100 protein-coding genes, 1 tRNA gene and 3 pseudogenes (2 of these 104 running past the window's edge) are annotated in these 113,268 nt (G+C 63.1%); 55 read left to right on the top strand and 49 right to left on the bottom strand.

All coding sequences use genetic code 11. From position 1 onward, the window contains the following. Positions 1-79 carry the 3' portion of an L-serine ammonia-lyase gene (locus tag DWF74_RS13400; RefSeq protein WP_102862015.1) on the top strand. Its footprint begins 1,298 nt before the window's first position, so 79 of the gene's 1,377 nt are visible here — the last part of the coding sequence; its start codon lies off the left edge, out of view; its stop codon occupies positions 77-79. Between the two features lie 446 nt (positions 80-525). Then, positions 526-1,629: a GlxA family transcriptional regulator gene (locus DWF74_RS13395; RefSeq protein ID WP_060841469.1), complete on the top strand. Its 1,104-nt coding sequence runs from the start codon at positions 526-528 to the stop codon at positions 1,627-1,629. Here the strand turns inward: DWF74_RS13395 and aac(6') are convergent, their stop codons facing one another. After that, the gene (aac(6'), locus tag DWF74_RS13390; RefSeq protein ID WP_102862014.1) at positions 1,630-2,076 is read right to left on the bottom strand and encodes an aminoglycoside 6'-N-acetyltransferase; all 447 of its coding nucleotides are present in this window, start codon (positions 2,074-2,076) and stop codon (positions 1,630-1,632) included. Positions 2,077-2,141: 65 nt separating this feature from the next. Next, positions 2,142-2,405, bottom strand: coding sequence for a hypothetical protein (locus tag DWF74_RS13385; protein ID WP_025131152.1), 264 nt, complete (start codon positions 2,403-2,405; stop codon positions 2,142-2,144). A gap of 313 nt (positions 2,406-2,718) precedes the next feature. Between DWF74_RS13385 and DWF74_RS13380 the strand changes: the two genes are divergently transcribed. Further along, positions 2,719-3,147, top strand: a complete 429-nt coding sequence (locus tag DWF74_RS13380) for a DUF4952 domain-containing protein (RefSeq protein WP_115581120.1) — start codon at positions 2,719-2,721, stop codon at positions 3,145-3,147. Positions 3,148-3,399: 252 nt separating this feature from the next. Here DWF74_RS13380 and DWF74_RS13375 read toward each other — a convergent pair whose 3' ends face one another. The 5 genes from DWF74_RS13375 to DWF74_RS13355 all read right to left on the bottom strand — a co-directional run bounded on the left by DWF74_RS13375 (position 3,400) and on the right by DWF74_RS13355 (position 8,215). Then, entirely contained in the window at positions 3,400-4,560 is a 1,161-nt protein-coding gene (locus tag DWF74_RS13375; RefSeq protein ID WP_115581119.1) for a gamma-butyrobetaine dioxygenase, read from the bottom strand. A 25-nt stretch (positions 4,561-4,585) separates the two neighbouring features. Continuing rightward, positions 4,586-5,062 (bottom strand): thioesterase family protein, encoded by a 477-nt coding sequence (locus DWF74_RS13370; RefSeq protein WP_115581118.1) that lies wholly within the window; start codon positions 5,060-5,062, stop codon positions 4,586-4,588. A 109-nt stretch (positions 5,063-5,171) separates the two neighbouring features. Then, positions 5,172-6,137, bottom strand: coding sequence for an L-carnitine dehydrogenase (locus DWF74_RS13365; RefSeq protein ID WP_115581117.1), 966 nt, complete (start codon positions 6,135-6,137; stop codon positions 5,172-5,174). Positions 6,138-6,294: 157 nt separating this feature from the next. Continuing rightward, a complete protein-coding gene (locus DWF74_RS13360) occupies positions 6,295-7,182 on the bottom strand; it encodes a 3-keto-5-aminohexanoate cleavage protein (RefSeq protein ID WP_102862009.1) in 888 nt (295 codons plus the stop codon). A gap of 88 nt (positions 7,183-7,270) precedes the next feature. After that, positions 7,271-8,215 (bottom strand): choline ABC transporter substrate-binding protein, encoded by a 945-nt coding sequence (locus DWF74_RS13355; protein WP_102881109.1) that lies wholly within the window; start codon positions 8,213-8,215, stop codon positions 7,271-7,273. 194 nt (positions 8,216-8,409) lie between these two features. On the opposite strand from DWF74_RS13355, the gene DWF74_RS13350 reads away from it, so the two are divergent. Further along, positions 8,410-9,369: a GlxA family transcriptional regulator gene (locus tag DWF74_RS13350; RefSeq protein ID WP_115581116.1), complete on the top strand. Its 960-nt coding sequence runs from the start codon at positions 8,410-8,412 to the stop codon at positions 9,367-9,369. Positions 9,370-9,437: 68 nt separating this feature from the next. Continuing rightward, positions 9,438-10,613 (top strand): AAA family ATPase, encoded by a 1,176-nt coding sequence (locus DWF74_RS13345; RefSeq protein ID WP_115581115.1) that lies wholly within the window; start codon positions 9,438-9,440, stop codon positions 10,611-10,613. Positions 10,614-10,931: 318 nt separating this feature from the next. Here DWF74_RS13345 and DWF74_RS13340 read toward each other — a convergent pair whose 3' ends face one another. The 3 genes and pseudogenes from DWF74_RS13340 to DWF74_RS13330 form a co-directional block, all read right to left on the bottom strand. Beyond that, positions 10,932-11,348 carry a DUF3010 family protein gene (locus DWF74_RS13340; protein WP_102862005.1) on the bottom strand — a complete coding sequence of 139 codons (417 nt, stop codon included), beginning with the start codon at positions 11,346-11,348 and terminating at the stop codon, positions 10,932-10,934. A gap of 34 nt (positions 11,349-11,382) precedes the next feature. Continuing rightward, positions 11,383-11,463: pseudogene (locus tag DWF74_RS13335) on the bottom strand (helix-turn-helix domain-containing protein); the annotation flags it as partial. A gap of 33 nt (positions 11,464-11,496) precedes the next feature. Next, positions 11,497-12,411, bottom strand: coding sequence for a LysR family transcriptional regulator (locus tag DWF74_RS13330; RefSeq protein WP_115581114.1), 915 nt, complete (start codon positions 12,409-12,411; stop codon positions 11,497-11,499). A gap of 181 nt (positions 12,412-12,592) precedes the next feature. On the opposite strand from DWF74_RS13330, the gene DWF74_RS13325 reads away from it, so the two are divergent. The 3 genes from DWF74_RS13325 to DWF74_RS13315 are packed head-to-tail and all read left to right on the top strand — an operon-like array spanning position 12,593 to position 14,846. Continuing rightward, on the top strand, positions 12,593-13,930 hold the full coding sequence (locus DWF74_RS13325; protein ID WP_115581113.1) for a nucleobase:cation symporter-2 family protein: 1,338 nt from the start codon (positions 12,593-12,595) through the stop codon (positions 13,928-13,930). 59 nt (positions 13,931-13,989) lie between these two features. Next, the gene (locus DWF74_RS13320) at positions 13,990-14,499 is read left to right on the top strand and encodes a nucleoside deaminase (protein WP_115581112.1); all 510 of its coding nucleotides are present in this window, start codon (positions 13,990-13,992) and stop codon (positions 14,497-14,499) included. An 8-nt stretch (positions 14,500-14,507) separates the two neighbouring features. After that, a complete protein-coding gene (locus tag DWF74_RS13315; protein ID WP_180988538.1) occupies positions 14,508-14,846 on the top strand; it encodes a hydroxyisourate hydrolase in 339 nt (112 codons plus the stop codon). A 116-nt stretch (positions 14,847-14,962) separates the two neighbouring features. Here DWF74_RS13315 and DWF74_RS13310 read toward each other — a convergent pair whose 3' ends face one another. Then, on the bottom strand, positions 14,963-15,364 hold the full coding sequence (locus tag DWF74_RS13310) for a lysozyme inhibitor LprI family protein (RefSeq protein WP_102862000.1): 402 nt from the start codon (positions 15,362-15,364) through the stop codon (positions 14,963-14,965). A gap of 236 nt (positions 15,365-15,600) precedes the next feature. Here DWF74_RS13310 and DWF74_RS13305 point away from each other — a divergent pair, with 236 nt between their 5' ends. From DWF74_RS13305 to DWF74_RS13265, 9 genes are all read left to right on the top strand, one after another. After that, positions 15,601-16,578 carry a dipeptidase gene (locus tag DWF74_RS13305; protein ID WP_060842023.1) on the top strand — a complete coding sequence of 326 codons (978 nt, stop codon included), beginning with the start codon at positions 15,601-15,603 and terminating at the stop codon, positions 16,576-16,578. 164 nt (positions 16,579-16,742) lie between these two features. Further along, positions 16,743-17,273, top strand: coding sequence for a 4-vinyl reductase (locus tag DWF74_RS13300; RefSeq protein ID WP_115581111.1), 531 nt, complete (start codon positions 16,743-16,745; stop codon positions 17,271-17,273). A 15-nt stretch (positions 17,274-17,288) separates the two neighbouring features. Next, complete coding sequence (dgcA, locus tag DWF74_RS13295; RefSeq protein ID WP_102861997.1) at positions 17,289-19,349, top strand: dimethylglycine demethylation protein DgcA; 2,061 nt, start codon at positions 17,289-17,291, stop codon at positions 19,347-19,349. Between the two features lie 147 nt (positions 19,350-19,496). Continuing rightward, positions 19,497-21,446, top strand: coding sequence for a dimethylglycine demethylation protein DgcB (gene dgcB, locus DWF74_RS13290; RefSeq protein ID WP_115581110.1), 1,950 nt, complete (start codon positions 19,497-19,499; stop codon positions 21,444-21,446). Continuing rightward, positions 21,446-22,666: an electron transfer flavoprotein subunit alpha/FixB family protein gene (locus DWF74_RS13285; protein ID WP_115581109.1), complete on the top strand. Its 1,221-nt coding sequence runs from the start codon at positions 21,446-21,448 to the stop codon at positions 22,664-22,666. Before dgcB ends, DWF74_RS13285 begins: the two co-directional genes overlap by 1 nt. Before the next feature lie 9 nt (positions 22,667-22,675). Beyond that, complete coding sequence (locus DWF74_RS13280) at positions 22,676-23,446, top strand: electron transfer flavoprotein subunit beta (protein WP_102861994.1); 771 nt, start codon at positions 22,676-22,678, stop codon at positions 23,444-23,446. Between the two features lie 1,180 nt (positions 23,447-24,626). Further along, positions 24,627-28,079, top strand: a complete 3,453-nt coding sequence (locus tag DWF74_RS13275; protein WP_115581108.1) for a GMC oxidoreductase — start codon at positions 24,627-24,629, stop codon at positions 28,077-28,079. 129 nt (positions 28,080-28,208) lie between these two features. Beyond that, on the top strand, positions 28,209-30,077 hold the full coding sequence (locus DWF74_RS13270) for a hypothetical protein (RefSeq protein WP_115581107.1): 1,869 nt from the start codon (positions 28,209-28,211) through the stop codon (positions 30,075-30,077). A 47-nt stretch (positions 30,078-30,124) separates the two neighbouring features. Continuing rightward, positions 30,125-31,390: a metallophosphoesterase family protein gene (locus DWF74_RS13265; RefSeq protein ID WP_102861991.1), complete on the top strand. Its 1,266-nt coding sequence runs from the start codon at positions 30,125-30,127 to the stop codon at positions 31,388-31,390. Positions 31,391-31,579: 189 nt separating this feature from the next. Here the strand turns inward: DWF74_RS13265 and gbcA are convergent, their stop codons facing one another. After that, positions 31,580-32,875, bottom strand: coding sequence for a glycine-betaine demethylase subunit GbcA (gene gbcA / locus DWF74_RS13260; RefSeq protein WP_102861990.1), 1,296 nt, complete (start codon positions 32,873-32,875; stop codon positions 31,580-31,582). Positions 32,876-33,165: 290 nt separating this feature from the next. On the opposite strand from gbcA, the gene gbcB reads away from it, so the two are divergent. Then, positions 33,166-34,266, top strand: coding sequence for a glycine-betaine demethylase subunit GbcB (gene gbcB / locus DWF74_RS13250; RefSeq protein WP_102861988.1), 1,101 nt, complete (start codon positions 33,166-33,168; stop codon positions 34,264-34,266). A gap of 70 nt (positions 34,267-34,336) precedes the next feature. Here the strand turns inward: gbcB and DWF74_RS13245 are convergent, their stop codons facing one another. The 3 genes from DWF74_RS13245 to DWF74_RS13235 all read right to left on the bottom strand — a co-directional run bounded on the left by DWF74_RS13245 (position 34,337) and on the right by DWF74_RS13235 (position 37,999). Further along, positions 34,337-35,164: a nitrilase-related carbon-nitrogen hydrolase gene (locus DWF74_RS13245; protein WP_102861987.1), complete on the bottom strand. Its 828-nt coding sequence runs from the start codon at positions 35,162-35,164 to the stop codon at positions 34,337-34,339. Beyond that, positions 35,161-36,606, bottom strand: a complete 1,446-nt coding sequence (locus DWF74_RS13240; protein ID WP_115581106.1) for a purine-cytosine permease family protein — start codon at positions 36,604-36,606, stop codon at positions 35,161-35,163. The genes DWF74_RS13245 and DWF74_RS13240 overlap by 4 nt, the downstream gene beginning before the upstream one ends. A gap of 352 nt (positions 36,607-36,958) precedes the next feature. Further along, positions 36,959-37,999, bottom strand: coding sequence for a low specificity L-threonine aldolase (locus DWF74_RS13235; protein ID WP_115581105.1), 1,041 nt, complete (start codon positions 37,997-37,999; stop codon positions 36,959-36,961). Positions 38,000-38,115: 116 nt separating this feature from the next. On the opposite strand from DWF74_RS13235, the gene DWF74_RS13230 reads away from it, so the two are divergent. The 8 genes from DWF74_RS13230 to fdhA all read left to right on the top strand — a co-directional run bounded on the left by DWF74_RS13230 (position 38,116) and on the right by fdhA (position 48,246). Continuing rightward, a complete protein-coding gene (locus DWF74_RS13230; protein ID WP_115581104.1) occupies positions 38,116-38,856 on the top strand; it encodes a TraX family protein in 741 nt (246 codons plus the stop codon). Positions 38,857-39,249: 393 nt separating this feature from the next. Next, positions 39,250-40,503 carry a serine hydroxymethyltransferase gene (locus DWF74_RS13225; RefSeq protein ID WP_047289636.1) on the top strand — a complete coding sequence of 418 codons (1,254 nt, stop codon included), beginning with the start codon at positions 39,250-39,252 and terminating at the stop codon, positions 40,501-40,503. Between the two features lie 23 nt (positions 40,504-40,526). Continuing rightward, entirely contained in the window at positions 40,527-41,777 is a 1,251-nt protein-coding gene (locus tag DWF74_RS13220) for a sarcosine oxidase subunit beta family protein (protein WP_060841439.1), read from the top strand. A gap of 14 nt (positions 41,778-41,791) precedes the next feature. After that, positions 41,792-42,094, top strand: a complete 303-nt coding sequence (locus DWF74_RS13215) for a sarcosine oxidase subunit delta (RefSeq protein ID WP_011063902.1) — start codon at positions 41,792-41,794, stop codon at positions 42,092-42,094. Continuing rightward, positions 42,091-45,108: a sarcosine oxidase subunit alpha gene (locus DWF74_RS13210; protein ID WP_115581103.1), complete on the top strand. Its 3,018-nt coding sequence runs from the start codon at positions 42,091-42,093 to the stop codon at positions 45,106-45,108. Before DWF74_RS13215 ends, DWF74_RS13210 begins: the two co-directional genes overlap by 4 nt. A 158-nt stretch (positions 45,109-45,266) precedes the next feature. Then, complete coding sequence (locus DWF74_RS13205) at positions 45,267-45,899, top strand: sarcosine oxidase subunit gamma (protein ID WP_016964293.1); 633 nt, start codon at positions 45,267-45,269, stop codon at positions 45,897-45,899. A gap of 118 nt (positions 45,900-46,017) precedes the next feature. Further along, positions 46,018-46,875 carry a formyltetrahydrofolate deformylase gene (purU, locus tag DWF74_RS13200; RefSeq protein WP_047306415.1) on the top strand — a complete coding sequence of 286 codons (858 nt, stop codon included), beginning with the start codon at positions 46,018-46,020 and terminating at the stop codon, positions 46,873-46,875. Between the two features lie 171 nt (positions 46,876-47,046). Continuing rightward, positions 47,047-48,246 (top strand): formaldehyde dehydrogenase, glutathione-independent, encoded by a 1,200-nt coding sequence (gene fdhA / locus DWF74_RS13195; RefSeq protein ID WP_047289632.1) that lies wholly within the window; start codon positions 47,047-47,049, stop codon positions 48,244-48,246. Between the two features lie 122 nt (positions 48,247-48,368). Here the strand turns inward: fdhA and DWF74_RS13190 are convergent, their stop codons facing one another. From DWF74_RS13190 to DWF74_RS13175, 4 genes are all read right to left on the bottom strand, one after another. Continuing rightward, positions 48,369-48,641, bottom strand: a complete 273-nt coding sequence (locus DWF74_RS13190; protein ID WP_102861982.1) for a hypothetical protein — start codon at positions 48,639-48,641, stop codon at positions 48,369-48,371. Between the two features lie 343 nt (positions 48,642-48,984). Then, positions 48,985-49,548: a hypothetical protein gene (locus tag DWF74_RS13185; RefSeq protein ID WP_115581102.1), complete on the bottom strand. Its 564-nt coding sequence runs from the start codon at positions 49,546-49,548 to the stop codon at positions 48,985-48,987. A 151-nt stretch (positions 49,549-49,699) separates the two neighbouring features. Then, on the bottom strand, positions 49,700-50,374 hold the full coding sequence (locus tag DWF74_RS13180; RefSeq protein WP_115581101.1) for an anti-sigma factor: 675 nt from the start codon (positions 50,372-50,374) through the stop codon (positions 49,700-49,702). Next, a complete protein-coding gene (locus DWF74_RS13175; RefSeq protein WP_240322049.1) occupies positions 50,371-51,015 on the bottom strand; it encodes a sigma-70 family RNA polymerase sigma factor in 645 nt (214 codons plus the stop codon). The genes DWF74_RS13180 and DWF74_RS13175 overlap by 4 nt, the downstream gene beginning before the upstream one ends. A gap of 185 nt (positions 51,016-51,200) precedes the next feature. Between DWF74_RS13175 and DWF74_RS13170 the strand changes: the two genes are divergently transcribed. From DWF74_RS13170 to DWF74_RS13155, 4 genes are all read left to right on the top strand, one after another. Beyond that, the gene (locus DWF74_RS13170) at positions 51,201-51,764 is read left to right on the top strand and encodes a DUF2780 domain-containing protein (protein WP_102861979.1); all 564 of its coding nucleotides are present in this window, start codon (positions 51,201-51,203) and stop codon (positions 51,762-51,764) included. A 138-nt stretch (positions 51,765-51,902) separates the two neighbouring features. Next, the gene (locus tag DWF74_RS13165; protein WP_016963056.1) at positions 51,903-52,331 is read left to right on the top strand and encodes a DUF350 domain-containing protein; all 429 of its coding nucleotides are present in this window, start codon (positions 51,903-51,905) and stop codon (positions 52,329-52,331) included. A gap of 10 nt (positions 52,332-52,341) precedes the next feature. Beyond that, positions 52,342-53,073, top strand: coding sequence for a DUF1190 domain-containing protein (locus DWF74_RS13160; RefSeq protein ID WP_115581099.1), 732 nt, complete (start codon positions 52,342-52,344; stop codon positions 53,071-53,073). Next, positions 53,070-54,224: a glutathionylspermidine synthase family protein gene (locus tag DWF74_RS13155; protein WP_115581098.1), complete on the top strand. Its 1,155-nt coding sequence runs from the start codon at positions 53,070-53,072 to the stop codon at positions 54,222-54,224. The genes DWF74_RS13160 and DWF74_RS13155 overlap by 4 nt, the downstream gene beginning before the upstream one ends. On the opposite strand, the gene DWF74_RS13150 is transcribed toward DWF74_RS13155, so the two are convergent. Next, on the bottom strand, positions 54,225-55,112 hold the full coding sequence (locus tag DWF74_RS13150; RefSeq protein WP_115581097.1) for an acyltransferase: 888 nt from the start codon (positions 55,110-55,112) through the stop codon (positions 54,225-54,227). A 220-nt stretch (positions 55,113-55,332) separates the two neighbouring features. Between DWF74_RS13150 and DWF74_RS13145 the strand changes: the two genes are divergently transcribed. From DWF74_RS13145 to DWF74_RS30430, 5 genes are all read left to right on the top strand, one after another. After that, positions 55,333-55,833: an ATP-dependent zinc protease family protein gene (locus DWF74_RS13145; protein ID WP_102861975.1), complete on the top strand. Its 501-nt coding sequence runs from the start codon at positions 55,333-55,335 to the stop codon at positions 55,831-55,833. Between the two features lie 59 nt (positions 55,834-55,892). Continuing rightward, positions 55,893-56,573 carry a two-component system response regulator CreB gene (gene creB / locus DWF74_RS13140; RefSeq protein ID WP_115582443.1) on the top strand — a complete coding sequence of 227 codons (681 nt, stop codon included), beginning with the start codon at positions 55,893-55,895 and terminating at the stop codon, positions 56,571-56,573. Continuing rightward, positions 56,573-57,991, top strand: coding sequence for a two-component system sensor histidine kinase CreC (creC, locus tag DWF74_RS13135; protein ID WP_115581096.1), 1,419 nt, complete (start codon positions 56,573-56,575; stop codon positions 57,989-57,991). Before creB ends, creC begins: the two co-directional genes overlap by 1 nt. Positions 57,992-58,082: 91 nt before the next feature. Beyond that, positions 58,083-59,459, top strand: coding sequence for a cell envelope integrity protein CreD (gene creD, locus DWF74_RS13130; RefSeq protein WP_240322048.1), 1,377 nt, complete (start codon positions 58,083-58,085; stop codon positions 59,457-59,459). Next, positions 59,452-59,622, top strand: a complete 171-nt coding sequence (locus DWF74_RS30430) for a hypothetical protein (protein ID WP_162884044.1) — start codon at positions 59,452-59,454, stop codon at positions 59,620-59,622. The genes creD and DWF74_RS30430 overlap by 8 nt, the downstream gene beginning before the upstream one ends. Here DWF74_RS30430 and DWF74_RS13125 read toward each other — a convergent pair. After that, the gene (locus DWF74_RS13125; protein ID WP_115581094.1) at positions 59,619-60,248 is read right to left on the bottom strand and encodes a glutathione S-transferase; all 630 of its coding nucleotides are present in this window, start codon (positions 60,246-60,248) and stop codon (positions 59,619-59,621) included. The genes DWF74_RS30430 and DWF74_RS13125 overlap by 4 nt on opposite strands. 110 nt (positions 60,249-60,358) lie before the next feature. Between DWF74_RS13125 and DWF74_RS13120 the strand changes: the two genes are divergently transcribed. Continuing rightward, positions 60,359-60,781, top strand: coding sequence for a hypothetical protein (locus DWF74_RS13120; RefSeq protein ID WP_115581093.1), 423 nt, complete (start codon positions 60,359-60,361; stop codon positions 60,779-60,781). Here the strand turns inward: DWF74_RS13120 and DWF74_RS13115 are convergent. From DWF74_RS13115 to DWF74_RS13085, 7 genes are all read right to left on the bottom strand, one after another. Continuing rightward, a complete protein-coding gene (locus DWF74_RS13115; protein WP_102861970.1) occupies positions 60,759-60,947 on the bottom strand; it encodes a hypothetical protein in 189 nt (62 codons plus the stop codon). The two genes, DWF74_RS13120 and DWF74_RS13115, sit on opposite strands and share 23 nt — an antisense overlap. Beyond that, positions 60,944-62,065: a PepSY-associated TM helix domain-containing protein gene (locus tag DWF74_RS13110; protein ID WP_102861969.1), complete on the bottom strand. Its 1,122-nt coding sequence runs from the start codon at positions 62,063-62,065 to the stop codon at positions 60,944-60,946. The genes DWF74_RS13115 and DWF74_RS13110 overlap by 4 nt, the downstream gene beginning before the upstream one ends. Before the next feature lie 63 nt (positions 62,066-62,128). Then, positions 62,129-64,558, bottom strand: a complete 2,430-nt coding sequence (locus tag DWF74_RS13105; protein WP_115581092.1) for a TonB-dependent siderophore receptor — start codon at positions 64,556-64,558, stop codon at positions 62,129-62,131. 180 nt (positions 64,559-64,738) lie between these two features. Continuing rightward, positions 64,739-65,716 (bottom strand): FecR domain-containing protein, encoded by a 978-nt coding sequence (locus DWF74_RS13100; protein ID WP_115581091.1) that lies wholly within the window; start codon positions 65,714-65,716, stop codon positions 64,739-64,741. After that, positions 65,713-66,231 carry an RNA polymerase sigma factor gene (locus tag DWF74_RS13095; RefSeq protein ID WP_102861966.1) on the bottom strand — a complete coding sequence of 173 codons (519 nt, stop codon included), beginning with the start codon at positions 66,229-66,231 and terminating at the stop codon, positions 65,713-65,715. Before DWF74_RS13095 ends, DWF74_RS13100 begins: the two co-directional genes overlap by 4 nt. 169 nt (positions 66,232-66,400) lie before the next feature. Further along, complete coding sequence (locus tag DWF74_RS13090) at positions 66,401-67,108, bottom strand: 3'-5' exonuclease (RefSeq protein ID WP_115581090.1); 708 nt, start codon at positions 67,106-67,108, stop codon at positions 66,401-66,403. A gap of 10 nt (positions 67,109-67,118) precedes the next feature. Next, positions 67,119-69,053 carry a putative nucleotidyltransferase substrate binding domain-containing protein gene (locus DWF74_RS13085; RefSeq protein WP_284450953.1) on the bottom strand — a complete coding sequence of 645 codons (1,935 nt, stop codon included), beginning with the start codon at positions 69,051-69,053 and terminating at the stop codon, positions 67,119-67,121. Positions 69,054-69,311: 258 nt separating this feature from the next. Between DWF74_RS13085 and DWF74_RS13080 the strand changes: the two genes are divergently transcribed. After that, a complete protein-coding gene (locus tag DWF74_RS13080; RefSeq protein ID WP_102861963.1) occupies positions 69,312-69,758 on the top strand; it encodes a response regulator in 447 nt (148 codons plus the stop codon). A 76-nt stretch (positions 69,759-69,834) separates the two neighbouring features. On the opposite strand, the gene DWF74_RS13075 is transcribed toward DWF74_RS13080, so the two are convergent. Further along, entirely contained in the window at positions 69,835-72,012 is a 2,178-nt protein-coding gene (locus DWF74_RS13075; RefSeq protein WP_115581088.1) for a malate synthase G, read from the bottom strand. Positions 72,013-72,566: 554 nt separating this feature from the next. Here DWF74_RS13075 and DWF74_RS13070 point away from each other — a divergent pair. Further along, positions 72,567-73,085 (top strand): glycine cleavage system protein R, encoded by a 519-nt coding sequence (locus tag DWF74_RS13070; RefSeq protein WP_016964741.1) that lies wholly within the window; start codon positions 72,567-72,569, stop codon positions 73,083-73,085. A gap of 225 nt (positions 73,086-73,310) precedes the next feature. On the opposite strand, the gene rarD is transcribed toward DWF74_RS13070, so the two are convergent. From rarD to DWF74_RS13045, 5 genes are all read right to left on the bottom strand, one after another. Further along, a complete protein-coding gene (gene rarD, locus DWF74_RS13065; protein ID WP_115581087.1) occupies positions 73,311-74,198 on the bottom strand; it encodes an EamA family transporter RarD in 888 nt (295 codons plus the stop codon). 251 nt (positions 74,199-74,449) lie between these two features. Next, the gene (locus DWF74_RS13060) at positions 74,450-75,424 is read right to left on the bottom strand and encodes a serine/threonine protein kinase (protein ID WP_102861960.1); all 975 of its coding nucleotides are present in this window, start codon (positions 75,422-75,424) and stop codon (positions 74,450-74,452) included. A gap of 158 nt (positions 75,425-75,582) precedes the next feature. Further along, a complete protein-coding gene (locus tag DWF74_RS13055) occupies positions 75,583-77,484 on the bottom strand; it encodes a PhoX family protein (protein WP_115581086.1) in 1,902 nt (633 codons plus the stop codon). A 42-nt stretch (positions 77,485-77,526) separates the two neighbouring features. Further along, positions 77,527-78,333, bottom strand: coding sequence for a TOBE domain-containing protein (locus DWF74_RS13050; protein WP_115581085.1), 807 nt, complete (start codon positions 78,331-78,333; stop codon positions 77,527-77,529). Between the two features lie 64 nt (positions 78,334-78,397). Further along, positions 78,398-79,138, bottom strand: a complete 741-nt coding sequence (locus DWF74_RS13045; RefSeq protein ID WP_115581084.1) for a ComF family protein — start codon at positions 79,136-79,138, stop codon at positions 78,398-78,400. A gap of 91 nt (positions 79,139-79,229) precedes the next feature. On the opposite strand from DWF74_RS13045, the gene bioB reads away from it, so the two are divergent. From bioB to DWF74_RS12995, 10 genes are all read left to right on the top strand, one after another. Continuing rightward, positions 79,230-80,285, top strand: a complete 1,056-nt coding sequence (bioB, locus tag DWF74_RS13040) for a biotin synthase BioB (RefSeq protein ID WP_102861956.1) — start codon at positions 79,230-79,232, stop codon at positions 80,283-80,285. A 132-nt stretch (positions 80,286-80,417) separates the two neighbouring features. Continuing rightward, positions 80,418-81,596: an 8-amino-7-oxononanoate synthase gene (gene bioF, locus DWF74_RS13035; protein ID WP_115581083.1), complete on the top strand. Its 1,179-nt coding sequence runs from the start codon at positions 80,418-80,420 to the stop codon at positions 81,594-81,596. Next, complete coding sequence (locus tag DWF74_RS13030) at positions 81,589-82,320, top strand: alpha/beta fold hydrolase (RefSeq protein ID WP_115581082.1); 732 nt, start codon at positions 81,589-81,591, stop codon at positions 82,318-82,320. The genes bioF and DWF74_RS13030 overlap by 8 nt, the downstream gene beginning before the upstream one ends. Next, on the top strand, positions 82,313-83,125 hold the full coding sequence (gene bioC / locus DWF74_RS13025; RefSeq protein ID WP_115581081.1) for a malonyl-ACP O-methyltransferase BioC: 813 nt from the start codon (positions 82,313-82,315) through the stop codon (positions 83,123-83,125). The genes DWF74_RS13030 and bioC overlap by 8 nt, the downstream gene beginning before the upstream one ends. Then, entirely contained in the window at positions 83,122-83,802 is a 681-nt protein-coding gene (bioD, locus tag DWF74_RS13020; RefSeq protein ID WP_115581080.1) for a dethiobiotin synthase, read from the top strand. The genes bioC and bioD overlap by 4 nt, the downstream gene beginning before the upstream one ends. 107 nt (positions 83,803-83,909) lie before the next feature. Beyond that, the gene (locus DWF74_RS13015; protein ID WP_102861951.1) at positions 83,910-84,206 is read left to right on the top strand and encodes a pyrroloquinoline quinone biosynthesis protein PqqE; all 297 of its coding nucleotides are present in this window, start codon (positions 83,910-83,912) and stop codon (positions 84,204-84,206) included. A 299-nt stretch (positions 84,207-84,505) separates the two neighbouring features. Next, positions 84,506-86,311 carry a phenylacyl-CoA dehydrogenase gene (locus DWF74_RS13010; protein ID WP_102861950.1) on the top strand — a complete coding sequence of 602 codons (1,806 nt, stop codon included), beginning with the start codon at positions 84,506-84,508 and terminating at the stop codon, positions 86,309-86,311. 219 nt (positions 86,312-86,530) lie between these two features. Beyond that, the gene (locus DWF74_RS13005) at positions 86,531-87,823 is read left to right on the top strand and encodes a GGDEF domain-containing protein (RefSeq protein ID WP_102861949.1); all 1,293 of its coding nucleotides are present in this window, start codon (positions 86,531-86,533) and stop codon (positions 87,821-87,823) included. Between the two features lie 91 nt (positions 87,824-87,914). Beyond that, complete coding sequence (locus DWF74_RS13000) at positions 87,915-89,711, top strand: acyl-CoA dehydrogenase C-terminal domain-containing protein (protein WP_115581079.1); 1,797 nt, start codon at positions 87,915-87,917, stop codon at positions 89,709-89,711. A gap of 187 nt (positions 89,712-89,898) precedes the next feature. Next, positions 89,899-91,677, top strand: a complete 1,779-nt coding sequence (locus DWF74_RS12995) for an acyl-CoA dehydrogenase C-terminal domain-containing protein (RefSeq protein WP_115581078.1) — start codon at positions 89,899-89,901, stop codon at positions 91,675-91,677. A gap of 236 nt (positions 91,678-91,913) precedes the next feature. On the opposite strand, the gene DWF74_RS12990 is transcribed toward DWF74_RS12995, so the two are convergent. Beyond that, positions 91,914-92,843, bottom strand: a complete 930-nt coding sequence (locus tag DWF74_RS12990; protein ID WP_102861946.1) for a LysR family transcriptional regulator — start codon at positions 92,841-92,843, stop codon at positions 91,914-91,916. 102 nt (positions 92,844-92,945) lie between these two features. Between DWF74_RS12990 and DWF74_RS12985 the strand changes: the two genes are divergently transcribed. The 3 genes from DWF74_RS12985 to DWF74_RS12975 all read left to right on the top strand — a co-directional run bounded on the left by DWF74_RS12985 (position 92,946) and on the right by DWF74_RS12975 (position 95,324). Then, on the top strand, positions 92,946-93,644 hold the full coding sequence (locus tag DWF74_RS12985) for an MOSC domain-containing protein (RefSeq protein ID WP_115581077.1): 699 nt from the start codon (positions 92,946-92,948) through the stop codon (positions 93,642-93,644). Further along, complete coding sequence (locus DWF74_RS12980) at positions 93,641-94,924, top strand: aspartate aminotransferase family protein (RefSeq protein WP_115581076.1); 1,284 nt, start codon at positions 93,641-93,643, stop codon at positions 94,922-94,924. Before DWF74_RS12985 ends, DWF74_RS12980 begins: the two co-directional genes overlap by 4 nt. Before the next feature lie 241 nt (positions 94,925-95,165). Further along, positions 95,166-95,324, top strand: a complete 159-nt coding sequence (locus tag DWF74_RS12975; RefSeq protein ID WP_011063854.1) for a YqaE/Pmp3 family membrane protein — start codon at positions 95,166-95,168, stop codon at positions 95,322-95,324. Between the two features lie 41 nt (positions 95,325-95,365). Here DWF74_RS12975 and DWF74_RS12970 read toward each other — a convergent pair whose 3' ends face one another. From DWF74_RS12970 to DWF74_RS12925, 10 genes are all read right to left on the bottom strand, one after another. After that, entirely contained in the window at positions 95,366-97,198 is a 1,833-nt protein-coding gene (locus DWF74_RS12970) for a S9 family peptidase (protein ID WP_115581075.1), read from the bottom strand. Next, entirely contained in the window at positions 97,164-98,333 is a 1,170-nt protein-coding gene (pqqE, locus tag DWF74_RS12965; protein ID WP_115581074.1) for a pyrroloquinoline quinone biosynthesis protein PqqE, read from the bottom strand. The genes DWF74_RS12970 and pqqE overlap by 35 nt, the downstream gene beginning before the upstream one ends. Next, positions 98,305-98,580 carry a pyrroloquinoline quinone biosynthesis peptide chaperone PqqD gene (pqqD, locus tag DWF74_RS12960; protein ID WP_102861941.1) on the bottom strand — a complete coding sequence of 92 codons (276 nt, stop codon included), beginning with the start codon at positions 98,578-98,580 and terminating at the stop codon, positions 98,305-98,307. The genes pqqE and pqqD overlap by 29 nt, the downstream gene beginning before the upstream one ends. After that, positions 98,577-99,329 (bottom strand): pyrroloquinoline-quinone synthase PqqC, encoded by a 753-nt coding sequence (gene pqqC / locus DWF74_RS12955; protein WP_102861940.1) that lies wholly within the window; start codon positions 99,327-99,329, stop codon positions 98,577-98,579. Before pqqC ends, pqqD begins: the two co-directional genes overlap by 4 nt. A 92-nt stretch (positions 99,330-99,421) precedes the next feature. Continuing rightward, on the bottom strand, positions 99,422-100,333 hold the full coding sequence (gene pqqB, locus DWF74_RS12950; RefSeq protein WP_115581073.1) for a pyrroloquinoline quinone biosynthesis protein PqqB: 912 nt from the start codon (positions 100,331-100,333) through the stop codon (positions 99,422-99,424). A 94-nt stretch (positions 100,334-100,427) separates the two neighbouring features. After that, positions 100,428-100,502: a pyrroloquinoline quinone precursor peptide PqqA gene (gene pqqA / locus DWF74_RS12945; protein ID WP_003194766.1), complete on the bottom strand. Its 75-nt coding sequence runs from the start codon at positions 100,500-100,502 to the stop codon at positions 100,428-100,430. A 156-nt stretch (positions 100,503-100,658) separates the two neighbouring features. Continuing rightward, complete coding sequence (gene pqqF / locus DWF74_RS12940; protein ID WP_115581072.1) at positions 100,659-103,121, bottom strand: pyrroloquinoline quinone biosynthesis protein PqqF; 2,463 nt, start codon at positions 103,119-103,121, stop codon at positions 100,659-100,661. A gap of 48 nt (positions 103,122-103,169) precedes the next feature. Continuing rightward, positions 103,170-103,964, bottom strand: coding sequence for a carbon-nitrogen hydrolase family protein (locus tag DWF74_RS12935; RefSeq protein ID WP_102861937.1), 795 nt, complete (start codon positions 103,962-103,964; stop codon positions 103,170-103,172). Between the two features lie 123 nt (positions 103,965-104,087). Beyond that, a complete protein-coding gene (locus tag DWF74_RS12930; protein WP_115581071.1) occupies positions 104,088-105,770 on the bottom strand; it encodes a flavin monoamine oxidase family protein in 1,683 nt (560 codons plus the stop codon). A gap of 176 nt (positions 105,771-105,946) precedes the next feature. Continuing rightward, positions 105,947-106,408, bottom strand: a complete 462-nt coding sequence (locus DWF74_RS12925) for an Lrp/AsnC family transcriptional regulator (RefSeq protein WP_011063845.1) — start codon at positions 106,406-106,408, stop codon at positions 105,947-105,949. Between the two features lie 206 nt (positions 106,409-106,614). Between DWF74_RS12925 and DWF74_RS12920 the strand changes: the two genes are divergently transcribed. Together DWF74_RS12920 and DWF74_RS12915 are read left to right on the top strand one after the other, a co-directional pair. Further along, the gene (locus DWF74_RS12920; RefSeq protein ID WP_115581070.1) at positions 106,615-108,987 is read left to right on the top strand and encodes a glucose/quinate/shikimate family membrane-bound PQQ-dependent dehydrogenase; all 2,373 of its coding nucleotides are present in this window, start codon (positions 106,615-106,617) and stop codon (positions 108,985-108,987) included. Between the two features lie 858 nt (positions 108,988-109,845). Next, positions 109,846-111,234 (top strand): RNA-binding domain-containing protein, encoded by a 1,389-nt coding sequence (locus DWF74_RS12915; RefSeq protein WP_115581069.1) that lies wholly within the window; start codon positions 109,846-109,848, stop codon positions 111,232-111,234. 8 nt (positions 111,235-111,242) lie between these two features. Here DWF74_RS12915 and DWF74_RS12910 read toward each other — a convergent pair whose 3' ends face one another. Continuing rightward, complete coding sequence (locus tag DWF74_RS12910; protein ID WP_240322047.1) at positions 111,243-112,214, bottom strand: hypothetical protein; 972 nt, start codon at positions 112,212-112,214, stop codon at positions 111,243-111,245. Continuing rightward, positions 112,187-112,432 (bottom strand): annotated as a pseudogene (locus DWF74_RS12905) (hypothetical protein); the annotation flags it as partial. The gene DWF74_RS12910 and the pseudogene DWF74_RS12905, both read right to left, overlap by 28 nt. Between DWF74_RS12905 and DWF74_RS12900 the strand changes: the two are divergent. Next, a pseudogene (locus tag DWF74_RS12900) lies at positions 112,417-112,710 on the top strand (tyrosine-type recombinase/integrase); the annotation flags it as partial. The pseudogenes DWF74_RS12905 and DWF74_RS12900 sit on opposite strands and share 16 nt — an antisense overlap. Beyond that, positions 112,703-112,915: a hypothetical protein gene (locus tag DWF74_RS12895; RefSeq protein ID WP_115581068.1), complete on the top strand. Its 213-nt coding sequence runs from the start codon at positions 112,703-112,705 to the stop codon at positions 112,913-112,915. The pseudogene DWF74_RS12900 and the gene DWF74_RS12895, both read left to right, overlap by 8 nt. 95 nt (positions 112,916-113,010) lie before the next feature. Here DWF74_RS12895 and DWF74_RS12890 read toward each other — a convergent pair. Next, positions 113,011-113,087, bottom strand: a tRNA-Ile gene (locus tag DWF74_RS12890). 15 nt (positions 113,088-113,102) lie between these two features. Further along, positions 113,103-113,268: the end of a bifunctional diguanylate cyclase/phosphodiesterase gene (locus tag DWF74_RS12885; protein WP_115581067.1), read on the bottom strand. 3,578 nt of this gene lie beyond the right edge of the window; the window shows 166 of its 3,744 coding nt (coding positions 3,579-3,744); its start codon lies beyond the right edge, outside the window — the gene reads right to left on this strand; its stop codon occupies positions 113,103-113,105.

Here is a 113,268-nt window from a genome sequence, read left to right as displayed (position 1 = left end):
CGATACCGGCGCCGATATGCACGACAAATACAAAGAGACGTCCCGTGGTGGCCTGGCCGTGAGCGCGGTGGAATGCTGAGCCGCCTTCGCTGGCTAGCCGCATGCGAACCAGGGACGTCGGCGCGCGCAAATGGCTCACTCGGGCCACCGCGCGCCACCTTTTAGCGCGTCGCGAATAGACAAGTTGCCCGGTGCGCCGGCGGACCAGTCCGTGGGTCGGCGCGCTGTGCTTTGAGTGACACTCGCCGGCCTCGGCGCAACGCCTTGGCGGCCCAAGTGCTACCTAACTGCTCACCGCTTTTGTCGGCGCCTGTGCGCCGCGCCTTTCGGCGCTTCTTATCCGCACATTGCCAAGGGCTATATAGACGCGTCGCGACGTCGTTTTCAGGAGTTATTGAATGCCCATTCAACTTTAGGCATGGCAATTGCTCTGTGAATATCAAGCCCGCCTCCGATGAGTCGCAGGGCACATAAAAAGAGCCTCCGCCTGAGGCCATCACCCGCTTTGTGTGAGGAGATATCGCGATGACGTCGTTCAACTCCGGGGCCCAACCCCAGAACCGTGCGCCTCAATCCATCGGCTTTCTGCTGCTGGACAATTTCACGCTGATTTCCCTGGCCTCCGCAGTCGAACCCCTGCGCATGGCCAACCAACTGTCCGGCCGCGAGCTGTATCGCTGGACCACCCTCAGCGTCGATGGCGGTCAAGTCTGGGCCAGTGACGGTCTGCAAATCACCCCCGACGCCTCCATGCACAAAGCCCCCAGCCTCGACACCGTGATCGTCTGCGGCGGCATCGGCATCCAGCGCACCGTGACCCGTGAACATGTGTCCTGGTTGCAAAGCCAGGCCCGCCAGTCGCGTCGCCTCGGCGCGGTGTGCACCGGCAGCTGGGCCCTGGCCTGCGCCGGCCTGCTGGACGGCTTCGATTGCAGCGTGCACTGGGAATGCCTGGCGTCGATGCAGGAAGCCTTTCCCCGGGTGGCCATGAGCACCCGCCTGTTCACCCTCGACCGCAACCGTTTCACCAGCTCCGGCGGCACCGCGCCACTGGACATGATGCTGCACCTGATCAGCCGCGATCATGGCCGTGAGTTGTCGGCGGCGATCTCGGAGATGTTCGTTTACGAGCGCATCCGCAACGAACAGGATCACCAACGCGTGCCCCTCAAGCACATGCTCGGCACCAACCAACCCAAGCTCCAGGAAATCGTTGCGCTGATGGAGGCCAACCTCGAAGAGCCGATCGATCTGGATGAACTGGCGGTGTACGTGGCCGTGTCCCGGCGCCAGCTGGAGCGGCTGTTCCAGAAGTACCTGCATTGTTCGCCGTCGCGCTACTACCTCAAGCTGCGGTTGATCCGTGCCCGGCAACTGCTCAAGCAGACGCCGATGTCGATCATCGAAGTGGCGTCGGTCTGTGGCTTTGTTTCCACGCCACACTTCTCCAAGTGCTACCGCGAGTACTTCGGTATTCCACCCCGTGACGAGCGCATCGGTTCCAACACCACCCAGCAGGTGGCAATGATGCCGCTGCCGCAAGCCATGGTCCTGGCGCCGCTGTCCGGCCCGCTGTCGGCCTTGAGTCAGGCGCGCAACGAGTCGACCTTCGCCAGCGTGCGTCTGTAGTCACAGACGCTTCTTGAAATACACCACGCGTTCGGTTTCTTCGAAACCCAGCGCGTGGTGCAGTGTCTGGCTGGCCAGATTGTCCAGGCTGGTGTCAGACGCGATCTCCACACACCCGGCCTGGCGTCCCCACTGGCTGACCTGCTCGATCAGTTGCTGGGCAACGCCCTGGCGACGGTGCTCGGGAGCCACATAGATTCCTTCGAGAAACACCACCGGCGAACTCTCGGTGCCGTTGACGTAGTCGTGGCGCAGCGCCGCCTCGGCCAGGCCGATGGCTTCACCGTTCTGGGCAAAGGCCAGCCAGCAGCCATAGCGCTGGGGGGCGGCCAGCATCTGGCGGATTTCGGCCAGGTGCTCCTCTGGCGGACAGTCGGGCCACAGGCCCAGGCGCAATTGCAGCCAACTGGCCGCGTCGGCGGATGAGCCGGGCTGTATCGGGATCATGAGTGCTTGCCTGTTTTCGCCAGAGGGACGCGCACTCTAGCAATCCGCTCAGGGCACAGGGAGACTCACGCGCGTTTTTGCTGCAGGTACTCGGCCAGGGCCGGCAGCAACTGGCGATCAATGGCCTGGCGCACCGCGGGAAGAATGGTCGCATTACCGGTGAGCATCTGCTCCACCATGCCCTTGAGCGCCTTGGCCCGTGCATCGCTCAAACCGCGCACCGCACATTCACAGGCCTGCTCGGCGCTGGCGCCTGCGGGCATCTCGAAACCCAGGGCCCGGAGTTGTCCCAGCAGGTCGTCCTGATCAATCAAATCCGCATGCATCATGACGCTCATCCTTATTCAGGTAACGTGGTCGTCAGTCGATTCTGGTTGGCCGTCCGGGTGGCGGCAAGGGCAGATGGTCGCGATGGCCTGTTTACCTATGAACAGGTCGTTTTCGGCTAACTCGATGGCTTATGGCCGGTTGCAACAGCGTCTGGAAAAAGACGGTCAATCAAGTCTCGCGGCGCTTGCGTGTGATGGCCCGGGCTTGCATAAGGGTGGATATTGAGTCGTGCTGGCGCTCAAGGACACCCGCCGCAAGCGGCGGGGGTTGGCAGGATGGCCGTTGGGGCAAAAAAATAGGGAGCTGTAGTGGATGAAAGTGATGTTCAACCTGGGTTTGGCCTGTTTGTTGTGGATGGTTTGCAGCGCGGCTGCGGCAGCCACCGAGTGTGGCGATTTTTTGCGGGCCATGACCGATCCGCCGAAATCCCTGGAGTTTTTTCACTGTGAGTCGCAGCCCGAGGATCAGGGCGCACCGCTGACCGCGAGGTATCGGGTCAAAGGTCAGGATGCCCATCAGGTAGAGCGCTATCTGCAGCGGGAACTGGGGCTGCAGGAGGGGCTCAAGTTTGTCTGCTGCGGCTGGGAAACGAAGGGGTTCATTTCCTATAGGGATAAGAAGACCGGGCGTCGTTATCAGATCGGCATGGGCTCTGAAGAGACGCCCTACAACCAGCGCCGGGATTGGCACAAGATCGGCTATTTCTACGTGACGGTGGTGTTCTATACCGAGGACATCTGAACCCCTGCAATGGCCCTATTGCCTACGGGCAGGTCGTTTTCGGCTAACTCGTGAGCAGGCAGAGTGGGCAGACTGCAACCAGCTCGCGTCGTGTTGGTTTGGTCACCTTCTCACCGCAGCTCCTCAGCAGTAGCCCCTGCCTCGATCCTGTCACGGCTTGATCGGGGCTTTTTTTTGCCTGTGGAGGTTTTGCCGGCAAGCTTCGCTGGCCAGCCGGCTCCTGTGGGGAGCCGGTGGCTGGTGGGATGGGGATCAGCGCTGCAGCACCAGGATTCTGGAGAGCAGCTCGTCGCGGTCGATGTAGCAACCCTGGAAATGCCGGGCGCCGCTGGACGGGTCGAAGGCGTTGCGGGCATGCAGGGTCCGGCGGTTGTCGAAGCACCAGAGTTGTCCCGGGTCGAGGCGGCGGATGACCCGGAAGCGCGTCTCTCGGGTCATGGCGATAAATCGACGGTAAGCGTGGTACAGCCTGGGCATCTGCTCCACCGAGGTGTCGAAAGGCCCCCGCAGGAAGTTGGCCATGCGGATCTCCGCCACCCGACCCAGGGCATCCAGGGCAATGATCGGCGCCAGGCAGCGGTAGTCGCTGTGGCGGTCCTTGTTGCGAAACTCCACGGGTGTTTCACACAGTGTCAGGAAGGCCTCTGGGTCTTCACGGCGCAAGGCATCGGCGATGGCGAAGCCGTCGACGAAGATGCTTTCGCCGCCCACGGCGTCATTGACCAGGCAATGCAGGAACTGCAGCCCCGGTTGCAGCTCGCGGGTGGGCAGGTCGCTGTGCAGCGGCAGGTTGAAAGCGGTGTAGGCGTTGCTGTCGGCATCGGCCTTGGATTGCACGTTGAACAGCACGCCGAAGTTGCTCTCGCGGATAAACGAGATACGTCGGGCGATCAGCGCCAGCGAACCGGGTTCCGTGGGGGCGCCCCGGACCTGGGTCAGGCCGGTGTCGCGCAGGGCCAGCAGCCATTGCAGCAGAGCCGCAGGATCGTCCATCAGGGCCTGATACTCGAATACCGGTAGTTGCAGGCTGCTGTCCCACAACTGGCTGTGCGCCTTGTGGGCGCGGCGTTCCTCGCGGGATTGCTCGTCATAGGCGTGGGCCCGCAGCCAGCCGGGATCGAAGCGGCTACGGTGGCCGTCCGACCATTCGAGGCACAGGCAACCCTGGCTGTCGATGTGCGCCCCGTGGCAGCCGAGGTCCTCGGCCACATCGACGATTTCCAGTACCTGTTCACGGGTCACGCTGTAGACGCATTCCGGGCAGGGGCAGTTGTCCCGCAGCCATTGATGGTGAAAGGGGCTGAGGCGGCCATCGGCCCAGTGCACCTGGACCCGGTCCGGCAGTACCTGGACGGCGCTCAACGGGCTGATCAGCGGATAACGGCGATAGTCGGCAAGGGCGGCGATGTTCACGGCGATCTCCTTTTCGGGCTTGTTGTCATTTTTCCGTTGGCAGGCCAATCACCCGGCCGATGTAGGTGGGGCGCGGCAGCTCGGCCTGCTCGGCCGCCACGGTTTGCAGGCGCTGCAACACCGCTTCGTCGAACGGCGCGGAGCGGGGGCCGGCGAGGTCGACGTGGAGCAGCATCTGTTCGTTGCCGGCCAGCTCCTGGGGATCACCGACCTTGTGCAGGCTGTGATACAGGTGCAGGCGCTTGCGGTCGTGGCCGATGATCTGGGTATGGACCTCGACCTCGGTGCCCTGCTTCACCTCGTGCAGGTAGTTCAGGTGCAGTTCCAGGGTGAACAGCGAGTGGCCGCTGGCGTCGCGGTTGTCGCTGTCGAGCCCCAGGCGATCCATCAAGGCATCGGTGGCATAGCTGAAGATCAGCAGGTAGAAGGCATCACGCAGATGGCCGTTGTAGTCGACCCAGTCTTTGATGATGCGGGTGCTGTAGGTGGTCAGGGCAGGCATAGGATCACCGGATAACGGTAGGAGCCGGCTTGCCGGCGAAGGCGTCCGTTGGGTTTGCGCCTGGCTTGAGGGCCTATTGGTTGGCAAGCCAGCTCCTACGGGGGTTGGGTTAGTCGTGAAAGTGCATGCCGTGCTTGGCCTTGGTGGTTTTCACCGCCTCCAGCACCGCCAGCAGGCAGTCATCACGATAGCGCTCCAGGGCCGAAATGCTGTGGTTGCCCAGTTGCTCGGCGGTACCTTGGACTACGTCATCGATCAGTTTGTCGGTCAGCTCCGGGGCCGGCAGGTAGGTCCAGGGCAGTTGCAGCGCCGGGCCGAACTGGGCCATGAAGTGACGCATGCCGGCGTCGCCTCCGGCCAGGGTGTAGGTGAGGAAGGTGCCCATGAACGACCAGCGCAGGCCGGCGCCAAAGCGGATCGCGTCGTCGATTTCCCCGGTGGTCGCCACCCCGTCATTGACCAGGTGTAAGGCTTCGCGCCACAGGGCTTCGAGCAGACGGTCGGCGATGAAGCCCGGGACTTCCTTGCGCACATGCAAGGGGCGCATCCCCAAGGATTCATAGACCTGGATCGCCGCCTGTATCGCCTCCGGTGCGGTGTGCTGGCCGCCCACCACTTCCACCAGCGGTAGCAGGTACACCGGGTTGAACGGGTGACCCACCACGCAGCGTTGCGGGTGGGTCGAGCCCTCATAGAATTCGCTGGGCAGCAGGCCCGAGGTGCTGGAGCCGATCAGGGCGTCGGGCTTGGCCGCGGCGCTGATCTTGCTGTGCAGTTCCAGCTTGAGTTCCAGGCGCTCGGGAGCGCTTTCCTGGATGAAGTCGGCGTCTTTCACACACTCTTCGATGGTGCTGACAAAGCGCAGGCGCTGTGGCGAGGCTCCGGGGACCAGGCCCTGTTTTTCCAGAGCGCCCCAGGCGTTGGCGACCCGCTGGCGCAGGGCGGCTTCAGCGCCCGGCGCCGGGTCCCAGGCCACCACGTCCAGGCCGTGGGCCAGGGCGCGGGCCACCCAGCCACTGCCGATCACGCCGCTGCCCAGAGCGGCGAAGGTTTTGATGTTGGTGATAAAAGTCATCGCGTCTTCCTGAAAAAAGAGTCTGTAGGTGCTGGCTTGCCAGCGAAGCGCTTGGCGGCCTTGCGGGCCCCTTCGTCGGCAAGCTGGCTGCTACGGGGTCTGATGTGACGGCCTCTTCGCGAGCAAGCTCGCTCCTGCGCAGAGAGGTGGATTGGGGTCAGCCGCGTTGCTTTAGGCCCATTTTCTGGCGGCCCTCGGCCGGGGTCAGGACCCGGGCCCCGAGGCGGCTGAGGATCTCCGTGGCCCGTTCCACCAGTTGGCCGTTGGTGGCGAGCACGCCGCGATCCAGCCACAGGTTGTCCTCCAGGCCGACCCGCACGTTGCCCCCCAGCAGCACCGCTTGCGCGGCCATGGGCATCTGCATGCGGCCGATACCGAAGCCGGCCCAGACCGCATCCGCCGGCAGGTTGTCGACCATGGCCTTCATGGTGGTGGTGTCCGCCGGGGCGCCCCAGGGAATGCCCAGGCACAGTTGGAACAGCGGGTTGTCCAGCAGGCCTTCCTTGATCATCTGCTTGGCGAACCACAGGTGTCCGGTGTCGAAGATTTCCAGCTCGGCTTTCACCCCCAGCTCCTGGATGCGCCTGGCGCCGGCCCGCAGTTGGGCCGGGGTGGACACGTAGATGGTGTCGCCATCGCCGAAGTTGAGGGTGCCGCAGTCCAGGGTGCAGATCTCCGGCAGCAGTTCCTCGACATGGGCCAGGCGGGTCAGCGGCCCGACCAGATCGGTGTTGGGCCCGAACTCCATGGGATGCTCGCCGGCGCCGATCTCCAGGTCGCCGCCCATGCCGGCGGTGAGGTTGACGATGATGTCGATGTCGGCCTCGCGAATGCGCTCCATGACTTCGCGGTACAGCGCGACATCACGGCTGAACTTGCCGCTCGCAGGGTCCCGGACGTGGCAGTGGACCACCGTGGCGCCAGCCTTGGCAGCCTCTACCGCGGCGGCGGCAATCTGCTTCGGGGTGACCGGCACATGGGGGCTCTTGGCGGTCGTGTCGCCAGCACCGGTGAGTGCGCAGGTGATGATGACGTCGTGGTTCATGGTGCGGTTCCTTACAGGCATGTTTGCTGGGGGCGTGGGGTGGCCGTGCGCAGCCCTGGGCGGGCTGCGGGGCGCGAGTGTGGGTGGTTTATTTACTGGTCAGTTGCAGGTGTTCGGCGGCCGGCTTGCCATCGAAGGTGGTCACCCCTTCAAGCCAGCGCTGCTGGTCCTGCGGGTGGTCCTTGAGCCACTGCCGGGCGGACTCCAGGGCGTCCTTGTGCTCCAGCAGCGGCTGCATCATCCGGCTCTCGTCCTCGGCGCTGAAGGTCAGGTTGGTCAGCAGCCGGTGCACGTTCGGGCACTGCTCGGCATAGTTCGGCGCGGTGACGGTCCAGACCGTGGCCTGGCCCTCGTTCGGGCCCAGGGCGTCCTGGCTGCCGCTGAGGTAGGTCATCTTGAAGTTGACGTTCATCGGGTGCGGCGCCCAGCCGAAGAACACGATGGCTTCATTGCGTTTCACCGCCCGGGCCACCGCCGACAACATGCCGGCCTCGCTGGACTCCACCAGCTGGAACTTGCCCAGGCCGAACTGGTTCTTGGCGATCATGTCCTTGATCTGGGTATTGGCTCCCGAGCCGGGTTCGATGCCGTAGATCTTGCCCCCCAGCTCCTTCTGGAACCTGGCGATGTCGGCGAAGGTCTTCAGGCCCTTGTCGGCCAGGTAGGAGGGGACGGCCAGGGTAGCGCGGGCGTCCTTGAGGCTGGGCTCGGCCAGGACCTTGACCTGGTTGGCGTCGACGAACGGGGTGATGGTCTGGGTCATCAGCGGGTTCCAGTAGCCGAGGAACAGGTCCAGGCGCTGGTCGCGGATGCCGGCGAAGATGATCTGCTGCGAGGCGCTGGTCTGCTTGGTCTTGTAACCGAGGCCGTCGAGCAGGACCTGGGTCATGGCGCTGGTGGCGATCACGTCGGTCCAGTTGACCACGCCCAGGCGTACGTTCTGGCAACTGGGGGCGTCGGCGGCCATGGCTCCCGACGTCAGAAAAACGCTACCACTAAGCGCAAGCACACAGCGGCTGATCAGTCGTTTCATGTGGGTTCCCTCGGCAGGTTGTTATTGTCGATCCCGGCGTCTTGGTGCGTCGGTGAGCTCAAGGTACGCAGGCGTCGCCGGCGGTAAACGCACAGCGGCGACCGACTCTTGCACTGCAGCGACCTGGCCCCTTGTGGCAGGGGGGCATTTGGCGTATCACAGGGCCCACGCTGGCCGTCACCGGAGTGCGTTGCATGTCCCAGGACTTCTACTTCCTGCTGATGCCGGGGTTCTCCGCCATCGGTTTCATTTCCGCCATCGAGCCACTGCGGGTAGCCAACCGTTTTCGTGGCGAGCTGTATCGCTGGCATGTGCTCAGCGCCGGCGGCGGCGCGGTGCTGGCCAGCAACGGCATGTCGGTCAATGTCGACGCGGCCCTGGAGCCGCTGAAGAAGGGCGCAACCTTGTGGGTGGTGGCCGGTTTCGAGCCGTTGAAGTGCCTGAGTCCCGCCCTGGAACACTGGCTGCGGCGCCTGGACGTGGAGGGCGTGACTCTCGGGGGGATCGACACTGGCAGCGTGATCCTCGCGGAATCCGGGCTGCTGGAGGGGCACCGGGTGACCCTGCACTGGGAGGCCATCGAGGCGTTCAAGGAATCTTATCCGCAGTTGAGCGTGACCCAGGAGTTGTTCGAGATCGATCGTCGGCGCATCACCTGTGCCGGTGGCACCGCGTCCATCGACATGATGCTCGACCTGATCGCCCAGGCCCACGGCCCGCAACTGGCGATCCAGGTCAGCGAACAGTTCGTCCTGGGGCGCATCCGCCCGCGCAAGGACCACCAGCGCATGGAAGTCGCCAGCCGCTACGGCATCAGCAACAAGAAACTGGTGCAGGTGATCGGCGAGATGGAGCAACACAGCGAGCCGCCCCTGAGCACCCTGGCCCTGGCGGAATCGATCAAGGTCACCCGGCGTCAGCTGGAGCGGCTGTTCCGCCTGCACTTGAACGACACCCCGAGCAACTTCTATCTGGGCCTGCGCCTGGAGAAGGCCCGGCAACTGCTGCGCCAGACCGACATGAGCGTGCTGGAGGTGAGCATCGCCTGCGGGTTTGAGTCGCCGTCCTACTTCACCCGCAGTTACCGCGCGCGTTTTGTGCACTGCCCCCGTGAAGACCGACGCCTGCTGGGGAGCGGCCAGGAGTCGGTTTGACAGGGGTTTATAGTCAATTATACTCGCGGCTATAAATTATAGTCCTGGCAATAATTGAGTATAAAACCATGTCGAAAAACACCGGTTTCGTGTTTCGTCGTCCTGCTCTGGCGCTCAATATTGCCGATGGCCTGGTGGGGTCGGGGATTCAGGATTACAGCTCGGGGCTGTTCCTGGCGGCGCCTCGGCGCACCGGGAAAAGTACCTTTCTGCGCGAGGACCTGCTGCCCGAATGCCAGAGTCGTGGCTGGCTGGCGGTTTATGTCGACCTTTGGGCCAATCGCGAAAAAGACCCCGCCGAGCTGATCGCCGCGGCCATTGCCGGGGCGCTGGTGCCTTTCGAGAAAGGCATTCGCAAACTGGCCAAGTCCCTCGGGGTGGAGAAGCTCAGCTTTCTGCGCACCCTGTCCTGGGATTTCAGCAAGTCCCAGTTGCCCGAAGGCGCGACCCTGACCCACGCCCTGGAGTTGCTCCACAGCGCCACGGGCAAGACGGTGGTCCTGATAATCGACGAGGCCCAGCATGCCTTGAGCTCGGAGGCCGGGTTGAATGCCATGTTCGCGCTCAAGGCGGCCCGGGATCAGCTCAATCAGGGGCGGGACATGGATACCAGCGGCTTGCGGCTGGTGTTCACCGGGTCCAATCGCGACAAGCTGGCCCATCTGGTGCTCAACCGTAACCAGCCGTTCTTTGGTTCGAGCATCACCCCGTTCCCGCTGTTGGGACGGGATTTCACCAAGGCCTACACGGCCCATCTGAACGCTCATCTGGCGCCCACCAACCAGTTCAATGCCGATGATCTGGACCAGGCCTTCGAATGGGTTGGCCGGCGTCCGGAAATGCTGCGCAGCATCATTGGCCAGGTGGCCCTGGAGCTGGGGGAGGCGAGTCAGCTCAACGAGTTGTTGCGCAGCAGCGCCGAGATTCTCCGCGCCGGGGTCTGGAGCGAATTCGAAAGCGCCTGGAACGGTCTGACCCTGTCCCAGCGGGCGGTGCTGGAAGTGATGGTGGAGCGTTCGCGCAACAACCTGCCGTTCGCACCCTTTACCGACGACACCCTGGCGGCGGTGGCCAAGGCGTTGCAGGCCATGGGCAGCGATACGCAACCGGGCACCCAGACGGTGCAAGCCTGTATCGATGCCCTGCGGGAAAAGGAGTTGGTGTGGAAGTCCAGCCGGGGCGCCTATGCCCTGGAAGACAATTCATTCGCCGACTGGCTGCAGCATTATCGGCGCCAACTGTAGCCGCTGCCGCAGGCTGCGAACGGCCCGCAGGGACGCGAGGATCTCAGGCGCGCTGGATGTTTGGCGTTAGACCGCCAAGCAAGGCCCTGCGGTCCTTGTCGCAGCCTCGCCATGGCTCGACAGCGGCTACAGGTTTCGTTGCGAACGGTGAGGATCTTAGGCGCGCTGGATGTTTGGCGTTAGGCCGCCAAGCGAGGCCCTGCGGTCCTTGTCGCAGCCTCGCCATGGCTCGACAGCGGCTACAGGTTTCGTTGCGAGCGGTGAGGATCTTAGGCGCGCTGGATGTTTGGCGTTAGACCGCCAAGCAGGGCCTCAGGATCATTTCTTCAGCAAGGCCGCGCAGGCGGTCTTGTAGGCTTCGTGCTGGTATTTGTTGAGGCTCGCCCCCAGCTCGAAGCCGTGCTTCTTGTGCTGGGCGTTGATGGTTTGCGGCGACAGCAGGGTCACTTCGCAATTATCCAGCAACTGAAGCACGCCTTCGATCTTGAAGGTGGTAGGGCCGCCGGCGAATTCGCCTTTCTTGCTGCGCTTCTTGATGGCGATGCGGGTAATCCCGTGTTCACGGACAAAGGCGTCGATCCGGGCGGCGAAGTCGCGAACGTTGCCCGCGTCATCGTCGTCTTCCAGGGCGATCTTCTTGATGGCCAGCGCCTGGTGGTGCGGTGCGCCGTCTTGCAGGGAGGCGAGGGCGAAGATGGCTTCGCTGCCCTTGATCTCGATACCGCAGATGCTCATGAGTAACCCTTTCAATCGTTGAGTGGGGCGCAGCTTACAGCTCCAGCTGGTCGGCGCGTATACCGAAGACGGCGGCAATTTTTTCCCGGGTGCTCTTGCGGGGTCGGGCCACGCTCAGAACCTTGTCCCTTTGTTGCCCGCGCCAGCGTTACCAGGTCGTGGACTGTCCGCGCCGATCCACTTCGTACACCTTGTGCCGCAGCAGGCGTTCCTTGAGCCAGCGTTCGGCCTTGCCCATCACCCGTTGCCGGGCCCAGAGCAGGTCCACGCCCACCAGCCAGTCGGTGTAGGGATACGCCCCCAGTTGCAGCTCCACCAGCTCGCCCTTGGCCAGTTCACGCTGGATCAGTTGCCGGGGCAGGGTGGCCCAGCCCAGGCCGGCGCGGACCATTTCCAGCAGCGCCAGGTAGTTTTCCGCCTGCCACAGTTGGCTGCAGCGCAGGTACTCGCTGCTGGGCAGCTTGTCGGCGTGGGCGCTGAAGGCCAGGCGCCGATGCCCATGCAGGTCGTCGAAGGTCACGTTGTCCAGCCGGGCCAGGGGATGATCCGGGTGGCAGACGTGCAACATGATCAGCTTGCCCATCTGCTGGAACTCCAGCTCCTGGGGATAGCCCGGTTGCGAAAAGGCGATCCCCAGCACCGCATCGCCTCGGGCCACCAGATCACTGGCATCTCCGGACAGCGGATGACGGATCAGCAGGTCGACATAGGGGAAGGCCTGCTCGAACTCGCGCAAGACCGGCATCAGCGGGCCGTAAGGGGTTTCGATCACGATGGACAACTGCGGCTCCAGCGCTTCCGACAGACAGTCGGCATTGGCTTGCAGGGTCAGGCAGCGCTCCAGCACCGCCTCGGCCTGCAGCAGCATCTTCTTTCCGCTGGCGGTCAGCACCGGGCTGCGGCTGCTGCGGTCGAACAGCTCCACTCCCAGGTCGGCCTCCAGATTGGCGATGGCCACGCTGACCGTGGACTGGGTCTTGCCCAGCTTGCGGGCAGCGGCCGAGAACGAGCCGGTCTGTGCGGCCTGAACGAACATCTGCAGTTGTTCCAGTGAAAAGCGCATCGCGTCTCCCGACCCCAGGACAGGCTTGTCCAATCCATCGTTAAAAACGATGGCTGCTCATTTGTTGCATCGTATTCAAGCACAGATCATGGGCGCCGACGTTCGTACATCCTGCCGGGGCATTGCCCCCGGATGCCTGCCAGAACAACAACAAGAGCTGCACTTTCAGGAGATCTGCGACATGAACATTCCCCGGGTTCACCCAGTGGACGAGGTCCTGCCCGTTCGCCAGTTGTTCACCTTCGGCCTGCAGCATGTGCTGGTGATGTATGCCGGTGCGGTGGCGGTACCGTTGATTCTAGGCAATGCCCTGGGCTTGACTGCGGCCCAGGTGGTTTTGCTGATCAACGCCAACCTGCTGACGTCCGGCGTTGCCACCCTGATCCAGACCCTGGGCTTCTGGCGCTTCGGCGCACGCTTGCCGTTGATCCAGGGCTGCTCCTTCATTGCCCTGGCGCCGATGATCATGATCGGCAAGCAGTTCGGCCTGGCCGAGGTGTTCGGCGCGGTGATCGCCGCCGGGGCCCTGACCATCGCCATGGCTCCGCTGTTCAGCCGTCTGCTGAGGTTCTTTCCACCGGTAGTGATCGGCAGCCTGATCACCATCATCGGCATTTCCCTGATGCCGGCGGCGGCCGTCTGGCTGGGGGGCGGCAACCCCGCTGCCGAGGATTTCGGTGCACCGGCCAACCTGTTGCTGGGGCTGGCCACGGTGGCAGTGACCCTGGTGATCTACGGCAAGTTCTCCGGCTTTATCGGCAACCTCAGTGTGCTGATCGGGCTGCTGGTGGGCAGCCTGATCGCTGCGGCCTGCGGCATGACCCACTTTGCCCAGGTGGGCGAAGCGGCCTGGTTCGAGCTGAGCCCGCCCATGGCCTTCGGGGCTCCGCAATTCTCCCTGATGCCGATCCTGATCATGACCCTGGCGATGCTGGTGATCATGGCCGAGACCACCGGCAACTGCCTGGCCATTGGCAAGCTCACCGGCAAGCCGACCACCCAGCGCACCCTGGGGGACGCCTTCCGCGCCGACGGCCTGTCCACCCTGCTCGGCGGCCTGTTCAACAGCTTCCCCTACAACGCCTTCACCCAGAACACCGGACTGATCGCGCTCTCCAAGATCAAGAGCCGCTTCGTGGTGGCGGCAGCCGGCGCGATCATGGTGCTCATGGGGCTGTTTCCCAAGCTCGGGGCGCTGGTGGCTGCGGTGCCGACCCCGGTACTGGGGGGCTGCGCCATCGTCATGTTCGGCATGACCACCGTGGCCGGCATCCAGGAGCTGTCACGGGTGAGGTTCGAGGGCACTGGCAACGGCATCATCGTCGCCGTGTCGGTCAGTGTCGGCGTGCTGCCGATGTCCTTTCCGGCGTTGTTCGCCCAGGCCCACGGCCCCCTCAAACTGCTGCTGGAAAGCGGCATCTTCCTCGGCGCCCTCACCGCCATCGTGCTCAACCTGCTGCTCAATCCGCGCATGTCTGCGGCCCAAGAGCTGGCCGCCCAGGCCGGGCTTGGTGACTGAAGACTGCTATCAGGCCCGCTTTTTCCCGGCGGGCCCCTGTCCATGAAAAGGAGGTCAAGATGACCCAGGTTCTTTCCCCCATCCCTGCCGGCGTCAGCCAGCTGGACTTGCAACTGCTGCGCCAGAGCATTGAACTGGCCGAAGAGGCCAAGGCCCGCGGCCGCCACCCGTTCGCCGCCCTGGTGGCGGACCGCAACGGCAAGATCATTGCCAGTGCCGGCAACAACTCCATGCCTCCCGAAGGCGACCCGACCCAGCACGCCGAACTCGCCGCTGCCGCCAAGGCCGCAAGGTTCCTGGGCCCCGAGGAGCTGGCCCAGTGCACCCTGTACACCAGCGCCGAGCCCTGCTGCATGTGCGCCGGGGCCATCTACTGGACCGGGATTGGTCGGGTGGTCTACGCCCTGTCCGAACACGCCTTGCTGGCACTGACCGGCGACCACCCGGAAAACCCGACCTTTTCCCTGCCGTGCCGTGAAGTCTTTGCCCGCGGGCAGCGGCAGATCCCGGTGCTGGGGCCGATGCTGGAACACGAAGCGGCCCGGGCCCATGTGGGGTTCTGGAAATGAGTGGCGGGGTGTCCATCCACGTGGTGGATGTCGCCAGCGGCCAGGTGGCCGAAGGCATGGCGGTACGGGTGCGGCGCCTGGGCGGCGAGTGGTTGTGCCAGGGGCGGATCGGCAGCAATGGCCTGTTGGATGGCCTGCCAGCGTGCGCGGCCAGCTTCGGGCCGGGCCTTTACGAGGTGGAACTGGACGTGGCGGCGTTCTATCGCCAGCAAGGACAGGTGCTGCCCACGCAGCCCTTCCTGGATGTGCTGGTCTACCGCTTCGGCCTGGACGACCCGCGCCAGCACTACCACCTGCCGTTCAAGCTCACCGCCTGGGGCGTCTCATGCTTTCGCGGCGGCGCCTGACTCGGCGTTGACCCGGCTTGCAGGAGCGAGCTGGCTCGCGAAACCGTCGCAACCGCCGCACCGGGTTCGGCAGGGCGTTTTTTACGGGCAAGCCCGCTCCTACCAGCGCTAGCGGGTCATTCCTGGGCGATGGACTCGATGAACTCCGAGCGCTCGTCGCTCATCCGTGCCAGGCAATCGTTGGTGGCGATGGTGTAGGCCTTGGTTCCGGGCTTGGCCGGGAAGGATTCCACTGCGCAGTCGGCGTCCCGCTGCTTCTGCCACAGCTGCTGGGCGTTCTTGACCTTGGCGCTGATGTCGGCCAGTTGCGCCTTGTCGTTGCCGTACAGGGTGCCCAGGCGTTCCAGCAGGCTTTGCACGTTGTCGCTCAGCAACTGCTCGGCGGTGGTGCGGTTGTAGGTCGCGCATTCCAGGGTCTGCACGTCGTGTTCCACGCCGTCGCAGGGCGTGCTGTCGGCCTCTTCGGCCGCCTGTACGCCGGTGGCTATCAATATCAAGGCCAGGAAGATCGGTTTCATTGCAGCACTGCCCCTCATCCAGTGAAGCTTTCGTTGAAGCGGCGAATTCTGGCGCAAGCCCCAGGCAAAGAACAGAGGGCGCCATGCCCCCACATCCGGCCCTTTGTCGGGTCTTGACGCTTTCGGCAATTCCCCTGTCGTTTTTGCACCCAGGCGCCCCGGCCCTCAAGCATATGCTGACCCCAAAGCGCCGGCAGACGATTCGGCGCATGAATCGCCAATAAGGGGACAGCCTGATGAGCCCAGCCGAATTACACGCCGACAGCATCGTTATCGACGGGCTGATCATTGCCAAGTGGAACCGCGAGCTGTTCGAGGACATGCGCAAGGGCGGCCTGACCGCAGCCAACTGCACGGTGTCGGTTTGGGAAGGGTTTCAGGCCACGGTCAACAACATTGCCGCCAGCCAGAAACTGATCCGCGAAAACAGCGACCTGGTGATGCCGGTGCGCACCACCGCGGATATCCGCAAGGCCAAGGAAGTGGGCAAGACCGGCATCCTCTTCGGCTTCCAGAATGCCCACGCTTTCGAAGACCAGATCGGCTACGTCGAGGTGTTCAAGCAGCTGGGCGTGGGCATCGTGCAGATGTGCTACAACACCCAGAACCTGGTGGGCACCGGCTGCTACGAGCGTGATGGCGGGCTCTCGGGGTTCGGCCGCGAGATCGTCGCCGAGATGAACCGCGTCGGGGTCATGTGCGACCTGTCCCACGTCGGTTCCAAGACCAGCGAGGAAGTGATCCTCGAATCCAAGAAACCGGTGTGCTACTCCCACTGCCTGCCGTCGGGGCTCAAGGAGCACCCGCGCAACAAGTCCGACGCCGAGCTTAAATTCATTGCCGACCACGGCGGTTTCGTCGGCGTGACCATGTTCGCGCCGTTCCTGGCCAAGGGCATCGATTCGACCATCGACGATTACGCCGAAGCCATCGAATACACCATGAACATCGTCGGTGAGGATTCCATCGGCATCGGCACCGACTTCACCCAGGGCCACGGCCAGGACTTCTTCGAATACCTGACCCACGACAAGGGCTACGCCCGGCGCCTGACCAACTTCGGCAAGATCATCAACCCCCTGGGCATCCGCACCGTGGGCGAGTTCCCCAACCTCACCGAGACCCTGCTCAAGCGCGGCCACAGCGAGCGCGTGGTGCGCAAGATCATGGGCGAGAACTGGGTCAATGTCCTGAAGGACGTCTGGGGCGAATAAGGCCACCCCCCCCCACAGCACATTCCTGTAGCCGCTGCCGCAGGCTGCGATCGGCTCCGAAGGAGACGCGCTGTTGCGGCCCTCGGAAGGCTCTTCGAGCCTTTTCCCAGCCTGCGGCAGCGGCTACAGACGTACTTATCCACAGAATTCCGGAGTTTTGAAACATGGCCAAGATCGCCCCGCAACTGCCTATCGAAGTCGACAGCGAAACCGGTGTCTGGACCTCCGACGCCCTGCCGATGCTCTACGTGCCGCGGCACTTCTTCGTCAACAACCACATGGGCATCGAGGAAGTCCTGGGCGCCGATGCCTACGCCGAGATCCTCTACAAGGCCGGCTACAAGTCCGCCTGGCACTGGTGCGAAAAGGAAGCCGAATGCCACGGCCTGGAAGGCGTCGCGGTGTTCGAGCACTACATGAAGCGGCTGTCCCAGCGCGGCTGGGGGCTGTTCAAGATCCAGGACATCGACCTGGATAAAGGCACCGCCAGCGTCAAGCTCGAACACTCGGCGTTCGTCTACGTCTACGGCAAGGTCGGGCGCAAGGTCGACTACATGTTCACCGGCTGGTTCGCCGGCGCCATGGACCAGATCCTGGCCGCCCGTGGCAGCACGATCCGCACCGTGGCAGAGCAGGTTTACGGTGGTTCCGAAGAAGGCCACGACGATGGCCTGTTCGTCGTCAAACCGTTGTAAGCGGAGTTAAGAAAAATGGCTTTCGAAGCGATGTTCCAGCCGATCCAGATCGGCAAACTGACCATCCGCAACCGTGTGCTGAGCACCGCCCACGCTGAGGTCTATGCCACCGACGGCGGCATGACGACTGAACGGTATGTGAAGTACTACGAAGAAAAGGCCAAGGGCGGCATCGGCCTGGCCATCTGCGGTGGTTCCTCGGTGGTGGCCATCGACAGCCCCCAGGAATGGTGGAGCTCGGTGAACCTGTCCACCGACCGCATCATCCCGCACTTCCAGAACCTGGCCGACGCCATGCACAAGCATGGCGCCAAGATCATGATCCAGATTACCCACATGGGCCGGCGCTCGCGTTGGGACGGCTTCAACTGGCCGACCCTGATGTCGCCGTCCGGGGTGCGCGAGCCGGTGCACCGCGCCACTTGCAAGACCATCGAGCCGGAAGAGATCTGGCGGGTGATCGGCAACTACGCCCAGGCTGCGCGTCGGGCCAAGGCCGGCGGCCTGGACGGCGTCGAACTGTCGGCGGTGCACCAGCACATGATCGACCAGTTCTGGAGCCCGCGGGTCAACAAGCGCACCGACGAATGGGGCGGCACCTTCGAGAAGCGCATGCGCTTCGGCCTGGAAGTGCTCAAGGCGGTGCGCGCTGAAGTGGGCGACGACTTCTGTGTCGGCATGCGCCTGTGCGGCGACGAATTCCACCCGGACGGCCTGTCCCACGAGGACATGAAGCAGATCGCCAAGTATTACGACGACACCGGCATGCTGGACTTCATCGGCGTGGTCGGCTCGGGCTGCGACACCCACAACACCCTGGCCAACGTGATCCCCAACATGAGCTTCCCGCCGGAGCCGTTCCTGCACCTGGCGGCGGGCATCAAGGAAGTGGTCAAGGTCCCGGTGCTGCACGCACAGAACATCAAGGACCCGAACCAGGCCACGCGGATTCTCGAAGGCGGTTACGTCGACATGGTCGGCATGACCCGCGCCCACATGGCCGACCCGCACCTGATTGCCAAGATCAAGATGGGCCAGATCGACCAGATCAAGCAGTGCGTCGGCGCCAACTATTGCATCGACCGCCAGTACCAGGGCCTGGACGTGCTGTGCATCCAGAACGCCGCCACCTCCCGTGAATACATGGGCGTGCCGCACATCATCGAGAAAACCACCGGCATCAAGCGCAAGGTGGTGGTGGTCGGCGCCGGTCCTGCCGGTATGGAAGCCGCTCGCGTGGCGGCCGAACGTGGCCACGACGTGACCCTGTTCGAGAAAAAAGAAGCCATTGGCGGGCAGATCACCACCGCCTCCAAGGCCCCGCAACGGGATCAGATCGCTGGCATTACCCGCTGGTATCAGCTGGAACTGGCGCGCTTGAAAGTCGACCTGCGCCTGGGCACCGCGGCGGACACCGCGACCATCCTCGATCTGCGCCCCGACGTGGTGGTGCTTGCCGTGGGCGGCCATCCGTTCATCGAGCAGAACGAGCACTGGGGCGCCGCCGAAGGGCTGGTGGTCAGCAGCTGGGACATCCTCGACGGCAAGGTGGCGCCGGGCAAGAACGTGCTGGTCTACGACACCATCTGCGAGTTCACCGGTATGTCGGTCACCGACTTCATCGCCGACAAGGGCTCGCAAGTGGAGATCGTCACCGATGACATCAAACCGGGTATCGCCGTCGGCGGCACCTCGTTCCCCACCTACTACCGCAGCCTGTACCCCAAGGAAGTGATCATGACCGGGGACCTGACCCTGGAGAAGGTCTACCGCGAGGGCGACAAACTGGTGGCGGTGCTGGAGAACGAATACACCGGCGCCCGCGAAGAGCGGGTGGTGGACCAGGTGGTGGTGGAAAACGGCGTGCGTCCCGACGAGGAGCTCTACTACGGGCTCAAGGAAGGTTCGCGCAACAAGGGTCAGATCGACGTTGAGGCGCTGTTCGCGATCAAGCCGCAGCCGTGCCTGAGCGAGACGGGGGAGGGCTACCTGTTGTTCCGCATCGGCGACTGCGTATCCCAGCGCAACACCCATGCCGCGATCTACGACGCGCTGCGCCTGTGCAAGGATTTCTAAGCCACCTGTAGCCGCTGCCGCAGGCTGCGATAAGGCCCGAAGGGCCTTCCGGGGCCCTCAAGAGCATCTGTCCTGTGACGCAGTGCCGCCCGGGCGCAGCCTGCGGCAGCGGCTACAACGACCGACCCGGTCTTTGGGAGCTCCACCATGTTGAACACCCTTCTTCCCATTCTGTTGTTCGCCGCCGTTGGCCTTGCGGTCCTCGGCGCGCTGCGGCGCGTGGCCCTGTGGCGCCAGGGGCGAGCCTCCAAGGTCGATCTGCTCGGCGGCCTGCTGGCCATGCCCAAGCGCTACATGGTGGACCTGCACCATGTGGTGGCCCGGGACAAGTACATGGCCAACACCCACGTGGCCACCGCGGGCGGCTTTGTCCTGGCGGCGGTGCTGGCGATCCTGGTGCATGGTTTTGGTCTGCATAACCGCATCCTCGGCTACGCCTTGCTACTGGCCACCACGCTGATGTTCGTTGGCGCGCTGTTCGTCGCCAAACGTCGGCGCAACCCACCGGCACGCCTGTCCAAGGGCCCGTGGATGCGCCTGCCGAAAAGCCTGCTGGCGTTCTCGGTGAGTTTCTTTGTGGTGACCTTGCCGGTGGCGGGCATCCTTCCCGAACACTTCGGTGGCTGGCTGCTGGCGACGATTCTGGCGGTCGGTGTGCTGTGGGGCGTGTCCGAGCTGTTTTTCGGCATGACCTGGGGCGGGCCGATGAAGCACGCCTTCGCTGGCGCCTTGCACCTGGCCTGGCACCGTCGCGCCGAGCGCTTTGGCGGCGGCCGCTCCACCGGCCTCAAGCCGCTGGACCTGGAAGACCCCAGCGCGCCCCTGGGCGTGGAAAAACCCAAGGACTTCACCTGGAACCAGCTGCTGGGCTTCGACGCCTGCGTGCAGTGCGGCAAGTGCGAGGCGGCGTGCCCGGCCTTCGCCGCCGGCCAGCCGCTGAACCCGAAGAAGCTGATTCAGGACATGGTGGTCGGCCTGGCCGGTGGCACCGACGCGCAGTTCGCTGGCAGCCCTTACCCAGGAAAGCCTATCGGCGAACACGGCGGCCATCCGCACCAGCCCATCGTCAACGGCCTGGTGGACGCCGAGACCCTGTGGTCCTGCACCACCTGCCGGGCCTGCGTCGAGGAATGCCCGATGATGATCGAGCACGTCGATGCCATCGTCGACATGCGCCGCCACCTGACCCTGGAAAAGGGCGCGACCCCGAACAAGGGCGCCGAGGTCCTGGAAAACCTCATCGCCACCGACAACCCCGGCGGCTTCAACCCGGGCGGACGGATGAACTGGGCGGCGGACCTGAACCTGTCCCTGCTCAGCGACAAGCAGAGTACCGACGTGCTGTTCTGGGTCGGCGACGGCGCCTTCGACATGCGCAACCAGCGCACCCTGCGGGCCTTCGTCAAGGTGCTCAAGGCGGCCAAGGTGGACTTCGCCGTGCTCGGCCTGGAAGAGCGCGACAGCGGCGATGTGGCCCGGCGCCTGGGGGACGAAGCCACCTTCCAGCTGCTGGCCAAGCGCAATATCCAGACCCTGGCCAAATACCGCTTCAAGCGCATCGTCACCTGCGATCCCCACAGTTTCCATGTGCTGAAGAACGAATACGGCGCCTTCAACGGCCACTATCTGGTGCAGCACCACAGCACCTACCTGGCTGAGCTGATCGACGCCGGTGCACTGAACCTGGGCCAGCACAAGGGCAGCAGCGTGACCTATCACGACCCATGCTACCTGGGGCGCTACAACGGCGAGTACGAAGCGCCGCGCGAAGTGCTGCGGGCCCTGGGCATCGAGATCAAGGAAATGCAGCGCTCGGGCTTCCGTTCCCGTTGCTGTGGCGGTGGCGGCGGGGCGCCGATCACCGACATTCCGGGCAAGCAGCGGATTCCCGACATGCGCATGGAAGACATCCGCGAGACCGGCGCCGAGCTGGTGGCCGTGGGTTGTCCACAGTGCACGGCCATGCTCGAAGGGGTGGTGGAGCCGCGGCCGATGATCAAGGACATCGCCGAACTGGTGGCCGATGCCTTGCTCGAAGACGCCGCCCCGGGCAAAGCCCCGGCGTCGGTGAAACCCGAACCTGCGGAGGTGCATTGATGAGCGAGATTATCCGCCGCGATCCCCGCGCTGAGTGGATCGCCCGCAACCGCCTGCACCCGCTGCATGCGGCCATGCAGCCGGCGCAGCACAGCTGGATGGGGCCCAATGGCCTGATCCGCAAGAACCCCCACGGCATCGGTTTCATCGGCCCCAACGGCCTCAAGCGCATCGACCGCAGCGGCGCCCAGCAGGGCGGCAGTGCCAAGCGCACGGCCGCGGCCGAGGTGCAGTTGCCGCTGCATCAGGTGGCACAACCGGCGTTCTACATCAACGTGGTGCCGGACCTGGTCGGCGGCCGCCTGAGCAGCCACGACCGCGACCTGCTGGGCCTGGCCCGGCAACTGGCGGGCCAGGACGGCGCGGTGCTGGCAGTGGTGTTTGGCGAGCACAAGGAGTCGGCCTTTGCCACCGCGGGCGTCGACCGCCTGCTGGTGCTGCACGGCAGCGAGTTCGACGGTTATGCACCGGAACAACGGGTGCAGGGCCTGCGGGCTGTGGATAACCAGTTCACCCCGCGTCACTGGCTGCTGCCCGACAGCCGCACCGGTGGCGGCGAACTGGGTCGGCGCCTGGCCGCGGCCCTGGGCGAACGCCCGGCGACCCGGGTCTGGCAGGTCAAGGACGGGCAATGCATTGGCCGGGCCGGTGCTGGCCTGCAGGACCTGGCGCGGCCGGCGCCACGGCTGATCCTGGCCGCCGCCGAATGCGCCGAGCCGGTCAGCGAAACCCGCCACGAAGCCTTGCCGGTGGAGTTATCCACAAGCGTGGCCCGCAGCCTGGCACGCATCGAGGATCTGGGCGCGGTGGCGGTGGACCCGGCGGCGATTCCCATGGCCGAGGCCGAATTCATCTTTTCCGGGGGCAACGGGGTCAAGGACTGGCCACTGTTTCACCAGACCGCCGCGGCCCTGGGGGCTACCGAAGGCGCCTCGCGGGTGGCGGTGGACGACGGCTTCATGGCCCGGGATCGGCAAGTGGGGGCCAGTGGCATCTGGGTCACCGCGCGGGTCTATGTGGCGGTGGGGATTTCCGGGGCGATCCAGCACCTGCAGGGTATCGGCGCCTGCGACAAGGTGGTGGCCATCAACCTCGATCCGGGCTGCGACATGATCAAACGCGCCGACTTGTCGGTGATTGGCGACAGCGCGGAAATTCTCAAGGCCTTGATCGCGGCGGTAGCGGCTTACCGCAACGATGCCAAGCGCGATGCGGCTTAAGGGGACGTTATGAACAGCACTGTGATCAGCCTGGTATCGATAGGCGCGCACCCGACCTCCGGCCGTCCACGGCGTGCCGAGCAAGACGCCCGTGCGGTGGAACTGGGCCTGCAACTGGCGGGGGACAAACTGCAGGTGCTGCATGCCGGCGACGTCGCCGAACCGGCCCTGCGTGCTTACCTGGGCATGGGCCTGGAACAGTTGCACGTGCTGGAACAGCCAGCGGGCGCTGATGCCCTGCCGATCCTGACCCAGTACCTGCGCGACGCGGGCGCTCAGATGGTGCTCACCGGCAGCCAGGCAGAAACCGGCGAAGGTTCCGGCATGCTGCCGTTTTTGCTGGCGGAGAACCTGGGTTGGCCGCTGGTGGTGGGACTGGCGCAAGTCGAATCCCTGGCCGATGGCGTGGCCCATGTCCTGCAAGCCTTGCCCCGTGGCCAGCGGCGCCGGCTCAAGGTGCGCCTGCCGTTCCTTGCCACTGTGGATAACGCTGCGCCGAAACCGCGCCAGAGCGCCTATGGCCCGGCGCGCCGTGGTCTGTTGCAGGCGGATCAGGTCGTGGTGGTGGAAGACGAGTTATTCACAGCCTCCAGCCTGCAACCGGCCAAACCCCGGCCCAAGCGCCTGAAAGTGATCAAGGCCAAGAGCGGCGCGGATCGCATGAAGGCCGCCACCGCCAAGGCCAGCGGCGGCACCGGCCAAGTGCTCAAGGGCGTGAGCCCCGAGGCCGGCGCCGAGGCCATTCTCAAGTTGCTCATCGAAGAAGGCGTGGTCCGCTGAGCTCAGGTTTATGCACAGCCCTAGGGCCGTGCACCCACCTCTGGGCACCGCCGTTCGCTGGCAAGCCAGCTCCTACCAGGGACATCGCGCCTGCACCCGCCGTAGGAGCCGGCTTGCCGGCGAAGGGGCCGCTAGGGTTTTACTCACCTCTGGGCATCGTCGTTCCCTGGCAAGCCAGCTCCGACAAGAGTCGCGATGGGTTACTCACAATCCCTGTGTGCGTACCTGTGGATAAGGTGTTCGCGCCTTTCTCAAGCCCTTGTGGAACAAGCTCTGCAGCCGTCTGTTCGAATTTTGATCAGTCTAAGCTGGCGATTTTCATGGCTTTTTTTCCAGGGCAGGGAAGTAGCCGAAGAGACTTTTGCACAGCACTTGCCCCCAAAGTCTGTTGGCGCTTCTGTGGATAAGATGTTCGCTTAGCGCTGCAGGCCCCGTAGAACCTGAGCTTGAATGCTTTGATCAAAAAACATCCAAATACGCTGTTCAGGCTCGATTATTCGGGTAAAGCCTCGATATTTCGCGGCCTCCAAGGGTTTTCCACAGTTGTTGATGCTTCTGACCCCAGTTGCCCCCAAAGTCTGTTGGCTGTTCTGTGGATAAGGTGTTCGCCTTCCTCTACAGGCCTCTGAATACGTGCCTTTCAGAGCTTTGTTCAATAATTGATCAATTGCCGGCAAAACTGCTGTTTTCCCATAAGTCACGGATTTTCTTGGCATTGCCTGCTGAAATATCCCCAGCCCTCGCTCATTTGCCCACAGTTGCTGTGGGCCAAGGTGTGGATAACATGTTCGCGGAAGGCTGCACCCCCTGTAATCCATAGCGTGCACGGCAATAGGTCAAATTTCGTACAGTTCTAATGGCTTTCTTGACAGTGATAGGTGGCCTGTCTTCACTGATGCCACAAGGACTTAGCGGCAACTTATCCACATCCGGCTCAGGGAGTGCAGGCAATGGATTGTCGTTTATCGCAGGTTTATCCGACCGGGGCCCCTCTCCCTAGACGTACCCGTCGCCGTGCCGCCAACCAGCGCGCACGTCTGTAGCCCTGCCCTTCGTTTTGTCCCTTCACTGCTTGTGTTTCAGGCGCCAAGGCCTGCCTGTTCGGCTGCCTGCGCGCTGACGGATGCACCCATTAGAGGCGACCACAGAGTTGCCCCATCAGCCTGAGAGGAACCCCGCCATGACTCGGATCGCGACCCCCATCAGCGAGATCCAGGAACACTACGACGTTGTTGTCATCGGTTCCGGCTACGGAGGTGGCATCGCCGCTTCCCGATTGTCCCGGGCCGGTCGGCGTGTCTGCCTGCTGGAGCGAGGGCGGGAGATCCAGCCGGGCGAGTACCCCAACACCCTGGCCAGCGCCACCGAAGAGCTGCAGGTGCATGACCCCGACGGCCACATCGGCTCGCGCACCGGGCTCTTCGATCTGCACGTCAACGCCCAGCAGAACGTGGTGGTCGGTTGCGGCCTGGGAGGCACCTCGCTGATCAATGCCAACGTCGCCCTGGAGCCCGAACCCGGGGTCTTCGACGACCCGCGCTGGCCCCGGGCGGTGCGCGAGCATCGCGATACCTTGCTCAAGGAGGGCTATGCCCGGGCCCGGGAGATGCTCAAGCCCAATCCCTATCCCGACTCGGCGCCGACCTTGCCCAAGCTCCAGGCCAACCAGAAGTCCGCGGAGTATCTCAAGCAGGGTGCGCACTTCTACAAGCCGCCGATCAACGTGACCTTCGCCAAGCTGCCCAACAACCTCAACCATGTCGGGGTCGAGCAACTGCCGTGCAACCACTGTGGCGACTGTGTCTCGGGCTGTAACAACAAGGCCAAGAACACCACCTTGATGAATTACCTGCCGGACGCCAGCAATCATGGCGCCGAGATTTTCTGCCAGGCCCAAGTGCGCTACCTGGAGCGGGAGGGCGATGGCTGGATCGTGCATTTCCAATACCTGGACAGCGGTCGCGAGAAGTTCTCGGCGCCGACCCTGTTCGTCAAGGCCGACATCGTGGTGCTCAGTGCCGGCACCCTGGGCTCCACGGAAATTCTCCTGCGCTCCAGGGCCAAGGGCCTGTCCACCTCGGACCAGTTGGGTGAGCACATGAGCGGTAACGGCGACATCCTCGGGTTCGGCCACAACTGTGAGCAGACCATCAACGGCATCGGCTTCGGCACCCATTCGGCCAGTGAGCTCAAACCCGTGGGGCCGTGCATCACCTCCATCATCGACATGCGCACCGAAGGCGACTGGCGTAGCCGCATGGTCATCGAGGAGGGGTCGATTCCCGGTGCCCTGGGCCGGGCCATGGTGCCCAGCATGGCGCTGTTTGCCGCGACCCTGGGCAAGGCTACCGACAACAGCCTCAGCGCTCAGTTGGGCTACAAGGAGCGCGAGGCCGAGAGCTTTCTGCGGGGGCCTTATTACGGTGCGCTGCACAACATGCAGACCTACCTGATCATGAGCCATGACGATGGCCGCGGCCGCATGCTGCTGGACGCCAAGGATCAACTGCGCATCGACTGGCCGGGTGTTGGCCAGCAGCCCAATGTGATTCTTGGCAACGAGCGCCTGTACCAGAGCACCAAGGCGCTGGGTGGAGTCTGGGTGGAAAACCCGATCTGGACCAAGCTGCTCAAGCACAGCATCGTTTCGGTGCACCCGCTGGGTGGCTGCGTCATGGGCGAAGACGCCGCTCAGGGGGTGGTCAACCACAAGGGCCAGGTGTTTTGCGGCGCCAGCGGCACCCAGGTCTATCCCGGGTTGTATGTGGCGGACGGCGCGGTGATTCCGACTTCACTGGCGGTCAATCCGCTGCTGACCATCTCGGCGGTCAGCGAGCGCAACATGCGCCTGCTGGCCGAAGATCGCGGCTGGAAGATTGACTACAGCCTGCCCTCGGCCCCCAGCAAGGCGGTGCCGGCGCCGACCCTGGGCGTGCAGTTCACCGAGACCATGAAGGGCTATTTTTCCACGGCCTTCACCCAGCCCCAGGGCACCGATCTGGCGCGCTATCAGGAGGCGGCCAAGCGCGGCGAGGCGCAGAACTCTCCCATCGAGTTCACCCTGACCATCACGGCCAACGACCTCAACCGGATGATCAAGGAGCCCGAGCACGCCGCCACCCTGGTGGGCACCCTGGAGGCTCCGGCGCTGTCGGCTCAGCCCCTGGTGGCCAGCCACGGGGTGTTCAACCTGTTCGAGGAGTTCCAGCAGCAGGTGGGCGTGCGCCACATGAACTACGACATGCGCCTGACCGCCGAGGACGGCAACCAGTACTACTTCAGCGCGTTCAAGACCGTGCCCGAGGATCACGGCGTGCTGAACATCTGGCCCGACACCAGCACCCTGTACGTGACCCTGTACCGCGGCCAGGACAAGAGCGGCCCGGTGCTGGGCTCCGGGGTGATGCACATCCTGCCGGCGGACTTCGCCAGGCAGATGACCACCATGAAGGTGCTCAATGCGCGCAACGAGCGTGAGCGTATCGAGGCCCTGGCGCGCTTCGGCAAGTTCTTCGCCGGGATTCTGTGGGAGAGCTACGGCGGCGTGTTCGCCGGAGACATCTACTTCAACCCCGACGCACCGCCGCGGACCAAACGGCCCCTGGATGCGCCGGTGCCCACGGTGCAGTTCTTCGAGACCGAAGACCGGGTGCAGCTGCGCCTGACCCGCTACCAGGCGGGCAGCAAAGGCCCGGTGATGCTGGTGCACGGGCTGGGCGTGGGCTCCAACATCTTCTCCACCGACACCATCCAGACCAACCTGCTGGAGTACCTGTGCAAGCACGACTATGACGTCTGGCTCCTGGATTTCCGGGTCAGCATCCTGTTGCCGGCGAGCAAGCGCGAATGCAATGGCGACCAGATCGCGGCCTATGATTTCAAGGCCGCCATCGGCCAGATCAAGCAGGCGACCGGGGCCCGTGACGTGCAATGCGTGGTGCATTGCTACGGCGCCACGACCTTCTTCATGTCGCTGCTGGCGGGCCTGAAGGACGTGCGCTCGGTGGTCTGCTCGCAGATTGCCGCCGATACCGTGGTGGCCACCGCCACCGGGATCAAGGCCGGATTGCACCTGCCGGGCATGCTCGACGCCATCGGCATCAAGTCCCTGACGGCCTACGCCGACAGCAAGGAAAGCCTGTTCAACCGCCTCTACGACACGGCGCTCAATGGCTACGCGCGGATCGAGGCCCAGGGTTACTGCACCAATCCGGTGTGCCACCGCATCACCTTCATGTACGCCTCGCTGTACCGTCACGACACCCTCAACCAGACCCTGCACGACAACCTGCACGAGCTGTTCGGCGCCTCGAATATCGAGACCTTCGAGCATCTGGCACTGATCTGTCGCAAGGGGCACCTGGTGGACTTCAAGGGGCGTGACGTCTACATGCCGCATTTCGATCGGCTGAAATTGCCCATCTGCTTTATCAGCGGCGCCGACAACCAGTGCTACCTGCCGCTAAGCACGCAGAAGACCTATGAACGCCTGTGCCAACTCCATGGCCCCGAATTGTTCAGCCGCCACGTGGTGCCGGGTTACGGACACATCGACTGCATCTTCGGCAAGAACGCGGTGGTCGATGTGTACCCGCTGATCCTCGCGCACCTGGACAAGACCGCCCGGGGCTGACCCAGGCCAGCCCGCGGCAAGATCGCCGCGGGCCCGCGCCAGATCAGGCAACAGGCACCGCAGCACGCGCGCTTGGAGGCCAAGTGCAGGCTGCGGCGGCCGCTACACATGGATGCAGGGAAGGTTGATATGAACGCTTATATCCGCTGGTTCCAACGCTTCATCTGGCTGGGCATCGCCATGAACATGGTGTTCGCCCTGCCGGCGCTGTTTGCCCCGGCGCTGCTGACCGCGGTGGTCGGCCTGCCGCCGGTGCTGTCGGACCCCTGGCTGGAAAACACCGGCATGCTGCTGGTGGGCATCAGCCTGTTCTACATGCCTTCGGGCTGCAACGCGCCGCGCTTCGTGGTGCATTCCTGGCTGTGCGTGCTGTCGCGGCTGATCGCCGTGGCGTTCTGGATCTACCTGATCAATACCAGCAACCAGGCCCAGGTGTTCGTGCCCATGCTGATGGGCGACCTCAGCATGTTCCTGATCCTCGGCATCCTGCTGTACCTGGGCAGTGCCCCGGCCAACCGGCCCTGGGCCCTGCTCTGTGCCGGGCTGCACGACTGGCGCCAGTACTGGGCCGCCTGCTGGAAGCGCCACAGCTTTCGCGTGGGCAGCCTGGTCCTGCTGCTGGTCCTGGGGGTGGTCGGTTATGCCACGTGGGTCAACATGATTCGCGAGGTGCCCCAGCCGCCGGAAGCCTCGGACGAGGATCACTTCAAGTACGCCGCCATCGGCCTGGGGATCGAAGCACGGATTCCTTACTACCTGTTTGCCGTGCTGCCGCAGATGTGCCCGGAAAAACTCCCGCGCCCCGGCGGTTACGAGGTCTTCGGCTTCCTCTACGAGAACGGCCGGGACCTGCCGGTGGGCATGGCCAAGCGGCAGTTGGGCTACCCCACGGTGGAGCCCAACTGCGCCCTGTGCCACACCGGTGCCTACCGGGCCAGCGCCAGCGATGTGTCCCAGGTGGTGCCCACTGCACCGGCCAACCTGATGCAGCTCCAGGCCTTCCAGTGGTTCGCCTACGATTGCGCCAGCGATCCGAAATTCACCGTGGATGCGCTGATGAACGCGATCAATGCCAAGTTCCAGCTGGGCTTTGTCGAACGCCTGTACAACCGCTACCTGATCATGCCCATGGCCAAGAGCGCGCTGCTCAAGCAGAAGCAGGCCTATGCCTGGCAGAAGCTGCGGCCGCCGCAAGGGCCGGGGCGCACCGACACCTTCAACCCGACCAAGATGGTGGTGTTCGGCTTCCCCGACGACTCCACCATCGGCACCGTGGACCTGCCGCAGATCTGGAACCAGAAGCCGCGGGAATCGATGTACCTGCACTGGGACGGCAACAACAACCAGATCCGCGAGCGCAACTACGCGGCGGCGATGGCGGTGGGCGCGACCCCGCAATCGGTGCTGCCTGAGAGCTTCAACCGGGCCACCAACTGGCTGCTGGGGCACAAACCGCCGGCTTGGCCGTTCGCCCTCGATCAGGCCAAGGTGGCCCAGGGCAAGCCGCTGTGGGAGGCCAACTGTGCCGGTTGCCATGACTTCGGCAAGGCCGACACCGGCCAGGTCACGACCAATATCCAGACGCTGGGCACCGATCCCCACCGCCTGGACTCCTTCACCACCGGCCTGGTGCAAGCCTTCCATGGGTTCAAGAAGCCGCCTTTCGACTTCGGTGCCTATCGCAAGACCCAGAGCTACAGCAACACCCCCACCGACGGCATCTGGCTGCGCGCGCCGTACCTGCACAACGGCTCGGTGCCCAGCCTCTGGGACCTGTTGCAGGCCCCGGAACTGCGGCCCCAGGTGTTCTACACCGGCTCGGACGTGTATGACCCGCAGAAGGTCGGTTTCATCACCAGTGGCGCGGCGGTCCAGGGGCCGGGCTCCTTCAAGTACGACACCCATCTGGAGGGCAACAGCAACAGCGGCCATCTGTACGGCACGCAGCTTTCCGCAGAGCAGAAGTGGCAGTTGATCGAATACATGAAGACCCTGTGACGCCCGTTCGGCGTTTGGGCAAAGGGACCATCAAGAGGGATGCCGGCATGTCATTTGTGAGCAATCTGGAACATGAATACGAACAGGTCAAAGCCCGGGTCGACGGGCTGCTGGCCAGGCTCGAACTGGCCTGGAAAAAACTCCGTAGCGAGCTTGAGCCGGCGGAGCTGCAGGCGATCGTGCAACTGCTGCAGCGCGCCCATGACCAGGCGCAGTACGCCCTGATTCATGGCGACTTGCCCCCCGGTCAGGCGCCGGTGCCCTGGGAGCTGGCCCACGGCCTGTCGGTCCTGCACCTGGGCAACGCCAAGCCCTTGCCACAAACGGTGGCCGAGCTGCAGACCCAGGTGATGAAGGACGGCACCCTGCTGGGTTGTCGCCAGTGGGAGCTGCTGGACCTGCGCTGGAGCGAGGCCTTGCTCAACTGGATCGAGAACCTGCGCAAGCACGCGACCTTCGGCACCACCCCGGCGCTGATCGAGATGGCCGACAACGTGCTGCTGGACATGGCCGGGGACTGGGGCACCGGCTACTTCCAGCCCAACTCGGCGGCGCAACGTGTGGCGGACCTGATCAAGCAGGACCAGGCGGATTTCACCGTCCACCTGGGAGATGTGTATTACGCCGGTACCGGCAGCGAAGAGAACGCCGACCTTGCCGATTGGCCCATGGGCCGCCAGGCGTCATTCAGCCTCAACTCCAACCATGAAATGTACAGCGGTGCCCATGGCTACTTTGCCGAGATCGCCGCGCTGTTTCCCAAGCAGCAAGGCACCAGCTACTTCGCCCTGTTCAACAGCCACTGGCTGATCGTCGGCCTGGACAGCGCCTATGCCGCCGACGAAATGAACCTGTACATGGATGGCAACCTCAATCCACCGCAACAGCAATGGCTCAAGGACCTGGTGGCCAGCAAGGGGCAGGGGCGCAAGATCATGCTGCTCAGTCATCACCAGGGGCTGGATATCAGCGGCCAGCAGCAGACCGCGCTGTACAAGCAGGTGGTCGCGGCCCTGGGCCGGGTGCCGGACTACTGGTACTGGGGGCACCTGCACAACGGCATCTGCTATGCGCCCAAGGACGGCATGTACGGGCGCTGCATCGGCCACGGGGCGATTCCCTATGGCGTCACCCGCGAATTGAAAGGCAACCCTCAGGTGCTGTGGTCGGAAACCCTGTCGGCGGATGATCCGAACTACCCGCTGCGGGTGCGCAACGGTTACGTGAGGGTGAAGCTGGATGGGGCGCAGATCAGCGAAGACTTCATTGGCGAGACCGGCGCGGTCAGTTGGTCACTGCCTCGAAGGCCCTGAACCCCCTGAAACCCTGTAGCCGCTGCCGAGCCCGCGAGGCTGCGACAAGGTCCGCAGGACCTTGCTTGACGGTCTCCCGCCGGACCTCAAGCGTTCTCAAGCTCGCTACGTCGCAATCCCGCCCAAGCCGTTCGCAGCCTGCGGCAGCGGCTACACCAACCCTGTAGCCGCTGCCGAACTCCTGCGGTGTCAGCCGGTGACCGGCACGCCCTTGAGATAAGGCGCCGGTTCAGCGCCGAGGTTGCTCAGCATGCGCTCGCTGTACCAGTCGACGAAGTTGACCACGCCGAACTCATAGGTCTTGGAGTACGGACCCGGCTGGTAGGCGGTGGAGTTGATGCCGCGCTGGTTTTCTTCCGCCAGGCGCCGGTCCTGGGCGTTGGTGGCGTCCCACACCTGACGCATGCGCTCGACGTCGTAGTCCACGCCTTCCACCGCGTCCTTGTGCACGATCCACTTGGTGGTGACGATGGTTTCCTGAGCGCTGATGGGCCACACGGTGAACACGATGATGTGGTCGCCCATGCAGTGGTTCCACGAATGCGGCAGGTGCAGGATGCGCATCGAGCCCAGGTCCGGGTTCTTGATCCGCCCCATCAGCTTGGCGCAGCCCTGCTTGCCGTCCAGGGTCATGGACACGGTGCCCTTGAGCAGGGGCATGCGCACGATGCGATTGCGCAGGCCGAAGCTGGCGTGGGCGTAAGGGATCTTCTCGGCTTCCCAGGCGGCGGCGGAAGCGGCCACATGGTCCTTGAACGCCTGGTCGGCCCGCGGGTCGGTGACGTCGTCCCATTCCAGCAGGGTTTTCAGCAACTCGGGGTGCGAGCCGACGCAGTGGTAGCACTCGCGGTTGTTCTCCAGTACCAGCTTCCAGTTGGCCTTTTCATGCAAGGTGGTCTGCACCGCCACCTTGGTGTTCTCCATGTCGTAGGGCTCCATGTAATGGGCCAGGGTCGCCAGGAAGTCGTCGATGGCCGGCGGATTCTCGGCCAGGGAAATGAAGATGTAGCCGCCGGCGGTCTTCACGTTCACCGGTTTCAGGCCGTATTGCTTCATGTCGAAGTCGGCGCCCATCTCGGTGCCGGCGAACAGCAGGCGACCGTCCAGTTCGTAGGTCCACTGGTGGTAGTGGCAGACCAGCTTGGCGACCTTGCCCTTGTCGCTGGTGCACAGCCGCGAGCCGCGGTGGCGGCAGACGTTGTGGAAGGCGTGGACCACACCGTCGGCGCCGCGGATGACGATGATCGGGTTCTTGCCGATCTGCAGGGTGATGTAGTTGCCCTTGGTGGGGATCTCGCAGGTCATGCCGGCGATCAGCCATTCCTTCTGGAAGATCTCCTGCATGTCGATATCGAACAGCCTGTCGTCGCAGTAGAAAGGCTGCGGCAGGGAGAAGGTCCGCTCGCGCTCCTGCAGCATCTGTGCAGTGGCCTTGCGTGCAGGTTCCAGTGGATCGCCCAAGCTCAGGGTTGCGGTGACGTCCATCGTTCAAGTCCTCATGGCCGTTCTGTGCGGCCGGCGAATTAAATAGTGGCTACGGTGGGTGCTACGCAAGTCACGAAAAATCGGTTGTCGTGTTTGAGGCGAGTGTGGGTCCGCGGGCGCCTTGAACCTTATCCATGGGCGACATGGCCCAATCTGTTCCCGACGGGGGAGCCCCTGTAACTGGGGGCTGGTCGCGATAAGCATGTGAATGTCGCAGATAGGTAAATGGGCGCGAGAAGCCTTACGCAGAATCGCTGACAAGACGCCGACAGTCGGCCGTGGAGAACAGCATGTCCAACACCTTCCTCAACCCGGTAACCACCCAGACCTGGGCCAATGGCCGTCACATCGTCCGTTGCGTCAAAGTCATCCAGGAAACCTGGGACGTGCGGACCTTCTGCTTCATGGCCGACCAGCCGATCATGTTCTTCTTCAAGCCCGGGCAGTTCGTCACCCTGGAGCTGGAGATCGAAGGCCAGCCGGTGATGCGCTCCTACACCATTTCCAGCTCGCCGTCGGTGCCCTACAGCTTCTCGGTGACCATCAAGCGCGTGCCGGGGGGCAAGGTCTCCAACTGGTTGCACGACACCTTGCATGAAGGCCAGGAACTGGCGGTGCACGGGCCGGTGGGGCTGTTCAACGCCATCGATTTCCCCAGCCCGAAAGTGCTTTACCTCAGCGGCGGCGTCGGCATCACCCCGGTGATGTCCATGGCGCGCTGGTTCTACGACACCAACGGCAACGTCGACATGGTGTTCATCCACAGCGCCCGCTCACCCAAGGACATCATTTACCACCGCGAGCTGGAGCACATGGCCTCGCGGATCGACAACTTCAGCCTGCACCTGATCTGCGAGAAACACGGCCTGGGCGAGCCCTGGGCCGGCTATCGCGGCTACCTGAACCACAAGATGCTGGAGCTGATGGCCCCGGACTTCCTGGAGCGGGAAGTGTTCTGCTGCGGACCGACGCCCTACATGAATGCGGTCAAGCGCCTGCTGGAAGCTGCCGGTTTCGACATGGCGCGCTACCACGAGGAATCCTTCGGCGCGACCCCGCCCGAAGCCCGGGCCGACGCCGTGGAACACGCGGAACAGGCGGCCGAGGCGCCGGAGCCGGACCTGGCCGATCTGCATCAGGTGGAGTTCACCGCCTCCGGCAAGAGCATCCGCGTGGCCCCGGGGGAAACCGTGCACGCGGCCGCAGCCAAGCTCGGCCTGATGATCCCCAAGGCCTGCGGCATGGGCATCTGCGGCACCTGCAAGGTGCTCAAGCTGGGTGGCGAAGTGGTGATGGAACACAACGGCGGGATCACCGAGGAAGACGAAGCCGAAGGCTACATCCTGTCCTGCTGCAGCGTGCCCAAGGGTGACGTGCGGGTGGAGTTCTGATCGCCGGCAAGCCGGCTCCTACACCCATCTGCTGTAGAAGCCGGCTTGCCAGCGAACAGGGACAACCCGGCTACTGATACAACGCCGGTCGCCGATCCAGGTGCACATGGTTATGTTGACTGATGGACTTGTGCCAGGCCTGGGCCAGGTCCAGCTCCGCCAGCAGCAACTGCTGCCCGTTTTCCCGATTCTTTCCCGCCAGCGGATAGCCATCGGCATCGACGATGGTCGAGCCGCCCACCCAGTTCACCCCGCGCTCTTCGCCGCAGCGGTCGCAGGCGGCGATGAACATCCGGTTGACCGCCGCGTTGGCCTGGACCCGGACCATCTCCGCCGGCCGCTCGCTGGGCGGGCGCGGGCCGTCCGGCCAGTTCACCGGCGCGCACAAAAGCGCGGCCCCGGCCAGGGCCGGCAGGCGCACCCATTCGGGGAACTCCAGGTCGTAGCAGATCATCATGGCGATCGGCCCGAAGCGGGTGGGCACCACGGGGGGCGGCTCGTCGCCCGGGGTGAAGATCAGGTTCTCCCGGTCCCACAGGTGCGCCTTGCGATACACCGTCAGCGTTCCTTCAGGCTCGATCAGGGCGGCGCTGTTGGCCACCCGCTGATCGTCCAGGCGCTCGCAGAAGCCGCCGACAATCACCACCTGCAGTTCTTCGGCCAGGGTTTTCCACAGGCTCAAGGTCGGCCCGTCGAGGCTTTCCGAAAGCGCCAGGGCTTCTTGCAGGTCGCGGAACACGTAGCCGCTCTGCACCAGCTCCGGCAGCACCACCACCTGGGCGCCGCGGGCGGCGGCCTGGCGGATGGCCTCGGTGCTGAGGGTACGGTTGTAGTCCAGGTCGCCGATTCGTGGTGCCAGTTGCTGGCAGGCCACTTTCAGGGATGTCTGGGGGATCATTGCGCGCCTCCTTCCAGTTGCTGTTCGCTGGCCTGGATGGCCAGGCGTTCGGCTTCCAGGTCCAGGTTGCGGGTCAGCGCCCAGTAGACCAGCCCGGCCACCGCCAGGCCAATCACGAAGGCAATGTCGGCGCCGCCCAGGGCCTGGGACAGTGGGCCCTGGTAGAAGCTCAGGGACATGAACGGCACCATCGCCAGCAAGCCGAGGAAGTAGGCCAGCAACCCGGCGCTGGACCAGCGGCCATAAATGCCGGCGTGATTGAAGATGTGGCTGATGGCGTAGCGGCCTTTGCGCACCAGGTAGAAGTCCGCCAGGTTGACCGCGGTCCAGGGCACCAGGAAGTACAGCATCAGCAAGACAAAGGTGTTGAAGCTGCCCAGGTAGCTTTCGGGAATGTTCATGGCGATCAGGAAGATCACCACCGCCACCAGCAGGATGCCGGTTACCCGGCTCTTGAGGGTGGGCTTGATCGACTTGAAACCGTCAATGGCGCTGATGCCGGTGAGCATGGCGCCGTAGCAGTTGACCGCCATGATGCCCACCAGTGCCGGCACCGCGATCAGCACGGTGAAGGTGCCGAAGCCGGGAATCAGGGTGTTGCCCACTTCGCGCACGCTGGCAATGGCGTCCGGCGAGGGCAGGGCGGACGCCAGGAAGGCCCCCAGGGACATCAGCCACAGGGCCGAGCCGGCGGCGCCCAGGTAGGTCCAGAAAATCACCTGGCGCGACGGCGTCTGGTGCGGCAGGTAGCGCGAATAGTCGGAGACGTACACCGAGTAGCTGATCTGGTAGCCGGCGGCGGCCGACAGCTGGATCAGGAACGCCGACCAGGAAAACTGCGGGTCGGCCAGGGCCGAGTCGGCCTGCAAGGTCAGCAGGGCGCTGACGGTGAGCACCGCGAACACGCTGATCATCACGTAGGTCAGCCAGCGCTGCACGGTGTGCAGCAGGTCATGGCCGACCACCGCGATCAGCACCGCCACGGCGATCATCAGGCTGTACCAGGGCGCCCGGGCCCCGGGAATCACCGTGTTGATGGCGTCGGTGGCGAGGATCACGTTGAACACGTTGAAGCCGATGTAGACGAACACCACCGCGGTGAACGGCACGATGGCGCCCCGCAGGCCGAACTGGGCGCGGGACTGGATCATCTGCGGCAGGCCCATGCGCGGGCCCTGGTTGGCGTGGAAGGCCATGCAGAAGGTGCCCAGGCACACGCCAATGACGATCGCCAGAATGGCGTAGGGCAGGGCCAGGCCCAGGGCCGCGCCGGTGAAGCCGGTGACCATGGTGGTGAGCACGAAATTGCCGGTGAACCAGAACGGTCCCTGGTGCCAGACCTTGCCGTGGCGTTCGTTGCGCGGCACGTAGTCGATGGAACGGGTTTCGATCGCAAGGCCAGGAGACTGGGCCTTTTCGGTGACGCAAGACTGAGTCGTCATGGGTGGAGCCTTTGTTTTTATAGGTCGACCCCGGAGTCTCGGATAAAGGTGGCGGATGTTGAATCAGCAGGGGCAAATAATCAGTTCAGGAATTTGTGAACTGATGCTTTCGCTGGCCAGCCAGTTCCCATGGAGGAGGGCGTGTCGTTGTAGGAGCCGGCTTGCCGGCGAAGGCGCCCGTGAGATCGGCGCCTGGCTTGGGGCCTGTTCGCTGGCCAGCCAGCTCCTACTGGGCTGGAGGTGCGCTGGCCGTTGCAGGAGCCGGCTTGCCGGCGAAGGCACCTGTGAGACCGGCGCCCGGGTTGCGGGCCTGTTCGCTGGCCAGCCAACTCCTACATGCGAAGGGGGTGGGTCAGGCGCTCATGACGGTGCGGATGTCCGCTGCCAATTCGCGCACGCGCTCTTCTTCGGTGTCCCAGGAGCACATGAAGCGCGCGCCGCCCTTGCCGATGAAGGTGTAGAAGCGCCAGCCCCTGGCGGTCAGGGCGGCAATCGCCGGTTCCGAGAGTTGCAGGAACACGCCGTTGGCCTGCACCGGGAACATCAGCTCCACGCCAGGGATGTCGGCCACCAGTTGGGCCAGCAACTGCGCGCAGTGGTTGGCGTGGCGGGCGTGCTTGAGCCAGGCGTCGTTTTCCAGCAGGCCGACCCAGGGCGCGGAGAGAAAGCGCATTTTCGAGGCCAGCTGGCCGGCCTGTTTGCAGCGGTAGTCGAAGTCTTCCGCCAGCTTGTGGTTGAAGAACAGGATCGCTTCACCCACCGCCATGCCGTTTTTCGTGCCGCCAAAGCACAGCACGTCGACGCCGGCCTTCCAGGTCAGCTCCGCTGGGGTGCAGCCGAGGAAGGCGCAGGCGTTGGAGAAGCGCGCGCCGTCCATGTGCAGGTTCAGCCCCAGTTCCTTGCAGGTGGCGCTGATGGCACGGACTTCTTCCGGGGTGTAGACGCTGCCCACTTCGGTGGCCTGGGTCAGGGTCACCACCCGCGGCTTGGGATAGTGGATGTCCTGGCGCTTGAGGGCGATCTCGCGGATCGATTCCGGGGTCAGCTTGCCGTTCTGGGTGCCGGCGATCAGCAGCTTGGAACCGTTGGAGAAGAACTCCGGGGCGCCGCATTCGTCGGTTTCGACGTGGGCGGTTTCCGAGCAGATCACGCTGTGATAACTCTGGCACAGCGACGACAGGGCCAGGGAGTTGGCGGCGGTGCCGTTGAAGGCGAAGAACACTTCGCAGTCGGTTTCAAAGAGCTTGCGGAAATGATCGGCGGCGCGAGCGGTCCACTGATCGTCGCCGTAAGCGCGCTCGTGGCCGTGGTTGGCCTGCTCCATGGCGGCCCAGGCTTCAGGGCAGATGCCGGAGTAGTTGTCGCTGGCGAACTGTTGGCTTTTGTCGGTCATGGCCGGCTTCCGTGTAAGAGAGTTCCGTGGTCGATGATGGTGCGCACTTTACCCAAGAACAATGGCCGAGCACACGCTCTGTTTATGCCGGAATAATGCAGGGCCCATAAGGATTTATGCGTGATGCGATGCTGAAAACCGACAACTGCCAGCGCGATGGGGCGCTGGATGCGCTGAAGTGGTTGGCGCTGCTGAGCATGGTGCTGGATCACCTGCGGTATGTGGGCCTGAGCCTGGACTGGCTGTATGTGCCGGGGCGGCTGGCGTTTCCCTGGTTCTGTCTGGCCATGGCGGTGAATCTGACGCGCTTGGGCGAGCGTGCCGGGCGCCCGTCCGGGCAATGGCGCTACCTGGGCTGGCTGCTGCTGTTCAGCGCGCTCAGTGAGATTCCCTATCGCCTGTTCGTGCCTGATCCCGACACCTTGAATGTGCTGCCGACCCTGGCGCTGGGCTTGCTGGTGGCCCGGGGCTGGCAGCAGCGTGGGGGACTGGCCTTGGCGCTTGGCCTAGTGGCCCTGTTGCTGGCGCTGGGTTTGTCCCGCTGGCTGATGTTTGGCGCCTTCGGGGTGTTGCTGCCACTGGCCTTGCTGCTGGTGCTGCGTCGCCCCTGGTATTTCAGCCTGTTGCCCGGGGCCTTGTGCCTGGCGGCCAACCAGTGGGAAACCTTGTTCCCGGCGGCGCGCCTGGGCAATCCGGTGGCGACCTGCGGTATTGCCGTTTGTCTGCTGGCGCCGTGGCTGGGAGTGAGGCTGCTGCGGGGGCTGCGTGGCAGGTCGGTGCCGGCCATGCGCCGCTGGGCCTACCTGCTGTACCCGGCGCACTTTCTCCTGCTGCTGGCCCTGCGCCAACTCCTGTAGCCGCTGCCGCAGGCTGCGAACGGCTTGGGCGGCATTGCGACGTAGCAGACGCGGCGATCTTGAGGGCGTAGAGGTGTGGCTGGAGATCGCCAGGCAAGGTCCTGCGGACCTTTGCGCAGCTTCACAGGCTCAGCAGCGGCTACAGGGGCAGGCGCCTTTCGCCTGCGGCCCGGACCTGTGCTGCGCCGCAAGGTGTCGATCCAGAGCCTTCGCCTGGCTGTGGCCCGAGGCATTTATCTCCGTGCGCCAAGGCATGTCGTAAACGCACCTTTGCGTGGCGTCCATAGGCATTTGAGTTCCCCTTGCCGGTCATACCATCGCATCCAAAGGGCGCAGCTTTAAGGCTGGCCTCACCGAGACGAAAGGCGCAGCGCCGCCGCTGGGAGAGACGTGATGTTCAGCAAGCAAGACCAGATCCAGGGTTACGACGATGCACTGCTGGCGGCGATCAATGCCGAGGAACAACGCCAGGAAGATCACATCGAGCTGATCGCGTCGGAGAACTACACCAGCAAGCGGGTGATGCAGGCGCAAGGCAGCGGGCTGACCAACAAGTACGCCGAAGGCTATCCGGGCAAGCGCTACTACGGTGGCTGCGAGCATGTGGACAAGGTCGAGGCCCTGGCCATCGAGCGCGCCAAGCAGCTGTTCGGCGCCGATTACGCCAACGTCCAGCCGCACTCCGGTTCTTCCGCCAACAGCGCGGTGTACCTGGCCCTGCTGCAGGCCGGCGACACCATTCTCGGCATGAGCCTGGCCCATGGCGGTCACTTGACCCACGGCGCCAAGGTGTCGTCTTCGGGCAAGCTGTACAACGCCGTGCAGTACGGCATCGATACCCGCACCGGGCTGATCGACTACGACGAGGTCGAGCGTCTGGCCGTGGAACATAAGCCGAAGATGATCGTCGCTGGCTTCTCGGCCTACTCCAAGACCCTGGACTTCCCGCGTTTCCGGCAGATCGCCGACAAGGTCGGGGCGCTGCTGTTCGTCGACATGGCCCACGTCGCCGGGCTGGTGGCCGCCGGTCTGTATCCCAACCCGCTGCCCTATGCCGACGTGGTCACCACCACCACCCACAAGACCCTGCGCGGTCCCCGTGGCGGCCTGATCCTGGCCAAGGCCAACGAAGAGATCGAGAAGAAACTCAACGCCGCGGTATTCCCCGGCGCCCAGGGCGGCCCGTTGATGCACGTGATCGCCGCCAAGGCGGTGTGCTTCAAGGAAGCGCTGGAGCCCGGGTTCAAGGCCTACCAGCAACAGGTGATCGACAACGCCCAGGCCATGGCCGGCGTATTTATCAAACGCGGCTACGATGTAGTGTCCGGTGGCACCGACAACCATCTGTTCCTGGTCAGCCTGATCCGTCAGGGCCTGACCGGCAAGGATGCCGACGCCGCCCTGGGCCGCGCCCACATCACCGTGAACAAGAACGCCGTGCCCAACGACCCGCAGTCGCCGTTTGTCACCTCCGGCCTGCGCATCGGCACCCCGGCGGTCACCACCCGCGGATTCAAGGTCACCCAGTGCACCGAACTGGCGGGCTGGATCTGCGACATCCTCGACCACCTCGGCGATGCCGACGTCGAGGCCAATGTCGCGCGCCAGGTGGCAGCCCTGTGCGCTGATTTCCCGGTTTACCGCTGAGAGCCGCAACTGGAGCAATGACTATGCAACGCTATTCGGGCTTCGGCCTCTTCAAGCACTCTCTCAGCCACCATGAAAACTGGCAGCGCATGTGGCGCACGCCGACCCCGAAGAAGGTCTATGACGTGGTCATCGTCGGCGGTGGCGGGCATGGCCTGGCCACGGCCTACTACCTGGCCAAGGAACACGGCATCACCAACGTCGCGGTGGTGGAAAAAGGCTGGCTGGGCGGCGGCAACACCGCGCGCAACACCACCATCGTGCGTTCCAACTACCTGTGGGACGAGTCGGCGCAGCTCTACGAGCACGCCATGAAGCTGTGGGAAGGCCTGTCCCAGGACCTCAACTACAACGTGATGTTCTCCCAGCGCGGGGTCTACAACCTGTGCCACACCCTGCAGGACATCCGTGATTCCGAGCGTCGGGTCAGCGCCAACCGTCTCAACGGCATCGATGGCGAGCTGCTCAACACCCAGCAGGTGGCGGATGAGATCCCCTACCTGGATTGTTCGAAAAACACCCGTTATCCGATCCTCGGCGCCACGGTCCAGCGCCGTGGCGGCGTGGCCCGTCACGACGCCGTGGCCTGGGGCTTTGCCCGGGCTGCCGACGCCCTGGGCGTGGACCTGATCCAGCAGACCGAAGTCATCGGTTTTCGCAAGGAAAACGGCGTGTGCATCGGCGTCGAGACCAACAAGGGCTTTATCGGCGCCAAGCGCGTCGGCGTGGTCACCGCCGGTAACTCCGGGCACATGGCCAAGCTCGCGGGCTTTCGCCTGCCGATCGAATCCCACCCGCTGCAAGCGCTGGTGTCGGAGCCGATCAAACCGATCATCGACAGCGTGATCATGTCCAACGCGGTGCACGGCTACATCAGCCAGTCGGACAAGGGCGACCTGGTGATCGGCGCCGGTATCGACGGCTGGGTCGGCTACGGCCAGCGCGGCTCCTACCCGGTGATCGAGCACACCATCCAGGCCATCGTCGAGATGTTCCCGATCCTTTCCCGGGTGCGCATGAACCGCCAGTGGGGCGGCATCGTCGACACCAGCCCGGACGCCTGCCCGATCATTTCCAAGACCCCGGTGCCGAACATGTTCTTCAACTGCGGTTGGGGCACCGGCGGCTTCAAGGCCACCCCGGGCTCGGGCAATGTGTTTGCCGCAAGCCTGGCCAAGGGCGAGATGCATCCATTGGCCGCCCCTTTCTCCATCGACCGTTTCCACAACGGTGCGCTGATCGACGAACACGGCGCTGCTGCGGTCGCCCACTAAAAGGACAACTCCCTATGTTGCATATCTTCTGTCCTCACTGCGGCGAGCTGCGCTCCGAAGAGGAATTCCATTCGTCCGGCCAGGCCCACATTCCCCGGCCCCTGGACCCCAACGCCTGCACCGACGAGGAGTGGGGCGACTACATGTTCTTCCGCGACAACCCCCGCGGCCTGCACCACGAGTTGTGGATTCACGCCGCCGGTTGCCGCCAGTACTTCAACGCCACCCGCGACACCGTGACCTACGAAATTCTTGAAACCTACAAGATAGGCACCAAACCGCAGTTCACCGCCAAGGCTGCTGGAGAGAAGGTATGAGCCAGACCAATCGCCTGTCCAACGGCGGACGCATCGACCGCAACAAAGTCATCACCTTCACCTTCAACGGCCAGAGCTACAAAGGCTTTGAAGGCGACACCCTGGCCTCGGCCCTGCTGGCCAACGGCGTGGACATCATCGGTCGCAGCTTCAAGTACTCCCGGCCCCGGGGCATCTTCGCCGCGGGCTGCGAAGAGCCCAACGCGGTGCTGCAGATCGGCGCCACCGAAGCCACCCAGATCCCCAACGTGCGCGCCACCCAACAGGCGCTGTACCAGGGCCTGGTGGCCACCAGCACCAACGGCTGGCCCAGCGTCAACAACGACATGATGGGGATTCTCGGCAAGGTCGGCGGCAAGCTGATGCCGCCGGGCTTCTACTACAAAACCTTCATGTACCCGCAATCGTTCTGGATGACCTACGAGAAGTACATCCGCAAGGCGGCGGGCCTCGGTCGCTCGCCTACCGAGAACGATCCGGACACCTACGACAACATGAACCAGCACTGCGACGTGCTGATCGTCGGCGCCGGCCCGGCCGGCCTCGCCGCCGCCCTGGCCGCTGCCCGCAGCGGCGCCCGGGTGATCCTGGCCGATGAGCAGGAAGAGTTCGGCGGCAGCCTGCTGGACAGTCGCGAAAGCCTGGACGGCAAGCCGGCGGTGGAGTGGGTGGCCAGTGTGGTTGCCGAGCTCAAGTCGCTGCCGGACGTGTTGCTGCTGCCACGGGCCACGGTCAACGGCTACCACGACCATAACTTCCTGACCATCCACGAGCGCCTCACCGATCACCTCGGCGACCGCGCGCCGATCGGCCAGGTGCGCCAGCGTATCCACCGGGTCCGCGCCAAGCGCGTGGTGCTGGCCACCGGCGCCCATGAGCGGCCGCTGGTCTACGGCAACAACGACGTGCCGGGCAACATGCTGGCCGGCGCGGTGTCCACCTACGTGCGCCGCTACGGCGTGGCCCCGGGCAAGAAACTGCTGCTGTCCACCAACAACGACCACGCCTACCGCGTGGCCCTGGACTGGCTCGACGCCAGCCTGCAAGTGGTGGCCATCGCCGATGCGCGGCACAACCCCCGCGGCGCCCTGGTGGAAGAAGCCCGGGCCAAGGGCATCCGCATCCTCACTTCCAGTGCGGTGATCGAGGCCCGTGGCAGCAAGCACGTGACCGGCGCGCGCGTAGCGGCCATCGACGTCAAGGCGCACAAGGTCACCAGTCCCGGCGAATGGCTCGACTGCGACCTGATCGCCAGCTCCGGCGGCTACAGCCCGGTGGTGCACCTGGCCTCGCACCTGGGCGGCAAGCCGGTGTGGCGCGAAGACATCCTCGGTTTCGTGCCCGGTGAGGCACCGCAGAAGCGCGTGTGCGTCGGTGGCATCAACGGCGTCTACAGCCTCGGCGACACCCTGGCCGACGGTTTCGAAGGTGGCGTGCGCGCCGCCAGCGAAGCCGGGTTCCAGAGCGTCGAGGGCGTGTTGCCCAAAGCCCTGGCCCGCCTGGAAGAACCGACCCTGGCGCTGTTCCAGGTGCCCCATGAAAAAGGCACCGCTCGCGCGCCCAAGCAATTCGTCGACCTGCAGAACGACGTCACCGCCGCCGCCATCGAACTGGCGACCCGCGAGGGCTTCGAATCGGTGGAGCACGTCAAGCGCTACACCGCCCTGGGCTTCGGCACCGATCAGGGCAAGCTGGGCAACGTCAACGGTCTGGCCATCGCCGCTCGTTCGCTGAACGTCAGCATTCCGCAGATGGGCACCACCATGTTCCGCCCGAACTACACGCCGATCACCTTCGGCGCCGTGGCCGGCCGGCACTGCGGGCACATCTTCGAGCCGGTACGCTTCACCGCGCTGCACGCCTGGCACGTGAAGAACGGCGCCGAATTCGAAGACGTCGGTCAGTGGAAGCGCCCTTGGTACTTCCCGAAAAACGGCGAAGACCTGCATGCCGCGGTCAAGCGTGAATGCCTGGCGGTGCGCGACAGCGTCGGCCTGCTGGACGCCTCGACCCTGGGCAAGATCGACATCCAGGGCCCGGACGCCCGGGAGTTCCTCAACCGCATCTACACCAACGCCTGGACCAAGCTCGACGTGGGCAAGGCCCGCTACGGCCTGATGTGCAAGGAAGACGGCATGGTCTTCGACGACGGCGTCACCGCCTGTCTGGCCGACAACCACTTCCTGATGACCACCACCACCGGCGGCGCGGCGCGCGTGCTGCAGTGGCTGGAAATCTACCAGCAGACCGAATGGCCGGATCTCAAGGTGTACTTCACCTCGGTCACCGACCACTGGGCCACCATGACCCTGTCGGGCCCCAACAGCCGCAAGCTGCTGAGCGAAGTCACCGACATCGACCTGGACAAGGACGGCTTCCCGTTCATGACCTGGAAGGAAGGCCTGGTGGGCGGCGTGCCGGCGCGGGTGTTCCGTATCTCCTTCACCGGCGAGCTGTCCTACGAGGTCAACGTCCAGGCCGACTACGCCATGGGCGTGCTGGAGCAGATCGTCGAGGCTGGCAAGAAGTACAACCTGACCCCCTACGGCACCGAAACCATGCACGTGCTGCGGGCCGAGAAGGGTTTCATCATCGTTGGCCAGGACACCGACGGCTCGATGACCCCGGACGACCTGAACATGGGTTGGTGCGTGGGCCGGACCAAGCCGTTCTCGTGGATCGGCTGGCGCGGGATGAACCGGGAAGACTGCGTGCGCGAGGAGCGCAAGCAACTGGTGGGCCTCAAGCCGATCGACCCGACCCAGTGGCTGCCGGAAGGCGCGCAACTGGTGTTCAACCCCAAGCAGGCGATCCCGATGAGCATGGTCGGTCACGTGACCTCCAGCTATGCCCACAACTCCCTGGGTTATTCCTTTGCCCTGGGCGTGGTCAAGGGCGGCCTCAAGCGCCTGGGCGAGCGGGTCTTCGCGCCCCTGGCCGATGGCCGGGTGATCGAGGCGGAAATCGTTTCCTCGGTGTTCTTCGACCCCAAAGGCGACCGCCAGAACATATGACATGAACCCGGGCACGCACCCTGTAGCCGCTGCCGCAGGCTGCGCCAAGGTCCGCAGGACCTGCCCGGGAGGCAAAACCTTGCGCCCGGTTCCCAAGCGACCGCAGCCCCTGGCAGCGGCAACCGGAACCGGACCACAGAATAAAGGACAGGTGCTCCATGACCGCAGTCAACGTTTACCAACAGCGCCCCACCACCGGGGCCAAGGCCGAGTCGCCCCTGCACCACGCCGACCTGCCGAGCCTGGTGGGCAAGGGCCGCAAGAACGCCGGTGTGATCCTGCGCGAGAAAAAACTCCTCGGTCACCTGACGATCCGTGGCGACGGCCACGACCCGGCCTTCGCCGCCGGGGTGCACAAGGCCCTGGGCATCGAATTGCCGGGCGCCCTGAGCGTGGTGGTCAAGGGCGAGAGCAGCCTGCAATGGCTGGGCCCGGATGAGTGGCTGCTGATCGTGCCCAGCGGTGAAGAATTCGCCGCCGAGCAGAACCTGCGGGCTGCCCTGGGCGACCTGCATATCCAGATCGTCAACGTCAGCGGCGGCCAGCAGATCCTCGAACTGTCCGGCCCCAACGTGCGCCAGGTGCTGATGAAGTCCACCAGCTACGACGTGCACCCCAACAACTTCCCGGTGGGCAAGGCGGTGGGCACGGTGTTCGCCAAGTCGCAACTGGTGATCCGCCGCACCGGCGAAGACACCTGGGAGCTGCTGGTACGCCGCAGCTTCTCCGATTACTGGTGGATGTGGCTGCAGGATGCCGCCGCTGAATATGGCCTGAGCGTGCAGGCCTGAACCCTAATCCTGTGGCCGCTGCCGCGGGCTGCGACAAGGCTCGAAGAGCCGCCCCCTGCGGGGCCGAGCGCAGCCTTCGGCAGCGGCTACAGTGCTTTCGTCAACAGGAGCCCATCTGATGAGCCGCGCCCCCGATACATGGATTCTCACCGCCGACTGCCCCAGCGTGCTCGGCACGGTGGACGCGGTGACCCGCTTTCTGTTCGAGCAGGGTTGCTACGTCACCGAGCACCACTCCTTCGATGACCGGCTCTCGGGTCGCTTCTTCATCCGCGTGGAATTTCGCCAGCCCGACGGCCTCGACGAACAGGGCTTTCGCCAGGGCCTGGCCGAGCGCGCCAAAGCCTTCGCGATGAACTTCGAACTGACCGCACCGCACTATCGGCCGAAGGTGGTGATCATGGTCTCCAAGGCCGATCACTGCCTCAACGACCTGCTCTATCGTCAGCGCATCGGCCAGTTGCCCATGGACGTGGTGGCGGTGGTGTCCAACCACCCGGACCTCAAGCCCCTGGCCGACTGGCACCAGATTCCCTACCACCACTTCCCCCTCGACCCCAACGACAAGCCGTCCCAGGAGCGTCAGGTGTGGCAGGTGATCGAGGACTCCGGCGCCGAACTGGTGATCCTTGCCCGCTACATGCAAGTGCTGTCGCCGGAGCTGTGCCGCAAGCTCGATGGCAAGGCGATCAATATCCACCACTCGCTGCTGCCGGGCTTCAAGGGCGCCAAGCCTTATCACCAGGCCTACAACAAGGGTGTGAAACTGGTGGGCGCCACCGCGCACTACATCAACAACGACCTGGACGAAGGCCCGATCATCGCCCAGGGCGTGGAGGTGGTGGACCACAGTTACTACCCTGAAGACCTGATCGCCAAGGGTCGCGACATCGAGGGCCTGACCCTGGCCCGGGCAGTGGGCTACCACATCGAGCGGCGGGTGTTCTTGAACGGCAACCGCACGGTGGTGCTCTGATGATTCTTGGGGCTGCTGCGCAGCCCTTCGCGAGCAAGCTCGCTCCTACAGGCGTTGCGCCTGTTTGCGTGAAAACGATTTTGAAAACGAAACAGCATCCGTACCCGAGCAATCCACGTGTTTCCCCCTTTGGGTAACGCGGTTCCATAACAACAACAGCGAGGTGAAAGCATGTCTGGTAATCGTGGTGTCGTGTATCTGGGCAGCGGCAAGGTCGAGGTACAGAAAATCGACTATCCAAAAATGCAGGACCCGCGCGGCAGGAAGATCGAGCACGGCGTCATCCTGCGCGTAGTCTCCACCAACATCTGCGGCTCGGACCAACACATGGTCCGCGGCCGTACCACCGCCCAGGTCGGCCTGGTCCTGGGTCATGAAATCACTGGCGAAGTGATCGAGAAGGGCAGCGACGTCGAGAACCTGAAGATCGGTGACCTGGTGTCGGTGCCGTTCAACGTCGCGTGCGGGCGCTGCCGTTCCTGTAAGGAACAGCACACCGGGGTCTGCCTGACCGTCAACCCGGCCCGCGCTGGTGGCGCCTACGGCTACGTCGACATGGGCGACTGGACCGGTGGCCAGGCCGAGTACGTGCTGGTGCCTTACGCCGACTTCAACCTGCTGAAACTGCCGGATCGCGACAAGGCCATGGAGAAGATCCGCGACCTGACCTGCCTCTCCGACATCCTGCCCACCGGTTATCACGGCGCCGTCACCGCCGGCGTTGGCCCGGGCAGCAGCGTCTACATCGCCGGTGCCGGCCCGGTCGGCCTGGCAGCCGCTGCGTCTGCGCGCCTGTTGGGGGCGGCGGTGGTGATCGTCGGCGACGTCAACCCGGTGCGCCTGGCCCACGCCAAGGCCCAGGGGTTTGAAATTGCCGACCTGTCCAAGGACACCCCGCTGCACGAACAGATCGCCGCCCTGCTGGGCGAGCCGGAAGTTGATTGCGCGGTGGACGCCGTGGGCTTCGAAGCCCGTGGCCACGGCCATGCCGGTGCCCAGCACGAGGCCCCGGCCACCGTGCTCAACTCGCTGATGGGCGTGGTACGCGTAGCGGGCAAGATCGGTATTCCCGGACTGTACGTCACCGAAGACCCGGGCGCGGTGGACGCCGCGGCGAAGATGGGCAGCCTGAGCATCCGCTTCGGCCTGGGCTGGGCCAAGTCCCACAGCTTCCACACCGGCCAGACCCCGGTGATGAAGTACAACCGCCAACTGATGCAGGCCATCATGTGGGACCGCATCAACATCGCCGAAGTGGTGGGCGTGCAAGTCATCAGCCTCGACGACGCACCGCGCGGCTATGGCGAGTTCGATGCCGGCGTGCCGAAGAAATTCGTCATCGACCCGCACAAGCTGTTCAGCGCTGCCTGAGGACCGTCAGCCTTTGGCTTGAAGCCTGCCAATAACGAAAAACGCCGCCTTCTCTTGCCGAGAACGCGGCGTTTTTTCTGTGGCGAGGGAGCAAGCTCCCTCGCCACATCCAGCGGTTGCAGTCAGGCGATCAGCGTGGCGCGCAAGCGCCGTCCCAGCACATCCATCAGGTCGCAGCCATCGCGCAGGGGAATGGCGCAGAGCTGGGCCAACTCCTGGACCAGTACCGGGTCCTTGCCCAGCGCATCGCTCAAGGCCAGTTGCTCCAGGACCTGGGTCACGGCACGGATACGGAAGGCGGCGGCTTCATGGAGCACATCCAGCGGTGCCTGGGTATCGATCAGTAGAGAGGGAATGTTGCAGTCGTGGCCGGTGATCGGCATGTAACGGTTCATGGAAAGTTCTCCGCAGTTCAGTGAGAACCGCCACGGATTCGTCGCCAAACGATGGGTGGCAGCTGTACGCAGGTTGGCGAACCGGGAACTTGCGGAACCGGCAGACCCGAAGGTCTCCCACGCACAGCTGCCATAACGGCAACGTTGCGGGTGCAGAACATCCTGCCAGCAAAGCAAGACGCTTCTGACCGAAGTTCATCGGGTCGCCAAACCCGGTCGCTATTTGAGCGACCGGCGGACTATAAGCCGCCGGTGCGTGAGGCAGCAAGGCGTTGGGGGGTGGATGTCTTGCAGGAGTTGTCGGTTGTTCGGCGAGTGCTCGGTAACGGTTGCGGATGGTGAGTCAATAGCCCCTGCCCGGGTAGTCGAACCAGTGTTCGCCTCTCAGGATTTCCTTTATGTCGGTCTCGGCCAGGATGCCTGGCGCATCCCGCTGGAAGCGTGAGCGCCACTGGGGCAGCCACCAGTAGTTCAGCGCCGTGCCTCTTGGTATCAGCACCAGGGTCAGGACGGGGCGGTCCATGGCCCCGCGCTGATACAGCTGGTGGCTGCGGTCCATGAGGTCCAGGTAGTAGTCGAGTGGCAGGGACAGCATCAGGGCCGTGGTGTGCACCTTTTCGGTCTGGGTTCGCTGTGGGTCCTGCAGCAGGTTCAGGGCTTCGCAGTAGTAACGCTCGGGTTGGCGGGCGAACGGCTGGGCCTCGGCAACGCCAAGAATGCCCAAGGCGCTGCCGTCGTCGCGCCAGTCGGCTCCCTGGCGGTCGCTGAAGTGCTGGCGGATAAAGCCGCTCAGGGGGCCCGGGGCCGTGTCGGCGCATTGGCTGCTATCGACCGGGGTGCCGATTCGCCAGAGCAAGACGGCGATTGCCAGGGCCAGCAGCAGGCCGCTGTAGAGCGCAGCTTTCATAAGAGTCCGTTCTGTTGATGGCGCCAGGCGAGGCGGGGGCTTGCATGGCAGGCAAGGGCCTGCCTGCAAGGACGCGGCGGGAGGGCCTGGGCGCGGAGTTTACCCTGACGGCGTTCGCGGGCAAGCCCGTTCCTGCGGTAGCAGGTGCCTGTTACAGCGCCGCCAATTGCCCCTGGTACAACACCGGCCCGGTGGGTTGCCCAGTAGGTGAGCCGCCGTGGGGTTCCAGGCTCACCGCGAGGGCGATCGGGGTGCCCAGCAGTTCGCGCTGGGCCGGGCTCAGGTTGATCTTGCCTTGGCCGCCGACCGGCACCACGCCGAGGGAAATCGGCTGGCCGTCGGCAGGGATCGCCCAGAGTTCCAGGCTGCGGTCCAGGCCGATGGCCGCCAGGGTCAGGGGTTCGACTTGCAGGTACTGGGCATGGGCCTTGATCCGCAGGGCCGGTTGCTGGTCGGCGCTGAGCAGGGTGGCGCTGTAGCGCACCTGGTCGCTCTGCTGGATAAAGCCGATGTACAGGGTCGCCAGCACGGCGCAGGCGGCAAGCGCCAGGCGCAGGCGCATCCACAGCGGTTTCTTCTGCGGTACGTGCAGCACTTGCGGTTCGATGCGTGCCTGGATGCCCGCCCAGACCCGTTCCGGCACCGCGGCTTCAGGCAGGGCTTCGGTCAGGCTGGCGAGGCTTTCCTGCCACTGCGCCAGTTCTTCGCGCAGCGCCGGGTCGTCCAGCAGGAGCATTTCGAAGCGCCGGCGGGCGGCGCCCTGCATCAGGCCGATGGCGTAGTCGGCGGCCAGGGCGCGGCGGCGTTCAGGGGTTCGATAGTTCATGATTCAAGGCACCGGCGCAGGCGTTCCATGCCCCGACGAATCCAGGATTTGACCGAGCCCAGGGGCGCGGCCAGGTGTTCGGCCAGCTCCGAGCAGGACAGGCCCTGGAAGTAGGCCACGGTGATGGATTGGCGTTGCATGCCGTCGAGGCTGTCCAGGCAGCGGTTCAGGGCCCGGGCGGCGCGGGCGCTTTCCAGTTGGTCGTGGGCCGAAGGGCTTTGATCCTCCAGCTGTTGTTCTTCGAGTTCGCCCAGGGGCCGTTCGCGCTGTTTGCGCAACTGGTCGATGGCCTGGTTGCGGGTGATGTTGACCATCCAGGTCAGGGGCGCGGACAGGTGCGGCTGGTAGCGCACGGCGTTGTTCCAGATGCGCACGAAGCTTTCCTGCAGCACTTCCTCGGCCAGATCGCGACGGCCCATGAAGCGCAGGGCGACGCCATGCAGGCGCGGGGCAACCATGCGATAGAGGGTTTCGAAGGCCCGGCGATCACCCAGTGAACACTGGGCCAGCAGGTGCCGCAGCTGATCGGTGTCGAGGCTCGAGATGGCGATTCTCCTGACAGGAACTGGGACAAGGGCCAGCGACAAGCGCCGACTGACGCAGCCAGAGATTAGTCCAGGGTGGGTGGTTGTTCCATTCACGTCCTGCTGCCTCATGCCGGAGCCCGAAGGTGGCGCTTGTGGACGATATACGCAGCAGCAGCGCAGCTGGATGCAGGCGCCGGACGGCAGGGCAGGCGCTGGAACATTCGCCTGGGGTTTCAGTCAAAACACTGGTTTCCCGCCGCCCGAGTCCGGACGGTTTCCCGCCCCATGAGGTTGTTTCGATGAATATTCCACGCGGTTTTGCCCTGGCTACCCTGATGACCCTGGCAGCCGGTTCGGCGTTGGCCGGCGGTTTCAGCTTGAGCGATGCGGCCAACGCCATTGCCGGCATGCAGGGCGGCGACAAGGCCGCTGCCGCCGCGCCGACTTCCCAGACCGCCGGCCTGCTGGGCACCCTGGCGCAACTCAATGTCACCCCTGAGCAGGCCATCGGTGGCACCGGCGCCATGCTCGGCCTGGCGAAGAATCAACTCAGCAGCACCGACTATTCGCAACTGAGCCAAAGCGTACCGGGCCTGGACCAGCTCTCGGGTAGCAACGCCCTGGGCAGCCTGGGCGCCTTGAGCGGCCTGCTCGGCCAGTCTTCCGGCAACAGCGCCGGCCTGGGCAGCGCCCTGGGCAACGTCAAGGACACTCAAGACCTGAACAACGCCTTTGGCGCCCTGGGCATGGACAGCGGCATGATCGGCCAGTTTGCCCCGCTGATCCTGCAGTACCTGGGCCAGCAGGGCGTTGGCGGTTCCCTGCTGCAAAGCCTGGGCGGCATCTGGGGCGTGGCCAAGTAACGCGCTCCGGCTCCGGCGCCTGGCGCGCCGGGGCTTCCCCTGATTCCTGAAACAGTGGTCTTTACCTTTCCCGGAGTTTTCGCCGAATCGGGCCTGTGCTATATCTCGCGCCCCGTTTTCCAAGGAAGCTTGAACGCGATGTTCATGGATGCACTGAAGATGTCTCTGCCCGCCGACGCGGTGCTCGGTTTCATGCTCTACATGCTGGGCGCTGCCCTGGTGTTTGCCCTCTACGCGTTCATCTACACGCGCCTGACCCCCTATAACGAATTCGCCCTGATCCGCCAGGGCAACAGTGCGGCGTCAATCGCCTTGTCCGGCGCCTTGCTGGGCTTTGCCATTCCGGTGGCCAGCGCGATTTCCCATTCCATCTCGATCATAGACTTCCTGCTCTGGGCCGGCATTGCCGCGGTGGTGCAATTGCTCACGTTCCTGGTGGTCAGCCTGACCCTCAAGGGCCTGTCCCAGCGCATCGCCAACCAGGAAAATTCCGCGGCGATCCTGGTGGCTTCGGTGTCTGTCGGTGTCGGCCTGCTGAATGCGGCCTGCATGACTCCATCGGTCTGAGGGCGCCGGCATGAAACGCAGTAAAAGCGTGCGCCTGGTGCTGCTGGGCAGTGTGCCGTTCGCCCTGGTTGCCTGTGACGGCCAGCCTCAGGCAACCCGCGAAGTGCGCCAGACCCAGCATTTCAGCAGTGTCCGCGACTGCGTACTGGCACAGGTTCCGTCCGCGATCTGCCAGGACGCTTTCGATGATGCCCGCGAGCGTGGAGAGCTGATAGCGCCGCGTTATCTCGACCTGCAACGCTGTGAAGACGACTTCTTCGCGGGCAACTGCATGGTGTCCAGAGACAACCGCGCCTACGTGCCGATTGCCAAGGGCCTCGCCCTGACCACCCAGCGCACGGTGCCGGTTCAGCCCGAAGACGAACAACCCGAGCAGGCCAGCTCCAGCAGTTCGGGTGGTGGTGGTGGTGGTGGTGGTGGTGGTGGTGGTGGTCACTCCTATGGCGCCCGCGCAGGTTCCAGCTTCTGGCGCTGGATCGGCCTGGATTCCACGCCCGAGCCGCGCTATTTCAGCGAGACGCTGTACAAGGAGCGTGACGGTCGGGGCGGCTCGCAACTGAGCACCCTCAGCCAGCAGGTGGAGGCCGGCAAGACCTTCTCCGGCGCCAACGGTGGACGCTTCGGCATTTCCAGCCCGGACCACTTCACCAGCGCCGGCAATCCCCTGGCCGGTGCCCATGAAGTGGTCAGTCGTGGCGGCTTCGGTTCCTCCAGCCGCAGCAGTTGGAGCTTCGGTTCTTGAAGCGCATCCCCAGCACCCCGCGCGCGGATTGGCAGGCCACGGCGCAGCAGTTGGGCTTTGCCTTCCACGCTTTCGACGGCGAGCCGTACTGGGACGAGTCGGCCTACTACCGCTTCAGCCTGCGGCAGATCGAGGACGACCTGGAAGACCCGACCCGGGAACTGCACGAGCTGTGCATGGCCCTGGTGGCCGAAGTGGTGGACAGCGAAGCCTTGCTGGAGCGCCTGGCGATCCCTGCGGCCTTTCATGACTTGGTCCGCCAGTCGTGGAAGCAGGGCGACCCCCATCTCTACGGGCGCATGGACCTGTGCTACGACGGCAGTGGCCCGGCCAAGCTGCTGGAGACCAATTACGACACGCCGACTTCGCTGTATGAGGCGAGCTTCTTCCAGTACGTCTGGCTTGAGCAGCAGTTGCAGCGCGGGCAGTTGCCGGCTGGCTGCGATCAGTTCAACAGCATCGAGGACAAGCTGCTGCAGGCCTTTGTCCAGGGCGGCTTCAAGTCGCCGATGCACTTTGCCTCGGTGCGGGACTCGCTGGAGGATCGCGGCACCGTCGAATACCTGCGCGACATTGCCCGTCAGGCTGGCCTGGGCACGCGCCTGATCAATATCGAGGACATCGGCCTGAATGCCGGTGGGCGTTTCGTCGACCTGCTGGAGATGCCCATCGACAGCCTGTTCAAGCTCTATCCCTGGGAACAGCTGTTCACCGAAGCCTATGGCCCGGCGCTTGCCGGCAGCGGCACGCAGTTTGTCGAGCCGCCGTGGAAGGCGATTCTTTCCAACAAGGGCGCGCTGGCCCTGCTCTGGGAACGGCACGCGGGGCACCCGAACCTGCTGCCGGCGTTTATTGACGACGCCCCCTCCGCCAGCCTGGGCCCGGGCTGGGTGCGCAAGCCGTTCTTTTCCCGAGAGGGCGCCAATGTGGAAATCTGCACCGAAGGCGGTGAGCGCCTGATCGAGGCCGGGCCCTATGGCGGGCCGTGCATCCGCCAGCGGTTTCATCCGCTGCCGGTGTTTGCCGGCAACCATACGGTGATTGGCAGTTGGGTGATTGGCGATCAGCCGGCGGGGATTGGCATTCGCGAGGACCACTCGCCGATCACCAAGGACAGCAGTCGTTTCCTGCCCCACGTGATCAGCGATTGATCAGCGGCGTTCGTTCAGCAGTTCGCTGATGCGCTGGTCCTTGTCGGTCCACAGCCGGTTGACCCAGTCCTGCACCTGCTGGCGGAACGCCGGGTCGTTTTCGTAATCGCCGTGCCACAGCGCCGGGTCCAGCTCGCGGGTGCGGATGTCGATGATCACCTTGGGCACGCTGCCGCTGATCAGGTCCCAGAAACCGGGAATGCGTTGCTGGGGATAAACCACGGTCACGTCCAGCACCGCGTCCAGCTGTTCGCCCAGGGCCGCGAGGACGAAGGCCACGCCGCCGGCCTTGGGCTTGAGCAGGTGCTGGAAGGGCGAGTCTTGCTGCTGGCGCTTGGCCTCGGTGAAGCGGGTGCCTTCCAGGTAGTTGACCACGGTCACCGGCTGGCGCTTGAACAGCTCGCAGGCGGCCTTGGTGATCTCCAGGTCCTTGCCTTGCAGCTCCGGGTGCCTGGCCAGGAACGCCTTGCTGTAGCGCTTCATGAAGGGGTAGTCCAGGGCCCACCAGGCCAGACCGAGGAAGGGCACCCAGATCAGCTCCTTCTTGAGGAAGAACTTGAAGAACGGCGTGCGCCGGTTGAGGGTCTGGATCAGCGCCGGGATGTCGACCCAGGACTGGTGGTTGCTCACCACCAGGTAGGAGGTGTCGACCCGCAGGCCATCACCGCCGCGAATGTCCCAGCGGGTCGGGATGCACAGGGCGAAGATCAGCTTGTCGATTTCGGCCCAGGTCTCGGCGATCCACATCACCGCAGCCGAGGCGTAGTCCCGCAGGCGTCCCGGCAGGATTAGCTTGAGCAGGGCAAACACCATCAGCGGGCCGAACAGCACCAGGGTGTTGAGCAGCAGGAGCAGGGTGACGAAACAGCCGGTGAGCAGGCGGCGCATAAGGCACTCTTTGCAATCTTTTGGGCGCGCCATGATAAGCAGCTTCGGCGGGCAGGCCAAATTCAAGTGTGCTGACGAATGTTTCACTTGGGGGCGGGTAGGGTGTTGGGCAGGCTGGGCCTCTTCGCCGGCAAGCCGGCTCCTGCGGGGCAGCGGTAGAACCAATTCGTTGGCTGCGGTCTAAAATCCCGCTGCCCCTCTCTTCAAGGAATCCACTGTCGTGAAATCTGTCCTTGCTCTTGTTTCGCTGTTGGCGCTGCCGGTGATGGCCGCCGAGCCGACCCTGTATGGCCGTTACGAATACATCCGCCTGCCGGAAATCGGCGAAACCCTGCAGGCCAAGATGGACACCGGGGCCCTGACCGCGTCGCTGTCGGCCAAGGATATCCAGACCTTTACCCGCGACGGGGAAGACTGGGTGCGTTTCCGCCTGGCGACCAAGGATGCCGGGAACAAGGTCTACGAGCACAAGGTGGCGCGGATCAGCAAGATCAAGAGCCGCGCCGACGAGGGCGATGAGGCTGAAGAACCGCAGTCGGCCAAGCGCCCGGTGGTGGAGCTGGAGATGTGCCTGGGCAACGTCAAGCGCACGGTGGAGGTCAACCTCACCGACCGCAGCAGCTTCAACTATCCGCTGCTGATCGGTGCCAAGGCGCTGCGGGAATTCGGTGCGGCGGTGAACCCGGCGCGGCGCTACACCGCGGATAAACCCGACTGCTGATTGACGGCTTACCAGGCATCCGGCACCGTTCGCCCACTGAATTTGCGTGCTTGGATGCCATGCCCCATATCCTGATTGTCGAAGACGAAGCGGCCATTGCCGACACCCTGATCTTTGCCCTGCAAGGCGAAGGTTTCACCACCACCTGGCTGAGCCTGGGGCGTGCAGCCCTGGACTATCAGCAGGCAACCCCGGCGGACCTGATCATCCTCGATATCGGCCTGCCGGATATCAGCGGCTTCGAAACCTGCAAGCAGCTGCGGCGCTTCAGCGAGGTGCCGGTGATGTTCCTCAGCGCCCGGGACGGTGAGATCGACCGGGTGGTGGGCCTGGAAATCGGCGCCGACGATTATGTGGTCAAGCCCTTCAGCCCCCGGGAAGTGGCGGCGCGGGTCAAGGCGATCCTCAAGCGCATGGCTCCGCGAGCGGCTCCCGAGGCAGCCCCGGCGCTGTTCGTCATCGACGCCGAGCGGGTGCAGATCAGTTACCGGGCCCAGCCCCTGAGCCTGACCCGGCATGAGTTCCGCCTGCTGCAATGCCTGCTGGAGCAGCCCGAGCGGGTGTTCAGCCGCGAGCAGTTGCTCGATGCCCTGGGGGTGGTGGCGGACGTGGGCTACGAGCGCAATATCGACAGCCACATCAAGAGCCTGCGGGCCAAGCTGCGCCTGGTGGCGGCCGAGGCCGAGCCGATCCAGACCCATCGCGGCCTGGGCTACAGCTACAGCCCGAGCCACGCCTGATGACCTTGGGCATCCGCATCTTCCTGGTCTATTTGCTGTTCATCAGCCTGACCGGCTATTTCGTGCTGAGCACGGTGATGAAGGAGATCCGCCCCGGCGTGCGCCAGTCCACCGAGGAAACCCTGGTGGACACCGCCAACCTGCTGGCGGAGATCCTGCGGGACGACTTCAAGGCCGGCACCCTCAGTGAGAACCGCTGGCCGCAATTGCTGCGGGCCTATGGCGAGCGGCAACCGGCGGCGACCATCTGGGGCCTGCCGAAGAATCAGGTCAACCACCGCATCTACGTCACCGATGCCAAGGGCATCGTGGTCCTGGACTCCAGTGGCCTGGCGGTGGGCCAGGACTATTCGCGCTGGAACGACGTGTACCTGACCCTGCGCGGCCAATATGGCGCGCGTTCGTCGCGCTCGCTGGCCGACGATCCCAATTCCTCGGTGATGCACGTGGGCGCGCCGATCCGTGACAACGGCCAGATCATCGGCGTGGTCACCGTGGCCAAGCCCAACAGTTCCCTGCAGCCCTACGTCGACCGCACCGAACGCCGCCTGCTGTGGTACGGCGCCGGGCTGATTGCCATGGGCCTGCTGTTTGGCGCCTTGCTGTCCTGGTGGCTGAGCGCGGCGTTGCGACGCATGACCGCCTACGCCCTGGCGGTCAGTGAAGGGCGCCGCGCCGAGCTGCCGCACTATCGCGGCGGCGAGCTGGAGCAACTGGCAACGGCGGTGGAACACATGCGCACCCAGCTCGAAGGCAAGGCCTATGTCGAGCGCTATGTGCACACCCTGACCCACGAACTGAAGAGCCCCCTGGCGGCGATTCGCGGGGCGGCGGAACTGCTGCAGAGCGAGATGCCCCTGGAGCAGCGCCAGCGTTTCGTCGGCAATATCGACAGTGAAAGCGCGCGCATGCAGCAGTTGATCGAGCGTCTGCTGAACCTGGCGCAAGTGGAGCAGCGCCAGGGCCTGGAAGAGCGGGTGAAGGTGCCCCTGGCGCCGTTGTGCAAGGAGCTGCTGAACAGCCAGCACGGGCGTATCGAAGGCAAGCAACTGCAGGTGCAACTGCGGGTGCCGGCGGACCTGGCCTGGTCCGGCGAGCCGTTCCTGCTGCGCCAGGCCCTGGGCAACCTGCTGACCAACGCCCTGGACTTCAGCCCCGCAGGCGGCCTGCTGCGTTGCAGCGCGCAACCTGTGGAGGAGGGCGTGGAGCTGGTGCTGTTCAACCAGGGCGAGCCGATTCCGGACTATGCCCTGCCGCGCCTGTGCGAGCGTTTCTACTCGCTGCCGCGCCCGGACAGCGGACGCAAGAGCACCGGCCTGGGGCTGAATTTTGTCGAGGAAGTGGTGCAACTGCATGGCGGCCAGATGCGCATTGAGAACGTTGCGGGTGGGGTGCAGGTGACCTTGCGGCTGCCCTGAGCGGGGATTCTCCACAGAGTCTCCACATTGCCCCCATAAAACCCCCATGCCCGGGTTCCAGACTCTCGCCCATTCCAACTGGGAGAGCCTCATGAACCGTAACCTGACCTTCAAACTCGGGGCCATTGGCCTGTTGATCGTGCTGTTGCTGATACCGCTGCTGATGATCAGCGGCCTGATCGGTGAGCGCCAGAGCCTGCGCGACGGCGTGCTCGAGGATATCGCCCGCAGCTCCAGCACCCAGCAGCAGATCAGCGGCCCGGTGATGGTGGTGGACTACCGCAAGACCGTGCGCACCTGGAAAACCGACGAAAAGACCAAGAAGCGCTACCAGGAAACCAGCGAGCAGCAGGGACGGCTGTTCTTCCTGCCCGAGCATTTCGAACTGGACAGCAAGGCCCAGACCGAGCTGCGCGCCCGGGGGATCTACGAGGCGCGGCTGTTCCACGCCGACAACCACATCAGCGGCCATTTCGCCGTGCCCGAGCAGTACGGCATCAAGGAGGATTTTGCGGATTACCAGTTCGACCAGCCGTTCCTGGCGGTGGGTATCAGCGACATCCGCGGCATCGAAAACGCCCTGCAACTGCAGCTCAATGGCCAGACCCTGGACTTTGCCCCCGGCACTTTTGTCAGCTGGCTGGACGAAGGCGTGCACGTGCTGCTGCCGCCCCTGGATCTGAAGAAGAGCACCCGCCTGGACTTCGCCTTCGACCTGCGCCTGCAGGGCACCGGGCAACTGCAGGTGCTGCCGGTGGGCAAGACCAGCAAGGTGCTGCTGACGGCCAACTGGCCCCATCCGAGCTTTGTCGGCAACTACCTGCCGGTGCAGCGTGAGATTACCGAGCAGGGCTTTTCGGCGCTCTGGCAGACCTCGTTCTTCTCCACCAACCTGGAGCAGGCCATGGAGCGCTGCGCCTACAGCAGCCAATGCCAGGACTTCAACAGCCGCAGCTTTGGCGTGAGCTTCATCGACCCGGTGGACCAGTACCTGAAAAGCGACCGGGCGATCAAATACGCGCTGCTGTTCATCGGCCTGACCTTTGCCGGCTTCTTTCTCTTCGAGGTGCTCAAGAGCCTGTCGGTGCACCCGATCCAGTACGCCCTGGTGGGCGTGGCACTGGCGTTCTTCTACCTGTTGCTGCTGTCGCTGTCGGAGCACCTGGGTTTCGAACTGGCCTACGGCGTGTCGGCGGCGGCCTGTGTCGGATTGATCGGTTTCTATGTCAGCCATGTGCTGCACAGCTGGCGTAACGGCGCAGTGTTCGCGCTCTCGCTGGCGGCCTTGTACGGCTTGCTCTATGGCCTGCTCAGCGCCGAGGACTATGCGCTGCTGATGGGCTCGCTGTTGCTGTTCGGCCTGCTGGGCGTGTTCATGGTGCTGACCCGCAAGCTGGACTGGTATGGCCTGGGCCAGCGCAAGGAACCGGCCCCCCTGCAGTTCGACCTGGAGGCCATCCATGAGTAAGTCACTGGGCTTGCGTGAGGACCAGCGTCAGCGCGAGCGCCTGACGCAGCGGATTGGCCTGTTGTTTCCACCGGAGGCGTGGTGGCGGGTGCGCCAGCAAGCTGCTCCCCGTGCTACAGGAGCCGGCTTGCCGGCGAACAGGGCCGAGCGCCTGACCGATTAGGCCGGCGGTCGGGTCTCCAGCATCGACGGCCGCTGACTGACCTCGAAGTACCAGGCCGCGAGCCCGGGCTGTTGCTGGCGCCACTCCAGGTCCGGATGGCGGAAGTCCAGGTAAGCCAGGGCACAGGCGACGCTGATGGCAGCCACGTCGAAGTGGCTGGCCAGCTCGGCCAGCGCCTGCGCCTCAAGCACTGCCAGGGCCCGTCGGATCTTGTCGCGCTGGCCTTCGAGCCACGGCGCCCAGTGGTGTTCCGGTGGCCGCAGGGTCAGCTCGTAACGCACCAGCACTGCCGCCTCCAGGATCCCGTCGGCCAGGGCCGCCAGGGTCAGGCGCCGCCAGCGGGCCGAACCCTCTTGGGGAATCAGTGGGTTGCCGACATGTTGCTGGTCCAGGTACTCGAGGATCACCCGGCTGTCGTAGAGCACCTGGCCGTTGGCCAGGCGCAGGGCAGGAATCTTGCCCAGGGGGTTGTCCTGGTTCAGCGCGTTGTCCGGGTTTACCGGGGTCAGTTGGCAGGCTTGCAGGGCCACACGGTCGAGCTGCCCGGTTTCGTGCAGCAGCACCATGATTTTGCGTACGTAAGGTGATGCCCGGTTGTGGAACAGCGTCATGCTTGGGGTAGACATGAATATTCCTCGCGGTTGGGAACGGAGCACAGGCTCGCGGCCCGAGGATCTTAGCGCAGCCTGTGGCACTGGCCACAGGGGCGGCACAAGAGACAGACAAGGAGCGATGAATGCGCAGGTCCTATCTTTTGCACGGGCTGTACAGTCTGGCCCTGACCCTGTTGGGTGGGCTGGCGGTGTACCTGGCCCTGCAGTACGAGTTCCGCCGCAAGGGCGAGGGTGAGCCTGAGCTGATCATGGCGTTTGCCCACATGGCCTGGTACTGGGCGCTGCCGGCGCTGGCCCTGCCGGCCCTGGGGTGTGGACTGCTGGGCCTGCGTGGCCCAGAGCCGGTGACCCGGCCCTGGCGCTGGAGCCTGGCGGCGAGCTATGTGCCGCTGCTGGGGCTGGCGCTGTTTTGCGTACTGGTCGCGGCTGAGGCGCTGCTGGAAAACCGCGTGTTCATTCCGGTGCTGCTGATCAGCCTGGGGCTGTCGGTGTATCTGTGGCGCGGTTTCCCCTCGGCAGCCGTCAAGCCGCTCGCCCGCGGCTGAACAAGCCCCGCAGGGCGATCAGCGCCGGCAGGCCCAGGCCGAGCCAGCTCAGGCTGTCCCAGATCCCATCCCCCAGCAGCGCCGCGAACAGGCCGCCGGCGCTGAGCAGGGCCAGGGCCAGCGGCGCCCTGAAGACTTTCCAGAAGTTCGATTGCCGGGGCTTCATGGGCGCACCTGCGCAACCGACTTCGCAGCACGCCGCCGGACTGTCCACAGGTACAGGCCACTGCCCAGGACAATGATGGTCAGCCCATCCATGGTTGCCCACAGCACCTTCATCGGCATGCCGCCGTAGTCACCGAAGTGCAGCGGCTGGGACATGCCCATGGCATCCATGTACCAGGGGCGCGTGCCCACGGCGGTGACCTGCAGGGTGCTGGCGTCGATCAGCACCGGGGTCAGCAGGTGCGAAGTCAGGTGGCTGCTGCCCTTGAGGAACACCGCGTAGTGGTGCTCGCTGGAGAAGCGCGTACCGGGGAAGGCGATGAAGTCCGGCTGCATGCCTGGGGCTGCTTCCCGGGCGATGTCCAGCAGGCGGCTGGCGGGAGCCAGCGCGGTCAGGGGCGGGGCGTCGCGGTAGGGTGCGACCATGGCGCTGAGGCTGTCGTTGCGCCAGGCGGCGATGATCAGGTCGGCGCAGGCGCTGATGACCCCGGTCACCCCCACCACCAGGGCCCAGGTCAGGGTGACCACGCCAATCAGGTTGTGCAGGTCGAGCCAGCGCAGGCGGCTGGATTTGTCCTGGCGCACGCTGGCGAATTTCAAGCGGCGCATGAACGGCAGATAGAGCACGGTGCCAGAGATGATCGCCAGCACGAAGAGGATGCCCATGAAGGCCAGCAGCAGCTTGCCCGGCAGCCCGGCGAACATGTCCACATGCAGGCGCAGCATGACCATCATCAGCCCGCCGTTGGCCGAGGGCATGGCCACGGCTTCGCCGGTGCGGGCGTCGAGCATGAAGGTGTGGGAGGAATTGGGCTCGGTGCCGGCGGTCTTGGCCATGATCGCCATCACACCGTTGGGCTCGTCTTCGTCCCAGCCGAAGTACTGCATGACTTCCCCCGGGCGGTGAGCTTCGGCGGCCTTGACCAGCTGTTGCAGGTCCAGGCGCGGGGTGTCGGCGGGCAGCTCCCGCAGTTGTGGCGCGTCACCCAGCAGGTGGTCGATCTCGTGGTGGAAGATCAGCGGCAGGCCGGTGAGCGCGAGCAGCAGCAGAAATACCGTGCAGATCAGGCTGCTCCAGGTGTGGATAAAGGACCAGCGGCGGATTGTCTTGCTTTTCATTTCTTAGCCTTCAGGCACACCAAGGCCGTCCTTGTCGGACGGCCTGGTTGTTAATTCAGCCGATTACCATTGATAGGTGGCGCTGGCGACCACGCTGCGCTGATCGCCGAAATAGCAGTAGGAACCATCGCAGGTGGACAGGTAGTCCTTGTCGAACAGGTTGGTGGCGTTGAGTTTCAGCGACGCCCCTTTGAGGCTGTTGTCCAGGCGACCGAGGTCGTAATGCACGGCAGCGTCGAACACCGTGTAGGCGTCGGCCTTGCCCAGCCAGGTGTTGGCCTGGTCGCCATAGGTATTGCCGGTGTAGCGGGCGCCGGCACCGATGCCGAAACCGTCGAGTACGCCGGAGTGCCAGGTGTAGTCCGTCCACAGGGAGGCTTGCTGGTTGGGCATCAGTTGCAGGCGGTTGCCTTTGTGGATGCCTTTTTGTACCTCGGACTTGGCCAGGGTGTAGGCCGCGATGACCTTGAGGTTTTCGGTCACGTCAGACACGGCTTCCAGCTCCAGGCCTTTGACCTTCACTTCGCCGGTCTGGTTGGTGATCGATTCGCCTCCTGCCCCGATGCTGGTGACCAGGACATTCTTCTGGGTCAGGTCGTAGACCGCCGCACTCAGCAGCGTGTTCGAACCCGGTGGTTGATACTTGATGCCCAGCTCCCACTGGCTACCTTCCGTGGGTTTATACGATTCGGTCGGTGAAACGCTGGCGTTGCTCGCTGGCTGGAAGGATTCGGCGTAGGAAATGTACGGCACGACACCTGAGTCGAACACATAGCTGAGCGCCGCATTGCCACTGAAGTTCTTGCTGCGATCAGTGTTGGTCGCGTCTTTCTTGTTGAGGTAGGTGGTGCCTTGGTGCACCCAGTCCTCACGGCCACCCAGGGTCAGGCGCCAGTTGTCCAGGGCCATCTGGTCCTGGACGTAGAGGCCGGTCTGAATGGTTTTCTGGTCGTAGTCGTAGTAAGCGTCGGTGCGCGAAGGACGAACAATCGGCTGGCCATAGACCGGGTTGAAGATATTGGTTTTGCCCCCGTCGCCATAGATCGACAGGTACGAAGTGCTGGTGCGCTGGTGGTCCAGGCCGATGAGCACGGTGTGGTCGATGTCGCCGGTGGCGAAGTTGGCCTGGAAGTTGTTGTCGACCGCGAACTGGCCGATGTCTTCGTTGACGTTGGTCGAGGTCCGGCTGATGTTGCCCGCCGCATCAGCCGGGGAGTAGGCATAGGAACCCACGGTCAACTGCTGGAAGGACAGCTCCGATTTGGTGTAGCGCAGGTTCTGACGGAACTGCCATACATCGTTGAAGCGGTGCTCGAAGGCGTAGCCCAGGGCGTAGTAGGTGCGGTCGTAGAACTCGTAGTCCGGGTCACCCAGGTTCTTGTGATGGGAGACCTCGCCCAGTGGCGACTTGATCTTGGTGCCCTGGATCGGCATGAACTGGCTGGTGGCACCGGTATCGTCGCGGGTGAACTGCGTGAGCAGGGTCAGCTTGGTATCCGTATCGATGTTCCAGGTCAGGCTGGGGGCAATGTTGTAGCGCTTGTTGTCGATGTGGTCGACCTGGGTGCCGGCATCGCGCACCACGCCGCTGAGCCCATAGAGGAACTGGCCTTCGTCGTCGATCTTGCCGGTGCTGGCGAAGTTGATCTGGCGGTAGTTGTCGCTGCCGTACTGGATCTGCACGGCATGGCTGGTGTCTGCGCTGGGGCGGCGGCTGACCATGTCCAGCAGGCCACCCGGCGGGGTCTGGCCATACACCGAGGACGCCGGGCCGCGCAGCAGGGCCAGGCGGTCGAGGTTCCAGGTTTCCGCTTTCGGGTTGGCATACACACCGCGGGGCAGGGGCAAGCCGTCGAGGAACTGTGTGGGTTCGAAGCCCCGTACACGCATCCAGTCATAGCGGGTGTCGCTGCCGTAGCTGGCAGAAACAATCCCGGGCATGTAACGCACGGCATCGTCGAGGTTCTGGACGTTGCGGTCTTCCATCTGCTGGCGGGTAGCGACGGAAATCGAGCGCGGAGCCTCAACCAGCGAGGTGTCGGTCTTGGTGCCGGCGGCGGTACGTGTGGCGAGGTAACCGTCGACCGGGCCCCAGGCACTCTCGCCAGCCAGCTGGCCAGTGATATTGGTTTCCGGCAAGGTCACCACGCCTTCCGGTGCCGCCACCAGGCTGTAGGTGCCGGCGCTGCTGTGCTCCAGTTGCAAGCCGGTGCCGCGCAGGGCTTCGCGCAAGGCGCCCGGGGCGTCGAACTGGCCATTGACTGGAGCCGAGGTCTTGCCCGCCGCCAGGGCCGGATTCAGGCTCAGGGCCAGGCCAGCCTGACTGGCAATCTGGTTCAGGGTGCTGGCCAGGGGCGCTGCTGGCAGGTTGTAGGCGCGCACGCTGCTGGCCTGTTCGGCGGCCATCAGCGCTGGGCTGGTCAGGGGGGCGCTGAGCGTGATGGCAACGGCCAAGAGACTGGGGCGCAACAGAGTGTCTAGCGGGCGGTACATACGGCGGCTCCTGAATGGAAATGTTTCGCAATTGCCTAGGTGCCGGACGAGATTGGAAAAGTGATAGGGCAGATTGAAAATAATTTAGATTTAGATTGATTGAGGTTAATTCGCTGGCAAGCCAGCTCCTACGGGATCTGTGTAGGAGCGGGCTTGCTGGCGAAGTCCACGACACCGACCTCAGCGCTTGGCGTCAGCCTTGGCCACCACCGTCACCCACCAGTCGGTGTGCCGCTCGATCTTCACGGGCAGGGTCGGCAGCAGGGCATTGAGGGCCAGGTCGGTGTCCTGCAACGGGAAGCTGCCGGTGATCCGCAGGTCGGCCACTTCCGGGGCCACGCCCAGGTGACCGCGGCGATAACGGCCCAGCTCAGCGATCAGGTCACCGAGGCGGGCGTTGTCCACCACCAACATGCCTCGGGTCCAGGCATCGGCGCCCAGGTTCAGCGCCTGCAACGGCCCGAGACCGTCGCGGCGCATCAGCACTTGTTGGCCTTCCTTGAACACCTGCTCGTCCTGGCCGGCTTCCGGCCGTGCCGCCACCGCCGATTGCAGCACGCCGAGGCGGGTGCCCTGGTCTTCACGCTTGACCAGGAAGCGCGTACCCAGGGCACGCATCCGGCCGTCGCGGGTTTCGACGATGAAGGGGCGACTGTCGTTGTGCCCGGTCTCGATGAGGATTTCGCCTTCCTGGAGAACGATTCGGCGCTGCTTCTCATCGAAGCGCACATCCAGCGCACTGTGGGTATTGAGGTTGATCACCGTGCCGTCTGTCAGGCGTAGGGTGCGTTGCTCACCGGTGGCGGTGCGCTGGTCGGCCAGCCAGTAGTCCACCGGCAGGTAGCGCTCGCTGGCAAACAGCGCCAGCCCCGCCACCAGCACCACGCTGGCGACTCCGCGTCCCAGTTTGCGCACGCGCCGGCGCAGGCCTTCGCGAGATTGCACCAAGGCATTGCGGGCCGGGCCGGCCGCCACGCTAAAGCGCTGGTCGAGCATGCCCAACTGGCGCCAGGCGCGGGCGTGTTCTTCATGGGCGGCATGCCATTTGGCGAACTCTTCGCGCTCCACGGCACTGGCGCCGCCGTCCAGGGACAGTTGCCAGGCAATGGCGGCGTCCAGCACCCGGGCGGACACCGGCTTGGAGCTGATGGGGGTCATACCGGCTCCCCGTACAGGGCGATGTAGCACTGGCGGATGCCCTGGGCCAGGTACTGACGCACCCGTGGCACCGAGACCCCCAGGCGTTCGGCGATCTCGGCGTGGCTCAGGCCGTCGAGGCGGTTATAGAGGAAGGCCATGCGCGCCTTGCTGGAGAGTTTGCCCAACAGGCGGTCGATGGCCTTGAGGTCTTCGAGGATCATCTGCTGCTCTTCCGGCGACGGTTGTTCGCCTTCGGGGATCAACATCAGTTCACTGAGGTAGGCCTGTTCCAGGGCGGCGCGGCGGAAGTAGTCGAACAGCAGGCCCTTGGCGATGGCCACCAGAAAGGCCCTGGGTTCCCGTGGAGCCTTGAGTTCATCGCGGCCCAGCAGGCGCACGAAGGTGTCCTGGCTCAGGTCCTCGGCCCGTTGAGCGCAGGCAACGTTGCGCCGCAGCCAGGCCAATAGCCAACGGCGATGGTCGCGATACAACGCACCAACCAGCTCATTGTGGGGGCTTTGGACTGACGACAACGGGGCTCACCGATCGAGAAGTTTAAAATAACGAGAACTATTCGCGATTGTGGCAGAGGCGAAACACAGGCGCAATTGGCGCTGGTCGGCTGCTCTTTCCCGAGGGTTGCACGCTTTTTTCTGATGTGGCGAGGGAGCCTGTGCCCTCGCTACGGTCAATTGCCGCGGATCAGAACGAGTGTGCCTGCTGGCGGCGTTTCCATTGGCTGAGGCGCTGTTGCAGGTTCAGCGGGCTGTCAATCTGCTGCTGGCGGGCACGGTTGAACAGGATCAGTGCCAGCTCTGCGGTGGCCAGGGCGTCGGCCGCTGCGTGGTGACGCTCGGCCACTTGCAGCTTGAACACGTTGATCCAGTCATCCAGGCCGGCCTCACGGAAAGCGGCCTTGGGACAGAGCATGGGCGCCATGTCCGCCACGTCGAGGAAACTGTGCTGCAGGCGATAGCCCAGGCTGTCCTTGAGTGCCCGACCGAGCATGTGCTGGTCGAAGGGGGCATGAAACGCCAGGAGCGGGCTGTCACCGACGAACTCCATGAAGTCCAGCAGAGCCTCCACCGGATCGCAGCCGGCGGCGATGGCGCTGGGCCCCAGGCCATGGATCAGCACGCTGGGGCTGAGCTTGTGGCCTTCACGCTGCAGGGTGCGTTCGAACTGCTGGCTGAAGTCGATGGCACCGTCCTCGATCACCACCGCGCCGATGGACAGCACCTGATCGCGGTTGAGGTTGAGGCCGGTGGTTTCCAGGTCCACCACCACCCAGCGTTGCTCTCGCAGGCTGCACTCACCCAGCTCGGTGAACGCGGGCAGGCGGTCGCGGCGTTGTTGCTGTTGGGCCGTCAGGACGCTGACGGCGGGACGGAACCAGGCAAACAGGCTCATGACTGATAGCTCATAACTGGTAGCGCAGGGCCAGGCTGCTTTGCAGGCGCTGGGCCTGGCGCAGGGACTCGCGCAGGATGCGTCGGTCCAGGTGATTGAGGCTGTCGGGGTCGACCCGATTGGAATAGGGCTGGTTCTCCCGGGTCTGGCGTTGATGTTGCTGCATGCGGGTCTGCTGGATGAAGTGGTAGGCCTCTTCATAAGCGGCGCCGTCCAGGGGCTCGATGACCTGCTTGGACACCAGCTGGCGCAGACGCTCCAGGGTGTTGATGGCGCCGATGCCGTTGGCCAGGGCCAGCAGCCGGGCGCCATCGACGAAGGGGGTGAGGCCCTGGACCTTGAGGTCGAGGGTGGCTTTTTCGCCGTTCTTTTTGGCCAGGACGAATTCGCGGAAGCGGCCCACGGGCGGGCGCTGGCGCAAGGCGTTTTCCGCCAGCATGCGCTGGAACAGACGGTTGTCGCCGACTTGGTCGAGGATGGCCCGGCGCAGTTGTTCGGCGCCTTGTTCATCGCCCCAGACCACCCGCAGATCGAAATAGATGCTCGAACCCAGCAGGTTCTCCGGCGTTGCCTCGCGGATGAAGGCGGCAAAGCGTCGGGCCCATTCGGCTCGGGACAGGCACAGCTCGGGGTTGCCGGCCATGATGTTGCCCTTGCACAGGGTAAAGCCGCACAGCGCCAGGCTCTGGTTGATCTGCTGGGCGATGGGCAGCAGCTTGCCGCGGATCTCGGCGGCGTGGGCCGCGTCTCGGGCCTCGAACAGGATGCCGTTGTCCTGGTCGGTGTGCAGGGTCTGTTCGCGCCGGCCTTCGCTGCCGAAGCACAACCAGCTGAAGGGCACGCCGGGGTCGCCCTTGTCCGCCAGGGTCAACTCGATCACCCGGCATACGGTGTGATCGTTGAGCAGGGTGATGATGTGGGTGATCTGGGTCGACGACGCACCGTGGGCCAGCATGCGCTCCACCAGTTGGCCGATCTCGCCTCGCAGCGCCACCAGGTGTTCCACCCGGGGAGCATTGCGGATGGTTCGCGCCAGGTGCACCAGATCGACCCGTTGCAGGGAAAACAGGTCGCGCTCGGAGACCACGCCGCACAGGCGCTGGTCTTTCACCAGGCAGACGTGGGCGATATGGCGCTCGGTCATGGCGATGGCGGCGTCGAAGGCACTGTGGTCCGGGCTGAGGAAGAAAGGGGCCTGGGTCATGTGCTGTTCGATGGGCTGGTTGAGGTCCTGGGTGCGGTCGGCGACGACCTGGCGCAGGTCCCTCAGGGTGAAGATCCCCAGGGGCGCCTTGTGCTCGTCCACCACCACGATGCTGCCGACTTGTTGCTCATGCATCAGCGCCACGGCCTCACGCAGCGGCATCTGTGGGGCGCAGGCGACCGGATGACGCATGGCCAGTTCGCCCAGGCGGGTGTTCAGCGAGTATTGGGTGCCAAGGGTTTCCACGGCCTTTTGCTTGACCTGCTGATTGACCTGATCCAGCAGGCTGCTGACCCCGCGCAAGGCGAAATCGCGGAACTCGTCGGACAAGGCGAAGAGTTTGATGAAGGCGCTCTTGTTCAATTGCAGGCAGAAGGTGTCTTCGGCGGCCCGGTGTTCGGTGCGGGTGGCGCGTTCGCCCAGCAGTGCAGCCAGGGGAAAACATTCGCCGGTGGTGATTTCGAAGGTGGTTTCGGTGCTGCCCTTGGCGGCGTGGGTGCGTTCGCCCACCACGCGTCCCTGCTTGACGATATAGAAGTGCTCAACCGGGCCGTCGGCGGGCTTGATGATGCTGTCGCCGGGCCCGTAGAAACGCAGCTGGCATTGTTCCACCAGATAGGCCAGGTGGAGGTTTTCCATCTGGTTGAAGGGCGGGAACCGCTGCAGGAACTGCACGGTCCCCTGGATGTTCTGCAACACCGCGGTCTTCCCTGCCTGGGTGAAGGCGTCCGCTTTACTCATAACGATTACCGCAGTCTTTTTGGATTTGTTGTGGTCGGATCACGGCAATGGTCGGACTCCCAGCGCGAGGTGCCCATTGGACGTAAGTCTAGGTAGCGGCCGGAGCCCGGACATTTGGCTTTGAGCGGCGTTTAATCAATGCAAAAAAGCTCTGATCAAGGCTCTTGGCAATTTTTCCGACGAAGTGCACATTGGAGGTCTGCTTAGCGATGTCTGACCAATGTGCTAGGGGATTGATCTGTTCATGTAGAGAAATGTATGCCCGACCACGATATTTTGAGTGACGCCGAGCGCGAGGCGCTGAGTGCAGTCATGCTGGAGCCGGATCTGCCGGCCCAGCGGGTATTGATTGCCGATGACGACAAGGATGCACGGGAACTGCTGGCGGAAATTCTTGGCCTGGATGGTATCCGTTGCATCACGGCTGCCAGCGGCAAGGCCGCTCTTGAATTACTCGAATCGAACAAGTCCATCGGCCTGCTGATCACCGATCTGCGCATGGCGCCCTGCAGTGGTCTTGACCTGATTCGCCAGGTGCGGGAATCGGAACGGGCGGCGCTGCCGATCATCATCATTTCCGGTGACGCCGATGTGCGCGACGCCATCGCTGCCATGCACTTGAGCGTGGTGGACTTCCTGCTCAAACCCATCGACACCGGCAAGTTGCTGGCCCTGGTCAAACACGAACTGGGTGTCATTCACTGAGCTGCAAGCGCCGAGTCAGGGCGACACACTAAAAAGCCCCGGCGGACCGGGGCTTTTTGTCTGTTGCCAGGCGTGCTTACAGGCCGTTCTTGGCCTTGAACTCGCGACGACGACGGTGCAATACCGGCTCGGTGTAGCCGTTAGGCTGCTTGGTGCCTTCGATCACCAGCTCCAGGGCGGCCTGGAAGGCGATGTTGCTGTCGAAGTCCGGAGCCAGCGGGCGGTACAGCGGGTCACCGGCGTTCTGCCGGTCGACCACCGGGGCCATGCGCTTGAGGCTTTCCAGCACCTGCGCCTGGGTGACCACACCGTGGCGCAGCCAGTTGGCGATGTGCTGGCTGGAGATGCGCAGGGTGGCGCGGTCTTCCATCAGGCCAACGTCGTTGATGTCCGGCACTTTCGAGCAACCCACGCCCTGGTCGATCCAGCGCACCACGTAACCGAGAATGCCCTGGGCGTTGTTGTCCAGTTCGTTCTTGATCTGCTCGGCCGACCAGTTGGTGTCGCTGGCCAGAGGGATGGTCAGGATGTCGTCCACCGAAGCGCGGGCACGCTTGGCCAGTTCGGCCTGACGGGCGAACACGTCGACCTTGTGGTAGTGCAGTACGTGCAGGGCGGCGGCGGTCGGCGACGGCACCCAGGCGGTGTTGGCACCGGCCAGCGGGTGGGCGATCTTCTGTTCGAGCATGGCGGCCATCAGGTCCGGCATGGCCCACATGCCCTTGCCGATCTGCGCACGGCCTTGCAGGCCGGTGGACAGGCCGATATCGACGTTCCAGTTCTCGTAGGCGCCGATCCATTTCTCGGCCTTCATGTCGGCCTTGCGCACCATGGCGCCGGCTTCCATGGAGGTGTGGATCTCGTCACCGGTGCGGTCGAGGAAGCCGGTGTTGATGAACACCACGCGCTCGCTGGCCGCCTTGATGCAGGCCTTGAGGTTGACCGTGGTGCGGCGCTCCTCGTCCATGATCCCGACTTTCAGGGTATTGCGCGGCAGGTTCAGCACCTCTTCGATGCGGCCGAACAGTTCGTTGGTGAACGCGGCTTCTTCAGGGCCGTGCATCTTCGGCTTGACGATGTACACCGAGCCGGTGCGGCTGTTCTTGCGCGAGGTGTTGCCGTTGAGGTTGTGGATCGCCGCGAGGCTGGTAACCAGGCCGTCGAGGATGCCTTCCGGCACTTCGTTGCCATGCTTGTCGAGGATCGCGTCGATGGTCATCAGGTGGCCGACGTTACGCACGAACAGCAGCGAACGGCCGTGCAGCTTCACCGGCTCACCGTTGACGCCGGTGTACTCGCGGTCGGCATTCATGGTGCGGGTAAAGGACTTGCCGCCCTTGGAAACCTCTTCCGCCAGGTCGCCCTTCATCAGGCCGAGCCAGTTGCGGTAGATCACCACTTTGTCGTCGGCATCAACCGCGGCAACCGAGTCTTCGCAGTCCATGATGGTGGTCAGGGCCGCTTCCATCAGCAGGTCCTTGACCCCGGCGGCGTCGGTCTGGCCGACCGGGCTTGCGGCGTCGATCTGGATCTCGAAGTGCAGGCCGTTGTGCTTGAGCAGGATCGCGCTAGGAGCTGCGGCGTCGCCCTGGTAGCCGATCAGTTGCGCGTCGTTGCGCAGGCCGCTGTTGCTGCCGCCCTTGAGGCCCACCACCAGCTTGCCGCCGACGATCTTGTAGCTCACGGAGTCCACGTGGGAGCCGGCGGTCAGTGGCGCCGATTCATCGAGGAAGGCGCGGGCGAAGGCGATGACCTTGTCGCCGCGAACCTTGTTGTAGCCTTTGCCTTTTTCCGCGCCATCGGCTTCGCTGATGGCGTCGGTGCCGTACAGCGCGTCGTACAGCGAGCCCCAGCGGGCGTTGGAGGCGTTGAGGGCGAAGCGCGCGTTCATCACCGGCACTACCAACTGCGGGCCGGCCATGTGGGCGATTTCTTCATCGACGTTCTGGGTGCTGGCCTGGAAGTCAGCCGCTTCTGGCAGCAGGTAGCCGATGTCTTGCAGGAAGGCTTTGTAGGCCACGGCATCGTGTGCCTGGCCGGCACGGGACTGGTGCCAGGCATCGATCCGCGCCTGGAAATCATCGCGTTTGGCGAGTAGGGCTTTGTTCTTCGGCGCCAGGTCGTGGATGACCTTGTCGGCACCGGCCCAGAATGCGTCGGCGGTGAGGCCGGTACCGGGAATGGCTTCGTTGTTCACGAAGTCGAACAGGACTCTGGCGACCTGCAGGCCACCGACTTGAACGTGTTCAGTCATTGCTTGCCTCACTCTGCTCAGCTATTTCGCTTTTCAGCTCTTCAAATTAACAATGAAGCCGGCGGCCATTTAAAGCACAACCCTGTTCACCAGTACATGCCATTGCTGGCGGCTGGGTGCTTCCAATCAACGGCGGAGCCTTGCTGATGGGCGGTTGCGAGGGTTGCGATCAGGCCTTGGCAGACATCGTTCCAACGTTATGTAGTGCGCGCTGCGGCATACTACATGATGAATTGCGCTTGTGAAAATTAGACTAAATACGTCGTTCCGCGACTTAAGAATGCAGTGCGGTCACGCTGGGGAACGTGATGTTCTCAAAAAAGCTGGTGGATTGTTCCATATAAATACAAAAAGTTGTACACGATTTGTGTTTTGCCCTGCGCGCCCACGTAGGAGCCGGATTGCCGGCGAGTGGGCCTTCGGGGGGGCGTCGGCCTTGCGGGCACTTTCGCTGGCAAGCCAGCGCCTACGCAAGCTGCTGCGATGTGGGTTGGAAGGCGCGGGGAGTGAGGCTGCCTATAATTGCTCTTTCATCAAGCAAAGAGGGCTGCGCCATGGACCATCTCGTTCTCACGGTTTTCGCCCCGGACAAGGCCGGACAGGTCGAGCGTATTGCCCAGTGCATCGCCGAGCACGGCGGCAACTGGCTGGAAAGCCGTCTGTCGCGCATGGCGGGGCAGTTTGCCGGCATCTTGCGGGTCGGGGTCCCGGCCGAGGCCTACGATGAGCTGGTGGATGCCTTGCAGGGGCTCTCCGCCCAGGGCATCCGGGTATTGATCGCCGAAAGCGGCATCGAGCAGTCCTGCACCTGGAAACCCATCGCCATGGAGCTGGTGGGCAATGATCGTCCGGGAATCGTCCGGGATATCACCCGCTTGCTGGCGGAGCAGGGGGTCAACCTCGAACGGCTGGTAACCGAGGTGCGCCCAGCGCCCATGAGCAGCGAGCCGTTGTTTCATGCCGAGGCGATTCTGGCGGTGCCCCTGACGTTGTCCCTGGAGGTATTGCAGTCGCGCCTGGAAACCCTGGCCGACGATCTGATGGTGGAGTTGGTGCTGCGCAGCGAGGTCTGAACACCGTCCCGCAGGTTATCCCAGTAATCCGTGCATGCGCCTGTGGATAACCTGTAGAGACCTGTCGCCAGCCCAGTGCAGCCGCGGCTTAGCGCGCTCTGATCAAAAAACCAGCAGTTTCAAGGGCTTGTGCACAAACGGCGGGGATCAGGTTGTGGATAACCTTGGGAAGAACCGCTGCAGGCCACGAATGGCCTGGCCTGCAGGGCGTTGTACGTTTATTGATCAGCGGCGGCCGCGCAGGCTGAGCCAGGCATCGACGCTGTACACCGCCAGGCCGGCCCAGATGAACATGAACGCCAGCAAGGTGCTGGAGGAGAGGTGTTCGCCAAACAGCAGCACCGCTTGCAGCAGCACCAGGGTTGGCGCCAGGTACTGAAGGAAGCCCAGGGTGGTGTAGGGCAAGTGTCGAGCCGCGGCGTTGAAGCACACCAGCGGGATCAGCGTGACCGGGCCGGCGGCTACCAGCCACCAGGCTTCGGAGCTGGTCCAGAAGGCGGCATGGGCACTGCTGGCTTCGGGGTGCAGGAGCAGCCAGGCCATGGCGATGGGCACCAGCATCCAGGTTTCCACCACCAGCCCGGGCAAGGCCTTGACCGGGGCCTGTTTACGGATCAGGCCATAGAAGCCGAAGCTCAGTGCCAGTATCAGTGAGACCCAGGGCAAACTGCCTACTTGCCACACTTGCTGGGCCACGCCCACCGCCGCCAGGATCACCGCCAGCCACTGCATGCGCCGCAGGCGTTCGCCAAGAATCAGCATGCCCAGCAGCACATTGATCAGGGGATTGATGTAGTAGCCCAGGCTGGCCTCAAGCATGCGCCCATTGTTCACGGCCCAGACGTAGGTCAGCCAGTTGCCGGCGATCAGGGTGCCACTCAGGGCCAGGATGGCCAGGCGCCTGGGGTTTTCTCGCAGCTCGCGCCACCAGCCGGGATGTTTCCACACCATCAGCAACACAGCGCCGAACAGCGCCGACCAGAGTACCCGGTGGACGATGATTTCCACGGCCGGAACGCTGGCGATGGCTTTGAAGTAGATCGGAAACAGACCCCAGATGATGTAGGCGGTCAGGCCCAGGATGTACCCGCGACGCGGGTTGGCGGCTTGCATGCAGAGTCCTTGCTTAGGCAGCTAACGAAGACGGGATTGTAAGGACAATTGTCAGGACATGTCCTGACTTTTGCGCCGCCCGTTTCTGCGGGGGAGGGCTGGTGGGCGAAGGCGAACTTACGGGCCTCTTCGCTGGCGAGCCAGCTCCTGCGGTTGGCGTTGTATCGAGGCGGATTCTTGTAGGAGCCGGCTTGCCGGCGAAGGCGACCGCATGGGCCTCTTCGCTGCCAAGCCAGCGCCTGCAGGCAGGGTCAGAACAGTTTGAGAGGTTCTTCGTTGAGGGCCGCCAGCTGTTCGCGCAGGGCCAGGACCTGATCCCCCCAGTAACGTTCGCTGCCGAACCAGGGGAAGCTGTGGGGAAAGGCCGGATCGTCCCAGCGTCGTGCCAGCCAGGCGCTGTAGTGCATCAGGCGCAGGGCTCGCAGCGGTTCGATCAGGGCCAGTTCCCGCGGGTCGAAATCATGGAACTCGCTGTAGCCGTCCATCAGTTCGGAGAGCTGGCTGAGGCACTCCTGGCGGTCGCCGGCCAGCATCATCCACAGGTCCTGCACCGCCGGGCCCATGCGGCAGTCGTCCAGGTCGACGATATGGAACATCTCGTCGCGGCACATCATGTTGCCGGGGTGGCAATCGCCGTGCATGCGAATGTTCTGGTGCGGGGTGGCCTGGTAGACCTCTTCCACCCGCTTGAGCAGGTCCCGGGCCACGGACTCGTAGGCCGGCAGCAGGCTCTTGGGAATGAAGTTGCCTTGCAGCAGGGTCGCCAGTGAGTCATGACCGAAGTTCTTCACGCCCAGGGCTTCGCGGTGCTCGAAGGGGCGGGTGGCGCCCACGGCATGCAGGCGACCGAGCAACTGCCCGAGGCGATAGAGTTGATCCAGGTTGCCCGGTTCGGGCGCGCGCCCGCCACGTCGGGGAAACAGGGCGAAGCGAAAGCCCGCATGCTCGAACAGGCTGGCACCGTCGTGGATGATCGGTGCGACCACCGGCACATCGCACTCGGCGAGTTCGAAGGTGAAGCGGTGTTCTTCCAGGATCGCTTCGTTGGTCCAGCGCTGGGGGCGGTAGAACTTGGCGATCAGCGGTTCGCCTTCGTCGATGCCGACTTGATAGACGCGATTTTCGTAGCTGTTGAGCGCCAGCACGCGGGCGTCGCTGAGAAAACCGATGCTTTCAACGGCGTCCAGAACCAGGTCGGGGGTCAGTGTTTCAAACGGGTGCGACATGCTTACTCCTGCGCGCAGCAGGCTGCCGCGTCCGGCCAAGCATGGTAACGCAGACGGGGAGCCAGCGGGGGAGGGTTTGCTGGTGGTTCGGCCGGGCGCCAGGTTGGCCGCCAAGCCGGCTGCTACGGACGTAGGAGCCGGCTTGGCGCGGGGCGGGTTCAGGCGCCGATGATGCCGCCGTCTTCCCGGGTGATAGCCATCACCGAGGAGCGTGGCTTGCCGTTGGGCAGGTGCTCGGGGAAGGTTGAACCACCGGTTTCTCCCGGGTGCTGGATGCCGACGAACAGGGTCTTCTGGTCCGGGGCGAAGGCGATCCCGGTGACTTCGCAGCCCACAGGTCCGACCATGAAACGGCGGATTTCACCGCTGTCCGGGTCGGCGCAGAGCATCTGGTTATTGCCCATGCCGGCAAAATCGCCGCTGTTGCTGTAGTCGCCGTCGGTGAGGATCCACAGGCGTCCAGCTTGGTCGAAACCCAGGCCGTCGGGGCTGTTGAACATGTTATCTGGGGTGATGTTGGAGGAGCCGCCCTTGGGCTGGCCGGCATGCACAGCGGGGTTGCCGGCGACCACGAACAGGTCCCAGGAAAAACTCATCGCGCCATGATCGTCGCCGCCGGTGCGCCAGCGCAGGATCTGTCCGTAGACATTCTTCTCCCGCGGGTTGGGGCCACCTGCTGGCTGGCCGTCTTCGCCACGCTTGGCGTTGTTGGTCAGGGTGCAATAGACCTGGCCGTCCTTGGGGCTGACCACAATCCATTCCGGGCGGTCCATGCGCGTGGCCTGGACCACGCTGGCCGCCAGGCGTGCCTGGATCAGTACCTGGGCCTGGTCGGCGAAGCCGCTGCTGGCGTCGATGCCGTTCTTGCCGTGAGTCAACTCGATCCACTGGCCCTGGCCCTTGGGACGGTCCGGGTTGCCGTCGCCGGCATCGAAGCGCGCCACGTACAGGGTGCCGTGGTCCAGCAGGTCGCGGTTGGCCTTGGGGTTGCGGTGGTTGATCTTGTCGCGGCTGATGAACTTGTAGATGAATTCCCCGCGCTCATCGTCGCCCATGTAGACCACGGCGCGGCCGTCGCGGGTTTGCGCCAGGGCCGCGTTTTCATGCTTGAAGCGGCCCAGGGCGGTGCGTTTGACCGGGGTCGATTGCGGGTCGAAGGGATCGATTTCCACCACCCAGCCGTGACGGTTGAGCTCGTTGGGATTCTTGGCCAGGTCGAAACGCGGATCGTGGGGGTGCCAGTTGATGTCCTTGCTGGTCACCACCGCGCCGTAGCGTTTCTGCGCGGCGTCGAACTTCTGCTCGGGGTTGCTGCTGCCGAAGCAGTCGGTGAAGTTCTCTTCGCAGGTCAGGTAGGTGCCCCAGGGGGTCTTGCCGTTGGCGCAGTTCTGGAAGGTGCCGAGGACTTTCCTGCCCTTGGGGTCGGCAGCGGTCTTGAGCAGGTCGTGACCGGCGGCAGGGCCGCTGAGGCGGATTGGCGTGTTGCCGTGGATGCGCCGGTTGTAGCGTGAACCCTGGACGAACTGCCACTGGCCGTTCTTGCGCTGCACTTCGATGACCGACACCCCTTCGCTGGCCTGGGCCTTGCGCACGTCCTCGGCCGATTGCGGCTGGCCGCCGTGGGAGTAGAGGTAGCGGTAGTTGGTGTATTCGTTGTTGATCGCCATCAGTGCCCGGTGCTTGTCGTCCGGGAAGGCGAACAGGCTCATGCCGTCGTTGTTGTCGCCAAACTGCACTTCCTGGGCCTGGGCGGTGCCATTGCCGCTGGGGTCGAAGGCCGGCCCGTTCTTGGTCAGCGGCTGGCCCCAACTGATCAGTACCGAGGATTTGTAGCCCGCCGGCAGGGTGATGTTGTCGCTGGTGGCGGCGGCAATGCCGGCAAAACCCAGCAGCTGGCTGTTGCCGGCGCTGACACTGGTGGCCAGGGCGCTGCGGCCGAGCAGTCCGCCACCGAGAAACAGGGCGGCGCCGCACAGGGCACCGGCACCGATGAAACCCCGGCGGCTGAGGCCGACCATCTGTTCCAGGTCGGTGGGTTGGTCTTCTTCTAACAGGCTCATAGCAGGCTCCCTGCGGGTTTTTGCAGCCACCTTAATGAGCGCCTATGACGAATATGTTGCAGCCTGAAGTCGTCGCACTCCGCTTACAGCGGGGGTGCCGAGCAGGACATGGGAGGCAGAGAACTGCACCTGGACCGGTTTGCCCTCTGTCATTTCCAGCGTCTTGAGCCGGTGCGGCTCGGCCAGGGCGCAGAGGGTCTGGCCGTTGGGCAGGGTGATGCGCACCTCGCAGGGGCCGTCTTCGGCGTCGAGAATCTGCTCGACGGTCCCGCTCAGGCAATTGTGTCCAGTTGTTACTTGGGCGTCGGCAGGGTGCAGGTCCAGCCAGCCGGCCTTGATCAAGGCCACCACTTCAGTGCCGGTTTCCAGTTCCAGGCGCTGGGTGCTGTCGTGGGTGATCTGCGCTTTGAGGAGCAGGCCTTCTGGCAGTTCCAGGCTGATCAGGTCATTGCAGCCTAGAGGTGCGATCTCGCGGATCTTGCCGTGCAGCTGGTTGCGGGCACTGGTACGTAGCATCAGGCGCCCCAGCAGATCGAGATCGCTGGCATCTTCTGCGGCTTCCAGCACTTGGGCCTGCAGTGCTTGCAGGCGTTGGTAAAGCCGCAGCACGCGTTCGCCCTCGGCGGAGAGTTTGGCCCCGCCACCGCCCTTGCCGCCGACGTTGCGCTCTACCAGCGGGCGCTGAGCCAGGTTGTTGAGCTCATCGATGGCATCCCAGGCGGCCTTGTAGCTCAGGCCGGCGCTTTTGGCCGCGCGGGTGATGGAACCCTGTTCGGCAATGTGTTGCAGCAGGGCGATGCGTTGCGGGCGGCGGGCGATGTGCTGGGTCAACAGAGTGGGCAAGGACATGGCAGGGACGCTTTGGGCACTGAAGATGGACAGGGAGTTTGCGGTTTGAGCGATGAGAGTCAAGTCAGTCGGGGGTGTCGGGTCTTGCGGTTCGGGCCAGGCAATAGACATCCACTTGACGGGCGCCGGCATTGATCAGCAACCGGGCCAGGGCCTGGGCAGTGGCACCTGTGGTGAGGACGTCGTCCACCAGGGCCAGGTGGCGGCCGGCCACAGGCGCGTCGGCGGCGAGGGCGAAGGCCTGGCGCAGGTTGCGCTGACGGGCACGTGCCCCCAGGCCTTGTTGTGCCGGGGTGTCCTGGGTACGCAGCAGCAGAAAGGGCTCCACCGCCAGTTGCAGGTGTTCTCCCAGCCACTGGGCCAGCATGCCGGCCTGGTTGAAGCCTCGCTGGCGCAGGCGTCGACGGGACAGCGGCACCGGCAGCAGGCAGTCTGGCCGGGGCAGGCCTTCATCGTAGCGATAGTGAAGGAATTGGCTGAGAAGTTCGGCCATCAGTCGGCCAAAAGGCCACTTTTCATGATGTTTGAAACGACTGATCAGGCTGTCCACCGGAAAATCGTAACGCCAGGGGGCGATGACCCGTCGAAACGCGGGGAGACGTTGCAGGCACTGGCCACAGGTCAGGCTGGCGGCGGGCAGGGGCAGGGCGCAGACCGAGCATTGAGCGCCGAGCCAGGGCAGTTCGTCCTGACATGAACTGCACAGGGCCAGGGCTGAATCGCTGGGTTCATCGCAAAGCAAACAGAGTTGTTTGTTTTTTGACCAGATGTAAACTGGTCCTTTGTATTCGGGTTGACAGTGCATGGCTCTTCCTTAAATATGCCGAACATCCGTGTTGCGGCTGTGGACTTTCCCTGTCCTGCGCCGCTTGCCAAGCATAATCAAGGAATCGCCCATGAGCGCCAGCACCACCGCTACCCTGCGTCATGACTGGACTTTGGCTGAAGTCAAAGCCCTGTTCGTCCAGCCATTCAATGACTTGCTGTTCCAGGCGCAGACGGTGCACCGCGCGCATTTCGATGCCAATCGGGTCCAGGTTTCGACCCTGCTGTCGATCAAGACCGGCGCCTGCCCGGAAGATTGCAAATATTGTCCGCAGTCCGGCCACTACAACACCGGCCTGGAAAAGGAAAAGCTCCTGGAAGTGCAGAAGGTGCTGGAGGAGGCCGCTCGGGCCAAGGCCATCGGCTCTACGCGTTTCTGCATGGGCGCCGCCTGGAAGCACCCTTCGGCCAAGGACATGCCCTATGTGCTGGAGATGGTCAAAGGCGTGAAGGCCATGGGCCTGGAAACCTGCATGACCCTGGGCCGTCTCGATCAGGACCAGACCGAGGCCCTGGCCAAGGCCGGCCTGGACTACTACAACCACAACCTCGACACCTCGCCGGAGTTCTACGGCAGCATCATCACCACCCGCACCTACAGCGAGCGCCTGCAAACCCTGGCCTACGTGCGTGACGCCGGGATGAAGATCTGTTCCGGCGGCATTCTCGGCATGGGCGAGTCCCTGGACGACCGCGCCGGCCTGCTGATCCAGCTGGCCAACCTGCCGGAGCACCCGGAGTCGGTACCGATCAACATGCTGGTGAAGGTGGCCGGCACGCCGCTGGAAAACGCTGAGGACGTGGACCCATTCGACTTTATCCGCATGCTCGCCGTGGCACGGATCCTCATGCCGCAATCCCACGTGCGCCTGTCTGCCGGCCGCGAAGCAATGAACGAGCAGATGCAGGCCCTGGCCTTCTTCGCCGGTGCCAATTCGATTTTCTACGGCGACAAGCTGCTGACCACCGCCAACCCGCAGGCCGACAAGGACATGCAGTTGTTCGCGCGCCTGGGCATCCAGCCCGAAGCCCGGGAAGAGCACGCCGACGAAGTGCATCAGGCGGCCATCGAGCAGGCCCTGGTGGAGCAGAAGAGCAGCGAGCAGTTCTACAACGCTGCCGTCTGACCTTCTGTGGTAGGAGCCGGCTGGCCGGCGAACCCCGTGAACGGCGCAAGTGCGACGGGTTTCGCGTCGTCTGTTTCGCTGGCAAGCCAGCTCCTACGGGTAATGTGTCTGTGAGCCAATATCGAGGCCAGCATGTCTTTTGATCTCGCAGCACGGCTTGCAGCCCGTCGTGCTGAACATCTGTATCGCCAGCGTCCGCTGCTGGAAAGCCCTCAGGGGCCGCAAGTGGTGGTGGACGGCCAGCCATTGTTGGCTTTCTGCAATAACGACTACCTGGGCCTGGCCAATCACCCGCAGGTGATCGAAGCCTGGCGCGCTGGTGCCAGCCGCTGGGGCGTGGGCGGCGGCGCTTCCCATCTGGTGATCGGTCACAGCGCTCCCCATCACGCTTTGGAAGAAGCCCTGGCCGAGTTCACGGGGCGCCCGCGGGCGTTGCTGTTTACCACGGGCTACATGGCCAATCTCGGTGCGGTCACGGCGTTGCTCGGGCAGGGTGACACGGTGCTGGAAGACCGTCTCAACCACGCTTCCCTGCTGGATGCCGGCCTGCTCTCTGGTGCGCGCTTCAATCGCTATCTGCACAACGATGCAGGGAGCCTGGTCAAACGCCTGGAGAAGGCCACTGGCAACACCCTGGTGGTCACTGATGGGGTGTTCAGTATGGACGGCGATGTCGCCGACCTGCCGGCCCTGGCCCGGGAAACCAAGGCCCGCGGTGCCTGGCTGATGGTGGACGATGCCCATGGCTTTGGTCCGCTAGGGGCCAACGGTGCCGGGCTGGTGGAACACTTCGGCCTGGGGCTGGATGAAGTGCCGGTGCTGGTGGGCACCTTGGGCAAGGCCTTCGGTACCGCTGGGGCCTTTGTCGCCGGTAGTGAGGAGTTGATCGAAACACTGATCCAGTTCGCCCGGCCCTACATCTATACCACCAGCCAACCGCCGGCACTGGCCTGCGCCACGCGCAAGAGCCTGGAGTTGCTACGCAGCGAGCACTGGCGGCGTGAGCACCTGGCGAATCTGATTCGTCAGTTCCGGCTGGGGGCCGAGCAGATTGGCTTGGAGCTGATGGACAGCTTTACCCCGATCCAGCCAATCATGGTGGGCGACAGTGCCCGGGCCATGGAGTTGTCACGGATGCTGCGTTCGCGGGGGATCATGGTTACCGCCATCCGTCCGCCGACCGTGCCGGCCAGCAGTGCGCGGCTGCGGGTGACGTTGTCCGCCGCCCACAGCGAGGCGCAGGTCCAGCTATTGTTAAGCGCGTTGGCGGATTGTTTCAGTGAACTGCAAACGAGGCCTAGCCATGCGTGATCGACTGATCCTGTTGCCGGGCTGGGGGCTGGGGGTGTCGCCCCTGGAACCTTTGGCTGCCGCTTTGCAGGGGCTGGATGAACACTTGCGGGTGGAGATCGAGCCCCTGCCGGAGCTGACGTCCAGCGATCTGCAGGCATGGCTGGACGAGCTCGACGATGCGCTGCCGGATGACGCCTGGCTGGGGGGCTGGTCCCTGGGCGGCATGCTCGTCGCGGAGTTGGCGGCCCGACGCGGCGAGCGCTGCTGCGGTTTGTTGACCCTGGCCAGCAATCCCAGCTTCGTTGCTCACGAGCAATGGTCCAGTGCCATGGCCGCTGAGACCTTTGACGGCTTCCTGGCCGGCTGCGCCGCTGATCCGCGCACCACCCTCAAGCGCTTTTCCCTGCTGTGTGCCCAGGGCGCCGTCGATCCCCGCGGCTTGTCGCGGATGCTGCTGGGCGGGGCGCCGGCGACGCCGGGTGCGGTGCTGATGGCGGGTCTGGAGTTGTTGGCGCAGTTGGATACGCGCGAAGCCTTGCTGGCTTTTCGTGGCCCGCAGTTGCACCTGTTCGCCGGGCTGGATGCTCTGGTGCCTGCCGAGGCGGCCGCCGAGTTGCTGGTATTGCTGCCGGATATAGAAGTTGGCCTGATCGAGCAGGCCAGCCACGGTTTTCTTCTGGAGGACCCCCACGGAGTGGCAGGGGCGATCCAGGCTTTTTTGCATGAGTCCGGCGATGACTGATTTGTCTGTTCCTGTCTTACCCGCAGGCCTGCCTGACAAGCGTCAGGTGGCGGCTTCGTTTTCCCGCGCCGCAGCCACTTACGACAGCGTTGCCGAGTTGCAGCGCACGGTCGGCCAGCAATTGCTGAGCCGTTTGCCTGAAGGCTGGACGCCTGCGCGCTGGCTGGACCTGGGCTGTGGTACGGGGCATTTCAGTCGAGTGCTGGGGGCACGCTTCGCCGGCAGTCAGGGGCTGGCCCTGGATATTGCCGAGGGCATGCTCAAGCACGCGCGGCCCCTGGGTGGCGCCGAGCACTTTTTCGCTGGAGATGCTGAGCGCCTGCCGTTGCAGGGCAGCAGCTGCGAGCTGATTTTCTCCAGCCTGGCGGTGCAGTGGTGTGCCGACTTTGCTGCCGTGCTCAGTGAAGCCCAGCGGGTGCTCAAGCCGGGCGGTGTGCTGGCTTTTGCCAGTCTGTGCGTCGGCACTTTGCAGGAGCTGCGTGAGAGCTGGGGGCGGGTCGATGGGCAGGTCCACGTCAATCGCTTTCGTGAGTTCGCACGCTATCGCCACTTGTGCGATGCCAGTGGTTTGCACGTACGTAGCCTGGAGAGCGTTCCCCATGTCCTGCATTACCCGGATGTGCGTAGTCTGACCCATGAGTTGAAAGCCTTGGGTGCACACAATCTGAATCCAGGTCGTCCCGGCGGCCTCACCGGACGCGCGCGTATCGCCGGGTTGATCGAGGCTTACGAGGGGTTTCGTCAGCCCCAGGGGCTGCCGGCGACCTATCAGGTGGTGTATGCCGTGTTGGAGAAACCGCTATGAGTGCTGCCTATTTCATTACTGGCACCGACACCGATGTGGGTAAAACCACCATTGCCGCGGGACTGTTGCATGCGGCGCGGCTGGCCGGGCTGAGTACCGCGGCAGGCAAACCTGTGGCTTCCGGGTGCGAGTTGAGCGCCAAGGGCCTGCGCAATGCCGATGCTCTGGCATTGCTGGCGCAGTCGTCGTTGCCGTTGAGCTATGAAGAGGTCAATCCGGTCGCCTTCGAGCCGCCCATCGCACCGCATCTGGCGGCACGAGAGGCCGGGGTGGCATTGACGGTGCAGTCATTGCTGACGCCCATGCGCCACATTCTGGGCAAGGGGGCGGATTTCACCCTGATCGAAGGCGCGGGTGGCTGGCGAGTGCCCCTGGCGGATCAGGACAACCTGTCGGATCTGGCCATGGCGCTGGGCTTACCGGTGATTCTGGTGGTGGGCGTAAGACTGGGCTGCATCAATCATGCGTTGTTGACGGCCGAGGCCATTGCTCAGGACGGTCTGCAACTGGCGGGCTGGGTGGCCAATATCATTGATCCCAAGACCTCTCGTCTGGAAGAAAACCTCGCGACTTTGGCGGAGCGCCTGCCTGCGCCGTGCCTGGGCCGAGTGCCGCGACTCAAGTCAGCCAGTGCCGAGGCAGTGGCCGAACACCTGCAGTTGGATCTGCTGGACTAGATTTTGCCTATGGCAAGGCATATTGCCATTAGTGTTTTTGACGGGTGTTTTTTTGACAGGTCTGCTTCAATAACACCTGTCATTCATTTTCAAGGTCGAGTTCTCTTATGGAAATTTCCGGGAACAGCGCTTTCTACGCCGGACTGAACGCGATTCAGACTGGGCAGAATCGTGTCGATCAAGGTTCCAGCCAGATCGCCAGCAGCGCCGTTGAGCGCTCTGCCGACAGCCAGGCGTCGGCGGATTCGGTCAATCGCCTACGGGGCGTTGATCGCAGCCAGAGTTCGGACCTGGCCAGCAGTATGGTCGAGATGTCCATGGGCAAGGTCCAGGTGGAACTGGGCGTCAAAGTTGCCAAGGCCTCTGATGAGGTACTCGGTACCCTGATCGATACCTACGCTTGATCACTCTGCACTAAAGCCCGCTTCTCTCACGCGAGGCGGGCGTTTGCTCATGCCTTTCCCTTCTGTGGTTCCTCTTCTTCATTTCTTTGTGTAACTGATCGTCGGCGAGCCGGCTTCTACACTTCACGGCAGCGCTGTGGGTATTTGCCTGCGCGTGCATTTTGTTTCGATGACGAAAGGCATGGGAGCGACGCTTGACAAGATTTGGGCCTAAACGTATGTTTCAAACACCTGTTTGACCGCTATAAAAAATCAACGCGGTTGTTCATTCCCGGTTACATCAGCAGAGGTTTATCGCTATGCCTGACTACAAGGCCCCCTTGCGTGATATTCGCTTCGTTCGTGACGAACTGCTCGGCTATGAGGCGCACTATCAGAGCCTCCCGGCTTGCCAGGACGCCACTCCGGACATGGTTGACGCCATTCTCGAGGAAGGTGCGAAGTTTTGTGAGCAGGTACTGGCGCCGCTGAACCGTGTGGGCGACCAGGAAGGTTGCACCTGGAGTGAATCCGGCGTTAAGACCCCGACTGGCTTCAAAGAGGCCTACAAGCAATTCGTTGAAGGCGGCTGGCCAAGCCTGGCTCACGACGTCGCGCACGGTGGTCAGGGCCTGCCTGAATCCCTGGGCCTGGCAGTCAGCGAAATGGTCGGCGAAGCCAACTGGTCGTGGGGCATGTACCCAGGCCTGTCCCACGGCGCGATGAATACGATTTCCGAGCACGGTACTCCTGAGCAGCAAGAGGCTTACCTGACCAAGCTGGTGTCCGGCGAGTGGACCGGTACTATGTGCCTGACCGAGCCGCATTGCGGCACCGACCTGGGCATGCTGCGCACCAAGGCCGAACCTCAGGCTGATGGTTCCTACAAGGTCACTGGCACCAAGATCTTCATCTCCGCCGGTGAACACGACATGGCCGACAACATCGTCCATATCGTTCTGGCCCGTCTGCCGGACGCACCGGCCGGCACCAAAGGCATTTCGCTGTTCATCGTGCCCAAGTTCCTGCCTAACGCTGACGGCAGTGTCGGCCAGCGCAACGCGGTCAGCTGCGGTTCCCTGGAACACAAGATGGGCATCCACGGTAACGCCACCTGCGTGATGAACTTCGACGCGGCCACCGGTTTCCTCATCGGCCCGGCGAACAAAGGCCTGAACTGCATGTTCACCTTTATGAACACCGCGCGTCTGGGCACCGCTCTGCAGGGCCTGGCCCACGCCGAGATCGGCTTCCAGGGTGGCCTGAAATACGCTCGCGACCGTCTGCAAATGCGCTCCCTGACTGGCCCGAAAGCGCCGGACAAGGCCGCGGACCCGATCATCGTGCACCCTGACGTACGTCGCATGCTGCTGACCATGAAAGCCTTCGCCGAAGGTAACCGGGCGATGGTGTACTTCACTGCCAAGCAGGTCGACATCGTCAAATACGGTGTGGACGAAGAAGAGAAGAAGAAAGCCGATGCACTGCTGGCTTTCATGACTCCGATCGCCAAGGCATTCATGACCGAAGTCGGCTTCGAGTCCGCCAACCACGGTGTGCAGATCTACGGTGGCCACGGTTTTATCGCCGAGTGGGGCATGGAGCAGAACGTTCGCGACAGCCGTATCTCGATGTTGTACGAAGGCACCACTGGCATCCAGGCTTTGGACCTGCTGGGCCGCAAAGTGCTCATGACTCAGGGCGAGGCCCTCAAGGGTTTCACCAAGATCGTCCACAAGTTCTGCCAGAACAACGAAGGCAACGAAGCCGTTAAGGAATTCGTCGCTCCGCTGGCGGCACTGAACAAGGAATGGGGCGAGCTGACCATGAAAGTGGGCATGGCCGCGATGAAGGACCGTGAAGAAGTGGGCGCTGCTTCGGTGGACTACCTGATGTATTCCGGTTATGCCTGCCTGGCCTACTTCTGGGCCGACATGGCCCGTCTGGCGGCTGAAAAGCTGGCAGCCGGCACTACCGAAGAGGCTTTCTACACGGCCAAGTTGCAGACTGCGCGCTTCTACTTCCAGCGCATCCTGCCGCGTACCCGCACTCACGTTGCAACCATGCTGTCGGGCGCCAACAACCTGATGGACATGAAGGAAGAGGACTTCGGCCTGGCCTACTAAGCCTTACCGGACCTTTCAGAAAGCCGTTCGCCCTCCGGGTCGAGCGGCTTTTTTGTGTCTGCAGAATCTTCATGAAAATTCCCGACTAAATCGCTAAGCAGAAGCGATTTCCTGCCGTTAAAGAGATGGCAATGTGATGTCTGTCACACCGCGTGTGCTTAACTTCAATAAATGAAGGCACAATGCCATCTATTGATCAGCCGGGTCGGAGTTTTACCCTTGCCGCGTTCTTCCGCTGTACGTTTCAGTCATTTCCTACCGTCTTTGCTGCTTTTGCTTGCGGGGCTGGCGGCCGCTTATGTCAAGGACCTCAACGTCTTCTTCACTTCGCTGTTCAATGTGCTACCAACGCTGGTGCTGTTGCTTGGCGGAGCCTATTGCGCTGTGTACCGGCGCCAGCGTGAGCTGTTTTTGATGGTCACGGTGTACATCGCCTATTTTCTGCTGGATACCCAAACCGATTTCTACCGGGATAACGGCAGGGTCCGCGAAGATGCCGCGGTGGTATTCCACCTTTGCTGCCTTTTGCTCCCCTTGTTGTTTGGCCTGTTCGCAGCCTGGCAGGAGCGTACCCACCTGTTTCAGGACATGGTTGCGCGTTTTGCCGTGTTATTGGCGTTTGGCAGCGTCGCCCTGGGCCTGGAGCAGAGTTACCCACAGGCGTTGCTGAACTGGCTGGCAGAGATCCGTTGGCCGGCTTTGCATGGCAGTTGGATGAGTCTGATCCAGTTGTCTTATCCGGTATTCTTCGCGGCATTCCTGCTGCTGGCGATCCAGTACTGGCGCAGTCCGCGACCGCTGCACGCAGCGCAGTTGGTGGGCTTGCTGGGTTTGTTCTGGATGCTGCCCAAGACGTTCATCCTGCCATTCACCCTGAACATCATGTGCAGTCAGGTCATGTTGATGATTGCTGCGGCGGTGGCCCATGAGGCTTACCAGATGGCGTTCCGTGACGAGTTGACCGGCTTGCCGGGGCGCCGGGCGCTCAATGAGCGCATGCAGCGTCTGGGTCGCAATTATGTGCTGGCCATGACTGACGTCGATCACTTCAAGAAATTCAACGACACCCACGGTCACGATGTCGGGGATCAGGTGCTGCGTCTGGTGGCCAGCAAGCTGTCAAAAGTCACTGGTGGTGGGCGCGCCTATCGTTACGGAGGGGAAGAGTTTGCCGTGGTATTTGCCGGCAAGACCCTGGACGAGTGCATGCCGCACCTGGAGATGATTCGCGAGATCATCGCTACCTACAACATTCAGTTGCGCAATCAGGACAATCGCCCCCAGGACGACCAGCAAGGCCGCCAACGCCGTGGCGTTGCAGCGGCATCCAGTGTTTCGGTGACCATCAGCATCGGTGTCGCCGAGCGACTGATGGAGCACCGGACCCCCGAAGAAGTGCTCAAGTCCGCCGACCAGGCGCTCTACAGCGCCAAGGGTGCGGGGCGTAACTGTGTCATGGCCTTCGGGCAGAATCGCCGTGGCGCAGTGCGCATGGATACGGCTGCGGGTTGAGTGATGATGGCGCATTCAGCGACTTGAACGTCATTGGCAGGCTGAGGACGGCGGCAGTAGGTTGGAGAAACCTGCTGCCGGAGAAATCATCATGCCCGAGTATCAAGCTCCCCTGCGCGACATGCGCTTCCTGATCGATCATGTCTTCGACTTTCATGGCAGTTACGCCGCACTGGGAGCCAGCGATGCCAGCCCGGACATGGTCAGCGCGATCCTCGAGGAAGGGGCGAAGTTCTGCGAGAACGTCCTGGCTCCGCTGAACCGCTCCGGTGACGAGGAGGGCTGCCATTTCGACAATGGCGTAGTGACCACCCCCAAGGGTTTCAAACAGGCTTTCGCCCAATACGTCGAAGGCGGTTGGCATGGCTTGGCCGCCGATCCTGCCTATGGCGGCCAGGGGCTGCCCCATTCCCTGGGGCTGGTGATCAGCGAGATGGTGGGCTCCAGCAACACTTCCTGGGGCATGTACCCGGGGCTGACCCATGGTGCGATGTCGGCGATTCATGCCCATGGCACCGACGAACAGAAGCTGCTGTACCTGAACAAGCTCACCGCCGGGCAGTGGACCGGCACCATGTGCCTGACCGAAGCCCATTGCGGTACCGACCTGGGCCTGATCAAGACCCGAGCGGTGCCCCAGGCCGATGGCAGTTATGCGTTATCGGGGAGCAAGATTTTCATCTCTGCCGGCGAGCACGACCTGAGTGAAAACATCATTCACCTGGTGTTGGCCAAACTGCCGGACGCACCGGCCGGGACCAAAGGCATTTCCCTGTTCATCGTGCCCAAGTTCCTGCCGGACGCAGCAGGTGAGGTCGGTGAGCGCAACGGAGTGAGTTGCGGCTCCATCGAGCACAAGATGGGAATCAAGGCTTCGGCTACCTGTGTACTGAACTTCGACGGCGCCAAGGGCTTCCTGATCGGCGAGGCCAATAAAGGCCTGAACTGCATGTTCACCATGATGAATCACGCGCGCCTGGGCACCGGAATGCAGGGGCTTTGCCTGGGGGAGGCGAGCTTTCAAGGTGCGATCAAGTACGCCAACGATCGTTTTCAGATGCGCGCTCTGACCGGGCCCAAGGCGCCGGACAAGGCGGCTGACCCGATCATCGTCCACCCCGATGTACGGCGCATGCTGCTGACCATGAAGGCGTTCAATGAAGGCAACCGGGCCCTGGCCTATTTCACCGCCCAATTGCTGGATGTGGCTCATCTGAGCGCCGATCCGGCCCAGCGTCAGGACGCCGAGAACCTCCTGGCGTTCCTGACTCCGATCTGCAAGGCCTTCATGACCGAGACGGGCCTTGAGGTGACCAACCACGGCATGCAGGTGTTTGGCGGTCACGGCTACATTCGTGAGTGGGGCATGGAGCAACTGGTGCGCGATTGTCGTATCGCCCTGATCTATGAGGGCACCAACGGCATCCAGGCTCTGGACTTGCTGGGCCGCAAGGTGCTGGGCAGCCAGGGCAAGCTGTTACTGGGGTTTACCAAGATCGTTCATAAGTTCTGTGGGGCACATGCCGAGCATCCGCAGCTCAAGGCCTACATCGCGCAACTGGATGGCTTGAACCGTCAATGGGGCGAGTTGACCACCCGGGTGGGCATGGCCGCCATGAAAAATCCGGATGAAGTGGGGGCCGCAGCCCTGGATTACTTGATGTACAGCGGCTACATCGTTCTGGCCTATCTCTGGCTGCGTATGGCCCTGGTGGCACAGCAACAACTCGATGCAGGTGAAGGCGATGGCGATTTCGCCACCGCCAAGCTGGCCACCTGTGCGTTTTACTTCAAGCGACTGCTGCCACGTACCGGCGCCCATCTGGCGGCAATCGAAGCTGGCGGTGATTGCCTGATGAGCCTGCCGGCGCAGATGTTCGCTTTGTAAGTACGCTGATGTGCCCTGGACAAGGCCCGCTTCTCGCGGGCTTTTTCTTGTGGCTATTTGGTTGTGACTAAAATTAACAATAAAGTCATGAGTTGACCCTATGTGTCGCAAAAGTTGTTCGGTTACACTCGACTTTTCGTAAATGGGCCCGTTCCGGCCCGCTTGTTTAGATCTTGCGAGGTTTGCCATGGCTGACTACAAAGCGCCCCTGCGCGATATGCGCTTCGTCCTCAATGAAGTCTTCGAGGTCGCCAAACTCTGGGCTCAACTGCCAGCTCTGGCCGAGACTGTGGACGCCGAGACTGTTGAGGCGATTCTGGAGGAAGCGGGCAAAGTCACCGCCCGCAGCATCGCTCCGCTGAGTCGCGGTGCCGACGAGGAAGGCTGTCATTGGAACGATACCGTTGTAACCACTCCCCAAGGATTCACCCAGGCTTATCAGACCTACGCCGAAGGCGGTTGGGTCGGCGTGGGCGGTGATCCCGAGTTCGGCGGCATGGGCATGCCCAAGGCGGTATCCGCCCAGGTCGAGGAAATGGTCAACTCCGCGAGCCTGGCATTTGGCCTGTATCCGATGCTGACGGCGGGAGCTTGCCTGTCGATCAATGCCCACGCCAGCGAAGAGCTGAAAGCCACTTACCTGCCAAACATGTACGCCGGTGTCTGGGCCGGTTCCATGTGCCTGACCGAGCCCCATGCCGGCACCGACCTGGGCATCATCCGTACCAAGGCCGAACCTCAGGCTGACGGTTCCTATGCCATCAGCGGGACCAAGATCTTCATTACCGGTGGTGAGCACGACCTGACGGAAAACATCATTCACCTGGTGCTGGCCAAACTGCCGGATGCGCCGGCCGGGCCCAAGGGGATCTCCCTGTTTCTGGTGCCCAAGTTCATGGTCAACGCCGACGGCAGCCTGGGTGAACGCAACCCGGTGAGTTGCGGCTCGATCGAACACAAGATGGGTATCCAGGCCTCGGCCACTTGTGTGATGAACTTCGATCAAGCGATAGGTTATCTGGTGGGCGAGCCGAACAAGGGCTTGGCAGCGATGTTCACCATGATGAACTACGAGCGCCTGGGTGTCGGTATCCAGGGCCTGGCCACCGGTGAGCGCTCCTATCAGAACGCGGTGGAGTATGCCCGTGACCGCCTGCAGAGTCGTTCACCGACCGGGCCGCAAGCCAAGGACAAGGTTGCCGATCCGATCATCGTGCACCCGGACGTGCGGCGCATGTTGCTGACCATGAAGGCGGCCAACGAAGGTGGCCGGGCATTCTCCACCTATGTGGCGATGCAACTGGATACCGCCAAATTCAGCGAAGATGCCGAGACCCGCACGCGCGCGGAAAGTCTGGTGGCTTTGCTGACTCCCGTGGCCAAGGCGTTCCTTACCGACCTGGGTCTGGAAACCACGGTTCATGGCCAGCAGATTTTTGGCGGCCACGGCTACATTCGCGAATGGGGCCAGGAGCAATTGGTGCGCGACGTGCGGATCACCCAGATCTACGAAGGCACCAACGGTATCCAGGCCCTGGACCTGGTGGGGCGCAAGATCGTCGGTAGCGGTGGGGCGTTCTACCGTCTGTTCGCTGATGAAATTCGCCATTTCACCGCCACCGCCGATGCGCAACTGGGCGAGTTCACCCTGCCTTTGAACGCGGCTCTGGACAATCTGGACGAGCTGACCGCCTGGCTGTTGGATCGGGCCATCAGTAACCCCAACGAAATCGGCGCGGCTTCGGTGGAGTATCTGCAGGTCTTTGGCTACACCGCCTACGCCTACATGTGGGCCCTGATGGCCAAGGCGGCGCTGGGCAAAGAGCAGGAAGAGGACTTCTACGCCAGTAAACTGGGAACCGCGCGGTTCTATTTCGCCCGTTTGCTACCGCGTACCCACTCCCTGGCCGCCTCGGTGAAAGCGGGTAGTGAATCGCTGTTCCTGTTGCAGGCGGAGCAGTTTTAATCGGGAGAACCTTTGTAAGTCATCTCTTACATAACGTGCTGCTGATCGTCCATATCGGTAGATGACGGCTGAGGCTAATCTACTTCACATGGACGTCGCGCAGGAAGCGCAAAGCAACAACACGGACACGTAGGATTCCGCCAGGATGGTGGAGTGAAAAGGATGTCAGGGAAACAGTCTGCAAAACCCCGCTTCGGCGGGGTTTTCTTTTGTCCGGATTTTTTATTTTGGCGACGTCAACCCAGGATTTCTGGCACCGCAGTGCCGCCCAAGCGCCCGTCTTGGGTGTTCATCGAATCCTCCAATAACGTACGCAGCAGTTCCAGCGTTCCTTGCTGACGCTGCAGATCGCGACACACCAATCCGACTTTCAATGGCACCCTGGGCTCGCTCAGCGGTTTCCACAGCAGTTCCCTGTTGCTGTGCTGTTGTTGCGAGCGCCCTGGAAGTACGGTGGCCAGTCGGGTATGAGGCAGGCTGTCGAGAATACCGGCCATATTGTTCAACTCCGCTTGCACCTGGGGGCGCCGTCCCAGGTTGGCCAGCTGCGCTTGCCAGATCTGGCGGATCTGAAACTCTTCGCCCAACAGCAGCATCGGCAACTCCGCTGCCTGGCTCATGGAGACCTTCTTGAATTCGCGCAGCGGATGCTGTTCGGGGATGACCAGTGTCAGCTCATCTTCGTACAGCGGGACACCATGCAAGCCGGGTTGGCGTGGCGGCAGGTAGCTGATGCCGATGTCCAACGTGCCATTAAGCAACCGTCGTTCGATCTCCAGACCGGTCAATTCGTAGATCTGCACCACCAGGTGGGGCTGGGCCTTGCGCACTCGTTCGAGCATCTGCGGCACCAGGCTGCTATGCACCGTTTGCAGTACGCCGATGGCCAGGGTACGCAGGGCCTGGCCCTTGAAGTTGCGCAGGGCCTCACGGGCTTGTTGCAGGCCATCGAGCAGGGGCAGGGCGTGATTGTAGAGAGTATGGGCGGCCAGGGTCGGCAACAGGCGCTTGCTGCTGCGTTCAAACAGGCTGACGTCGAGGTTCTGCTCCAACTGACGGATCTGCTGGGAGAGTGCCGGTTGTGAGATCGACAGGCGCTCGGCAGCACGGCCCACATGACCTTCTTCATACACCGCGACGAAATAACGCAGTTGCTTGAAATCCATAAGTATTTCTTATCGAAAAAGCTTAAAAAACGAAATGGCCGTAAGCCCGCAAGGCGCCTAGTCTAGCGCCTATTCACAGGGCTTACAGGGCCAAGGCGCGCGATGAATACCGTTTACGTCGATGGTGTTTACATAGGCAAGGCAAAAAATCTCGGCCAGGGTCTGGTCATCGATACCGACAAGTACCCGGTTGCAAACCGTCTCTGGTTATGGCCACAAGGCCTGGGCAGCGATGAACAGGGTGATCCGCGCTTTCATACTGGCCCAGAACGAGCCCTGCACCACTATCCCGCAGAGCATTACGCGCACTGGCGCAAACGTTATCCACAGTTCGACTGGTCGGCTCCGGCCTTTGGTGAAAATCTCTCGACACGTGGCCTGACCGAAGAACAGGTGTGCCTGGGGGACATGTTCCGTTGGGGTGGCGCGCTGTTGCAGATCAGCCAGCCCCGTTCTCCTTGCTATCGCTTGAGCCAGCGTTGGGGCCTGGTGAATCTGCCCCAGCAAGCCCAGGACAATGGACGCTGTGGCTGGTTCTACCGGGTGCTCAAGCCCGGCTTTGTCCAGGCGGACGAACCCTTCGAACTGATCCAGCGCAGTTATCCCGGCCTGACCATAGCCTGGGCCCTGCGCTGTTTTTTCCAGGAGCCTCTGGAGCATAAAGGCTTGAAAATGTTGATTGATTGTCCGGCACTGTCCTCGCGCTGGCGCGATATCGCTATCAAGCGTATGCGTACCGGCTGCGTCGAGGATTGGTCTTCACGCCTGCTGGGCCTGCCATTGGAGGGGCTGCGGGCATGAATCTGTTCAATCTGCGCCGCACTCCGCCAAGCCTGGAGGATCTGGCTATCGAGCCCTGTGCGACCGCCTCGGACGATGCCAGCGCCAGTGAGTGCCTGATGCCCAGTGTGCAGCGCCCCCAGCCGGTGTTCGTTCGTGGCCAGGGCTCCTGGTTGTGGGACAGCAATGACCGCACCTACCTGGATTTCACCCAGGCCGGGGCGGCCAACAGCCTGGGCCACAGTCCTTCGGTACTGGTCAACGCCATCGCTGCCCAGGCCCAGTCGCTGATCAATCCCGGGTCGGGTTTCTATAACCGCGGCATGCTCAGGCTTGCCGACCGGCTGTGCCGTAGTACCGGTAGCGACCAGGCCTATCTGTTGAGTAGTGGCAGCGAGGCCTGCGAGGCGGCGATCAAGCTGGCACGCAAGTGGGGTCAACTGCATCGCGGCGGCGCGGCGGGCATCATCACTGCCAGCCGCAGTTGCCATGGCCGCGGTTTTGCCGCGTTATCAGCCGCGGGCGGTGGCTCCCCAGGCAATCGTTTCGAACCTCAACTGCCAGGCTTCAGCCAGGTGCCATTCAATGATCTGCCTGCTTTGCATGCGGCGGTGGATGCTCAGACCGTGGCCATCATGCTGGAGCCGATCCAGGGGGAGGCCGGGGTCATTCCGGCGACAGAACACTACCTCAAAGGGGTCGAGCGCCTGTGTCGTGAGCTGGGCATTCTGCTGATCCTCGATGAGGTCCAGACCGGCATCGGCCGCTGCGGCACCCTCTTGGCCGAGCAGTTGTACGGCGTGCGCGCCGACATCATCACCTTGGGCAAGGGCCTCGGTGGCGGCGTGCCCCTGGCGGCGTTGCTGGCGCGGGGCAAGGCCTGTTGTTTCGAGCAGGGCGAGCTGGATGGCACCCACCACGGCAATGCATTGATGACCTCCGCCGGCCTGGCCGTGCTGGACAGTCTGCAGGAGCATGGTTTTCTGCAGCAGGTGCGCAACAACGGGCAGTACCTGGGGCAGCAGTTGGCCCAACTGGCGGCCCGTTACGCCCAGGGCGAGGTACGAGGGCATGGGTTGTTCTGGGGCATGAGCCTGGCGGACGACTCAGCGCAGGCGGTGCTCAAGGCGGCGTTGCACGAGGGCCTGTTGCTCAGTGCTGTGCAATCGGATTGCTTGCGCTTCACCCCGGCCCTGAGTGTCAGCAAGGGCAATATCGATGAAATGCTCCTGCGCCTGGCCCGGGCCTTTTCCCGCGTGCGGACCGCGCAATTGCAATGCCGCAAGGGAGTAGCCGTGTGAAATCTGGCTGATCCTGGGGCATTCGCTGACGCTCAGTCCCGAGCACATCCGACTTTACGTTGACTGAATTCCTGAACCGTCTCGCGGTATAACGCGTCGCCCCGTGTCCGATTTTTCGCACGGGGCGTTTTTTTGTCTCCGTACCGTCAGGAGGACAATGATTGCGCTGAACCCTGGCACGCGGCCAGGGTCGATTGCAGGTGAGGCTCAGCCGAGCCCGACTTCTATCAGGAGCTGCCTTATGGACTTGATTCGCATCATCTTCGCCATTCTCTTGCCGCCCTTGGGGGTCTTTCTGCAAGTGGGCTTTGGCGGCGCTTTCTGGCTGAACATCCTGCTGACCCTGTGCGGATACATCCCCGGTATCGTGCACGCGGTGTACATCATCGCCAAACGCTGATTATCCAAGCTGCCCGTTCCAACGGAACGGGCAGCACCCGCTTAGCATTGCGCTTGCAGCACCTTCTGATAAAACCGCCATTCCTGTTCCAGTGCGTGAGCCTGATTGTCCGCCTTGCGAAAGCCGTGGCGTTCATCCGGGTAATAGTGGGCCTCGGCAGCAATGCCCTGATCCTGGAGCGCTTTGAGCATGTCGCGGGTCTGCTGGGGCACCACCACGGCGTCCAACTCACCCTGGAAAAACACTACGGGCACGCTGATGTTGCTGGCGTACAGCAGTGGCGTGCGCGCCAGATAGCGCTCGTTGTCCTGCTCTGGATCGCCAATCAGCCAGTCCAGATAGTCCCCTTCGAATTTGTGCGTGGAGCGGGTCAGGGCAATGGGATCGCTGACCCCGTACAGGCTGGCGCCGGCACAGAAGACCTTGGCGAAGGCCAGGGCGCAGAGGGTGGTGTAGCCTCCGGCGCTGCCGCCACGGATGAACGCCAGTCTTGGGTCGATCAGCCCTTGTTGGTCCAGATAGGACACCACCGCACAGGCATCTTCCACATCCACTTCGCCCCAGCGCTGATGCAGGGCCTGGCGATAGGCCCGGCCATAACCGGTGCTGCCCCGGTAGTTCAGGTCGGCCACGGCAAAGCCGCGCTGGGTCCAGAACTGGATACGCGGGTCCAGGATCGGATAGCAGGCGGAGGTGGGACCGCCGTGAATGAACACCACCAGAGGCGGTCGGTTGACCCCATTCATGGCCGGGTAGAAGAAACCATGGGCCTGTCCTTCGCCACTGGGATAGCACAGGGTTTGTGGTCGGCTGATGCGCTCCGTCGGTAGCGGCGCGACACCGCCGGCCAACACCTGCACCTGCTGGGTTTCACGTTCGATGGCGAGGATGGCCGAGGGACTGACGGGGGACGCGGCGATGCAATACAGGTAGTGCTGATCCAGCGCCAAGCCGCGAAAGCGACTGTAGTTGCCGCTGAAGTCCTGTTGCGAACCGTCGGCGTGACGCAGTCCGAGACGGCCAAACCCTTCCTCGGTCCAACTGCCGAACCAGGAGTCCCCACCAAGGGGCATCCAGGTGCGACACCCCAACTGCCAGGGGGCCGGGGCATGATCAGCTGCGGCACAGGGCAGCGGCCGCAAGCCGCTGTCCGACTCGGCCCAGGGTTGCCAGAAACCCTGGCGATCCGTGAGGCAATAGAATCGGTTGTGCTGATCGAAGCGCGGTTGCTGCAGGGACTCTTCCTGGCCATCGCCCGCCATGCAACGGGGGGCGCCCCAGGTGCCGTCGGCCAGGCGTTCGGCGAGCATCAGGCGAGTGCTGGTCCAGGGCTGATGGGGGCGATCCCATTCGATCCAGGCCAGACGTTGGCCATTGGGGCTCAAGGTCGGCGCGGCATAGAAGTCGGCCCCGGCGGCGAGCAGGCGGCGCTGGCCGCTATGGATGTCGATGGCCACCAGCCGGTGCTCGTTGGCGCACTCTTCCACGGCCAGTACTTGATCGGCGTGCGCATGCAGGTCCCCGTAGCGGCAGTCGCCCCGGGTCAGGGCCACTGGCGCACCGTCTTTCAGGGACTGCCGATACAGTTGCTGGTCCGTTTCATTGACGAACAGCAGGACGTCGCCGCTGAGGCAGAAGGCACCTCCGCCGTATTCATAGACGCGGCTGCGGACGCTGAAGCCCGGCGGCGTCAGGCAGCGGGCCTGGCCTTGCTGCCAATGCCAGATCCGGCAGCTGGCGTCCGCAGGACGGTATTCATTCCAGAACACGCCATCGGGTGTCAGTTGCAGCTCGGCAAAATCGATCCCGGCGGTGGTGGCCTGGTTGGCGCTGAAGGGCTTAACCCTTGGCGATGAGGCGTGAGTTTCGTTCATTGCGAAAGGCCAGTTGTTCAATGGTTTGGGTGGCCGTTTCGGATTCTTCGCGGGCCTTGAGAATCATCCCGTGGTGTTCCGATTTACTGCACACCGGGTCGGCATTGCTGGCGTCCCCCGTGAGCATGAAGGCTTGGCAGCGGCAGCCGCCGAAGTCCTTTTCTTTCTCGTCGCAGGAGCGACATGGCTCCGGCATCCAATCGTAACCGCGAAAGCGGTTGAAGCCGAAGGAGTCGTACCAGATGTGCTGCATGCTGTGGTCGCGCACATTGGGGAATTGCACCGGCATTTGCCGGGCGCCGTGACAGGGCAGGGCGGTGCCGTCCGGGGTGACGGTGAGGAAAATGCTGCCCCAGCCGTTCATGCAGGCCTTGGGGCGTTCTTCGTAGTAGTCCGGGGTGACGAAAATCAGCTTGCAGGGATGCCCTTGGGCTTCCAGCTTGGCGCGGTATTGGTTGGTGATGCGCTCCGCGCGCACCAGTTGCTCCCGGGTGGGCAGCAGGCCGACGCGGTTGAGCTGGGCCCAGCCGTAGAACTGGCAGGTGGCGAGTTCGACGAAGTCGGCTTCCAGGGCGATGCATAGCTCGATGATGCGGTCGATCTTGTCGATGTTGTGCCGGTGGGTGACGAAGTTCAGCACCATCGGATAGCCGTGAGCCTTGACCGCGCGGGCCATCTCCAGCTTCTGGGCGAAGGCTTTCTTGGAACCGGCCAGCAGGTTGTTCACCTGTTCGTCGCTGGCCTGGAAGCTGATCTGGATATGGTCCAGGCCGGCTTTCTTGAAGTCGCTGATCTTCTGCTCGGTCAGGCCGATGCCGGAGGTGATCAAGTTGGTATAGAAGCCCAGCTTGCGCGCCTCGCCGATCAACTCGGCGAGGTCCTGGCGCACCAGCGGTTCGCCGCCTGAGAAGCCCAACTGCGCCGCGCCCATCTCCCGCGCTTCACGGAATACCTTGATCCATTGTTCGGTGCTCAGCTCCTTGCCCTGCTCGGCAAAGTCCAGCGGATTGGAACAGTAGGGGCATTGCAGTGGGCAGCGATAAGTCAGCTCGGCCAGCAGCCACAGTGGCAGGCCGACTTCCGGTTTGTCGGGCAGCGGCACCGACTCAGCCGAGTTCGATCCAGTGCTGGGCACGGGCGACCTCCATGAACTGCTCAATATCGTCACCGAGCTCGGCCACTCCGGGGAACTGTACTTCCAACGCCTGGATGATCGCCGCCACGTCACGCTCGCCGTCGATCAGGCCGCCGATCAGTGCGGCACTGTCGTTGAGCTTGATCATGCCTTCCGGGTAGAGCAATACATGGCCTTTTTGTGCCGGCTCGTACTGGAAGCGGTAACCGGGACGCCAGCGTGGGGTTTTGCTGCGGTCGAAACTCATAGGGTGATCCCCTTATGCCAGACCCGCTGATCGGTGACGCTGTGATAGGGCGGGCGGTTCAATTCATAGGCCATGCTCATGGCGTCGAGCATGCTCCAAAGGATGTCCAGTTTGAACTGGAGAATTTCCAGCATGCGTTCCTGACCGGCACGGGTGGTGTAGTGCTGCAGGGTGATGGCCAGACCGTGTTCCACATCGCGCCGGGCCTGGCCCAGGCGGGTGCGGAAGTACTCGTAGCCGGTCGGGTCGATCCAGGGATAGTGCTGGGGCCAGCTGTCCAGGCGCGATTGGTGGATCTGCGGGGCGAACAGTTCGGTCAGCGAGCTGCTGGCGGCTTCCTGCCAGCTGGCGCGGCGGGCGAAGTTGACGTAGGCGTCCACGGCAAAACGTACGCCGGGCAGCACCAGCTCCTGGGAGCGCAGTTGGTCCGGGTCCAGGCCCACGGCCTGGCCCAGGCGCAGCCAGGCTTCGATACCACCGTCTTCACCCGGGGCACCGTCATGGTCCAGCAGGCGCTGGATCCACTCGCGGCGAATGTCCCGGTCCGGGCAGTTGGCGAGGATCGCCGCATCCTTCATGGGGATGTTCACCTGGTAGTAGAAGCGGTTGGCGACCCAGCCCTGGATCTGTTCGCGGCTCGCCCGGCCTTCATACATCGCCACGTGATAGGGGTGATGGATGTGGTAGTAGGCGCCCTTGGCGCGCAGCGCCTGCTCGAATTCGGCGGGGGACAGCGGGGTGTCGGTCATGTGTGTTCTCCGGGGGGCTGCCCTTTCGCGGGCAAGCCCGCCCCTACGCAAAGGGGCCAAGGCTCTTGGGTCGAGCTTGTGGGCGATACGGCCTACAGCTCAATACTCATTCCGTCGTAAGCCACTTCCACCTTTCGGCGTACCAGTTCGGCACGTTCGGCGGAGTCTTCGTCGAGGATCGGGTTGGTGTTGTTAATGTGGATCAGCACCTTGCGCTGGCGGGGCAGCTGTTCCAGCACTTCGAGCATGCCTCCCGGGCCGTTCTGGGCCAGGTGGCCCATTTCCCGGCCGGTGCGGGTACCGACGCCACGGCGCTGCATTTCATCGTCTTCCCACAGGGTGCCGTCCAGCAGCAGGCAGTCGCTGGCGGACATGATTTCCAGCAGCGGCGCGTCCACCCTACCCAGGCCCGGCGCGTAGAAGAGCTTACCGCCGCTGCGCAGGTCTTCGACGATCAGGCCGATGTTGTCGCCTGGGTGCGGATCGAAACGATGGGGCGAATAGGGCGGTGCAGCACTGCGCAAAGGCAGTGGGGTGAAGCGCAGGTTGGGGCAGGCCGGAACCGTGAAGCTCTGGTCGAGCTCGATGCGGTTCCAGTTCAGGCCGCCGTTCCAGTGGCTGAGCATTTTGAACAGGGGGAAACCGGTGCTCAGGTCTTCGTGGACCATGTCGGTGCACCAGACCTGATGCGGGCAGCCTTCGCGCAGGCTGAGCAGGCCGGTGGTGTGATCGATCTGGCTGTCCATGAGGATGATGGCGCTGATCCCGCTGTCGCGCAGTGCACGGCCCGGCTGCATGGGGGCAAAACCCTGCAGTTGGGCGCGGATGTCCGGGGAGGCATTGCACAGTACCCAGTTCACCCCGTCATCGGAAATCGCGATGGACGACTGGGTACGAGCCTGGGCCCGCAGGCTGCCGTCGCGAAACCCTGCGCAGTTCACGCAGTTGCAGTTCCACTGCGGAAAACCACCGCCGGCGGCGGAACCTAGAATCTGGACAAACATGGACGCTCCCAGGGAAAAAAGACGTAGAACTGAAAATAAAAACGCCCCGGACGGACCGAGGCGTTGCGCTGCGTTTTCTGGCCAGAGGCAGAAATCAGCGGCTGGCGAAGTACATGGTGACTTCGAAGCCGATACGCAGGTCGGTGTAAGCAGGTTTGGACCAGGTCATAAAAATGCTCCTTTGAGGTGGGTGGGACGGGTATTGCCTATACATATAGTCCACCTCCGGCGGGAGATGTTCAGATGCTTAGGGGGCTATCTTACTAAATTCCCACAAAAGGTTGCCCGCAATTCTGAAGAAAGCTCGTTGCAGCACCGGTAATGATCATTCTGCCGCTTGCCAGGGCGCTCCTGGGCAAGGCCCGTTGGCCAGTACTGTCCAGCCGCCTGTCGCCGAATGCAGGGCCATGGCGGCCTGGGTCACGGCTGAGGGCGTGAGGGCCAGGATGCTGTCGTGCAGCCGCTCCAGGTAATCCGACGGATGGCCGGCCAGTTTCGCCTGCCATAGCAGTTCAGCGGCTTGCTCCAGGGGCAGGAGCGAGGCTTGGAACTGTTGAGCCAGAGCCTGTCGCTGTTCGTTCCAGAGCGGCTCGCCGAGCGCCTGGAGCTGTTCCGGCAACTGCAGAAGGAATTGTTCCAGGTGCTGAAGTATTTCCGTGAGCGTCGCCTTGGGCGATTGCACGCCGAACAGCAGGCCGGTCTGGCCATTACGTTGGCGAATGGCGCTGAACACCGCGTAACCCAACTGCAACTCCACCCGCAGGCGCTGATAGAACGGCGTCTGGCAGAGTTGGCCCAGCAGGCGCCAGGCCGCTTCATCGGCAAGGCGGGTGCCGGGCGTTGGGCAGAACAGCAGCAGGGCCTGTTCGCTGGATGCCCCGGGGTACGTCTGCCAACGATAGGCGGTGTCTGGCGGTGAGGGTTGGCACAGGGCCGTATCTGCTGTTCCCGGCATCTTTTGCAGCGCTTGGCCAAAGGCTTCCTGAGTGCCGGCTGACAGCGCCAAGGCCAGGCCGTCCCATCGAGCACCAGCCCACAGGGCTTGCAGGGATTGAGGGTGTGCAACTGTCGGCTCGCCGGGTTGTGGTTGCTCGCTGAAGGCCTTGAGCAACTGACGGATCGGCATCAAGGGGGCATCGTCTGTCGTAGCTGCGCTCTGCAGCCAGAACGATTCGGCGGGCTGGTTCAGTTGCTTCAGCGCCTGCTGCAGCACTGCGGGCATGGGTTGCTGCAGGCCACTGAGTTTCAGCAACCAATCGGCGCCACGGGTGGTGAAGCTCAGTGCTACTCCAGCCTGAGCGGCATCGCTGCGCAAGGGCGCCAGGCTATGCAGGAGGCGCTCGTGCACACCAGCTGGGGCGGGTGAAGCCAGGCGCCAGCGCAGAATCAAGGTCCCTTCGCGGCTATCCGCAGGCAAGGCCTGGCTGATGTTCAACGCCGAGTTCTCTCGCCGGCTTCGCGAGCGATCCTGGGCGAAGGTGCGTAGTCCTCGGTGCGCGCTGGTCTGCCCGCGAATCAGTCCTGCCCGCGGTGCTTCAGCCGTGCTGCGCAGAAAAGGGTTACCCGGTGGCAGGCACCACTCATGGCTGAAGTTATCCACAGCCTGCGGTTGCAACTGTGCGAGCAGCACCCTGAGGGCCTCGAGTCCTTGCGCATCCAGCTCGCCGACGGTCTGCCGGCTGTCCTGCTGGGCCAACTCCAGGGCGCTGCCGACCTGCAGCCGGCGTTGTTGCAGCAAGGCATATTCTGTCCGCAGCGCTGGCCAATCGTCCTGGGCGCTGAAGAAACTCAGCCAATCTGCCAGCAGTTCGCGGACCTGGGCCGGGGCCGTCGCCTCTGTTGTGCTCAGGTTCAATTGCAGATGCAGCAAGGCCTGACCGGCAAACTCGTATAGCGTCTGTGCCTTGAGGCTCTGGGCCAGTTGGCGTTGCTGGAGTCCGGCAAGCAGCCCGCCCGGCTTGGCCGATTGCAGCCAGGTGCAGAGAAAGTCCAGGGCGGGCGCTGCGCCCTCGGGCAGTTGTTCCAGGGTGAACAGCAGGTCCAGACGGTGAGCATCGAGCTGCTGATAAGTGCCGATGCCGGTAGTCGACAGCGCAGGAGGCACGCTCTGCTCAAGGCGCTGGCCTTTCGGTAGATCTGCACCATAGCGTGTGGCCAGGGCGCGGAGTTCTTCCAGAGACTGTGGCCCGGCGAGGCTCAGTGTCATTTGCCCGGCTTGGTAAAAGTCTTGGTGAAATTGCTGCAGCGCTTGCTGAAAAGCCTGGCTGGGCAGGTTGAGGCTGTAGCGGTTGCCAGCATGGAAGGCACGCAGCGGGTGAGCAGCGGACAGTCCATCGAACAGCGCGAACTGGCGTTGCGCCGCCCCATCCCGGGACCAGGCGATAAATTCCGCATGCAGCACTTCTCGCTCCCGACGCTGGTCTTCAAGACTCATCCGCGGTCGGGCGAGCATGTCGCATAGACGCTCCAGGCCACCGGCCAGGGCGCTGACCGGCAGCTCGAAAAAGAACTCGGTCGCGCGCTCACAAGTCTTGGCGTTCAGTTGTCCTCCCTGGCCCCGCACATAGGCCATCAATCCCTGTTCGGCGGGAAAGCGCTCGGTGCCGAGAAACAGCAGGTGCTCCAGAAAGTGCGCCAGCCCCGGCCAGGCCAGTGGTACATCGTGGCTGCCGGCCGATACCCGCAGTGCGGCGGCGCAACGTTTCAAGTGAGGGGCATGACGCAAGGACACCCGCAGGCCGTTGGCCAGGGTTTCCATGTGAGGCAGAGGGTGGTTCAGCGCGGGCATGAGCACTTCCAGAACAGAGAGGCGCTCATGCTAGCGGATATCCTCGGATCAGCGCTTGCTCAGGTCGTCGTAAAGCTCGGGACGGCGATCGGCAAGATAGTGGTTCAGTGCCCGGGACTCGTGCATCAGCTGACGATCCAGGGTGCCGATGATCAGGGCCTCGTCCAGTCCGGCCAGGGCGATCCGGCTGCCATCGGGGGCGGCGATGCTGCTCTGGCCGCAGTAGCGGATCTGATCTTCCCGGCCGCAGTAGTTGGCGTAGGCCACGTAACACTGGTTCTCGAAGGCCCTGGCGCGAATGGTCACATCGGCGACGAAGTCGTAGGGAATCATGTTCGCCGTCGGCACCAGGATCAGCTCGGCACCGGCCAGGGCCAGACGCCGGGCGTTCTCCGGAAACTCGATGTCGTAGCAGATCAGGAAACCGAGCTTCCAGCCGTTGAGCTCCACCAGGGGGAAGTCATCCGCGCCGGCGCTGAACATCGAGTGATCAAGGTCACCGAACAGATGGGTCTTGCGGTAGTTGCACAGGCGCTGGCCGTGGGCGTCGATCAGTTGCACGGCGTTGTAGATCTGCCCGTCGGCGCTGCGTTCCGGATAGCCATAGAGAATCGCCGTACCCGCCGCTTGAGCGATAGCGGCGATGTGCTGGGCCGAGGGGCCATCCTGGGCCTCGGCCAGAGCGCCGACTGCTTCCACACCGATGTTGTAGCCGCTGAGGAACATTTCCGGCAGCACCAGCAGATCGGCATCGGTGGCCTCCATGGCCACCTGATGCAAGCGTTGCAGATTGGCCGTCACGTCCAACGGCAATGGCGGGCACTGATACAGGGCGACACGCATGGTCCTCACTCCTCTGACTGGCTGACCGGGCACTGTAGCCGATGTCTCGTGTTCGGCGTACGGTCCGGCGCCGAGCCCCAAGGAGCTCTCGCCGGTATTCGCGGCAGCCGCGGTCAGTATTGTTCAATCCGCCAGGGCGATAGGCCCGATCTCATGGAACACATCCCCTGGCCCCGGGTTCTCGGCATGGGTAGCGCCGCCGAAGTGTTTCATGATCCCCCACACGGCGTTGAGCGACGTTTGCACCGCGCCCTCGACCCAGGCCGGGGTCCAGGACACATCGTCACCTGCGATGAAAATGCCGCGCTGTTCGGCAGGCATGTCGTCCTGCATGAAGTGCGCGTACATCCGCTGGTTGTAGCGGTAGTGGCCCGGCAATGCGCCCTTGAAAGCGCCGAGGAAGTGCGGATCGGCTTCCCAGGACACGGTGATCGGATCGCCGATGATGCGGCTGGCGATGTCCACTTTGGGGTAGATCTTTTTCAGTGCGTCCAGGGCCAGTTTCACGCGCTTTTCCACGGGCTGCGGGAGCATCTTCAGGGCATCGCTCATCCACGAGTAGGACAGGCAGATCACCCCCGGCTTGTCGTCGCCGTTGTCGAACAGGTAGGTGCCGCGGGTCAGGCGGTCGGTGAGGGTCATGCTCATCAGGTCGCGGCCGGTTTCCGGGTCCTTGTCCTTCCAGAACGGCCGGTCGACCATGACGAAGGTCTTCGACGATTGCATGTAGCGGGTGCGGTCCAGGGCCATCCACATCTTCTGCGAGAACAGCGACTCCTCGCATTCGATCTGGGTGGTCAGCAGCCAGCTCTGGCAGGTGGTCAGCACGGCCGCGTATTCCCGGGTATCGCCCCAATTGTCGGTGACACTGAAGCGGCCGTCGGCGGCCCGGGCAATGCGCTTGACCCCGGTGCGTGGTGCACCGTTGTGCAGCGAGCTGAGGCTGGTGCCGGTCGGCCAGTGGGCGCAACGCTCGGGTACGTGGCGCCAGATGCCCAGGGGCACTTGCTCGACGCCGCCGACCACCAGATGCTGGTGATCGTCGCAGTTGGTCATCACCACGCGGAAGATTTCCAGCATCGAGTTGGGGAAGTCCGAGTCCCAGCCGCCGGTGCCGAAGCCCACCTGGCCGAACACTTCACGGTGATGGAACGACAGCTTGGCGAAGGCCTTGGAGGTGGCGACGAAGTCGTAGAACGTGCGGTCGTCCCACAGCGGCACCAGGGTGTTCCACAACTCTTTTAGACGCGGCACATCGCGATCGCGAATGGCTTGCTGGATCTCGCTGAAGCGCGAGCCGTCCTCCAGGGCGTCGGCCCAGGCGTCGGCGACTTCCTGGAACAAGGCCGGTAGGTCAGCCAGTTTTTGTGCGTAGTGGGTCTGGCCTTCCAGATCGATGACCGTGCTGCCCGACGCTGGGGTCAGCGGGTTGGGGAAGGGCTTGGTTTCAAGGCCGAGTTTGTCGACGTAGTGATAGAAGGCCGTGGACGACACCGGAAAGCGCATGCCGCCCAGCTCGGCGATGATCCCTTCGGCACCTTCGAAGGCCTGGGAGCGCAGGCGGCCGCCCATCTTCGACGCTTCATAGACCACCGGCTTGAGGCCCAGCTTCATCAGTTCGTAGGCGGCCACCAGCCCGGCGATACCGGCGCCGACAATGGCCACTTCGGTGCCGTGCTGGGCTTCGGGGATGCTGCCCAGGCCGGCGGGATGCTCGATCCAGTCGTCGAAGGCGAAAGGGAAATCCGGGCCGAAAATGGTGATCGGCTTCTTACCGTCTGCAGGATGGCGATTGTTCTTGTTCATGGCTGACCTTGGCGGGCGGCTCAGCAGAGTGCTGAGTATAGGAAAAGATGGCAGCCATTCTAGAGAGGGTGAAACACGTAAATAAGACGCAAACTGTCGTCGTTATGCATTGTTATTTATCAATATGACGAATAGATGATTCAGATTGACGGCGGAGTGCTATCGGCTGCGGCGCGTCAGAGCGCATGCCCGCGATCGATCTTGCTGCTGAGGATGATCGAGGTGGTGGTCTTTTCCACACCGTCGACGCTGCCGATCTGGTCCAGCAACTGGTCCAGCTGTTCCGGCGAGTCGGTGCGCAGCCAGGCCACGTAATCGAACTCACCGCTCACCGCGCACAGTTGCTGGACCTGAGCCATGCCACTCAGGCGGCGCAGCACTTCCTTGCCGGAGCGCGGCTGGACCTTGATGCCCACATACGCCTGCAAGCCGCCGTCGACCACCCTCTGGCCCAGGCGCACGCCATAGCCGGTGATGACCCGGGTCTTTTCCAGGCGCGCCAGGCGCGAGGTCACGGTGGTGCGGGCGATACCCAACTGCCGGGCCAGCATGGCCACGCTCTCGCGGGCGTTGATCTGCAGGGCGGCGATCAACTGACGGTCGACTTCATCAAGAACGGGAGGGCGGCTATCGGACAAGATGGGCTCCAGCACGGCTATCGAGGGAGCGAGCATGTTACAGCCTCGGGCAAACCCTGGCTGCTGCTGCCGATTGTCTGTTCGGATCGGGGGCTGATCTTTGGCGATCGGGACTTTTTTTGAAACAAATAGCCTGCGACAAGTTGTCATAAGTAACCAGTTAGTACATTCTCGCGACCTGGTTTTACAGATGGCAGAGGTTTGACATGAAAAACACGGGGGCTGCCACCGGCAGCCGATGGCTCCTGATGGGGCTGGGCGTTCTGATTGCCCTGATCGGGCTCGGCCTGGCGGGGGGCGGTGGCTATCTCCTGAGCCTGGGAGGCAGCGCCTACTTCTTGTTGATGGGCCTGGCGATGCTGGTGTCCGGCGTGCTGATCGCCCGGGCGAATCCCCGTGGTGCAAGGCTGTACGGCGTGGCCCTGGTGCTGACTGCGATCTGGGCGGTCTGGGATGCGGGCCTGGAATACTGGCCGCTGGTTTCGCGGGTGCTGACCTTTGCCGTGATCGGCCTGGTGGTGGCGCTGATCCACCCGACCCTGGTGCGCGCCTCCGGTGCTCGCCCCGGGCGTGGGGCCTATGGCTTGGCGGGGCTGCTGGGCGTTGGCGTAGTGGCGACCCTGGCCTACATGTTTGTGCCGACCCATGTGGTCAAGGCGGACAAGGTGCCGGCGATCCAGCCAGTGGCACCGGGCACTGAACAGAAAGACTGGGCCCATTGGGGCAACACCACAGCGGGTAACCGTTTTGCCGCCCTGGACCAGATCAACAAGGGCAATATCGGCCAACTGCAAGTGGCCTGGACCTTTCGCACCGGTGACCTGCCTGAAAGCAACGGTGCCGGTGCCGAAGACCAGAACACCCCACTGCAGATCGGCGATACCGTCTACACCTGCACCGCCTACGGCAAGGTGTTCGCCCTGGACGCCGACACCGGCGCCGAGCGCTGGAAGTTCGACCCCAAAGGCTACGCGCCCAACTGGCAGCGTTGCCGTGGCTTGGGCTATTTCGACGCCTCGGCCGCCGCGGTAACCGCGTCCTCGACGCCTGCTGCTCCTGCGGCTTGCACCAGGCGCCTGTTCCTGCCGACCGGCGATGCGCGCCTGATTGCGCTCGATGCTGAAACCGGCAAGCCTTGTGAAGACTTCGGCCACCAGGGCACGGTCGACCTGAAAACCGACATGGGCGAGATCAAGCCGGGTTACTACCAGCAAACCTCGACGCCTCTGGTGGCGGGCACTGTAGTGATCGTGGGCGGCCGGGTGGCGGATAACTTCTCCACGGGCGAACCGCCAGGCGTGGTGCGGGCTTTTGATGTGCGCAGCGGCGAGCTGATGTGGGCCTGGGACCCGGGCAACCCGGCCACCACCAAACGTCCGCCGGCGGGTGAAACCTATACCCGTGGCACCCCGAACGTCTGGTCGGCGATGTCCTATGACGCCAAGCTGGGCCTGGTGTACCTGCCCACCGGCAACGCCACGCCGGATTTCTTCGGCGGTCAGCGCAGCGAGTTCGATGACCAGTGGAGCTCCTCGGTCGTCGCCCTTGATGTGAAGACCGGCCAGGTGCGCTGGCACTTCCAGACCACCCACCACGACCTCTGGGATTTCGACCTGCCGGCGCAGCCGCTGCTGTACGACATTCCGGACGACAAGGGCGGCGTGCAACCGGCATTGGCCCAGGTCACCAAGCAGGGCGAGATCTTCGTGCTCAACCGCGAGACCGGCAAGCCGATTGCCCGGGTCGAAGAGCGGCCGGTGCCCCAGGGCAATGTGCCGGGTGAGCGTTATTCGCCGACCCAGCCGTTCTCGGTGGAGATGCCATCCATTGGCAACCAGACCCTGACCGAATCCGATATGTGGGGCGCAACGCCCTTCGACCAACTGATGTGCCGCATTCAGTTCAAGGGCATGCGCCATGAAGGTGTGTACACCCCGCCCGGACTGGATCACGCACTGCAGTTCCCAGGCTCCCTGGGAGGCATGAACTGGGGCAGCGTGTCGGTGGATCCGACCAGCCACTACATGTTCGTCAACGACATGCGCCTGGGCCTGGCCAACTACATGATCCCTCGGGATCAGATCGCCGCCGGTGCCAGTGGTATCGAAATGGGCGTAGTGCCCCAGGAAGGCACGCCGTTCGGCGCCATGCGTCAGCGTTTCCTCTCGGCTGTTGGTATTCCTTGTCAGAAGCCGCCGTTCGGCACCATGTCGGCCATTGATCTGAAGACCAGGAAATTGGTGTGGCAGGTGCCTGTGGGCACTGTGCAGGACACAGGTCCGCTGGGGATTCGCATGCACCTGCCGATCCCGATTGGCATGCCGACTCTGGGCGCGTCCCTGGCGACCCAATCCGGCCTGTTGTTCTTCGCTGGCACCCAGGACTTCTACTTGCGGGCCTTCGATACCGGCAATGGTAATGAAATCTGGAAAGCGCGCCTGCCAGTGGGCAGTCAGTCGGGGCCGATGACTTACGTATCGCCCAAGACCGGGCGCCAGTACATCCTGCTGACGGCGGGCGGTGCTCGTCAGTCGACGGACCGTGGCGATTATGTGATCGCCTACGCGCTGCCGAAATAGCCACCGCGTCACGGCACTCTAAAAAAGCCGCGCCCAGCGCGGCTTTTTCATCAGCGCACGCCAGGTATCTCGGTCTTGGGTGACCCTGGAAAAGACTGCGCGAAGCGCGCCATGTCCTGAAGCCAGGTAAAACCTGCGGGCACAAAAAAGCCGCGTATCACGCGGCTTTCAATTTGGTGGGCCCACACGGACTTGAACCGTGGACCAAAGGATTATGAGCCCGTAAATGCGGCCTGATATGTCTGGGGCTATCCGATATCACTATGTTTTCAAATGATATTTAGGGATATGTGGGCCACTTTTCCGCTGCAGGTGTGGACGTAATGTGGACGTTTACCACTGCAGGAGTACAGTGAAGCACTTTGAAACTCTCTGCCGTCTCTGTAGTTGGCTACAAGCTGCGGCCATCCTGGCTTTCGTAGCTTTTGCTTCGTTCCAATACATTCGGCCAGTTAAGCAGTTTTTGGAGCCGCTCCGGTTTTAAAAGCAGGGTAATTCCCGTGTTTTTCAAGTGTTCGCCCAAGCCGGTCGGGGCTCTCAGAATCGCGGCTTTACCCGAGGCGTCGCAGCGTGTCGTGCAAGCGCATGACATTTCTCTGCAAAGCGTTGCACCCTTTGCAATCGCCTAACGCCCCACAGACCTCGCAGCGGGCCTGGGCGGGGGCTTGGTTTGCAACACCTCCTGACTTTGTACAAAAAAGGGACGCAGAGCCCGTCGACGGGAGGGGGATAAGTGCTTTTTTTTAAGTTTTTTGATAAGCCCTCGATTTTCTATGTCAGTCCTTTAGTCTTCTTGTGTATTTACGTGGCATCGTGCCATGCTCGAAGAAATATGTGTTGGATTAGGTGAGGTATACAATGGACGTAGTAAATATAAATAACGACCAAGTAAATGCTTTGCTGCAGATAGATGAAGATCACTTTAACGATGTCAAGAGTAAGCGGATAGCTCCGGCTAAGTTACAAGAGACCTTGGTGGCGTTTGCAAACTCAGATGGCGGAGACTTGTATATAGGGATTGAAGATAAAGGCGAAAAGGGAGAGCGCCTTGTTGGATTTAATGAGCCTGAAGAGGCAAATGCAATAATTGTTACTCTTTTAGAGCAAACCACTCCAGCAGTAGAGAATCTTTCATGGGAGTTTCTGAGTGTTGAAGGAAAAGGTCTGGTATTACACTTTTCGATACCTAAAAGCCCTAAAGTTCACTACACAGCTAATGGCGATTGTTATATTCGCGTTAACGCCCAAAAAACAAAGATAAAAGGAGAAAGAGTAACCCAGCTAGGATATTCCAAAGGAGCTGAGCTTTATGAGAATAAAGCACTTCGAGAAGTTGATCTGGAGGATATATCAGAGGGAGAGATGCTATGTGACTACATGGGACGTGTTAATTCTAATCTAAAACCAGAAGTATTCCTTAAGAAACAACGACTGCTTACTAAAGTGGGTGATGTAAGGCACCCGAATGTTGGGTGCGTCCTGCTGTTTGATGATGAGCCTCAAGCCACACTACAAACTCGCTGCGCTGTAAAAGTATATCGACTTCGAACCACGGATGAGGAGTATAAAAGAGAGCAGCTTCAAGAAATGCCTATAACTATTAATGGGCCAATTGAGGTTGTTATTTTAAAAACCATCAAGCAGGTGGCTGAGTATATCGATGGTGCTTCCTTCCTGGATGGAACAAACGTTGTTAAGCTTTCATATCCTTCCGAAGCACTGAAAGAGATTTTGGTTAATGCTGTTCTTCATCGCGACTATAGCTTGAATGATGATGTGCACGTTAGGATTTTTGACAATCGCATAGAGATACAAAGTCCTGGGCGTCTGCCAGGCTATATGACCGTGGCAAATTTATATGATGATCGTTTTTCGAGAAATCCTAATATTGTACGCATGATTCACAACCTGCCAAATCCGGTAAACCACGACATTGGAGAAGGGTTGAATACCGCAAAAAATGAACTAAGGAAGGCTGGATTAGTAGAGCCGGACTTCAAAGAGGTTGCCAATGCTTTTTTGGTCACGATCAAGCACCAAAAGCTTGCATCCATTGATGACGTGATTGAAGCATATTTTGAGAATAACCCTGATGGCGTGATTAATAATAAATTAGTCCGACAGTTAAGCGGTGAGCAGGATATGCAAAAGGTGAAAAAAGTCCTGCAACGCATGAAGCAAGCAGGAAAAATCAAGGTGGTCGATGAGAAGGCCAGAGCTTTTAATGTGACGTATGTTAAAGCTTGAATCTAATGTTAGAAAATTACAGGTTTAGTCTTATTTGCCAGAGTTTTTACTACTAATCCAATATTGGTGAATATCTCCGCTGTATCAGGAGGAGGTGTTATCCCGTGTGTATGTTTAGCGAGTTGCATGTTCATTTCTTGCACAAGGTCCAGCAAATCGCACATAACCTGCAGCACGTTGACCGACTCCGACCCGAGCCACGTCTTGGGTGCCTGCAGGCGCTGACTTATCCCGCTCACGCTTTTGCGCAGTCCGTGGATCTGCTCCTGCAGGTCGCCGCCCACCGTGGCGTTGAGCTTCTGCCCCACCACCGGGTTCAAGTCGCGGCCGGTTGCCTGGTGCAGGTCATCCACGGCCGCCAGGCTGGCGGACCCGCCGGAAAGCAGCTTGAGCGCGCCCATAGCCTCGATCTTCTTGATCCCTCCTACTGACTCGGTTGAATGGTCGTCCACCGTCCTGGTGTGATTCTGGAAGCGCTCGGCATTGTCCAGGGCTTCCACCTCGCGTTCGATCGCCTTGTCCTGGATCTTTCCATCGGTCTGGCGCAGCCAGTTGCCGTCGGCATCGACGCGCTGCTGGCAGGCCTCGCTGTGCTGCCACACCTGATCACCTTTCGGCACCCGGGGCAGGCTCAAGCCATGCGGCAGGATCTGCTGGATGAATGGCTTGTGCGGCAGCCCGTAGGCGAAGCACACCACCACCGTGGTGTTTTCCTCGGGGAAGCCGAACATGGCGGCCTCTTGGCCACCCATGGGCGCCGGCAGCGGCAGGCCGGCCAGAATCGGCAGATCCGGGTCCGGTTCGCCATCGGGCAGCAGTACCTGGACGTCCACGCCATAGCGCGGCCTGAAGTCGTCGCACAGCCCGGGCGCCGCCGGCGCATCCGGTACCGCGACCACACGGCCTAAGCGTGGCAGGTGGTAACCACCGGTGAGTTCGGGGAACTGCCGCTCTACGCTGCGACGGATTGCGTCTTCCATTTGATGGCCATCTGATTGCCGGCGAGCGTCACGCTGGTGACCCGCTCGCCCTGGTTGAAGGTGGCGCCCGGGCGCAGTCCTGGAAGAACCGCGATCATGGCGCTCTGATTGCCCTGGTAGCCGTCGAACAGCTCGACGGGCAGCTGCAGCGGTGCACGGGTGCCGAAGAAGCTATCGGCCCAACTGCCCACGAACACCTCGCCGTCGCCCTGTTGCTGCTTTGCCTTTCAAACCGAGCTATTCAAAGTTTGGGGAAGTGGTAGATCATATTGGGCTGGAGCTTCCAGAAGGGCAACTGACCCACGTTCTACGTCACACCTTCGCAAGCCATTACATGATGAATGGTGGTGACATCCTGACCCTACAACGCGTTCTGGGCCACGCCACCCTGGCCATGACCCAGAAATATGCCCATTTCAGCCCAGGACACTTGGCGGACGTGGTGCATTTGAACCCTTTATCAACCACGCAACAAGGAAGCGGTAACGATGGTTAAGTTCGTGAAGATCAAAAGCAAGAAAGGCCGTGAACTCATAGTCAACACTGCATTCATCGTGGGCATTTACCCAACGAATGAACACAACACCTTCTCAAGTGGCGGCATGGTGCTCGTTCACGAGATCGGTAAGGATGGTGTCAATCGCGCCATCGAATTGTCTAAGACGGAGTTGAATAAGCTTACTGAAGCGCTAGGGGTCTAGTAGCTGTGGACGATATGTGGACGTTGATGTTTTGTGAGATGTCCACAGTAAATCATCCAGAAAAACGAAAGCCGCGCAGTGCGCGGCTTTGGAGTTGGTGGGCCCACACGGACTTGAACCGTGGACCAAAGGATTATGAGTCCTCTGCTCTAACCAACTGAGCTATAGGCCCTCAGTAGGCGGCGGATTATAACGATGGTTTCTCGGCTGTGCTATCCGAAAAGTCGGAAACCCGGATCTGCAGGAAGGTTGCGCAGAACTCATCGGCTTCCAGGGGCAGGCTGACGATGTAGCCCTGGATCTGCTCGCAGCCTTCGAGAGTGAGGAAGGTCTGCTGGGCCTGGTTTTCAACA

The organism is Pseudomonas protegens (assembly GCF_003363755.1).
Lineage (GTDB): Bacteria > Pseudomonadota > Gammaproteobacteria > Pseudomonadales > Pseudomonadaceae > Aquipseudomonas > Aquipseudomonas danubii.
The sequence above is the reverse complement of the archived record's forward strand: the minus strand, read 5'-3'. Positions and strand labels throughout refer to the sequence as shown.

Coding starts and splice junctions, on each gene's coding strand:
- DWF74_RS13240 (WP_115581106.1), bottom strand. CDS start 36,606: ATGACGACTCAGTCTTGCGTCACCGAAAAGGCCCAGTCTCCTGGCCTT.
- DWF74_RS13015 (WP_102861951.1), top strand. CDS start 83,910: ATGGAAATTTCCGGGAACAGCGCTTTCTACGCCGGACTGAACGCGATT.
- DWF74_RS13230 (WP_115581104.1), top strand. CDS start 38,116: ATGCGTGATGCGATGCTGAAAACCGACAACTGCCAGCGCGATGGGGCG.
- DWF74_RS13190 (WP_102861982.1), bottom strand. CDS start 48,641: ATGAACCGTTACATGCCGATCACCGGCCACGACTGCAACATTCCCTCT.
- DWF74_RS13235 (WP_115581105.1), bottom strand. CDS start 37,999: ATGACCGACAAAAGCCAACAGTTCGCCAGCGACAACTACTCCGGCATC.
- creD (WP_240322048.1), top strand. CDS start 58,083: ATGAACCGTAACCTGACCTTCAAACTCGGGGCCATTGGCCTGTTGATC.
- purU (WP_047306415.1), top strand. CDS start 46,018: ATGAGCCGCGCCCCCGATACATGGATTCTCACCGCCGACTGCCCCAGC.
- DWF74_RS13070 (WP_016964741.1), top strand. CDS start 72,567: ATGGACCATCTCGTTCTCACGGTTTTCGCCCCGGACAAGGCCGGACAG.
- DWF74_RS13030 (WP_115581082.1), top strand. CDS start 81,589: ATGCGTGATCGACTGATCCTGTTGCCGGGCTGGGGGCTGGGGGTGTCG.
- DWF74_RS13165 (WP_016963056.1), top strand. CDS start 51,903: ATGTTCATGGATGCACTGAAGATGTCTCTGCCCGCCGACGCGGTGCTC.
- DWF74_RS13085 (WP_284450953.1), bottom strand. CDS start 69,053: ATGAGTAAAGCGGACGCCTTCACCCAGGCAGGGAAGACCGCGGTGTTG.
- DWF74_RS12920 (WP_115581070.1), top strand. CDS start 106,615: ATGAAAAACACGGGGGCTGCCACCGGCAGCCGATGGCTCCTGATGGGG.
- DWF74_RS13245 (WP_102861987.1), bottom strand. CDS start 35,164: ATGATCCCCCAGACATCCCTGAAAGTGGCCTGCCAGCAACTGGCACCA.
- pqqC (WP_102861940.1), bottom strand. CDS start 99,329: ATGACCGACACCCCGCTGTCCCCCGCCGAATTCGAGCAGGCGCTGCGC.
- DWF74_RS12935 (WP_102861937.1), bottom strand. CDS start 103,964: ATGCGTGTCGCCCTGTATCAGTGCCCGCCATTGCCGTTGGACGTGACG.
- DWF74_RS13050 (WP_115581085.1), bottom strand. CDS start 78,333: ATGTCCTTGCCCACTCTGTTGACCCAGCACATCGCCCGCCGCCCGCAA.
- DWF74_RS13300 (WP_115581111.1), top strand. CDS start 16,743: ATGGCCAAGATCGCCCCGCAACTGCCTATCGAAGTCGACAGCGAAACC.
- bioB (WP_102861956.1), top strand. CDS start 79,230: ATGAGCGCCAGCACCACCGCTACCCTGCGTCATGACTGGACTTTGGCT.
- DWF74_RS13365 (WP_115581117.1), bottom strand. CDS start 6,137: ATGACTTTTATCACCAACATCAAAACCTTCGCCGCTCTGGGCAGCGGC.
- DWF74_RS13100 (WP_115581091.1), bottom strand. CDS start 65,716: ATGACCCCCATCAGCTCCAAGCCGGTGTCCGCCCGGGTGCTGGACGCC.
- DWF74_RS13160 (WP_115581099.1), top strand. CDS start 52,342: ATGAAACGCAGTAAAAGCGTGCGCCTGGTGCTGCTGGGCAGTGTGCCG.
- DWF74_RS13080 (WP_102861963.1), top strand. CDS start 69,312: ATGCCCGACCACGATATTTTGAGTGACGCCGAGCGCGAGGCGCTGAGT.
- DWF74_RS13105 (WP_115581092.1), bottom strand. CDS start 64,558: ATGTACCGCCCGCTAGACACTCTGTTGCGCCCCAGTCTCTTGGCCGTT.
- DWF74_RS13325 (WP_115581113.1), top strand. CDS start 12,593: ATGAACATTCCCCGGGTTCACCCAGTGGACGAGGTCCTGCCCGTTCGC.
- DWF74_RS13345 (WP_115581115.1), top strand. CDS start 9,438: ATGTCGAAAAACACCGGTTTCGTGTTTCGTCGTCCTGCTCTGGCGCTC.
- DWF74_RS13225 (WP_047289636.1), top strand. CDS start 39,250: ATGTTCAGCAAGCAAGACCAGATCCAGGGTTACGACGATGCACTGCTG.
- gbcB (WP_102861988.1), top strand. CDS start 33,166: ATGTCCAACACCTTCCTCAACCCGGTAACCACCCAGACCTGGGCCAAT.
- pqqD (WP_102861941.1), bottom strand. CDS start 98,580: ATGAGTTTCGACCGCAGCAAAACCCCACGCTGGCGTCCCGGTTACCGC.
- DWF74_RS12990 (WP_102861946.1), bottom strand. CDS start 92,843: ATGGATTTCAAGCAACTGCGTTATTTCGTCGCGGTGTATGAAGAAGGT.
- DWF74_RS13265 (WP_102861991.1), top strand. CDS start 30,125: ATGTCATTTGTGAGCAATCTGGAACATGAATACGAACAGGTCAAAGCC.
- DWF74_RS13170 (WP_102861979.1), top strand. CDS start 51,201: ATGAATATTCCACGCGGTTTTGCCCTGGCTACCCTGATGACCCTGGCA.
- DWF74_RS13220 (WP_060841439.1), top strand. CDS start 40,527: ATGCAACGCTATTCGGGCTTCGGCCTCTTCAAGCACTCTCTCAGCCAC.
- pqqB (WP_115581073.1), bottom strand. CDS start 100,333: ATGTTTGTCCAGATTCTAGGTTCCGCCGCCGGCGGTGGTTTTCCGCAG.
- DWF74_RS13060 (WP_102861960.1), bottom strand. CDS start 75,424: ATGTCGCACCCGTTTGAAACACTGACCCCCGACCTGGTTCTGGACGCC.
- dgcA (WP_102861997.1), top strand. CDS start 17,289: ATGGCTTTCGAAGCGATGTTCCAGCCGATCCAGATCGGCAAACTGACC.
- DWF74_RS13075 (WP_115581088.1), bottom strand. CDS start 72,012: ATGACTGAACACGTTCAAGTCGGTGGCCTGCAGGTCGCCAGAGTCCTG.
- DWF74_RS13110 (WP_102861969.1), bottom strand. CDS start 62,065: ATGAAAAGCAAGACAATCCGCCGCTGGTCCTTTATCCACACCTGGAGC.
- DWF74_RS13380 (WP_115581120.1), top strand. CDS start 2,719: ATGAAAGTGATGTTCAACCTGGGTTTGGCCTGTTTGTTGTGGATGGTT.
- DWF74_RS12995 (WP_115581078.1), top strand. CDS start 89,899: ATGGCTGACTACAAAGCGCCCCTGCGCGATATGCGCTTCGTCCTCAAT.
- DWF74_RS13285 (WP_115581109.1), top strand. CDS start 21,446: ATGAGCGAGATTATCCGCCGCGATCCCCGCGCTGAGTGGATCGCCCGC.
- DWF74_RS12915 (WP_115581069.1), top strand. CDS start 109,846: ATGGACGTAGTAAATATAAATAACGACCAAGTAAATGCTTTGCTGCAG.
- DWF74_RS12985 (WP_115581077.1), top strand. CDS start 92,946: ATGAATACCGTTTACGTCGATGGTGTTTACATAGGCAAGGCAAAAAAT.
- creB (WP_115582443.1), top strand. CDS start 55,893: ATGCCCCATATCCTGATTGTCGAAGACGAAGCGGCCATTGCCGACACC.
- DWF74_RS30430 (WP_162884044.1), top strand. CDS start 59,452: ATGAGTAAGTCACTGGGCTTGCGTGAGGACCAGCGTCAGCGCGAGCGC.
- DWF74_RS13000 (WP_115581079.1), top strand. CDS start 87,915: ATGCCCGAGTATCAAGCTCCCCTGCGCGACATGCGCTTCCTGATCGAT.
- DWF74_RS12975 (WP_011063854.1), top strand. CDS start 95,166: ATGGACTTGATTCGCATCATCTTCGCCATTCTCTTGCCGCCCTTGGGG.
- DWF74_RS13355 (WP_102881109.1), bottom strand. CDS start 8,215: ATGAAACGACTGATCAGCCGCTGTGTGCTTGCGCTTAGTGGTAGCGTT.
- DWF74_RS13395 (WP_060841469.1), top strand. CDS start 526: ATGACGTCGTTCAACTCCGGGGCCCAACCCCAGAACCGTGCGCCTCAA.
- DWF74_RS12970 (WP_115581075.1), bottom strand. CDS start 97,198: ATGAACGAAACTCACGCCTCATCGCCAAGGGTTAAGCCCTTCAGCGCC.
- DWF74_RS13215 (WP_011063902.1), top strand. CDS start 41,792: ATGTTGCATATCTTCTGTCCTCACTGCGGCGAGCTGCGCTCCGAAGAG.
- creC (WP_115581096.1), top strand. CDS start 56,573: ATGACCTTGGGCATCCGCATCTTCCTGGTCTATTTGCTGTTCATCAGC.
- pqqF (WP_115581072.1), bottom strand. CDS start 103,121: ATGCCCGCGCTGAACCACCCTCTGCCTCACATGGAAACCCTGGCCAAC.
- DWF74_RS13320 (WP_115581112.1), top strand. CDS start 13,990: ATGACCCAGGTTCTTTCCCCCATCCCTGCCGGCGTCAGCCAGCTGGAC.
- DWF74_RS13370 (WP_115581118.1), bottom strand. CDS start 5,062: ATGCCTGCCCTGACCACCTACAGCACCCGCATCATCAAAGACTGGGTC.
- DWF74_RS13090 (WP_115581090.1), bottom strand. CDS start 67,108: ATGAGCCTGTTTGCCTGGTTCCGTCCCGCCGTCAGCGTCCTGACGGCC.
- DWF74_RS13115 (WP_102861970.1), bottom strand. CDS start 60,947: ATGAAGCCCCGGCAATCGAACTTCTGGAAAGTCTTCAGGGCGCCGCTG.
- DWF74_RS12980 (WP_115581076.1), top strand. CDS start 93,641: ATGAATCTGTTCAATCTGCGCCGCACTCCGCCAAGCCTGGAGGATCTG.
- DWF74_RS13205 (WP_016964293.1), top strand. CDS start 45,267: ATGACCGCAGTCAACGTTTACCAACAGCGCCCCACCACCGGGGCCAAG.
- DWF74_RS13045 (WP_115581084.1), bottom strand. CDS start 79,138: ATGCACTGTCAACCCGAATACAAAGGACCAGTTTACATCTGGTCAAAA.
- DWF74_RS13055 (WP_115581086.1), bottom strand. CDS start 77,484: ATGAGCCTGTTAGAAGAAGACCAACCCACCGACCTGGAACAGATGGTC.
- bioD (WP_115581080.1), top strand. CDS start 83,122: ATGAGTGCTGCCTATTTCATTACTGGCACCGACACCGATGTGGGTAAA.
- rarD (WP_115581087.1), bottom strand. CDS start 74,198: ATGCAAGCCGCCAACCCGCGTCGCGGGTACATCCTGGGCCTGACCGCC.
- gbcA (WP_102861990.1), bottom strand. CDS start 32,875: ATGGACGTCACCGCAACCCTGAGCTTGGGCGATCCACTGGAACCTGCA.
- DWF74_RS13270 (WP_115581107.1), top strand. CDS start 28,209: ATGAACGCTTATATCCGCTGGTTCCAACGCTTCATCTGGCTGGGCATC.
- DWF74_RS13340 (WP_102862005.1), bottom strand. CDS start 11,348: ATGAGCATCTGCGGTATCGAGATCAAGGGCAGCGAAGCCATCTTCGCC.
- DWF74_RS13360 (WP_102862009.1), bottom strand. CDS start 7,182: ATGAACCACGACGTCATCATCACCTGCGCACTCACCGGTGCTGGCGAC.
- DWF74_RS13125 (WP_115581094.1), bottom strand. CDS start 60,248: ATGTCTACCCCAAGCATGACGCTGTTCCACAACCGGGCATCACCTTAC.
- DWF74_RS13330 (WP_115581114.1), bottom strand. CDS start 12,411: ATGCGCTTTTCACTGGAACAACTGCAGATGTTCGTTCAGGCCGCACAG.
- DWF74_RS12910 (WP_240322047.1), bottom strand. CDS start 112,214: ATGGAAGACGCAATCCGTCGCAGCGTAGAGCGGCAGTTCCCCGAACTC.
- DWF74_RS13310 (WP_102862000.1), bottom strand. CDS start 15,364: ATGAAACCGATCTTCCTGGCCTTGATATTGATAGCCACCGGCGTACAG.
- DWF74_RS13185 (WP_115581102.1), bottom strand. CDS start 49,548: ATGAAAGCTGCGCTCTACAGCGGCCTGCTGCTGGCCCTGGCAATCGCC.
- DWF74_RS13275 (WP_115581108.1), top strand. CDS start 24,627: ATGACTCGGATCGCGACCCCCATCAGCGAGATCCAGGAACACTACGAC.
- DWF74_RS12930 (WP_115581071.1), bottom strand. CDS start 105,770: ATGAACAAGAACAATCGCCATCCTGCAGACGGTAAGAAGCCGATCACC.
- DWF74_RS13120 (WP_115581093.1), top strand. CDS start 60,359: ATGCGCAGGTCCTATCTTTTGCACGGGCTGTACAGTCTGGCCCTGACC.
- DWF74_RS13210 (WP_115581103.1), top strand. CDS start 42,091: ATGAGCCAGACCAATCGCCTGTCCAACGGCGGACGCATCGACCGCAAC.
- DWF74_RS13350 (WP_115581116.1), top strand. CDS start 8,410: ATGTCCCAGGACTTCTACTTCCTGCTGATGCCGGGGTTCTCCGCCATC.
- bioC (WP_115581081.1), top strand. CDS start 82,313: ATGACTGATTTGTCTGTTCCTGTCTTACCCGCAGGCCTGCCTGACAAG.
- DWF74_RS12895 (WP_115581068.1), top strand. CDS start 112,703: ATGGTTAAGTTCGTGAAGATCAAAAGCAAGAAAGGCCGTGAACTCATA.
- DWF74_RS13385 (WP_025131152.1), bottom strand. CDS start 2,405: ATGATGCATGCGGATTTGATTGATCAGGACGACCTGCTGGGACAACTC.
- fdhA (WP_047289632.1), top strand. CDS start 47,047: ATGTCTGGTAATCGTGGTGTCGTGTATCTGGGCAGCGGCAAGGTCGAG.
- DWF74_RS13010 (WP_102861950.1), top strand. CDS start 84,506: ATGCCTGACTACAAGGCCCCCTTGCGTGATATTCGCTTCGTTCGTGAC.
- DWF74_RS13280 (WP_102861994.1), top strand. CDS start 22,676: ATGAACAGCACTGTGATCAGCCTGGTATCGATAGGCGCGCACCCGACC.
- DWF74_RS13305 (WP_060842023.1), top strand. CDS start 15,601: ATGAGCCCAGCCGAATTACACGCCGACAGCATCGTTATCGACGGGCTG.
- DWF74_RS13150 (WP_115581097.1), bottom strand. CDS start 55,112: ATGCGCCGCCTGCTCACCGGCTGTTTCGTCACCCTGCTCCTGCTGCTC.
- bioF (WP_115581083.1), top strand. CDS start 80,418: ATGTCTTTTGATCTCGCAGCACGGCTTGCAGCCCGTCGTGCTGAACAT.
- DWF74_RS13180 (WP_115581101.1), bottom strand. CDS start 50,374: ATGAACTATCGAACCCCTGAACGCCGCCGCGCCCTGGCCGCCGACTAC.
- dgcB (WP_115581110.1), top strand. CDS start 19,497: ATGTTGAACACCCTTCTTCCCATTCTGTTGTTCGCCGCCGTTGGCCTT.